73 protein-coding genes and 1 pseudogene (1 of these 74 running past the window's edge) are annotated in these 115343 nt (G+C 73.8%); 44 read left to right on the plus strand and 30 right to left on the minus strand.

Features of this window, described 5'->3' with window-relative positions; translation table 11 throughout:
* Nucleotides 1–165: 165 nt before the first annotated feature.
* Genes meaB through ACFYZY_RS19645 form a run of 3 tightly spaced genes read right to left on the minus strand, consistent with a single transcriptional unit; the run spans nucleotide 166 to nucleotide 5128 of the window.
* Entirely contained in the window at nucleotides 166–1149 is a 984-nt protein-coding gene (meaB, locus tag ACFYZY_RS19635) for a methylmalonyl Co-A mutase-associated GTPase MeaB (RefSeq protein WP_388695575.1), read from the minus strand.
* Nucleotides 1146–3317, minus strand: a complete 2172-nt coding sequence (gene scpA, locus ACFYZY_RS19640) for a methylmalonyl-CoA mutase (protein WP_388695578.1) — start codon at nucleotides 3315–3317, stop codon at nucleotides 1146–1148. Before scpA ends, meaB begins: the two co-directional genes overlap by 4 nt.
* On the minus strand, nucleotides 3314–5128 hold the full coding sequence (locus ACFYZY_RS19645; protein WP_388695580.1) for a methylmalonyl-CoA mutase family protein: 1815 nt from the start codon (nucleotides 5126–5128) through the stop codon (nucleotides 3314–3316). Before ACFYZY_RS19645 ends, scpA begins: the two co-directional genes overlap by 4 nt.
* Nucleotides 5129–5267: 139 nt before the next feature.
* On the opposite strand from ACFYZY_RS19645, the gene ACFYZY_RS19650 reads away from it, so the two are divergent.
* The 4 genes from ACFYZY_RS19650 (at nucleotide 5268) to ACFYZY_RS19665 (ending at nucleotide 8504) form a co-directional block, all read left to right on the plus strand.
* On the plus strand, nucleotides 5268–5972 hold the full coding sequence (locus ACFYZY_RS19650) for a DUF2470 domain-containing protein (RefSeq protein ID WP_388695582.1): 705 nt from the start codon (nucleotides 5268–5270) through the stop codon (nucleotides 5970–5972).
* Nucleotides 5973–6087: 115 nt separating this feature from the next.
* Entirely contained in the window at nucleotides 6088–6603 is a 516-nt protein-coding gene (locus ACFYZY_RS19655) for a putative immunity protein (RefSeq protein ID WP_388695585.1), read from the plus strand.
* Nucleotides 6604–6744: 141 nt separating this feature from the next.
* A complete protein-coding gene (locus tag ACFYZY_RS19660; protein ID WP_388695588.1) occupies nucleotides 6745–7407 on the plus strand; it encodes an RNA polymerase sigma factor in 663 nt (220 codons plus the stop codon).
* Complete coding sequence (locus tag ACFYZY_RS19665) at nucleotides 7404–8504, plus strand: CU044_5270 family protein (RefSeq protein ID WP_388695591.1); 1101 nt, start codon at nucleotides 7404–7406, stop codon at nucleotides 8502–8504. The genes ACFYZY_RS19660 and ACFYZY_RS19665 overlap by 4 nt, the downstream gene beginning before the upstream one ends.
* 258 nt (nucleotides 8505–8762) lie before the next feature.
* Here ACFYZY_RS19665 and ACFYZY_RS19670 read toward each other — a convergent pair whose 3' ends face one another.
* The gene (locus tag ACFYZY_RS19670) at nucleotides 8763–9689 is read right to left on the minus strand and encodes a glycerophosphodiester phosphodiesterase (protein WP_388695594.1); all 927 of its coding nucleotides are present in this window, start codon (nucleotides 9687–9689) and stop codon (nucleotides 8763–8765) included.
* A gap of 164 nt (nucleotides 9690–9853) precedes the next feature.
* On the opposite strand from ACFYZY_RS19670, the gene ACFYZY_RS19675 reads away from it, so the two are divergent.
* Both ACFYZY_RS19675 and ACFYZY_RS19680 read left to right on the plus strand, forming a co-directional pair.
* Nucleotides 9854–10606: a helix-turn-helix domain-containing protein gene (locus ACFYZY_RS19675; RefSeq protein ID WP_388695597.1), complete on the plus strand. Its 753-nt coding sequence runs from the start codon at nucleotides 9854–9856 to the stop codon at nucleotides 10604–10606.
* Between the two features lie 171 nt (nucleotides 10607–10777).
* Complete coding sequence (locus tag ACFYZY_RS19680; protein ID WP_388695598.1) at nucleotides 10778–11248, plus strand: hypothetical protein; 471 nt, start codon at nucleotides 10778–10780, stop codon at nucleotides 11246–11248.
* Nucleotides 11249–11313: 65 nt separating this feature from the next.
* On the opposite strand, the gene ACFYZY_RS19685 is transcribed toward ACFYZY_RS19680, so the two are convergent.
* The 4 genes from ACFYZY_RS19685 to ACFYZY_RS19700 form a co-directional block, all read right to left on the minus strand.
* Nucleotides 11314–12759 carry a GH1 family beta-glucosidase gene (locus ACFYZY_RS19685; RefSeq protein ID WP_388695601.1) on the minus strand — a complete coding sequence of 482 codons (1446 nt, stop codon included), beginning with the start codon at nucleotides 12757–12759 and terminating at the stop codon, nucleotides 11314–11316.
* 63 nt (nucleotides 12760–12822) lie between these two features.
* A complete protein-coding gene (locus tag ACFYZY_RS19690) occupies nucleotides 12823–13743 on the minus strand; it encodes a carbohydrate ABC transporter permease (RefSeq protein ID WP_388695604.1) in 921 nt (306 codons plus the stop codon).
* 4 nt (nucleotides 13744–13747) lie between these two features.
* Nucleotides 13748–14752 carry a carbohydrate ABC transporter permease gene (locus ACFYZY_RS19695; RefSeq protein WP_388695606.1) on the minus strand — a complete coding sequence of 335 codons (1005 nt, stop codon included), beginning with the start codon at nucleotides 14750–14752 and terminating at the stop codon, nucleotides 13748–13750.
* Nucleotides 14753–14843: 91 nt separating this feature from the next.
* Nucleotides 14844–16175 carry an ABC transporter substrate-binding protein gene (locus tag ACFYZY_RS19700; RefSeq protein ID WP_388695608.1) on the minus strand — a complete coding sequence of 444 codons (1332 nt, stop codon included), beginning with the start codon at nucleotides 16173–16175 and terminating at the stop codon, nucleotides 14844–14846.
* Nucleotides 16176–16545: 370 nt separating this feature from the next.
* Between ACFYZY_RS19700 and ACFYZY_RS19705 the strand changes: the two genes are divergently transcribed.
* The gene (locus tag ACFYZY_RS19705; protein ID WP_388695610.1) at nucleotides 16546–17577 is read left to right on the plus strand and encodes a LacI family DNA-binding transcriptional regulator; all 1032 of its coding nucleotides are present in this window, start codon (nucleotides 16546–16548) and stop codon (nucleotides 17575–17577) included.
* 164 nt (nucleotides 17578–17741) lie between these two features.
* Here ACFYZY_RS19705 and ACFYZY_RS19710 read toward each other — a convergent pair whose 3' ends face one another.
* Together ACFYZY_RS19710 and ACFYZY_RS19715 are read right to left on the minus strand one after the other, a co-directional pair.
* Nucleotides 17742–19499 (minus strand): glycoside hydrolase family 6 protein, encoded by a 1758-nt coding sequence (locus ACFYZY_RS19710; RefSeq protein ID WP_388695612.1) that lies wholly within the window; start codon nucleotides 19497–19499, stop codon nucleotides 17742–17744.
* Between the two features lie 31 nt (nucleotides 19500–19530).
* Nucleotides 19531–21045 carry a cellulase family glycosylhydrolase gene (locus ACFYZY_RS19715; RefSeq protein WP_388695615.1) on the minus strand — a complete coding sequence of 505 codons (1515 nt, stop codon included), beginning with the start codon at nucleotides 21043–21045 and terminating at the stop codon, nucleotides 19531–19533.
* Nucleotides 21046–21532: 487 nt separating this feature from the next.
* Between ACFYZY_RS19715 and ACFYZY_RS19720 the strand changes: the two genes are divergently transcribed.
* Nucleotides 21533–21955 (plus strand): secondary thiamine-phosphate synthase enzyme YjbQ, encoded by a 423-nt coding sequence (locus ACFYZY_RS19720; protein WP_388695618.1) that lies wholly within the window; start codon nucleotides 21533–21535, stop codon nucleotides 21953–21955.
* Nucleotides 21956–22147: 192 nt separating this feature from the next.
* On the opposite strand, the gene ACFYZY_RS19725 is transcribed toward ACFYZY_RS19720, so the two are convergent.
* Nucleotides 22148–22489, minus strand: a complete 342-nt coding sequence (locus ACFYZY_RS19725) for an SCO0607 family lipoprotein (RefSeq protein ID WP_388695620.1) — start codon at nucleotides 22487–22489, stop codon at nucleotides 22148–22150.
* 33 nt (nucleotides 22490–22522) lie between these two features.
* Nucleotides 22523–24775 (minus strand): MMPL family transporter, encoded by a 2253-nt coding sequence (locus tag ACFYZY_RS19730; RefSeq protein ID WP_388695622.1) that lies wholly within the window; start codon nucleotides 24773–24775, stop codon nucleotides 22523–22525.
* Nucleotides 24776–25102: 327 nt separating this feature from the next.
* Here ACFYZY_RS19730 and ACFYZY_RS19735 point away from each other — a divergent pair, with 327 nt between their 5' ends.
* The 3 genes from ACFYZY_RS19735 (at nucleotide 25103) to ACFYZY_RS19745 (ending at nucleotide 27668) form a co-directional block, all read left to right on the plus strand.
* Complete coding sequence (locus tag ACFYZY_RS19735) at nucleotides 25103–26344, plus strand: sensor histidine kinase (RefSeq protein WP_388695623.1); 1242 nt, start codon at nucleotides 25103–25105, stop codon at nucleotides 26342–26344.
* The gene (locus tag ACFYZY_RS19740) at nucleotides 26341–27018 is read left to right on the plus strand and encodes a response regulator (RefSeq protein ID WP_388695626.1); all 678 of its coding nucleotides are present in this window, start codon (nucleotides 26341–26343) and stop codon (nucleotides 27016–27018) included. Before ACFYZY_RS19735 ends, ACFYZY_RS19740 begins: the two co-directional genes overlap by 4 nt.
* Before the next feature lie 176 nt (nucleotides 27019–27194).
* Nucleotides 27195–27668, plus strand: coding sequence for an ATP-binding protein (locus tag ACFYZY_RS19745; RefSeq protein WP_388695629.1), 474 nt, complete (start codon nucleotides 27195–27197; stop codon nucleotides 27666–27668).
* Nucleotides 27669–27785: 117 nt separating this feature from the next.
* On the opposite strand, the gene ACFYZY_RS19750 is transcribed toward ACFYZY_RS19745, so the two are convergent.
* Entirely contained in the window at nucleotides 27786–28034 is a 249-nt protein-coding gene (locus ACFYZY_RS19750) for a hypothetical protein (RefSeq protein ID WP_388695631.1), read from the minus strand.
* A 455-nt stretch (nucleotides 28035–28489) separates the two neighbouring features.
* On the opposite strand from ACFYZY_RS19750, the gene ACFYZY_RS19755 reads away from it, so the two are divergent.
* From ACFYZY_RS19755 to ACFYZY_RS19775, 5 genes are all read left to right on the plus strand, one after another.
* Nucleotides 28490–30946: a penicillin acylase family protein gene (locus ACFYZY_RS19755; protein ID WP_388695634.1), complete on the plus strand. Its 2457-nt coding sequence runs from the start codon at nucleotides 28490–28492 to the stop codon at nucleotides 30944–30946.
* Nucleotides 30947–31108: 162 nt separating this feature from the next.
* Nucleotides 31109–32143 carry an alpha/beta hydrolase gene (locus tag ACFYZY_RS19760; RefSeq protein WP_388695873.1) on the plus strand — a complete coding sequence of 345 codons (1035 nt, stop codon included), beginning with the start codon at nucleotides 31109–31111 and terminating at the stop codon, nucleotides 32141–32143.
* Nucleotides 32144–32577: 434 nt separating this feature from the next.
* The gene (locus tag ACFYZY_RS19765; RefSeq protein ID WP_388695637.1) at nucleotides 32578–33387 is read left to right on the plus strand and encodes an NADPH-dependent F420 reductase; all 810 of its coding nucleotides are present in this window, start codon (nucleotides 32578–32580) and stop codon (nucleotides 33385–33387) included.
* 332 nt (nucleotides 33388–33719) lie between these two features.
* On the plus strand, nucleotides 33720–34352 hold the full coding sequence (locus ACFYZY_RS19770) for a YkgJ family cysteine cluster protein (RefSeq protein ID WP_388695639.1): 633 nt from the start codon (nucleotides 33720–33722) through the stop codon (nucleotides 34350–34352).
* Complete coding sequence (locus ACFYZY_RS19775; RefSeq protein ID WP_388695642.1) at nucleotides 34349–35047, plus strand: YkgJ family cysteine cluster protein; 699 nt, start codon at nucleotides 34349–34351, stop codon at nucleotides 35045–35047. The genes ACFYZY_RS19770 and ACFYZY_RS19775 overlap by 4 nt, the downstream gene beginning before the upstream one ends.
* Before the next feature lie 50 nt (nucleotides 35048–35097).
* On the opposite strand, the gene ACFYZY_RS19780 is transcribed toward ACFYZY_RS19775, so the two are convergent.
* Nucleotides 35098–38412: a right-handed parallel beta-helix repeat-containing protein gene (locus tag ACFYZY_RS19780; protein ID WP_388695644.1), complete on the minus strand. Its 3315-nt coding sequence runs from the start codon at nucleotides 38410–38412 to the stop codon at nucleotides 35098–35100.
* A gap of 298 nt (nucleotides 38413–38710) precedes the next feature.
* Between ACFYZY_RS19780 and ACFYZY_RS19785 the strand changes: the two genes are divergently transcribed.
* Nucleotides 38711–39925 carry a S8 family serine peptidase gene (locus tag ACFYZY_RS19785; protein ID WP_388695646.1) on the plus strand — a complete coding sequence of 405 codons (1215 nt, stop codon included), beginning with the start codon at nucleotides 38711–38713 and terminating at the stop codon, nucleotides 39923–39925.
* A 269-nt stretch (nucleotides 39926–40194) separates the two neighbouring features.
* Here ACFYZY_RS19785 and eccCa read toward each other — a convergent pair whose 3' ends face one another.
* Nucleotides 40195–44160: a type VII secretion protein EccCa gene (gene eccCa, locus ACFYZY_RS19790; RefSeq protein ID WP_388695875.1), complete on the minus strand. Its 3966-nt coding sequence runs from the start codon at nucleotides 44158–44160 to the stop codon at nucleotides 40195–40197.
* A gap of 290 nt (nucleotides 44161–44450) precedes the next feature.
* Here eccCa and eccD point away from each other — a divergent pair, with 290 nt between their 5' ends.
* The 16 genes from eccD to ACFYZY_RS19870 all read left to right on the plus strand — a co-directional run bounded on the left by eccD (nucleotide 44451) and on the right by ACFYZY_RS19870 (nucleotide 87589).
* Nucleotides 44451–45851 carry a type VII secretion integral membrane protein EccD gene (gene eccD / locus ACFYZY_RS19795; RefSeq protein ID WP_388695648.1) on the plus strand — a complete coding sequence of 467 codons (1401 nt, stop codon included), beginning with the start codon at nucleotides 44451–44453 and terminating at the stop codon, nucleotides 45849–45851.
* Nucleotides 45852–45875: 24 nt separating this feature from the next.
* Nucleotides 45876–47348, plus strand: a complete 1473-nt coding sequence (eccB, locus tag ACFYZY_RS19800) for a type VII secretion protein EccB (RefSeq protein WP_388695651.1) — start codon at nucleotides 45876–45878, stop codon at nucleotides 47346–47348.
* A gap of 273 nt (nucleotides 47349–47621) precedes the next feature.
* Nucleotides 47622–47972: a hypothetical protein gene (locus tag ACFYZY_RS19805; protein ID WP_388695876.1), complete on the plus strand. Its 351-nt coding sequence runs from the start codon at nucleotides 47622–47624 to the stop codon at nucleotides 47970–47972.
* Nucleotides 47973–48047: 75 nt separating this feature from the next.
* Nucleotides 48048–48368 (plus strand): WXG100 family type VII secretion target, encoded by a 321-nt coding sequence (locus ACFYZY_RS19810; protein ID WP_388695653.1) that lies wholly within the window; start codon nucleotides 48048–48050, stop codon nucleotides 48366–48368.
* Nucleotides 48369–48467: 99 nt separating this feature from the next.
* On the plus strand, nucleotides 48468–48962 hold the full coding sequence (locus tag ACFYZY_RS19815; protein ID WP_388695655.1) for a type VII secretion system-associated protein: 495 nt from the start codon (nucleotides 48468–48470) through the stop codon (nucleotides 48960–48962).
* 116 nt (nucleotides 48963–49078) lie between these two features.
* Nucleotides 49079–52513 carry an AAWKG family protein gene (locus tag ACFYZY_RS19820; RefSeq protein ID WP_388695658.1) on the plus strand — a complete coding sequence of 1145 codons (3435 nt, stop codon included), beginning with the start codon at nucleotides 49079–49081 and terminating at the stop codon, nucleotides 52511–52513.
* 81 nt (nucleotides 52514–52594) lie between these two features.
* Complete coding sequence (locus ACFYZY_RS19825) at nucleotides 52595–53041, plus strand: YbaB/EbfC family nucleoid-associated protein (RefSeq protein ID WP_388695661.1); 447 nt, start codon at nucleotides 52595–52597, stop codon at nucleotides 53039–53041.
* 19 nt (nucleotides 53042–53060) lie between these two features.
* Entirely contained in the window at nucleotides 53061–53429 is a 369-nt protein-coding gene (locus tag ACFYZY_RS19830; protein ID WP_388695664.1) for a hypothetical protein, read from the plus strand.
* The gene (locus ACFYZY_RS19835) at nucleotides 53430–75095 is read left to right on the plus strand and encodes a lonely Cys domain-containing protein (RefSeq protein ID WP_388695666.1); all 21666 of its coding nucleotides are present in this window, start codon (nucleotides 53430–53432) and stop codon (nucleotides 75093–75095) included.
* 272 nt (nucleotides 75096–75367) lie between these two features.
* Nucleotides 75368–76183 (plus strand): type VII secretion system-associated protein, encoded by an 816-nt coding sequence (locus ACFYZY_RS19840; RefSeq protein ID WP_388695668.1) that lies wholly within the window; start codon nucleotides 75368–75370, stop codon nucleotides 76181–76183.
* Between the two features lie 227 nt (nucleotides 76184–76410).
* The gene (locus ACFYZY_RS19845; RefSeq protein ID WP_388695671.1) at nucleotides 76411–79770 is read left to right on the plus strand and encodes a hypothetical protein; all 3360 of its coding nucleotides are present in this window, start codon (nucleotides 76411–76413) and stop codon (nucleotides 79768–79770) included.
* A gap of 57 nt (nucleotides 79771–79827) precedes the next feature.
* Nucleotides 79828–81189, plus strand: coding sequence for an RICIN domain-containing protein (locus ACFYZY_RS19850; protein ID WP_388695673.1), 1362 nt, complete (start codon nucleotides 79828–79830; stop codon nucleotides 81187–81189).
* 264 nt (nucleotides 81190–81453) lie between these two features.
* The gene (locus tag ACFYZY_RS19855) at nucleotides 81454–82980 is read left to right on the plus strand and encodes a Re/Si-specific NAD(P)(+) transhydrogenase subunit alpha (protein WP_388695676.1); all 1527 of its coding nucleotides are present in this window, start codon (nucleotides 81454–81456) and stop codon (nucleotides 82978–82980) included.
* Between the two features lies 1 nt (nucleotide 82981).
* Entirely contained in the window at nucleotides 82982–84400 is a 1419-nt protein-coding gene (pntB, locus tag ACFYZY_RS19860) for a Re/Si-specific NAD(P)(+) transhydrogenase subunit beta (protein WP_388695679.1), read from the plus strand.
* Nucleotides 84401–84817: 417 nt separating this feature from the next.
* On the plus strand, nucleotides 84818–85540 hold the full coding sequence (locus tag ACFYZY_RS19865; protein ID WP_388695682.1) for a dienelactone hydrolase family protein: 723 nt from the start codon (nucleotides 84818–84820) through the stop codon (nucleotides 85538–85540).
* Nucleotides 85541–85627: 87 nt separating this feature from the next.
* Nucleotides 85628–87589, plus strand: coding sequence for an acyl-CoA dehydrogenase (locus ACFYZY_RS19870; RefSeq protein ID WP_388695685.1), 1962 nt, complete (start codon nucleotides 85628–85630; stop codon nucleotides 87587–87589).
* Between the two features lie 114 nt (nucleotides 87590–87703).
* Here the strand turns inward: ACFYZY_RS19870 and ACFYZY_RS19875 are convergent, their stop codons facing one another.
* The 3 genes from ACFYZY_RS19875 to ACFYZY_RS19885 are packed head-to-tail and all read right to left on the minus strand — an operon-like array spanning nucleotide 87704 to nucleotide 90491.
* Nucleotides 87704–88339, minus strand: coding sequence for a lactate utilization protein C (locus ACFYZY_RS19875; RefSeq protein WP_388695688.1), 636 nt, complete (start codon nucleotides 88337–88339; stop codon nucleotides 87704–87706).
* Nucleotides 88336–89727, minus strand: a complete 1392-nt coding sequence (locus ACFYZY_RS19880; protein ID WP_388695878.1) for a lactate utilization protein B — start codon at nucleotides 89725–89727, stop codon at nucleotides 88336–88338. Before ACFYZY_RS19880 ends, ACFYZY_RS19875 begins: the two co-directional genes overlap by 4 nt.
* 47 nt (nucleotides 89728–89774) lie before the next feature.
* Entirely contained in the window at nucleotides 89775–90491 is a 717-nt protein-coding gene (locus tag ACFYZY_RS19885; RefSeq protein WP_388695691.1) for a (Fe-S)-binding protein, read from the minus strand.
* Between the two features lie 258 nt (nucleotides 90492–90749).
* Here ACFYZY_RS19885 and ACFYZY_RS19890 point away from each other — a divergent pair, with 258 nt between their 5' ends.
* Together ACFYZY_RS19890 and ACFYZY_RS19895 are read left to right on the plus strand one after the other, a co-directional pair.
* Nucleotides 90750–92183 carry a WGR domain-containing protein gene (locus tag ACFYZY_RS19890; protein ID WP_388695692.1) on the plus strand — a complete coding sequence of 478 codons (1434 nt, stop codon included), beginning with the start codon at nucleotides 90750–90752 and terminating at the stop codon, nucleotides 92181–92183.
* The gene (locus ACFYZY_RS19895; RefSeq protein WP_388695695.1) at nucleotides 92180–92647 is read left to right on the plus strand and encodes a hypothetical protein; all 468 of its coding nucleotides are present in this window, start codon (nucleotides 92180–92182) and stop codon (nucleotides 92645–92647) included. Before ACFYZY_RS19890 ends, ACFYZY_RS19895 begins: the two co-directional genes overlap by 4 nt.
* A 179-nt stretch (nucleotides 92648–92826) precedes the next feature.
* On the opposite strand, the gene ACFYZY_RS19900 is transcribed toward ACFYZY_RS19895, so the two are convergent.
* Nucleotides 92827–93249 carry a DUF350 domain-containing protein gene (locus tag ACFYZY_RS19900; RefSeq protein ID WP_388695697.1) on the minus strand — a complete coding sequence of 141 codons (423 nt, stop codon included), beginning with the start codon at nucleotides 93247–93249 and terminating at the stop codon, nucleotides 92827–92829.
* Nucleotides 93250–93430: 181 nt separating this feature from the next.
* Entirely contained in the window at nucleotides 93431–94045 is a 615-nt protein-coding gene (locus ACFYZY_RS19905) for an HdeD family acid-resistance protein (protein ID WP_388695699.1), read from the minus strand.
* A gap of 215 nt (nucleotides 94046–94260) precedes the next feature.
* Here ACFYZY_RS19905 and ACFYZY_RS19910 point away from each other — a divergent pair, with 215 nt between their 5' ends.
* Nucleotides 94261–94854, plus strand: a complete 594-nt coding sequence (locus ACFYZY_RS19910; RefSeq protein ID WP_388695879.1) for a DoxX family membrane protein — start codon at nucleotides 94261–94263, stop codon at nucleotides 94852–94854.
* An 80-nt stretch (nucleotides 94855–94934) separates the two neighbouring features.
* Nucleotides 94935–95846: a glucose-6-phosphate dehydrogenase assembly protein OpcA gene (opcA, locus tag ACFYZY_RS19915; RefSeq protein WP_388695701.1), complete on the plus strand. Its 912-nt coding sequence runs from the start codon at nucleotides 94935–94937 to the stop codon at nucleotides 95844–95846.
* A 123-nt stretch (nucleotides 95847–95969) separates the two neighbouring features.
* Here the strand turns inward: opcA and ACFYZY_RS19920 are convergent, their stop codons facing one another.
* Nucleotides 95970–96194, minus strand: a complete 225-nt coding sequence (locus tag ACFYZY_RS19920) for a ferredoxin (protein WP_388695704.1) — start codon at nucleotides 96192–96194, stop codon at nucleotides 95970–95972.
* Entirely contained in the window at nucleotides 96191–97384 is a 1194-nt protein-coding gene (locus tag ACFYZY_RS19925; RefSeq protein ID WP_388695706.1) for a cytochrome P450, read from the minus strand. The genes ACFYZY_RS19920 and ACFYZY_RS19925 overlap by 4 nt, the downstream gene beginning before the upstream one ends.
* Before the next feature lie 325 nt (nucleotides 97385–97709).
* On the opposite strand from ACFYZY_RS19925, the gene ACFYZY_RS19930 reads away from it, so the two are divergent.
* From ACFYZY_RS19930 to ACFYZY_RS19945, 4 genes are all read left to right on the plus strand, one after another.
* On the plus strand, nucleotides 97710–98015 hold the full coding sequence (locus tag ACFYZY_RS19930) for a hypothetical protein (RefSeq protein ID WP_388695708.1): 306 nt from the start codon (nucleotides 97710–97712) through the stop codon (nucleotides 98013–98015).
* Between the two features lie 496 nt (nucleotides 98016–98511).
* Nucleotides 98512–100260, plus strand: coding sequence for a DUF262 domain-containing protein (locus tag ACFYZY_RS19935; protein WP_388695710.1), 1749 nt, complete (start codon nucleotides 98512–98514; stop codon nucleotides 100258–100260).
* A gap of 28 nt (nucleotides 100261–100288) precedes the next feature.
* Nucleotides 100289–101575, plus strand: a complete 1287-nt coding sequence (locus tag ACFYZY_RS19940) for a type II toxin-antitoxin system HipA family toxin (RefSeq protein WP_388695713.1) — start codon at nucleotides 100289–100291, stop codon at nucleotides 101573–101575.
* Nucleotides 101576–101803: 228 nt separating this feature from the next.
* Nucleotides 101804–102046 carry a DUF5302 domain-containing protein gene (locus ACFYZY_RS19945; RefSeq protein WP_388695715.1) on the plus strand — a complete coding sequence of 81 codons (243 nt, stop codon included), beginning with the start codon at nucleotides 101804–101806 and terminating at the stop codon, nucleotides 102044–102046.
* 223 nt (nucleotides 102047–102269) lie between these two features.
* Here the strand turns inward: ACFYZY_RS19945 and ACFYZY_RS19950 are convergent, their stop codons facing one another.
* Nucleotides 102270–102566, minus strand: coding sequence for a hypothetical protein (locus ACFYZY_RS19950; RefSeq protein ID WP_388695718.1), 297 nt, complete (start codon nucleotides 102564–102566; stop codon nucleotides 102270–102272).
* A 467-nt stretch (nucleotides 102567–103033) separates the two neighbouring features.
* Nucleotides 103034–105715 (minus strand): class III lanthionine synthetase LanKC, encoded by a 2682-nt coding sequence (gene lanKC / locus ACFYZY_RS19955; protein WP_388695721.1) that lies wholly within the window; start codon nucleotides 105713–105715, stop codon nucleotides 103034–103036.
* A 329-nt stretch (nucleotides 105716–106044) separates the two neighbouring features.
* On the opposite strand from lanKC, the gene ACFYZY_RS19960 reads away from it, so the two are divergent.
* Nucleotides 106045–106449, plus strand: coding sequence for a hypothetical protein (locus ACFYZY_RS19960; protein ID WP_388695724.1), 405 nt, complete (start codon nucleotides 106045–106047; stop codon nucleotides 106447–106449).
* A pseudogene (locus ACFYZY_RS19965) lies at nucleotides 106449–106917 on the plus strand (SDR family oxidoreductase); the annotation flags it as partial. The gene ACFYZY_RS19960 and the pseudogene ACFYZY_RS19965, both read left to right, overlap by 1 nt.
* A 392-nt stretch (nucleotides 106918–107309) precedes the next feature.
* Here ACFYZY_RS19965 and iolE read toward each other — a convergent pair.
* The 6 genes from iolE to ACFYZY_RS19995 form a co-directional block, all read right to left on the minus strand.
* Nucleotides 107310–108230, minus strand: a complete 921-nt coding sequence (gene iolE / locus ACFYZY_RS19970) for a myo-inosose-2 dehydratase (RefSeq protein WP_388695726.1) — start codon at nucleotides 108228–108230, stop codon at nucleotides 107310–107312.
* Nucleotides 108227–108796, minus strand: coding sequence for a hypothetical protein (locus tag ACFYZY_RS19975; RefSeq protein WP_388695728.1), 570 nt, complete (start codon nucleotides 108794–108796; stop codon nucleotides 108227–108229). Before ACFYZY_RS19975 ends, iolE begins: the two co-directional genes overlap by 4 nt.
* A 27-nt stretch (nucleotides 108797–108823) precedes the next feature.
* Nucleotides 108824–109966 (minus strand): ferritin-like protein, encoded by a 1143-nt coding sequence (locus ACFYZY_RS19980; protein ID WP_388695730.1) that lies wholly within the window; start codon nucleotides 109964–109966, stop codon nucleotides 108824–108826.
* A 107-nt stretch (nucleotides 109967–110073) separates the two neighbouring features.
* Entirely contained in the window at nucleotides 110074–111987 is a 1914-nt protein-coding gene (locus ACFYZY_RS19985; protein ID WP_388695732.1) for a GMC family oxidoreductase, read from the minus strand.
* 1111 nt (nucleotides 111988–113098) lie between these two features.
* Entirely contained in the window at nucleotides 113099–113596 is a 498-nt protein-coding gene (locus ACFYZY_RS19990) for a hypothetical protein (RefSeq protein ID WP_388695735.1), read from the minus strand.
* A gap of 29 nt (nucleotides 113597–113625) precedes the next feature.
* Nucleotides 113626–114852, minus strand: coding sequence for a hypothetical protein (locus ACFYZY_RS19995; protein ID WP_388695736.1), 1227 nt, complete (start codon nucleotides 114850–114852; stop codon nucleotides 113626–113628).
* A gap of 233 nt (nucleotides 114853–115085) precedes the next feature.
* On the opposite strand from ACFYZY_RS19995, the gene ACFYZY_RS20000 reads away from it, so the two are divergent.
* On the plus strand, nucleotides 115086–115343 hold the 5' portion of the coding sequence (locus tag ACFYZY_RS20000) for a LysR substrate-binding domain-containing protein (RefSeq protein WP_388695739.1). It continues 177 nt past the right edge of the window; the window shows 258 of its 435 coding nt (coding positions 1–258); it begins with the start codon at nucleotides 115086–115088; its stop codon lies off the right edge, out of view.

Here is a 115343-nt window from a genome sequence, read left to right on the forward strand (position 1 = left end):
GCGGTGTCTTTCCTTTCGGTCTTTTTGGGGGCCGCGGGGGTGTGCCGGGGCCGGGCCTTCCCGGGCGTTTTGCCCCCCCCCGGGGGGGGGGGGCGGGGGGGGGGGGGGGGGCCCCCGCTCCCCGGGGCCCCGCCGCCCCCGGCGCCCGGCCGTGCGCGGCGGCCTTCAGCCGTCGCGCTCCCCGAACGCCCTCAGCACGCGCTCGGCGGCCAGCGTCGCCGTCAGCCCGCCGTCCCTGACCCGCCGTTCCAGGGCGGGCGCGAGCTCCTGGACCGCCGGGTTCGTGCGCAGCCGGTCGAGGAGTTCCTCGCGGACCATGGTCCAGACCCAGTCGACCTGCTGGTCCTGCCGCTTGGCCGCGAGGCGGCCGGTCGAGTCGAGCAGGGCGCGGTGCTGTTCCAGCCGCCTCCACACCTCGTCGAGACCCGACGACTCCCGGGCGCTGCAACTGAGCACCGGCGGCGTCCAGAACGCGTCGGCGCCGTGCATCAGCCGCAGCGCACCCGCCAGTTCGCGCGCGGCGGCCCGCGCGTCGCGCTCGTGCGGGCCGTCCGCCTTGTTGACGGCGACCACGTCGGCCAGCTCCAGGACGCCCTTCTTGATGCCCTGGAGCTGGTCGCCCGTGCGGGCCAGGGTGAGCAGCAGGAAGGAGTCGACCATGTGGGCGACGGCCGTCTCCGACTGCCCGACGCCCACCGTCTCCACCAGGACCACGTCGTACCCCGCCGCCTCCATGACGACGATCGACTCCCGGGTCGCCTTCGCGACCCCGCCGAGCGTGCCGGCGGTGGGGGAGGGGCGGACGAAGGCCGCCGGATCGACGGCGAGGCGTTCCATTCGCGTCTTGTCACCGAGGATCGAACCGCCCGTACGGCTCGACGACGGGTCCACGGCGAGGACCGCCACCCGGTGGCCGAGCCCGGTCAGCATCGTTCCGAACGCGTCGACGAAGGTCGACTTGCCGACCCCGGGCACCCCGCTGATCCCGATCCGCACCGACCGGCCGCTGTGCGGCAGCAGCTCGGTCAGCAACTCCTGGGCGAGGGCCCGGTGCTGGGGCCGGGTGGACTCGACGAGGGTGATCGCCCGGGCGATCAGCGCGCGCTTCCCGTCGAGCACCCCCTTCACGTACGTGTCGAGTCCGATCACAGGTCGTGCCCGAGGCCGGCGGCGAGGCGCGTCACCAGGTCGTGGGCCGCGTCCGGGACGACGGTGCCGGGCGGGAACACGGCCGCCGCGCCCATCTCCAGGAGCGTCGCCACGTCCTGCGGGGGAATCACCCCGCCGACCACGATCATGATGTCCTCGCGGCCCTCCGCCGCCAGCTCCTCCCGGAGCGCCGGCACGAGCGTGAGGTGACCGGCGGCGAGCGAGGAGACCCCGACGATGTGCACGTCCGCCTCGACGGCCTGGCGGGCCACCTCGGCCGGGGTCTGGAACAGCGGGCCGACGTCCACGTCGAAGCCCAGGTCGGCGAAGGCCGTGGCGATCACCTTCTGGCCGCGGTCGTGGCCGTCCTGGCCCATCTTGGCGACCAGGATGCGCGGACGGCGCCCCTCGGCCTCGCCGAAGGCGTCCACCAGGGCCCGGGTGCGCTCCACGGAGGGGGACCCGCCTGCTTCGTTGCGGTACACACCGGAGATGGTACGGATCTGGCCCGCGTGGCGCCCGTACACCTTCTCCAGGGCGTCCGAGATCTCGCCGACGGTGGCCTTCGCGCGGGCCGCGACCACGGCCAGTTCGAGGAGGTTGCCGTCGCCTCCCGCCGCGCGGGTGAGCGCGTCGAGCGCGTCCCGGCAGGCGGTCTCGTCCCGCTCCTCGCGCAGTTGCCGCAGCTTGGCGATCTGCTGGGCGCGCACCGAGGAGTTGTCGACCTTGAGCACGTCGATGTGCTCGTCGGTCTCCACCCGGTACTTGTTGACGCCGATCACCGGCTGCCGGCCGGAGTCGATCCGGGCCTGGGTGCGGGCCGCGGCCTCCTCCACGCGCAGCTTGGGGATGCCGGCGTCGATGGCCTTCGCCATGCCGCCGGCCGCCTCGACCTCCTGGATGTGCCGCCAGGCGCGGCGCGCGAGGTCGTAGGTCAGCCGCTCCACGTACGCGCTGCCGCCCCACGGGTCGATGGTCCGGCAGGTGCCCGACTCCTGCTGGAGGAGGAGCTGGGTGTTGCGGGCGATGCGCGCCGAGAAGTCGGTCGGCAGGGCGAGGGCCTCGTCGAGCGCGTTGGTGTGCAGCGACTGGGTGTGCCCCTGGGTCGCCGCCATCGCCTCCACACAGGTGCGGGTGACGTTGTTGAACACGTCCTGCGCGGTCAGCGACCAGCCCGAGGTCTGCGAATGGGTGCGCAGCGACAGCGACTTGGCGTTCGCCGGATCGAACTGCCTCACCAGTTTCGCCCAGAGCAGCCGGGCGGCGCGCAGTTTCGCGACCTCCATGAAGAAGTTCATGCCGATCGCCCAGAAGAACGACAGGCGCGGCGCGAACGCGTCCACGTCGAGCCCGGCCTCGCGGCCCGCGCGGATGTACTCGACGCCGTCCGCGAGCGTGTACGCCAGCTCCAGGTCGGCCGTCGCGCCCGCCTCCTGGATGTGGTAGCCCGAGATGGAGATCGAGTTGTAACGCGGCATCCGCCGGGAGGTGTAGGCGAAGATGTCGGAGATGATCCGCATCGAGGGGCCGGGCGGATAGATGTACGTGTTGCGGACCATGAACTCCTTGAGGATGTCGTTCTGGATGGTCCCGGCCAGCTTCTCGGGCGGTACGCCCTGCTCCTCGGCGGCCACGATGTAGAGCGCGAGGACCGGCAGGACGGCGCCGTTCATCGTCATCGACACCGTCATGCGGTCCAGCGGGATGCCGTCGAAGAGCTGCCGCATGTCGTAGATCGAGTCGATGGCGACGCCCGCCATGCCGACGTCGCCGGTGACGCGCGGGTGGTCGCTGTCGTAGCCGCGGTGGGTCGGCAGGTCGAAGGCGACCGACAGGCCCTTCTGCCCGGCCGCCAGGTTGCGCCGGTAGAAGGCGTTCGACTCCTCGGCGGTGGAGAAGCCCGCGTACTGGCGGATCGTCCAGGGCTGGTTGACGTACATCGTCGGGTACGGGCCGCGCAGGTACGGCGCCGTGCCCGGGTAGGTGTCCAGGAAGTCCAGGCCCTCCAGGTCCCGCCCGGTGTAGAGCGGCTTGACGCCGATGCCCTCCGGGGTCTCCCAGAGCGGGTCGTCGCCGGTCGCCTTCCTGACGGCCGCGTGCCACTCGTCGGGGCCGCCGGCGACGGTGGGCGCCCCGAGTTCGATCCCGGAGAAGTCGGGGACGGTCATCGGGACACTCCCATGCGGTCGAGGGCGGTGGAGAGGAGGGCGACGGCGTCGCAGCCCGCGAAGACGTACGAGTCGACACCGGGGTACCGGGCGGGGCGGCCGGCGAGGAGGACGTGCTCCGCCCCCGCCGCGCGCAGCTCGGCCGCGGTCTCCCCGGCCCGCTCCTCGTACAGGGCGTCGCTGGAGCAGAGGCACGCCTCGCGGGCACCGCTCTCCTCGAACGTGCCCTCGGTGACGGGCTCGATGCCGCCGGCCCGGAAGAGGTTGGCGGCGAACGCCAGCCGGGCCGAGTGCGCGGCGGCCGGGCCGAGCGCGGCCAGGTAGACCCGGGGCCGGGCGCCGGTCGCCGCGAGGTGGGCGTCGGAGCGGGCGCGCAGTTCCTCGTACGCCTCGTCGCGCCGGACGCGGGGCAGGCCGCCGGAGGGGGGTTCGGGCGCGGGGACGCGCTCGACCGGTTTCTCCGCGAGGTGCGGGAACTCGCTGACCCCGGTGATCGGTTCGCGGCGGGTGGCGAGCCCGGCGCTGCGGGCGGCCCAGGTCTCCGCGAGGCGCTCGCCGACGAAACCGGAGCGCAGCGCGGCCTCCTGGCCGCCCTCCCGCTCGATCGTCCGGAAGAACTCCCAGGCGGCGTGGGCCAGTTCGTCGGTGAGGCGTTCCACGTACCAGGAGCCGCCGGCCGGGTCGACGACCCGGGCGAGGTGGGACTCCTCGATGAGGACGGTGGAGGTGTTGCGGGCGATGCGGCGGGAGAACGCGTCCGGCAGGCCGAGCGCGTCGTCGAAGGGGAGCACGGTGACGCTGTCCGCGCCGCCGACCCCGGCGGCGAGCGTGGCGATCGTGGTGCGCAGCATGTTCACCCACGGGTCGCGGCGCGTCATCATCACCGGCGAGGTCACCACGTGCTGGCGCTGCGCGCCCGCCTCCGGGGCGCCGGACGCCTCGGCCACCCGGGCCCAGAGCCGGCGCGCCGCGCGGAGCTTGGCGATCGTCAGGAACTGGTCGGCGGTGGCCGCGTAGCGGAACTCGATCTGTCCGAGGGCCTCCGTGACGCTCAGGCCCGCTCCGGTGAGCCCGCGCAGGTAGGCCACGCCCGTCGCGAGCGAGCAGCCCAGCTCCTGCGCGGCCGAGCCACCGGCCCCGTGGTACGGCAGGGCGTCCGCGGTCAGGGCCCGCAGGCCCGGGTACCCGTCGGCGCAGCGGCGCGCGAGACCGGCGACGGACTCCGGGTCGTGGGCGGACCGGCCGGTACGGGCCTCGTGGCCCAGCGGGTCCGCGCCCAGGTTGCCCCGTGCCTCCCCGGGGGCGACGCCCCGCTCCTCGTACAGCCGGAAGAGGCGTTCGGCGGCGGCCGTCGTCTCCTCGCCCGCGTCGAGGACGACGGGCGCGAGGTCCAGGTAGACGCCTTCGAGGGTCTTGTCCAGGGAGTCGACCGGGATGCCGGTGCCGCCGACGCCCAGCCACAGGGAGGTGGCGCCGTTCTCCAGGTCGGCGAGGACGGCCTCGTTGTCGGCCGTGAGGTGGCGCTGGCGCACGTCCCAGCCGCCGACGGTGTTGCCCTCGGCCCGGCCGCCGCGCACGAAGGGCGCGAAGCCGGGGAGGCCGGGGTCGGGAGCGGTGTCGCGCGCGGTGTACAGCGGGCGGGTGGCGAGGCCGTCCTCCAGCAGGGTGGACAGGGAGTCCTCGGCGGCGGGGCCGGAGAGCTCCTTGCCCGATTTGCGCAGGACGCCCGCCACGAGGTTTTGCCACTGCTCGTGTGGCGCTTCTGGGAATTCGGACGCCAGGGGAAGCCCGTCGTCAGGCAGGACCGTCATGTTCGGATGCTAGGGGAGATCGCCGAGGGAGCAGGAGGGCGCGCGACTGTGACCTTCTTCTCTTCACCCGTGCCGACTTAGGTTAGGCTTGCCTAAGTTCCAGGTTCCGGCCTTCCGTCCCCCTTCCGGGAGAACCCGCATGCGTCCCTTCAGCACCCGCGCCACCCGTCCCGCCCCCGCCGAACGCGTGCTCTCGATCCTCGCCGCGGCCCACTCCATGACCGTCGTCACCGACGGCCGCGAGGAGGAGGTGCACCGCCTCGACGGCGCGGGCCCCACGGGCCACATCCATCTGCACGACCCGTCCGAGCGCTGCCCCGCCGGACCGACCGGACGCGTCCCCGTACGCCTCGAACTCACCGACATCGCCCCCACCCCCGTCCGCGAACGCCTCCGGGCCCGCGTCACCCTGACGGGCATCCTCGACGCCCCCTACGAGCCCGGGGCGACCCGGAGCGCCTGCATGGAGCTCGGCCAGGTCCTCCTGGAGGACGCCGACGGGCGCGCGTTCGTCCCGCTCGGCGAACTCCGGGCGGCCGAACCCGACCCGATGGCCGTCCGCGAGGCGGCCGTGCTCACCCACCTGGCCGACGACCACGCCGAACTCGTCCCCCTGCTCCTCCGCCTCGTCCGGCCGCGCCCCGACCGGGACATGGTCCGCGCCCTCCCCGTCGCCCTGGACCGCCACGGCATCACCCTGCGCCTCGAACACCCCGCCTCCCACCAGGACGTCCGGCTGTCCTTCCCCACCCCCGTCACCGACGCCGGCCAGTTCGGCTCCCGCGTCCACGCCCTCCTCTCCGCGGCCCGCCGCTCCTCCCACACCCACCACCTCCTGACCTGAACGGCCCGGCGGCGGACGGACTGCGTACCTTGTCCCCCGAGGCGCCGGTGTCCGCCCGGACGGCGGGGCGCACCGTGAGAACGCGCGCCGACGCGCGCGGGAAGGGGCGCGAGACATGGTCCTCCCCAAGATCCGGGACCCGCGCTTCGTGACGATCCGCCGCGGCGGGACCCTCACCGACGAGGACCACCGGCTCCTCGCCCTGTGGGCCGCCTCGTGCGCCGAGCACGTCCTCCCCCTCTTCGAGTCGGTCCGGCCCGAGGACCCCCGGCCGCGCCGGGCGATCGAGCACGCGCGGGCCTGGACGCGCGGCGAGGTCAGGATGATGGAGACCCGCGCGGCGGGTGGCCACGCGATGGGGGCGGCCAGGGACCTGCGCGGGGCGGCCCGGCACGCCGCGTACGCCGCCGGCCAGGCCGCGGTGGTCGCCCACGTCGCCGCGCACGAACTGGGCGCGGCCGCCTACGCGATCAAGGCGGCCCGCGCGGCGGCGCCGGAGGGCCAGGAGGAGGCCGCCGGGCGGTCCGAGTGCCGGTGGCAGCGCGACCGGCTCCCGGAGGCGATCCGCGCACTCGTGCTCGACGACCAGAGGGTGCGCAACGACATCTGCTGGTCGGTGTTCGACTGCTGAGACCGGCCCGCGCCGGGCGCGCGCACGCGGGGCGGCCGGACCGGACGGCCCGGCCGCCCGGCCCCGGAGACGGGCGGGACCTCCGAGGAGGTGTGACCCGGGTCACGGGAACCCGTCCCGGTGGCCGGACAGATCAGAGACGTGACCAACGACACGCGCGCACGCATCCGGGACGGAGACCCGCCGGCCTTCGCCGAACTCTTCGACGCCTACGCCCGGAGCGTCTACAACCACGCCTTCCGGCTGACCGGTGACTGGTCGGTCGCCGAGGACGTCATGGCGGCGACCTTCCTGGAGGCGTGGCGGCTCCGGCGGAAGGTGGACCCCGAGGGGGGACCGCTCCGGCCCTGGCTCCTCGGCGTCGCCACCAACGTGGCCCGCAACCACTGCCGGGGCAACCGCCGTTACCGGGCGGCCGCCGCCGCGTACGCCACGGCCGTTCCCGAGCCGTCCGTGCCCGACCACGCGCCCGAGGTCGCCGGCCGGCTCGACGACCGGCGCCGCATCGCCGCCACCCTGCGGGCGCTCGGCGCGCTCCGCAGGACCGAACGCGAAGTCCTCATCCTCTGCCTCTGGGAGGGCCTCGCCTACACCGAGGTGGCCCGGGCCCTGCGCGTCCCCGTCGGCACCGTCCGCTCCCGCCTCTCGCGCGCCCGCGCCAAACTCCGCGACGGGGCCGAGGAGGAACTCGCCCGGGAGGCGGAGGAATCCGGGCGCCGGAAACGGGAACCCGCCGCCCGCCCCCGACAGACATCAGGTGACCGCGTCAACGCGGTCCGGCCCGCACAGGAAGGAATCCGATGAACCCCGACGCGAACGCCCCCCGTACGGCGCACCGGAACGGGACCGGGGACCTCCCGGAACCCCTCCTCGCGATCGGGGATCGGGACCTTCCCCCGGGCCGTCACCGGTTCCACAAGGAGCGCCTGATGAACCAGATCCACGACGACCGCCGCGCCGCCGCCCCGCGCGCCCCCTTCCTGCGGAAGGTGATCCTCCTGCCGGCCGCCACCGTGCTCGCCGGAGCCCTCGCCGTCGGCGTCCTCGCCCTCACCCCGGACGACGCCCCGGCCGAGGACCGCGCCGTCGCCCCCGTCCTCACCACCGGTCCCGCCCTCACCACCACCATCGGCACCGTCGACGCCCACGGCGCCCCCCGCCTCCTCGACCGCATCTCGCTCGCCGCCGCCGGGGCGGACGTCCCGCGCGGACGCGCGGGCCAGTACCTCTACATCGAGTCGCGCGCCGCGAACACGCACGTGAAGACCGTCAACAACGTCAGCCGCCTCGTCAGCGTGCCCCTGCACACCCGGCAGTCCTGGCAGTCCCCCGACGGCCGCGAGGGATGGCTGATCGAGCCCGGCACCACGGGCCCCGAGGGCATCACCCTCGGCGGCACCGACGAGCGGGGGAAGGAGCCGACGCCGCACCTCGGCGCGCCCTCGTACGACTATCTGGCCGGCCTGCCCACCGACCCCGACGCGCTCCTGCGGAAGATCTACGAGGAGACCGAGGGCCAGGGCAACGGCAAGGACCAGCAGGCGTTCAGCACCATCGGCGACCTGCTCGGCGAGAGCTGGCCGTCCCCCGAACTCGCGGCGGCGCTCTACCGGGCCGCCGCGAAGATCCCCGGAGTGGTCACGGTCGACAGCGCCACCGACGCGGCCGGCCGCAAGGGCGTCGCCGTCGCACGGCTCGACGAGGTCAACGGGCAGCGCACCGAATGGATCTTCGACAGCAGGACGTTCACCTTCCTCGGGGAGCGCACGGTCCAGGTCGAGGACAGCGGGGACGAGAACGACCCGATCAAGCCCGGCACCGTCATCTACACCCACGCGATCATGGTCCGGGCCTTCGTGGACGGCATCAGGGTCACGCCCTCCGCCGGCGCCTCCTCCTAGGGCGTGTTTCGAAAGTCCCGTCTGCCCGGCGGCGCCCGGCACGCACTCCCCCGTAGCCCTTCGGGCACGGGGGTGCCCCCAGCGGCGTTGTCGGGCTCACCCCGATACATCCAGTATCGGGGCGACCCTCCGCCTTGCGATCGCACGCACCGGACACCGCCGGGCCCGCCCTCCGGGCGGACGACGCCACTTTCGACACACGCCCTAGGGTGGGTGCCGGGCGCCGCCGGGCGGGCGACGCCCCTTTCGACACACGTCCTAACCGGCGCTCCGGCCGCCGATCCAGCCGTTCAGCTCCGCCGGCCGGTTGGTGATGATCCCGTCCACGCCGAGGGAGTCCATCTCCTTCCAGCGGGCGGGAGCGTCGACCGTCCATACGTTCACGGCCACGTTCGCCGCGTGCAGCCGCCCGACCACCTCCGGCCGGGCGGCCAGCGCGACGTGCGAGACGTTGTACGCGGCGAGCCCCAGGTCCGCGGAGACCGCGACCGGATCGGGGTCCAGCGTGTCCCGCAGGAGCCCGAGCGGCAGTTCGGGCGCCAGCTCGCGCGTGTACCGCAGGGAGGGGACGTCGAAGCTCTGGACGAACACCCGGCCGGCCATGTTCTGGGCCCGGACCTCCTCGACGATCCGGGCCACCTCGGCGCGGCTGTGCCGGCCCTTGATCTCCAGGAGCAGGTTGCCGCCCCGCTGCCTGAGGTCCGCCAGCTGGGCCGCCAGGGTCGGCACGTGGACGCCCGTGTAGACGGGGGCGAACCAGGAGCCCGCGTCCAGGGCGTCCAGCTGGGCGGAGGTCAGGGAGCGGATCGCGCCCGTGCCGTCGGTCGTCCGGTCGACGGTCGTGTCGTGCAGGACGTACGGCACGCCGTCCTTGCTCGGCTGGACGTCGTTCTCGATCCACTGGGCCCTGCCCCGCCGGGCCACCTCGTCGGAGACCAGTGTGTTCTCCGGCGCGGCGGAGGAGGCTCCCCGGTGGGCGATCACGGTCGGCGGAGCCCCGGCGGAACGGAGCAGACGGCTCGCCGGAGCCTTGGCGTCCTGTTCCGCCGGGCGGGGCGCGGATCGTGAAGACGGCGCGGCCACGACGAACGCGGTGGCGAGCGCCGCCACGGTGACGGAGCCGGCGACGATGCCGACGGTCCGGCGCCGGCGCGACCGGGACGAGGGCGGGTGGGGGTCTCTCATGACCGACCACTTTAGGGGGAAGTTCCGGGAGGGCCGCGCGCGTGCGACACGACGCGCGGTCCGAGCCCCTTCGCCGGGAGGTCCGGTCTGCGGCATGGTGGGAGGTGTGCCCGGAGCCGTGCCGTCGGGGGACCGCGCCCGGGTGTGTGAAGTGAGGGGGACTCATGGACACGGGTACGGAACGGGGAACGGGCGGCGTCGGCGTGGCCGCGCCGCGGGACGCGGCGGAAGAGGCCCGGGAGCGGCGTGCCGAACGCGGGCGGGGGGTGCTCGAAGGGGCGTTCGCGCTGCTCGACGCGTTGCGGCGGAACGGCGACGAGGCCGGGGTGACCGAACTGGCGCTCGCCTGCGGAGTGCCCAAGGCCAGTGTCCACCGGCTGCTCGACCAACTGGTGTGCGTCGGCGCCGTCGAAAGGACGGGCAACCGTTACCGGGTCGGCCCGCAGCTCTACCGCCTCGGCCAGGCGTGGGAGCCGTACCCCGGCCTCCGCCCCGCCGCCCGGCTGCCCCTCCAGCGGCTCCGGGCCGCCACTGGAGCGAGCGTGGTCCTCGTGGTGCTGCGCGAGGAGATGGCGCTCACGATCGGCTCGGTACCGGGAGACCTGGAACCGCTCCTCCCCGTACGGAACGGCCTCGCGTTCCGTCTCGACACCGCCGCCGGCAAGGCGCTGCGGGGTTCCGGCGGAGGCGGTGCCGTCCTCGACCGGGAGGACGTGATGGAAGGGGTGTGCTGCGCCGCCCTGCCGGTCCGCGCCCCGGACGGACGTGCGGTCGCGGCCCTCGCCGCCCTGGCCCCGGTGGGGTGCCGGCTCGACGCCCTCGCCCACGCCGTCGCCGGGGCCGGGGCGGCCGTCACCCGGGCGCTCGCCGGCGGCGGGCGGCGGAGAACGGTGCCGCCGACCGTCCTCGTGCCCTGAGGAGCACTGCCCTCCCGGCCCCGTTCCGTCCAGCGGAACGCGCGTAGAGCGGGGCCGGGGGAGCAGGGCACAGTGAGTGTCGTGCCGGGGGGAAACGGCACACCGGATCCGCCCGGGAGGGCGGCCCGGACTCCATGTCACACGAGTGACCCGATGTGTGGGGGGAACCACATGCTCAAGAACCGAACCGCCCGACTGGCCGCCACCGCCCTGCTCGGACTCGGCAGCCTCGGCGCCTTCGCCGGCACCGCGCACGCCGAGCCGATCGACTACGTGAAGATCGAGCTCCTCGAACTGCACTGCCAGAAGAACAGCGAGGGCGACCACGACGAGGCGTACCTCAAGATCACCGACGCCAACGGCAACGCCGTCAAGGTCTGGCCGGGCGGCGGCCTCAAGTACCAGACGATGGGCACCGGTTACGTCCGCTCCATGACCGACGGCAACGGCAGCACGGCCCTCATCCTGGGCAAGGAGCAGGCCCGCACCCTGACCCTGTGGGACTACGACACCACCAGCAGCGACGACAAGCTCGGCGCCACCCTGGTCACCGGCTCCGAGGTCGGCGCCGAGACCCAGTGGCGCACCGTCGAGGGCTCCGGCGGCATCTACGTCATCGGCTACCGGGTGATCGACATCTGACCTGCCGTCAAGAAGGCCCGAGGGCCGTGCCGGTGACCCGGCACGGCCCTCCGCGCGTCTCCGCCTCAGCCCGCGTCCGGAGCCGTCAGCTCGCCCGACCGCGCCACCCGCGCGTACCAGCGGGCGCTCGACTTCGGGGTCCGCTCCAGGGTGTCGTAGTCCACCCGGACCGCGCCGAACCGCTTCGCGTAGCCGTACGCCCACTCGAAGTTGTCGAGCAGCGACCAGAGGAAGTAGCCGCGCACGTCCACCCCGTCCGTGAGCGCCCGGTGCACCGCCTCCAGGTGCGCGTGCACATAGGCGGCGCGCTCCGGGTCGTGCACCGAACCGTCCGGGCCGACCACGTCCTCGTACGCCGCGCCGTTCTCGCTGATCACCAGCGGAAGACCCGGGTACGCGGCCGACACCCGCCCCAGCAGGTCGTACAGGGCGCCCGCGTCGACCGGCCAGCCCATCGCCGTCCGCTCGCCCGGCGCCCGGTGGAAGGCGACCCGGTCCGCGCCCGGCCACGGCGAGTGCGCGCTGTCGCCGTGACCGTCGTCCTGCGGCTTCTCGGCCCCCTCCGCGACGTGCGACACCAGCGTCGGCGCGTAGTAGTTGATCGCCAGCAGGTCCAGCGGCTGCCTCGCCGTCACCGTGTCCCCCTCCCGTACGAAGGACCAGTCGGTGAGGCGCGCGGTGTCGGCGAGCAGGTCCTCCGGGTAGGCGCCCTCCAGCATCGGCCCCAGCCAGATCCGGTTGCCGACGGCGTCGATGCGGCGGACCGCGTCCCGGTCCTCGGGGGAGGGGGTCAGCGGCCGCACCTCGTGCAGGTTGAGGGAGACGGAGAGCTGCCGCCGGTCCGCCGGCAGGGCGGCCCGCAGCGCCTGGACCGCGAGCCCGTGCCCGAGGTTGAGGTGGTGGGCGGCGCGCAGGGCGTCCACCGGGTCGGTCCGGCCGGGGGCGTGCACCCCGGAGCCGTACCCCAGGAAGGCGCTGCACCACGGTTCGTTGAGCGTGGTCCACCGGGAGACCCGGTCGCCGACGGCGTCCGCGACGATCCCCGCGTACTCGGCGAACCGCTCCGCGGTCGCCCGCTCCGGCCAGCCGCCCGCGTCCTCCAGCTCCTGCGGCAGGTCCCAGTGGTACAGCGTCAGGGCCGGTTCGATCCCGGCGGCCAGCAGTTCGTCCACGAGCGCCCGGTAGAAGTCCAGGCCCTTCTGGACGGCGGGACCCCGCCCGGTGGGCTGCACCCGGGACCAGGAGACGGAGAACCGGTAGGCGTTCAGCCCGAGTTCGGCCATGAGACCGACGTCCTCGCGGAACCGGTGGTAGTGGTCCACGGCGACGTCGCCGGTGTGGCCCCCGAAGACCTTGCCGGGGGTGTGCGAGAAGGTGTCCCAGATGGACGGGGTGCGGCCGTCCTCCGCCGCCGCTCCCTCGATCTGGTACGCGGCGGTGGCCGCTCCCCAGAGGAAGCCGGGCGGGAACGAGCGGGTGGCGGCGAGCGGCCGGGTTTCGGACGCGGTCATAGGAGGGCGCTCCCAACGCGGTTGCGGGATCGGTACGTTGACTTGGGGAGGAGGGGGGGCCGGTCAGCTCTTGACGGCGCCGGCCGTGATGCCGCCCACGATGTGCTTGCCGAGGAAGGCGAAGACGAGCAGCAGCGGCACGGTGGAGATCAGGGCGCCGGTCAGCACGACGGCGTGGTCCACGCTGTGGTTGCCCGCGCCGAGCCCGGCGAGCGCCACCTGGAGGGTGGGGTTGCCGTCCGGGGTGAGCGCGATGAACGGCCAGAAGAAGTCGTTCCACGACTGGACGAAGACCAGCATGCCGAGCACCGCCATCGCGGGCCGGGCCACCGGGAAGACCACGTGCCAGATCACCCGGAGACTGTGCGCGCCGTCCATCCGGGCCGCCTCCACCAGCTCCACGGGCAGCGCCTCCACGAGGAACTGGCGCATGAAGAACACGCCGAAGGCGGCGACGAGCGAGGGCAGGACCACCGACTGGAGCTGGTCGACCCAGCCCAGGTCCGTGACGATCCGGTAGAGCGGGATGACGCTGAGCTGCGGTGGGATCGTCATGGTGGCGACCACCAGCGAGAGCAGCATCGTGCGGCCCCGGAAGGGCAGTTTGGCGAAGGCGAAGCCGGCGAGCGTGGAGAAGAGGACGGTGGACACGGCCACCAGACTCGCCACGATCGTCGTGTTGACCAGGGCCTCGCCCATGTCGACCTGGTTCCAGGCGAAGGTGAGGTTGTCGAACAGGCGGGGGCCGGGCAGCAGCGGCGCCGGGGCCTCCACGACCCGCTCGCCGGTGTGCGAGGCGGCGACCACGTTCCAGTACAGCGGGAAGAGGGAGACCGCCGCGGCCAGGGCGAGCAGGACGTACGTCAGCGGTCCGGCGTGGTGCTGCCGGCCGGCCGTCTGGCGGAAACGCCGGCCGGGTACGGACTTCCGGGCCTCCGGGGGCGCCGGACGCTTCGGACGGGGTGTGTCGGGTGTGCGGGTCATGAGGTCAGCCCCCCGGCTTCTCGCGGTGGTGGCGGGAGACGAGCGCCTGGACGCCGCCGACGATCAGCAGGAGCAGCAGCATCACCCAGGCGATGGCCGACGCCTGGCCCAGCGCGCCGGTGATCCAGCCCTTCTCGTACATCAGCAGGCTCAGCGTCTGGAACTGGTTGCCGCTGCCGCCGCTGATGCCGACGCTGCCGCCGTAGAGCATCGGCTCGCCGAAGAGCTGGGTGGCGCCGATGGTGGAGACCACGATGGTGAAGAGGATCGTGGGCCGGATGGAGGGGATCGTGACGCTGAGGAACTGGCGCCAGCGCGAGGCCCCGTCCAGGGAGGCCGCCTCGTACAGGTCCTGGGGCACCGCCTGCATGGCGGCCAGGTAGATCAGCGCGTTGTAGCCGGTCCAGCGCCAGGTCACGATCGTCGAGATCGCGATCTGGGCCGGCCACTTGGACGCCTCCCAGTCGACCGGGCCGATGCCGGTCCACTCCAGGACGCTGTTGATCATCCCGTAGTCGGTGTTGAACAGCTGGGCGAAGACCAGGGTCGCCGCCGCGATCGAGGTGGCGTACGGGGCGAGGATCGCGACCCGGAAGAAGCCGCGGCCGCGGAGCTTGTAGTTGAGCAGGTGCGCCAGGCCCAGGGCCATGAGCAGCTGCGGAACGGTCGAGACGACCCCGAGGGTGAAGGTGTTGAGGAGCGCGTTCCAGAAGAACTCGCTGGTCGCGAGGTCGGTGTAGTTCTCGAACCCCTTCCACTCCGCCTCGCCGCCGAGCTCCACCCGGTGCAGGGAGAGCCAGCCGGTGTAGATCAGCGGGAAGAGGCCGAAGGCGGCGAAGGTGAGGAAGAAGGGGGCGACGAAGACGTACGGGACCGCCTTGAGGTCCCAGCGGTAGAGGGTGCTGCGCCAGGTGCCCGGCGCGGGGCGGCGGCCGTGCGGGCCGGGGGAGACGGGCGGTGCGGCGGGCGGCGGGGAGCCGTCGGACCGCGTCCGGACGGAGGTGGCCACGGGGGCGTCCTTCCAGGTCGATGCGTGCGCTGGTGCGGACGGTGCCGGCCCGCCGCCCGGCGGGCGGCGACGGACCGGCGGGCGTCCCCCGTTACCGGGCGATCTTGTCGTCGATCAGCTTCTTGACGTTCTCCCACGCCTTGGCCGGGTCGGTGCCGCGCTGCTCGATGTCGAGGATGCCGTTGTCGGTGAGGAAGGTCTTCACCTGGCCGTCGTAGCGGCTGATCGTGGCGGGGGTGATCCTGGTCGCCGCGCTGGAGAAGATCTTGCCGACCGGGGTGTCGCCGAAGTAGGGCAGCTTCGCCTCCTGGACGGTGACCGAGGTGAGCGTGTCCTTGGAGGAGGGGATGTTGCCGTTGACCGCGAACACCTTGGCGTGCTGCTCCGGGGCGGTCAGCCAGGCGGCCAGCTCGGCCGCCTCCTTGACGTGCTTCCCGGACTTCGGCACCGCGAGGAAGGCGCCGCCCCAGTTGCCGGCCACCGGCGGCGCGGCGATGTCCCACTTGCCCTGGTTGGCGGGTCCGGCCTGGTCCTTGATGATGCCGGTCATCCAGCTCGGGCAGGCGACCGTGGCGAACTTCGAGTTCTTGAAGGCCGCGTTCCAGGTGCCCTTCTCGTCGAACTGGCGCAGCTTGGCGGTGAGACCGCCCCGCGCCGCCGCGACGGCGGTGTCCCACGCCTTCCTCACCCCGGGGCTCTTCTCCCAGTCGAGCTTGCCGTCCGCGTCGGCGTACTGCACCGGGTCGCTGGAGACGACCGCGTTGAAGAGGCCGCTCGCCGAGTCGTGGAAGGCGGTCCCGGCGGGCGCGTTCTTCTGGTAGGTCTTCCCGACCTCCAGGAACTTGGCCCAGTCGCCGGCCCACAGCCTGCCGACGGCCTCGCGGTCGGTGGGGAGTTCGGCCTTGGCGAAGAGGTCCTTGTTGTAACAGACGGCCATGGGGCCGATGTCGGTGCCGAGCCCGATCACCTTGCCGTCGGCGGTGGTCGCCTGCTTGACCTTCCAGTCGAGGAAGGCGCCGAGGTTCGCACCGCCCTCCTTGCCCAGGTCCACCCACTTGCCCGCCATGGTGGGGCCGGTCGCCTCGGCGATGAAGCCGACCTCGACCGCCTGGACGTCCGCGAGACCGCTGTTGCGGGAGAGGCGCAGCTTCAGCGTGTCCCAGTACTTCTGCCCGTCGGCGACGTTCGACTCCTCGATCCTGATGCCGGGGTGGGTCTTCTCGTACTCGGCGTAGAGCTTGGCGCCGGTCTTGTCGTCGTAACCGAACGAACCGAAGGTCCCGACCCGCAGCGTGATCGTGCCGTCGCCCTTGCCGTCGTCGTCGCCGCTGCCGCAACCGGTGAGCAGGGCCGCGCCGGTCGCGGCGGCGACGACCGCCGCGACCGCCGTACGCCGTCCGCGTCTGCTGCTGGAAGTGCCCATTCCACTCTCCTCGTCCAAGGTGGTGCTCGTTGTGCGCCAGGGGGTCCGGACGGCTGATCGCGGCTCGCCGGCGGCCTGTCGGGACCCGTCGCGGGGCTGTGCGACTCCTGAGTGGGAGCGCTCCCACTTCGTTGTCGGAAGGTTGCTGCTTGGCGGGTGCGAGTGTCAAGACGTGAACGCGGATTCGTTACCGGAAGGTTTTCGGGGGGTTTCGCGCCCGCCGGACCGGTCCGGTCGCGTCAACTCCTGAACGCGGACCCGGGTGCGGGCCGGGGTGGGACGGGGCCGGATGGTCTATTGTGGGAGCGCTCCCATCACGCTGGGGGCCGACCGAGCGGCACGTCGACCCACGAGGGGAGTCCCGGACGTCGTGAGCGGACGACAGAGCGGCCGGCCCACCCTGGAGCAGGTCGCGGTCAGGGCCGGGGTGGGCCGGGGCACGGTCTCCCGGGTCATCAACGGCTCCCCCCGGGTGAGCGAGCGGACCAGGACGGCCGTCGCCCGCGCCGTCGCCGAACTCGGCTACGTCCCCAATCAGGCCGCCCGCGCCCTCGCGGGCAGCCGCACCGACGCCGTGGCGCTCGTCATCCCCGAGGCCGAGGCGCGGATCTTCGCGGAGCCGTACTTCCTCGACCTCATTCGGGGCGTCAGCGCCGAACTGGCCGAGGCGGACAAACAGTTGCTGCTCACTCTGGTCCGCAGCGAGCGGGAGCGGCAGCGGTTCGCGCAGTACCTCGCCACCCAGCGCGTCGACGGGGTGCTGCTCGCCTCCGTCCACGGCGACGACCCGCTGCCCGACCGGATCGGGGAACTCGGCCTCCCGGTCGTCATGAACGGCCGCCGCGGGGAGGCCGAGCCCGTGCCGTACGTGGACTCCGACAACATCGGGGCGGGCCGGGCGGCCGTCGCCCACCTCGTGGGGCGGGGCCGGAACCGGATCGCGACCGTCACCGGGCCCCTCGACATGTACGTGGCGCGTGCCCGGCTCGGCGGCTACCGGGCCGGCCTCGCGGAGGCGGGCCTCGCGCCCGACGAGGAACTGGTCGCGCCGGCCGACTTCACCGAGGAGGGCGGCCGCCGGGCCGTGCGGCTGCTGCTCGACCGCCGACCGGACCTGGACGCGGTCTTCGCCGCGTCCGACGTGATGGCGGCCGGGGCGCGCGGGGCGCTGCGGGAGGCGGGCCGCCGCGTGCCCGGGGACGTCGCCCTCGTGGGGGTCGACGACTCACCGCTGGCACGGCTCATGGACCCGCCGCTGACCAGCGTGCGACAGCCGATCGAGGAGATGGGCCGGACGATGGCGCGGATGCTGCTCCGGGAGATCGCGGAAGGACCGGAGGAACCGGAACGGCCCCGCCGGCACGTGCTGCCGACGGAGCTGGTCGTGCGCGAGTCCGGTTGAGGGGGCCGTACGGGAGTCCGGTCGAGGGGCCGTACGGGAGTCCGGTCGAGAGGCCGTACGGGACCGGCGCCGCCGTCCCGTCTCCGTGCGGCCCCGTTCCCGGGAACGGCCGCGGTCGGCCGGGACTGCGGATCCCGGCCGACCGCGGGTTCATCCCCGGGGCGTCACAGCGCCGGGTGGGCGTTCTTCAGGAGCTCCTGGAACTGGGCCGAGAACCACTGGCCCGAGAGCGGGGCGCCCGGCAGCGCGCCCGACATGCTGTTCCCGTTGCGGGCGTTGCCCGTGTAGGCCGGGTCGCACATCCGGTCGAAGCCCTTGCCCTCGTTGTTCGGGATCTCCTTGCTGGCGCCGTCGGACTCACCCGGGGGCTTCATCCAGACGTACGCGTCGATGCCCGCGGCGGGCGCCGTCCGGGGCCGTTCGCCGAGTCCCGCGCCGGACTGGTTGCACCAGTTGCCGAGGTGGATGCGCCGGTCGTAACGGCCGCCGTTGACGTACGTGTCCACGTTCGTCGTCGCGCCCGGGGCGCCGGGCCGGGCGGCGCCGCCCCAGCCGTTGCGGGAGGTGTCGATCAGCATGCCGAGACCGGCGTCGAAGCCGAGCGACACCAGCTTGGCGCGCATGGCCTGGGCGTACGACAGCTCGTCGGTGTACCGGTTCCAGTCGACCCACTTCGACTGGCGCACGGAGACGCCGTTCACACTGTCGTCGATCCGGAAGTGGTCCTCCTTCAGGGCGCTGTAGTTGGCGGTGTTGACGATGAAGCCGTGGACGTTGGCGACCGTGGAGCCCTCGGCCGTGGCGGCCTGTTTGAAGAGTTCGGCGGAGGCGCCGAAGTTGTCGTCCCAGCCCAGCCAGCCGTGGTGGCCCGCGTCCACGTAGTTGTAGACGTTGCCGATCGCGCCGAGCTTCTTGAGCGCGTAGCCGACGCCGGTGACGTAGTTGCCGTTGGCCTTCATGACGTCGCAGCCGGGCGTGGCGGTCGGGCGCCCGGAGACGTTGGTGACCAGGTTGGGCAGCGAGTCGATCTCGACGGTGGTGACGATCCGCAGGCCCGCGTACTTCGGGTCGGCGAGGATCGCGGCGATCGGGTCGATGTACTCGGTCTTGTAGCGGCCGATCTCCGTCGGGCCCAGCTCGCCGTTGGAGGCGAGCGCCGCGCAGTCGCGGCCGGGCAGGTTGTAGATCACCAGCTGGACGACGAGCTCGCCCGGGCCCTTCTGCCGCAGGGCCTCGTCCAGGTGGGCGCGCAGGCCCATGGAGGTCGCGGAGCCGTTGACGGCGGCGATCCGGTCCAGCCAGACGCCGGTGGGCTGGTTCGCCACCTTGGCGCCCCCGGGTTCGGCCGCCGCCTTCGCGGACCACTCGGGGTTCACGTACACCTTGGCGCCCGCGTACGGGTTGTCGGCCTTCGAGCCGGCCGGCGGGGTGGTGGGCGGTGTCGTCGGGGGAGTGGTCGGCGGGTCCGTGGGCCCGGTGGTGCCGTCGCAGACGACTCCGTTGAGCCTGAAGACGGCGGGTACCGCGTTCGTGCCGCTGTACGAGCCGTTGAAGCCGAAGGAGGTGGAGCCCCCGGTGGCCAGGGTCCCGTTGTAGGAGAGGCTCCTGGCGGTGACGGCGGCGCCGGACTGGGAGATCGTGGCGTTCCAGCCCTGGGTGACCTGCTGGTTGCCGGCGTAGGTCCACTCGACGGTCCACGAGGTCACCGGAGCCCCGGTGTTGGTGACGGTCACGTCGGCGCCGAAGCCGGTGTTCCACTGGTTGGTGATCCGGTAGTCGACCGTGCAGCCGGCCGCGGCGGCGCCGGCGGTGGCGGTGCCGAGGACGGTGGCGGTGGCACCGGTGGCCGTCACGAGGCCGAGCGCCGCCAGGAAGGCGGTACGGCCGGTGCGGCGGGCGGGGTTGGTACGGGTGCGGCTCATGCGGGTGGGGGTTCCTTTCCGGGGGTGGGGATCAGGGGGTGAGGGCGCGCAGGTGGTCGCGCAGCCCGATGCCGAACGCGGTGGGGGTGCCGTCGTACGAACTGATCAGGGAGGGTCCGGAAGCGCAGTCCCAGGTGTTCCAGGTCCAGCCCAGGTACGAGAGGCCGCGGTCGTCGAACCACTTCATGACGCGGTCGACGAACGCGTGTCCGCAGGTGTTCTCACCGATCTCGCCCGCGAGCAGAGGTACCCGTGCGGCTGTCGGGGCGAGGGTGTCGTTCCAGCACGTCTCGGTGGAGCAGGCGTTGAAGTTGTAGACGTGCCAGGCGGCGGCGAGATTCGCCGCCGGGTCCGTGGGGCGGTGCGCGAGCCACTGGCTCAGGTCGTTGGCGTACGCGATGCCCGGGACGAGGACGAGGTTCTTCGCCCCCGTGGCGCGGACGGCGTCCACCAGGTCCTGCATGCCGGCGACCTCGTAGTCGATGCCCGGGCAGGTGCCGCCGTCGCGCCAGCAGGCCCACGCCTGTGCCGCGGTGGGGGTCGCCCGGTCCGGGTAGGGCTCGTTGAACAGGTCGAAGACGACCCGGCGGTCGTGCTTGAAGGTGTCCGCGACCGAGGTCCAGAACGCCGGGGAGTGGCGGGCGCCGGGCATCGGCTTCTGGCAGGAGGCGTGCACGTCGGAGCAGCCTGCCGAGTTGCCGGTGTACCGGCCGTGGGTCCAGTGCAGTTCGACCACGGGGGTCATGCCGTGGGCGAGGACCCTGGTCACCAGCTCCTTGACGGCGGTGACGTAGTTCGCGCCCCGGTACTCGGGTTTGACGTTGTCCAGGCCGAGCCAGCACTCCTCGTTGAGGGGGATGCGGACCGTGTTGGCCTTCCAGCCGGCGATGGCCCGGACGGAGGCGTCGTCGACGGGACCGTCGAAGAACCCGTGTCCCTGGACGCACATGAACTCGCCGCCGGAGCGGTTGACGCCGAGGAGGCGGCGGGTGGCGCCGTTCTGATCGGTGAACCGGTTCTCGTCGACGCTCAGTTCGGGCGCGCCGGAAGCCGGGGCCGGGGGTGTGGTGGGAGGCGTGGTCGGGTCGGTGGGAGTGGGAGTCGGGGTGGACGTGGGGGCCGGCCCGCCCGCGTCGCAGGACGTGCCGTTGAGGGTGAACGCGGTGGGGGCCGTGTTCGTCCCCGACCAGGAGGCGATGAATCCGGCCGTCACCTTCGCCCCCGTGGCGAGCGAGCCGTTCCAGCTCTCGTTCACCACGGTCACGTCGGCGGCGGACTGGGACCACGTGCCGCCCCAGCCCTGGCCGACGACCTGGCCGGCCGGGAAGGCGAAGCGGAGGCTCCACCCGTTCAGCGCGGTCCCGCCGTTGGTGACGGTGACGGCGCCCTGGTAACCGCCGGCCCACTGGCCGACGACCGAGTACTCCACTGTGCAGGCGGGTGCGGCCGCTGCTCCGGAGGCCGTACCCATGAGGGCGAGAGCGGTGCTCGCCGTCGTGAGCGCCGCTCCTGCGAGCGGCGCGGACAGACGCGGGGGATGACGCATGAGCGAGTCCTCGCAGTGAGGACGCACCGATGCCGGTGCGTCGACTGGACGGAACCGCTCCCACTGGGTCCGGCAGACCGTAGCGCCAACGGCCGCCAAGGAAAAGAGGGGTTGAGTAAATTCCCCGCCGATTGCCTTCGACTCTTCGTACGCCTTGACGCCACCGCGCCCCCCCCTGCACAGTGGGAGCGCTCCCACTGGTTCAAGGCTTGACCGACGCGCTTCAGCTCTTCGCCCCCACCCCCGAACCGCGAGGAGAACCACCCCGTGTCACGACCACGACCACGACCACGACGACGACGCCGGCCGGAGAAGCCCGCCGCTCCCGCTCCCGCCCTGTCCGCGCCCGGCCCGGCGGCACGGGCGGCCGGCACGACCGCCCTCCGGAGCGGCTTCCGCTGCAGCCCGGCGGCATGACGGGACGGCGGGGCCGGAGCCGTCCGCGTGGAGAGTTTGAGAGGACCGCCCGGTCGGCCACGATGGGGGGATGAGCCACGGATTCGAGACCCGCACCCTGGACATCACCACCGGCACGTCGGAGAGGGTCCACGACCTGACCCGCGAGTGCGCCTCCTTCCTGGCGGAGGTGGCGCAGGGCCGGGACGGACTCCTCAACGTCTTCGCCCCGCACGCGACCACGGGAGTGGCGCTGATCGAGACCGGCGCGGGGAGCGACGACGACCTGCTGGCGGTCCTCCACGGCCTCCTCCCCGCCGACGAACGCTGGCAGCACCGCCACGGAAGCCGGGGCCACGGCCGCGACCACGTCCTGCCGGCCCTCGTCCCCCCGCACGCCACGCTCCCCGTGATCGGCGGCGAACTGGCCCTCGGAACCTGGCAGTCGGTGTGCCTGGTGGACACGAACAAGGACAATCCGGAGCGGCAGGTGCGGCTGAGCTTCCTGGGGTGACCGGGGAGACGGCGCCCGCCCCTCTCGCCGGTCTCGCCCGAACCACTCACCGCCCCGCCCCACCACGAGCGGTGGGGCGGGGCGGTGCCGTACGCGGCGCCGGTCCACCGGCGCGGCCCGGCCCTTCGCCGGTGGACTCCGGACGGAGGCCCCGGCCCCGTCCGTCCGCCCGGGGAGCGCCGGTTCCCCGGGTCACTCCCCGGCGGGGGCCCCGAGGACCTTGCCGTCCTTGTCGAGCGTGGGGGTGTCCCCGTACGCGTCCCGCTCGTCGCCGACCTGCCGCGGCACCTTGCCCGCCGGGTACCGCGCGAACCCGGCGGGGGGCTCCTCCGCGTCCGGGACGCGGGCGGAGCCGGTACCGCCCACGGACAGGACGGGGTACTCCCCGCCGCCGCAGACGTCCTCCCGGCACTCGGTCCCCGCGCATCCGGCGAGCGGCACGACCGAGGCCGCGCCCGCGAGGGCGACGACGACGCGGCCCCTCACGGATCGGGGGACGGCGGCGGCGTGACGGGTCCTGCCGGGCACGCGCATGATCTCCTCCGGTCTTCGACCGCGCGCCCGCCCTCACCGCCCGGGGCCGTCCTGCCCTGAGTACGCGTACCCACCGGACGTGCCGGAAGGAGCCCCGGAGCCGTCACGGACGGGAGCGGAACAGGTCGTTTCCTTACGGCTCCGCGCTCCGCGCACCGGCCACCACATGCCCCGGCCCAGCAGCGCCGTGGCCGCCGGCACCAGCAGGAGCGACAGGACGAAGGCGGACAGGAGGATGCCCAGGGCCGTCGCGAAGCCCAGCTGGCGGGTGGAGGGGTCCGCGTTCACCATGAGGGTGCCGAAGGAGGCCGCGAGGACCACGCCCGCCGTGGCGACGGCCGGCGCCGTGTGCCGCACCGCGCGGGACACGGCGTCGCGGACCGGGCCCCCGTGGGCCATCTCCTCGCGCAGGCGGTCGCTGACGAGGATGTTGTAGTCGGTGCCCAGCGCCACCACGAACAGGAACAGCACCAGCGGCAGGACGAAGTTCACGCCCGGCTCGCCGCCGATGTGCTGGAAGACCAGCGCGGAGGCGCCGAACGTCGCCGCGAAGCACAGGCCGACCGCGAGCAGCAGCACCACCGGGGCCGCGAGGCTGCGCAGCAGCACCACCAGGATCAGCGCGATCAGCGCCGTGGCCACCGGGAACACCGTCCGCAGGTCCCGGTCGACCGCCGTCGCCACGTCGGCGAACACGGCCGCCGTGCCGCCCACGTGCGCGGTCGCCCCGGCCGGCGTCGCCTCCCGGACGGCCCGGCGCACCGGGCCCGCCACGAGGTCCCGGGCGCGCTGCGACTGCGAGTCCACCGTCAGATGGGCGTCCAGCCGGGCGGCGGTGCGGTCGGCGTCGAACACGGGGGCGGCCACCGTGCCCACCCCGGCCACCCCGGACAGCGCCCGGCGCAGAGCGGCCGGTACGGCGGGGTCCAGGGGCCGGCCGTCGTCGGCGGTGACGTACACCGTCGTCGGATCGGACACGCCCGGCGGCAGGACGCCGGCGATCTCCCGCGCCGTCGCGGCGGCCGCCGTGTCGGGCGGGGTGCCGCCGGTGCCGAAGTCCATGCGGACGCCCGCCGTGCCGGCCGCGAGCGCGCCGAGAAGGGCGACCGACGCCACGAGCACCAGCAGCGGCCGGCGTGCCACCAGCTCGCCGGCGCGGCCCGCGGAACCGGCCCGCCCGGCCTTCGCGAGGGTCCGCGACGGCCAGAACATCTTCCGCCCGGTCACCGCCAGCAGCGCCGGCATCAGGGTCAGGCTCGCCACCAGCATCACCAGCACCGACACCGCCACCGAGGGGCCGAGCACCCGGAACTGCCCGAACGTCGCCGTGCCGAGCGTCGCGAAGGCCGCCACGATCGTCAGCGCCGCCGAGGTCACCGCGGCGCCCACCCGGCCGGACACGTCCGCGGCCACCGCGCGGTGGTCCTCCTCCGGGCGTCGCCGCAGCTCCTCGCGGAAGCGGAACAGCAGGAAGAGGAAGTAGTCGACGCCGATGCCGATCAGCACGGTGCCGATCATGCTCGGGGTGCCCGGATCCAGTTCGAAACCGGTCAGGAGGGCCGCTCCCACGACCGTGCCGGCGGCGGCCCCGCCCACGACGGACACCGCGAACAGCGGCACGAACGCGGCCAGGACGCTGCGGAACACCAGGACGTTGATCAGGACGATCAGCCCGACCATCACCAGGCCGACCGCCTTCTGCGTGCCCTCCTCCGCGTCGGCGCGGTCCACCACGTCCGCCAGGCCCCCCGTGAACCCCGTGCGCAGCCCGGCCCCGCCGAACTCCTGCTGGGCCCGGTCGTGGAAGGCCCGGTACAGGGAGTGCATGCCGGGGTCGGTGGAGTTGCCCCGCAGCCGCGCGCCGAGCAGCGCGAACGACTTGTCGGGAGCGGTCATCGCCGGTGCCACGCGGGGGACCTGGGAGTAGTCCGTGGAGAGCCCCGGTATCTGCTCGTCCGTCCACGGCATCTCCAGGCGCGCGGCGCTCAGCTTCCGCGCCACGTCCCGTACGCGCTTCTCGTCCGCCTCCTCCAGCGGCTTCCCGTCGCGCCGCGCCACCAGCACCGTCACCGCGTCGGCGTCGGGCTCCGCGCCGAACTCCTCCCGCGCGACCCGCAGCGCGGCGGCCGCGTCGTACTCCGGGGGCAGGAAACCGGCGCTGTCGGTGTGCGTCACGCGGAAGACGAGCGCCTGGCCCATGATCGTCACGAAGACGCCGACCACCGCCCACACGGCGATGACCCGCCAGGGTCTGCGGGTCGAGAAACCGGTCAGGGCACGGATCACGGAAAGCCTCCGGGAGGGGTACGGATGAACGGGGCCGCGGGACCGCGGTCGTCCGGGGCGGCGCCCCGTGCCGGGCGGTCCCGGCACGTGTTCCAGCACATCAGCGGCGCGCGGCCCGCGCCTCGGAGCCGGGAACGAGAAACCCGCTGGGAGCACGGCCCCGGACCGCCCGGTCCCTGGGACCCTGCTCCCGGTCCCCGCTCCCTCCCGGTCCCGACGCCGGGGCCCCGGCCCCCCGGCACCATGGGAGACTCGACGGAAGGACCGCAGGTCATCGGGTTGCCGCGGCGGCCCCAGGGAGAGCGCGGACGCGCACGGAGGGCGGAGATGGGACGGCGCGCGGACGAAACGCCTCCCGGTGGGGCGCGGGACGGGGCGGGCGCGTACGGCGCCGGGCCCCCGGACCGCGTCACCGCGACGGGGGGCCGGCGCGGGGGGCCGGGGCCGTGGAGCCGGCACGACGGACTCGTCGCCGCCGGCGCGGCTGCCGTCGACCTCGTGGGCTTCACCGTCACCAGCCAGATGGACCGGGGCCACGTGCCGGTGGCCGGGTGCCTGATCGTGGCCGTCGCCCCGCTGTTCCTGCTGGCGCGCCGCCGCGCGCCCCTGGGCGTCCTCGCCTGCGTCCTCGCGGCGAACCTGTCGCTGGGCTGGGTCGGCTCCGTGGGCCCGCACTACGGGGCGGCCACCGTCGTCGCCCTCTACACCGCCGTGCGCCGCCACAGGCCCGCCGTCGGCGCGGCGGCCGTCGCCGGCTGCGTCGCGGTGCTCCAGTTCGTCCACCCGGGACGGCCCGCGCCGTCCCTGATGGAGTTCGTCCCCAACGCCGTGTCCGCGCTGTTCGTGGCCGGCGCCGCCTTCGTGGTCGGCCGGTGGCAGCGCAACGCCGAGACCCACCGGCGGATGCTCGCCGAGCGGGCGGTCTCCGACGAACGGCGCCGCATCGCCCGCGAGTTGCACGACATCGTCGCCCACCACCTGACCACGATGCAGCTGCTCGCCGGGGGAGCCCGGGCCAACCTCGACCGGTCCCCGGAGACGGCCCGCGAGGCGCTCGTCACCCTGGAGGGCTCCGGCCGCACCGCCCTGCGCGAGATGCGCCACCTGCTCGACGTGCTGCGGGCCGGTGACGAGGGCGACGAGGGCGAGACCACCGCTCCGCAGCCCGGCATCGGCGACCTCGACCGCATCGTCGGGGACAGCCGCCGCGCCGGCCTCCCCACCACCCTCACCACCGACGGCGACCCGCGGTCGCTCCCGCCCGGCGTCGCCCTCACCGTCTTCCGCGTCGTCCAGGAGGCCCTCACCAACGCCCGCAAGCACGCGGGCGACGGCGCGCACGTCGACGTGCGGCTCACCTTCGCCGCCCGCGAGGTGCGGGTCGCCGTCACCGACGACGGTCCGTGTCCCGGCCGTCCCGCCGCACGCGGATCGGGCTACGGGCTCATGGGGATGCGGGAACGCGTCGCCCTCCACGGCGGCACCCTGCGGGCCGGACCGGAGGGCGGGGGGTTCGCCGTCCGCGCCCGCCTGCCCCTGCCCGCCGACCGCCGGGAGGCGTACGCGTGAGCGCGATCGTGAAGGTCCTCATCGCCGACGACCAGCCCCTCGTCCGCCGCGGCCTCGCCCTGATGCTGGCCCCCGAACCGGGTTTCCGGGTCGTGGCCGAGGCGGCGGACGGCGCCGAGGCGGTCCGCCTCGCCCACGAACACCGGCCCGACGTGGTCGTCATGGACATCCGCATGCCGGTCCTGGACGGCATCGCCGCCACCGAACGGCTCACCGCCGAACTGCCCGGCTGCCGGGTCCTGGCCCTGAGCACCTTCGACATGGACGAGCACGTCGTGGACGCCCTGAGGGCCGGGGCGTGCGGCTTCCTGCCCAAGGACATCTCGCCCGAGGACCTCGTCGCCGCCCTGCGCGTGGTCCGCGACGGCGAGGCGATCCTCGCCCCGCGGCTCCTGACCCGGCTCATCTCCACGCACGTCACGGCCCCGGAGCGCCGGACGGCACATCCGGTGCCCTCCGGCGGCGAGGGGCTCACCCCGCGCGAGCGGGAGGTGTGGCGCCTGATCGCCGGCGGCCTGGACAACACGGAGATAGCCGAACGGCTCGGGGTCAGCGCCTCCACGGTGAAGAACCACATCACCGGCCTCTTCGCCAAACTGCGGGTCCGCGACCGTGCCCAGGCGGTCGTCGCCGCGTACGAGACGGGCCTGGTACGGGCGCGCCGGGAGGCGTGAGCCGGCCGGACCGGGACGAGGGCCGGTACGCGCCCCGACGGGCCGGCCGGCCGGGTACGGGCCTCCGCGCGTCGCCCGTCCCGGACGTCGCCTCGCGCCCGGACGGGGCGCCGATCCGTTTCCTCCGCGTCAGGACCGGCCGGGTGGGTAGCCGTGCCGTGGAGACGGGAGTGAGGATGAGTTCGGTGGAATCCCCTGACGAGGACGGCGGCGCCGTCCTGCCTGTGCCGGGTGGGTTGCTGATGTGCGTCGGCTACGCGCCCGACGGGGACGGCGGCTGCGTCGCGGACGCCCGTCGCCGTGCCGCCGCCTTCCTGGAGGAAGCGCGTACCGAGCATCTGGTGCCGGTGCCGGAGCACGCGAAGGATCTGACCGAACTGGTGGTCAGCGAGCTGCTCACCAATGCCTGCACGTACGCGCCCGGTCTGGTGCTGGTGGAGCTGTGCGTCACCGCCGACAGCGTGGACGTGGTCGTGTGGGACAGCGATCCGGCCATTCCCCTGATCTATTCGGCCGACCCGGACCGGGTCGGCCGGCACGGCCTGGAGATCGTCAAGGCCGTCACGGAGAACCTGTTCGTGGGACAGGACGAGGCCGGCAAGTGCGTCACGGCCCGCATCGCGCTGGGCGCCGCTCCCGGCCCGGCCTGACGGGGCCTCCCTCCCGTCTCCGGCCGGCCCGGCACCGCCTCACCGGACACCGCCCTCCCACCGGGCCGGTGGAGACGGCGCCCGAAGGGCGACGACGGCGCGGGCCGGCCCCGGCCGTCACCGCGAGGGGAGACGGCCGGACCCGCGTGCCGCGTCCTTCCTCCCGACCCGTCGCCGGGGGAGGGCCCGGACCCTTCCGTCCTTCCTGTCCGTCCGCGAGGACGGGCCCTGCGTCATCTCGGCGAACCACCAGGTGCCCGCCGCCACGCAGGCCCAGAGGAATCCGCTCGTCACCGCCGTGGACCAGGACGCCCGTTCCGCCCGCCACTCCACGGCGGTCAGCGCCGCCCAACCGATCAGCAGCACGCACGCGACTCGTACCCGTCGATGTCTGAACATGTTCACCCGCTACCCGGGACGAAGCCGATCACACAGCCGTCGCCCCCCGTCCGGAACGGACGTCTCCGCTTCGTGTATCGGTACGGGCGCGAACGCGCGTACCGGCACGCGTACGGACCCGAGGCGGCCCGGCGCCCCGGGCGCGGTGAGAACCGGGCCGGGGACGGGCCGTCCCCGAAGCCGTACCCCACCCGCCCCGGTCCGTCAGTCCGTAACCTTCCGGGGTCTTCCGGGTCCCGTCCCGCTGCTGCCTTCCAGACCGCCCGGCCGCCCGTCCCGTCCGGGGGGCCGGCCGGTACTGCCGAGGCGCCCCCGGCCCGCCGGACGCTGACGGCGCCCCGCGCATCACCGGGATTTCATCGCTCCTTCCTAGCGTGGCCGCGTCCGTACGGAAACCCCACCACCCCAGGGAAGGACGCCCGATGGCACGGAGGAGATCGAGAGCGAGGCTGCCGATCGCGGTCGTGGCCGCCGTGGCGGTGATGACCACCACGGCGGCCACCGGGGCGTTACCCGGGGGAGCGACCGCCGGAACGGGCCCGGACAGACCGACGATCCGTTACACCGAGTACGGCATCCCGCACATCATCGCCTCGGACTGGGAGGGCCTGGGGACGGGCTACGGATACGCGGCGGCCAAGGACAACATCTGCACCCTGGCCGACACCTATCTGATGGTCGACGCCCAGCGGTCCCGCCACCTGGGACCGGACGGCAGGACGAGCCCCGGCCAGAACCAGAACACCACCACCAATCTCAACAGCGACCTGTACTTCCAGCGGCTCAAGGACAACGCCGTGGTGGAACGGCTGCTGGACCGGCCCGCGCCCGACGGGCCGGAGCCGGAGGTCAGGGAGGCCGTCCGCGGCTACGTCCGGGGATACAACCGGTACCTGGCGGAGACGGGCGTGGACGGCATCACCGACCCCGCCTGCAAGGGCGCGCCCTGGGTCCGGCCGATCACGGAACTGGACGTCTACCGGCACGCCCACGCCGAGATCATCATGGGTTCCGCCGACGCCCTGCTCGACGGCCAGGTGAACGCCGCGCCCCCGGGGGCCCGCGCCGCCGCGCCGCCGGTGTCCTCGCCCGCGAAGACCGCGAAGGGGATCCGTGCCGCGATGGCGGCGAACCGCCGGGACAGCATGGGCAGCAACGCGCTGGCGGTCGGCTCGCAGGGCGTGTCCGGCGGCACCGGCATGCTGCTCGCCAATCCGCACTTCCCGTGGCAGGGCAAGAACCGGATGTGGCAGAGCCACCTGACGATCCCGGGCGAGGTCAACGTCTCGGGGGCCAGTCTGCTCGGGCTGCCCGCGGTGAACATCGGGCACAACGACGACGTCGCCTGGAGCCACACCGTCGCCACGGTGGCCCCGTTCGGCCTCTTCGACGTACAGGTCGATCCCCTGAACCCCACCACGTACCTGGTCGACGGCGCCTGGGAGAAGATGACCTCGCAGCGGGTCACCGTCGGGGTGCGCAGGCCGGACGGCTCGCTCGGCGAGGTCTCCCGGACGCTGTGGTCCACCCGCTACGGACCGGTCACCACCTCGATCGTGGGCTACCCGCTGCCCTGGGTGGTCAGCGCGCACGTGGTGCGCGACCCGAACATGGACAACCTGCGGGCGCTGAACACCTGGTTCGGCCTCGACCGGGCCAAGGACGTCCACGACGTGGTGGACGTCCTGGAGACCACCCAGGGCGTCCCCTTCTTCAACACGATCGCCTCCGACCGCAAGGGCAACGCGCTGTACGCGGACATCCAGGTCGTCCCGAACGTCACCGACGAGCACGCGCGGGCGTGCCTCACCGAGACCGGGAAGCTGCTGTTCGACCAGGCGCTCCCGCTGTCGAACGTCCCGCCGGTCTCCATCCTCGACGGCAAGCGCAGCGCCTGCGACTGGCCCGACGACCCGAACGCGGCCGCGCCGGGCCTCCTCGACCCGCACAAACAGCCGCGACTGATCCGGTCCGACTTCGTGGGCAACGCCAACGACAGCCCCTGGCTGGCCAATCCCGAGCAGCCGCTGTCCTTCCCCCGGATCATGGGCGACACGGCGGCGCCCCGGTCGCTGCGCACCCAGGAGCTGATCCTGACCGCGCGGAAGAGGATCGACGGCACCGACGGCCTGCCGGGCAGGGGCTTCACCCCGGAGACGATGGGGAAGCTGCTGTTCGCCGACAACAGCAGGGCGGCCGACCTCGCCCTCGACGCCACGGTGACGGCGTGCCGGAACACCGCCTTCGGGCTCGTCCTGGTGGACGGCAACCTCGTCAACATCAGCGAGGCGTGCCCCGTCCTGGCCGCCTGGAAGAGCCACGACTTCACGGCGGACAGCCGCGGCTCCTGGCTGTTCGCGAACCACTGGGCCTACCTGAGCGGGGGGAAGAAGCTCGGAGACCTGCCGTGGAGGGTCCCCTTCGACCCGAAGGACCCGGTGCACACGCCCAACTCGCTGGACGCCGGGAACTCCGCCGTCCGCGACGCCCTGGCCCGTGCCGTGTTCGCCCTGCGCAAGGCGGGCATTCCGCTGAACGCGCCGCTGTCGGACGTCCAGCGGGTCACCCGCGCCGGCGAACGGATACCGATCCACGGCTCGCTCGGCGAGCTGGGCGTCCTGAACGTCATCACCCCCGGCCAGGTCGACGGGAAACCCGACGTCACCTTCGGGTCCAGCTTCGTCCAGCAGGTGCGGTTCACCGCGGACGGCCCGCCCGAGGCGTACTCCGTCCTGGCCTACTCCCAGTCGGCCGACCCGACCTCGCCGCACCACGCCGACCAGACCAGGTTGTTCTCGGCGAGCGGGTGGGTGACCGAGCGTTTCACCGAGGAGCGGATCGCGGCCTCGCCGGACCTGCGGATCAAGGTCCTGGACTGAGGCGTCCCGCGACTTCCGCCTCCGCCTCCCCGGCGACACCCACGGGGAGCGCCCCCCATCGGGAGACGCCCCCCATCGGGAGACGACAACCCCGAAGACACCCCACGAAAGGGAAAAGCTGTGACAAGGACATCGCACTGGCGCAGAGCCGCGGTGGCGTGGATGCTCGCCGCCGTGGCCGTCGTCGCGCCGGCGGGCTCCGCGCGGGCCGCCGCCGACACCGTGCCGCCGAAGCTGGAGGACGGGTTCGGCCTCACCCAGGCCGCCGCGCCCGTGGGCACCGCCCACAACTTCTACCTCACGGTCACCACGCCCCAGGTCGCGGGCGAACAGCACATCAAGATCATCCTCCCGAGCGGGTACTACGACGACCCGGCCCGGCGCTACCCCGTGCTCTACTTCCTGCACGGCTCGCCCGACGACCCGATCGGACAGACCTATCCTGCGCTGTCCATGTCGGACCGGATGATCACCGTCATCCCGGACGGCGGGGCCCGGGGCTGGTACGCCAACTGGCTCAACCAGAAGACGGCGGCCGGCGCCCAGAACTGGGAGAACTTCCACCTCAACCAGGTGATCCCGTTCATCGACGCCAACCTGCGGACGGTCGCCACCAAGAAGGGCAGGGCCGTCGCCGGCATCTCCATGGGCGGGTTCGGCGCCTTTCACTACGCCCAGGCCCGGCCCGACCTGTTCAGCCAGACCGCGTCCCTGTCGGGAGACATCGACCTGTCGGCCAACTCCATGGACCTGCGGTTCGCGGTCGTCGCCTCCCTCATCGACGCCCAGGGCGCGGCCTGCGCCTCGGCGTCCGGGATCTGCGACCCGAACGACTCCCCCTACAAGCCCGGCGTGGACAGCGACGCCGCGTTCGGCTCGCCCTACCCGGTGTTCAACGCCGACTGGCGGTGGAACCAGGTGGACCCGCAGCAGCACATGGACAGGCTCGCCGGGATCGGGATCTCCATCTACACCGGTGACGGAGGCGGCTCGATCGGCAACCTCGAGTTCTGGGTCGCGGGCGCGGCCAAGAACGTCAAGGCCCGCCTGGACTCCCTGGGCATGCCGTACTACTACGTCAACTACGGCAACGGCGCCGGCTGGGGCACCCTGTGCGACGGTGGCCACAACGGCGGCTGCTGGGAGGAGGACCTCCGGGACCTGATCCCCCGGCTCGAAAGGGCCTTCGCCTCCTGACCCGGGGCCGTGCGCCGGTGCCCGCCCGCCCCGTTCCGGCGGCGGGCGGGCACCCGCGCCGCCACTCCACCGAGGGACCGGGGCCGTTCAGCCGGCCCCGCTCCGACCAGGTGGAGAAACCGGTCTGCCACCGGTGGTGGACCCCGGCGTGGCTGGTGCCGAAGACCTCGATGCGGCCGTCCGCGTTGCCCCCGCCGCCACCCGGTACCCTCCGGTGCCGAAGCTCTCCCAGCCGGACCGGTCCGCGCCGGGCGCGGTCTGCCCCATGTGGTCGAACGTGCCGTCCGACAGCGCGAACAGTTCGAGCCTGCCGTCCGTGGCGGCCCCACCCGGCCGACACGGGCGGCCGCGCGGCGCGACGTCCGGTGCCGGATGGCCCACCATGGTGACCGTACGGACGGCCGGCGGAGGGTTCCGGAGGTTCCGGGCGCTCCGTGGCCCGTGGACGGCCCGGTGACCGTTCGCCGGAGCCGCCCGCCCGCACCCTCGGCACCGCCCGTCGCCCACCGGCCGCACCGGTCCGGGCCGGGCCACGACAGGAGACGCGTATGAAGATCGGCATCATCGGCGCCGGGAACATCGGCGGCACGCTCACCCGCCGGCTCACCTCCCTCGGACACGAGGTCGCGGTGGCCAACTCGCGCGGCCCCCAGACCCTCACGGACCTCGCGTCCGAGACGGGCGCGCGGGCGGTGACCGTGGACGAGGCGCCGCGCGGGGCGGACCTCGTGATCGTCACGATCCCGGAGATCCGGGTTCCCGACCTGCCGTCGGACCTGTTCCAGGGGCTGCCGGAGAGCCTGGTCGTCGTGGACACCGGCAACTACTACCCGCGCCAGCGGGACGGCCGGATCGAGGAGATCGAGGCGGGCCTCCCGGAGAGCCGGTGGGTCGAGCGGCAGCTCGGCCGTCCGGTGATCAAGGCGTTCAACAACATCTATGCCCAGCACCTCGCCGAGAACGGCCGCCCGCCCGGCAGTCCCGGGCGCATCGCCCTGCCGGTGGCCGGTGACGACCCGGAGGCCAAGGCGGTCGTCATGGACCTCGTGGACGCCCTCGGCTTCGACCCCGTCGACAGCGGCGGCCTCGACGAGTCCTGGCGCCAGCAGCCCGGCTCCCCCGTCTACACCACCGACAAGGACGCCGAAGGCGTCAAGCGCGCGCTCGCCGACGCCGACCGGCGACGGGCCCCGGAGTGGCGGGCCACCGCCGAAAGCCCCGGCACCTTCGACGCCCCCGCCTGACCCGATCGGCCGTACGCCGCCCCCTCCCCGCGTCCGGCACGGCCGGGAGGGCGGCGGTCCCGTCCCGTACCACGGTGAGGCCGTTCCCACTGTCCGGTCCGGGGCGGGGCGGGGCCGCCCCGGGCGTCCGCGGGCCGTCGTGTCGGACACGGGCACGGCACCGGTGTCCGGCCGACCCGCTGTCCGCACACGCGATCGACTACGCTCGCTGACGACCGTCCGCGGTGTCCCGGGTCCGCGCCGTCGGCGGGACGACCGGTCGAACCGGCGCAGCCGGCCGGACCGGCCGATCCGGGGACACGGGAGTCGACAGGACCAAGGGGGAGCACGGTTTGACAGCGGACAGCGACAACGCACCCGGTACCGACGGCGCGTGGCAGTCCTCCCGCGCGAAGGGCCTCTGCTACCGGGGGCCGCGCCTGGTCACCGGCGCGGACATCGTACGCATCGCGAGGACGCTCGCCCTGGAGCCGGCACACTTCGTCCAGACCGCTCCGGCCGCCGCCGACGACCCGACCGGAGTCGTACTGGACAACGCGCGGCGCCGGGTGAACATCAGGATCGCCAACGCCGCGCACGGTTGCGTCTTCCACGTCCGCACCCTGGAGGGCAGCGGACGGTGCGGACTGGGCGAACAGGCCCCGCTCACCTGCCGGATGTACCCCGTCGTTCCCCGTACGGACGGCGGAGCGGGCCCGCCGGACGCGGAAACGGCACCGAGGGGGAACGCGGACGACGGCGGGCCCGGCCGGCCCGGACGCCCCCTCGACGCCGAGGGCCTCGCGTGGGCGGAACGGCGGTGGGCCGCCGACCGCGACCACTGGTTCGAGATCGTCGCGCACTGGAACGACCTGCCCAAGGACGTCGAGGACCCGCCCGGCGCCGAGGACTTCCAGCGCTACCTGCTGGAGGCGCACGCGGCCCGCGAGGCCGGGCTCCCCTGGCCCGGGGAGGTGGTCGCGTGAGCCGCGCGGGAGCCAGCCTGGGCGGCTGCGCGTCCTGCAAGGGCCGCTGCTGCCGGGAGTACACCGTCAACGTGACCCCCGCCGACCTGCGCAGGCTGTCCACCGGGATGTCCGTCCACCCGAGGGAGTTCGTCACGCTCAGGGAGAAGGACGACGGCGATTTCCGTTTCCGGCCCGGCGGCCCGGTGTACGACCTCAGGCTCCGTCACCGGCCGGACACCCAAGGATGCGTGTTCCTGATGGAGATCGCGCCCGGCCACGCGCGCTGCGGCGCGTACCTCCACCGTCCGGCGGTGTGCGCCACCTACCCCGCCGCCCTGAAGAGGAACACGGTGACGGTGCGCGACGACACCCTGTGCGGCGGTTCGGACTCCTGGAACCTCACGACGATGGACCTTCCCGGGCTGCGGGCGGGCATCCTGGCCAACCGGGCCGCCTGGGCCGAGCACCTGAGGCTGGCCGAGCGGTGGAACGCCCACGTCGACGCGGGGTACCGCACGCGGACGCACGACGAGCTGTACGACTTCCTCCTGGACCCCGAGCGGTCCGGCGCACCCGAACTCACGGGCCCGGACGCCCGGCCGGACGGGTCCGCGACGCCGGACGGGTCCGCGACGCCGGGCGAGGACGACGGCTCCCGTACCGGCGACGGCGCGGGCGGTGGCGCGGGCGCCGTGGAACCGGTCCGTGCCTGACGCCCCGTCACGGCGCGTTCCCGGACGCGCCGTGACGGGGCCCTCCCGGATCAGCCCGCGGGCTGCGCGGAGAACTCCGGCAGGTCCGCCGGGAGCAGCAGCCGCAGGTCCTCCAGGCCCGGCGCGGTCATCGTGCCGATGCGCCGGGCCTGTCGCGTCATCATCGACTCCAGGAGCCGGCGGGCGGTGCGGGCGTTGCCGAAGGACCGGTCCCGAGGGATGAGTTCCACGTAGTCGCGCAGCGCCTCCAGGGTCTCCTCAGCGCAGTCGTAGCCGGAGCCGGTGGCGTAGGTGTCCATGATGGTGACCAGCTCCTCCGAGGAGTAGTGCTCGAACTCCACGGTGCGGCTGAAGCGGGACGCGAGACCCGGGTTGGAGTCCAGGAAGCGCCGCATCTCGGCGGTGTAGCCCGCCGCGATGACCACGACCTCGTCGCGGTGGTCCTCCATCAGCTTCAGCAGGGTGTCCACCGCCTCCTGGCCGAAGTCGGAGCCCGACCCCTCCGGGGTGAGGGTGTACGCCTCGTCGATGAACAGCACGCCGCCGAGGGCCCGTTCGAAGACCTCCTTGGTGAGCTGCGCGGTGTGTCCCACGTACCGGCCCACCAGGTCCGCGCGGGCCACCTCCACGAGCCGCCCGGTCCGCAGGACCCCGAGGGAGTGCAGCAGGTCGGCGTAGAGGCGGGCGACGGTCGTCTTGCCGGTGCCGGGCGGGCCGGAGAAGATCAGGTGGTGGCTGATCTTCGGGGTGGGCAGGCCCGCGTCCCGCCGCCGCCGGGTGGCCTCCAGCAGGTTGGTGAGGTCCGTGACCTCGCGCTTGACGGCGGTCAGGCCCACCATGGCGTCGAGTTCGGAGAGCAGGTCCTGGGAGCTGCGGACCCCGTCCGCACCGTCGGCCGTCTCCGCGGCGGCGATGTCGGCGGGCAGCAGCAGGGACAGGTCCGCCTCCGCCGGGTCGGGCATCGAACCCAGCCGGAACGCCTGCCGGTCCACCATCTCCTCGAAGACGCGGCGGGCCGCGCGGCCGTTGCCGAACGTGGCGTCGCGCGGCATCCGCTCGTAGTGCCGGGCGAGGGCGTCCAGGGTGCTCGGGTCCAGCTCGTAGCGGTGGGCCTCGCACATGGACCGGGTGATGGTGACCAGTTCCTCCACCGAGTAGTTGGCGAACTCGATGGTGCGGGTGAAGCGGGAGGCCAGGCCCGGGTTGGAGCCGAGGAAGTCGTCCATCTGGTCGGTGTAGCCGGCGGCGATGACCACCACGTCGTCGCGGTGGTCCTCCATCAGCTTCAGCAGGGTGTCGATGGCCTCCCGGCCGAAGTCGGCCCCCGACCCCTTGCCGTCCGACAGCAGGGTGTACGCCTCGTCGATGAACAGCACGCCGCCGAGGGCCTCGTGGAACGCCTCCGTGGTCTTGATGGCCGTACCACCGATGATCTGGGCGACCAGCTCCGCGCGGGACACCTCGACCAGGTGGCCGGAGCGCAGGACCCCGAGGTCGGCGAGGATGCCGCCGTAGAGGCGGGCGACGGTGGTCTTGCCGGTGCCGGGCGGACCGGAGAACACCAGGTGGCGGCTCATCGGCGGGGCGGGCATGCCGAGGCTGACGCGCCGCTGCGCCAGTTGGTTGAGGTTGACCAGGGTACGGACCTGGTGCTTGACGTCGGCCAGCCCGACCAGCGACTCCAGCTCCTCCAGCGGGCCCTCGGGCTTCTTCGCCCCGCCGCCCGGGGCACCGGCCTCCGCGCCACCGGGGCCCGCCTCCTCGCCCCAGGCGTCGGGGGCCGCGTTGCCGTCGCTCTCCAGCGCCTCCACCGTGATGCGGTCGCTGCCCCGGGACTGCTTGAGGCCCGCCCCGCGGTTGTCGCGCACGGTGCACCGGACGAGGGAGACCTTCTCGGCGCTGTCCACCCGGATGCCGTCGCCGGTGCTGCCGGTGACGTGGCACTCCTCCAGGGCGGCCCGGCCGCCCTCGGAGACCAGGACGCCGTGGGCGCCCGCCCCGGCCACGTGGAGGCGGTGCCCGGTGACGTCCCCGCCGCTCTCCACGTGCAGGCCGGCGGTGCCGCCGGAAAGGATCTCGCAGTCGCGGAGGACGCCGCGGCCCCCGGCGCCGACGGACACCCCGGCCAGCGCCGTCCGGCGCACCGCGGTGTCGCGGACGTCCGGCGCGCCGCCGTCGGCGACGCGGATGCCCGCGCCCCCGGCGTCCTCGACGGCGGACGCCTCCAGCCGTCCGCGGCCGTCCTCGGTCACCTCCAGGCCGTGGCCCCGGGAACCGGTGATCCGCACCCGGCTCAACAGCGGGTTCGCCCGGGTGCGGACGGAGACGCCGACACCGGCGGCGTCGATCACCTCCAGTCCGTCGAACTCCGCGGAGGAGCCCTCCGTCAGCAGGACGGCGGCCGTCTTGTCGGCGCAGTCGCGCACGGTGGTGCCGGTCAGCAGCGGCGCGCTGTTGCCGAGCACCCGGACGGCGGGATCGGCGGCGGAGTCGAAGCCGCAGTCCCGGAAGGTGCCCCGGGAACGCTCGGTGACGGTGAGTCCGTTGCCCTTGGTCCGGGAGGTGACGCACCGCAGCACCTCCGGGTCGGCCCCGGCGGAGAGGACGATGCCGGGGCCCGAGGTGTCGGTGACGGTGACCTCTTCGAGGGTGGGGCGCGAACCGCTGGTCACGTACACGCCGACCGCGGTGTCGTGCACCCGGGCGCGCAGCACGTGGGTCGAGCAGGTGCCCTCCAGCGCGATGGCGGGCTTGCCCGTGGCGCTGATGTCGCAGTCCTCCACCCGGCCCTGCGCCTCGCCGTTGGCGAGGATGCCGTTGCCCTCGGCGTCACGCACCCGGCAGCCGCGCACGACGGTGCGGGCCCGCTCCCCGAGGACGACGGCGGAGGTCCCCAGGTGTTCGAACACGGAGTCGGCGATGACGCTGCCGGTGGGCGCGGTGTCCACCACGCCGGCGCCCGCGGGGTTGGAGACGCGGCAGTCGCGGATGGCCAGCGAGCCGTTCTCCCGCGCGAGCACGGCCGTCCAGCCCGAGCCCACGACCGTACAGCCGTCCATGGCCACCTGGCCCCGGGGCGCGTCCACCACCGGGAGGTCCTCGCTGCCGCCGCGCAGCGTCAGGTCGGTGAGCATCACGGCGTCCGCGACGAGTACCACGGCGGTCCCGCGCGGCGGACAGATCTCGACGTCGCCGCGTTCGCCCTCCCCGGCGATGGTGATGCGCGTGCGCACGGTCAGGTTCTCGCGGTAACGGCCGGGCCGGACGCGTATCACCGCTCCCGCGCGCGCCTTCTCCAGGGCCTCGCCGATCGTCCGGAAGCCCTCCGGCTGGTCCGGACCGACCGTGAGCAACTGCCGTGACACGCTGGAACCTCCTGGTTGTGACGCCGCTGCTGCCGGAGCCTCCGGCGGCCCCGGGCCCTGGGCCACCGGGGAAGGAACAGACACGCCGAGAAGGCTACGTGAAGCGCGGCACCGGCAGCCAGGTTCCCCGGACACCGGTACGGCGGGGGGCGGATGGGCGGACGGCCCGTTCCGGAGGGCGGTCCGCATCCGGGGAACGGTACGGTGCGCCGCCCCCCTCGCACGCGGGCGCGCGGCAACGGGCGGGTCGGCCGGGCGGGTTACCGGGCGGTCTCGCCCTGAGCGTATCGTGCGCGCCATGCGACGCGTTCGTTCCTCCTCCCGTCCGGTACGGCACGCGGTGGCCGCGACCCTGCTGGCGGTGGTGCCGCTGGCCGCCCCCGTGCCGGCCGTCGCGGCGGACTCCGTCGAACTGCCCGTCGTCCCGGCCGTGCTCGCCCCGGGCGAACCGTGCACGGGCGCCTCGGAGGAGACCGCGCGCGAGGCGCCCTGGACCCGGCAGGCCCTCGGGCTCAAGCGGGCCTGGTCGCTCGCGGACGGCGGCGGGGTGACGGTCGGCGTGGTGGACACCGGGGTCGGGACCGCCGTCCCCGCCCTCGCCGGCCGGGTCACGGCCGTCGGCGACGCGGGCAAGGACTGTGTGGGGCACGGCAGTTTCGCCGCCGGTCTCATCGCCGCCGCCCCCGGGGACGGGGTGGGGGTGGCCGGGATCGCGCCCGCCGCACGCGTCCTGGCGGTGCGCGGCACCGACGAACGGGGCGCGGTCACGCCGGACCTGCTCGCGCGCGGCATCCGGGCGGCGGTCGACGGCGGCGCGAAGGTGGTCTACGTGGGGCGCGTGGTGCCCGACGGCAAGGAGGTGCTGACGGCGGCGGTGACGTACGCGCGGCAGCACGACGTCCTGGTCGTCGCGCCGTTCGCGCCGGACGCGCTGCCGCGCGACCGCGCCACGGGCGGAACGGTCCCGCCGGCGCCCTGGTACTGGCCGGCGGCCGCGCCCGGAGTGCTGACGGTCATGGACTACGGCCCCGACGGCACGCGCCCGAAGAACGCCCCCCGGACGGCGGGCGCGGACCTGGCGGCGCCGGGGGACGCGGTGGTCAGCGTCGGCCCCGGCGGCGCGGGGCACTTCATCGGCTCCGGCTCGTCCTTCGCGGCGGCGCACGTGGCCGGGGCGGCGGCGCTGGTCCGCTCGCGCCACCCGGACATGACCGCCGCCCAGGTGTCCCGCCAGCTCGTCACGGCGGCGTACCCGGCGCTGCCGCCGCGCCTGGACACGTACGCCGCGCTGACCGCGGTCCTCACCGACGGGCGGGGCGCCCTGCCCGGGGCGCCGCCCGTGAGGATTCCGCCGCGGGCGCCGTCGCAACCGCGCGAACGCGCCCTGCTGGTCGCGGGAGCGGGCGGAGCGCTGGTGCTGCTGGTGGCGGGGGCCGCGGTGGTGATCCCGCGCGGCCGGGCCCGGGGCTGGCGTCCGGCGGGCCGGGAGGACGAACCCGGCCCCACCGCGTGACGATCCGGGCATCGCCGTGCGACGAACCGGGCATCGCGGTGCGACGGCCGGGGCACCACCGTGTGACGACCTGGGCATCGCCGTGCGACGGTCGGGATGCCACCGTGTGACGACCTGGGCATCGCGGTGCGACGGTCGTGGCACCACCGCGTGACGACCGGGGCGCCCTCCCCGGTACGGTCCGCGGAGATCCGCGGAGAACGGAGCCGCCCCCGGCACGCGTGCGCCGGGGGCGGCTCCGTTCGCGGGACGCGTCCGCCCCGCCCGTCTCACTCCTCCGGCTCGTCCACCATCGCCGTCTGCATCGTCGTCGTCTTGCGGCGCGCGATCCGGACGGCCCGTCCCGGATTCATCACCCGGCCCTTGACGTTGCCCAGCAGGTAGCCCTCCGAGGGCGGGCAGGACAGCAGCAGGGCGGGGGTGTTGACCTCCAGCATCCGGCGCAGGAGCATCTCGTTGAGGCCGCGCCCGGCGCCCGAGGCGCCGCGCGTGACGACGATGTGCAGACCCACCTCCCAGCCCAGGGCCAGGTGGTTCAGCAGGGGTTCGAAGGGCGCGTTGCCGATGCCGGCGCCCAGCATGTCGTAGTCGTCGACCAGGATGAACAGCCGGGGCCCCGACCACCAGTCGGCCCGCTTCATCCGGCCCGGCGCGATGTCCGGGCCCGGCACGCGGGTCCGCACCGCGCGGGCGACGCCGTCGACCAGGTCCTTCAGGGCGTCCGCCGACACCGCGTGGCCCAGCCGGTACTCCTCCGGCACCGCCTCGACCAGGTCGCGGCGGTAGTCCACGAGCATGATGCGCGCCTCGGCGGGGGTGTACCGGTCCGTGATGGACTTGGCCACCAGCCGCAGCAGGTTGGTCTTGCCGCTCTCCGTGTCGCCCACGACCACCATGTGCGGGCTCTCGCTGAAGTCGTGCCAGACGACCGAGAGACGCTCCTGCTCCAGGCCGAGTGGCACCCTGAAGTCGCCCCCTGCGGGCGGCAGTTCCCGCACGGGGAGCTTCGCCGGCAGCATCCGCACCTTCGGCGCGGGCGGGCCGGGCCAGCTCTCGCCGACGGAGGCCACCAGGCCGGCGATCCCCTCGGAGAGGTCGTCGGCGGACTCCGTGCCGTCGATGCGGGGGAGCGCGGTGAGGTAGTGCAGCTTGCCCTCGCGGGTGAGGCCCCGGCCGGGGACGCGGGGCACGGTGGCGGAGCGGCGGGTGTCGATCTCGGAGTCCATCGGATCGCCCATCCGCAGCTCCACGTGGGTGCCCGCCTGGTCGCGGATGGCCGCGGTGAGCTCCACCCAGCGGGCGGTGGTCACGATGAGGTGGATGCCGTAGTTCAGACCGCGGGCGGCGATGGCGGAGAACGTCTGGATGTTGCGGTCGAAGTCCTGGCGGACCGTGGACCAGCCGTCGATGACGAGGAACACGTCGCCGTGCGGCTGGTCCGCGAACTCGCCCGCGGCCCGGCGGCGCCGGTAGGTCGCCATGGAGTCGATGCCGTGGTCGAGGAAGAACCGTTCCCGGTCCGCCAGCAACGTGGTGACCTCGGAGATCACCCGGCTCACCCGCTCGGTGTCCAGCCGCGCCGCGACCCCCGCCACGTGCGGCAGGCCGGCCAGCGACGCCAGGGTGCCGCCGCCGAAGTCCAGGCAGTAGAACTGCACCTCGCGCGGGGTGTGGGTGAGGGCGAGGGCGGCGATGATCGTCCGCACCATGGTGCTCTTGCCGCTCTGCGGGCCGCCCGCGACGGCCACGTGGCCGCCGACGCCCGACAGGTCGACGGTCAGCAGGTCGCGCAACTGCTCGAAGGGCTTGTCCACGATCCCGATCGGCACCGTCAGCCGGCCGCGCAGCGGCCAGCCGACCGTGGTGAGCCCCAGCTCCGGGTCGGGCGTCAGCGGCGGCAGCACCTGGTCGAGCGTGACCGGCAGGTCCAGCGGCGGCAGCCACACCTGGTGGGCGGGCGGACCGGCGCCGACCATCCGCCGCACGGCGACGGACAGCAGGGTGTCGGTCGTCTCCTCCTCCGGCTCCGGATCGGGTTCGGGCAGGTCGGGGAGGTTCCGGGGCACCACGTACCCCGCCGTCCACGGCACCGTCTGGTTCGCCACCCGGGCCTGGTTCGCCCGGCTGCGCCGTTGCCGGTACGGCCCGGAGACGTACGCGGCGCGGAACCGGGTCAGCGCCTCCACGCCGGACTTCAGGAAGCCGCTGCCGGGCTGCGGCGGCAGCTGGTAGGCGTCCGGCACTCCCAGTACGCCCCGGCTCTCCATGGCGGAGAAGGTGCGCAGGCCGATGCGGTACGACAGATGGCTCTCCAGCTGGTGCATCCGCCCTTCGTCGAGCCGCTGCGAAGCCAGGAGCAGGTGGACGCCGAGGCTGCGCCCGAGGCGCCCGATCATCACGAAGAGCTCCATGAACTCCCGGTGCGAGGAGAGCAGTTCGCTGAACTCGTCGACGACCACGAACAGGCTGGGCAGCGGCTCCAGCGGCGTGCCCGCGGCCCGCGCCTTCTCGTAGTCCAGCGCCGAGGTGTAGTTGCCCGCCGCGCGCAGCAGCTCCTGGCGCCGGATCAGCTCGCCGTGCAGGGCGTCCTGCATGCGGCCCACCAGCGCGGCCTCCCCGGCGAGGTTGGTGATCACCGCGGAGACGTGGGGGAGTTCGTCCAGTCCCAGGAAGGTGGCGCCGCCCTTGAAGTCCACCAGGACGAAGTTGAGCGTCTCCGAGGAGTTCGACAGCGCCAGCGACAGCACCAGGGTGCGCAGCAGTTCGCTCTTGCCGGAGCCGGTGGCGCCGATGAGCATGCCGTGCGGACCGGTGCCGCCCTGCGCCGACTCCTTGATGTCCAGCTCCACCGCCGCGCCGTCGGGGCCGACCGCGATCGGCACCTTGAGCCGGTTGGACCCGGTGCCCCGCTTCCACAGGGACTGCGGATCGTGCTGGTACAGGTCGGTGATCCCCAGCAGCTTGGTCAGCTCCACGTCGGAGGAGAGCGGCTCGGCGGAGTCGCCGCCGCCCCTGCCCATCCGGTACGGGGCCAGCTCCTTGGCCAGGGTCGTGGCGCCGACCGGTCCCAGACCGTCCGGGCGGCCCAGCCGCGTGGTCTGCTCCTTGCGCTCGCGGTCGGTGCGCACCAGCCCGAAGGAGTCCCGGTTCACGTCGAACCGGAGCGTGACCCGTCCCGGCCGCCAGTTCAGCGCGCCGGTGAGGTCCAGGACGACGGCGTTGCGGAAGCCCGACCCGTCCACCCGGTGGTGCGCGGGCACGGAGCCGCCGTCGAGGACGATGACGGTGAACGGCTCGTCACGGCTGGGCGGCGCCTCGGGGTCGAACGGGGGCCGTTCGAGGAATTCGGCGCCGAGCAGGTCCTCCAGCTCGTTGAGGTTGGAGACGAGCATCCGGGCCGGACCGGCGCCGTCGCTCTCCTGCGGGTGGAGGTTGTGGGGAAGCCACTTCACCCACTCCCAGTCCGCCCGCCGCTCGTCGGACACGCACAGCGCCACCCACACGTCGTCCGGCGCGTGGAACGTGGTCAGTTGCGCGACGATCGCGCGGGCCAGGGACCGTATCCGTTCCTCGTCCCCCCGGAACAGCACCCGCGCCCAGGCCCGCAGATAGATGGCGATGGGCTGCTCGGGCACGGTGGAGTACGCCCGGATGAAGCTGCGCAGGGCGTGGGCCGACAGCGGCTCCAGGTCCTCGACCGGGGTGGTGGACGTCGGCGTGAGCCGCAACCCCAGCTTCTGCTCCCCGACGGCGACCCGGACCTCGCCGAAGTCCTCGTCCTGCGGCCGGCGCTCCCACAGCCGGGTGGTGCCCGCCAGCTGCCACAGGGACGAGGGCGGGGGATGCCGCCACGCCAGCGCCTTCTGCTGGTCGGCCACGGCGGTGCGGACCTTGCGCCGGATCTGGGACAGATAGCGCAGGTAGTCGCGGCGCTCCCCCTTCAGGCGCTGTTTGCGCTCGCTCGCCCTGCGCACCATCTGCCCCAGCATCATGGCCGCCGAGGACAGCACCATCAACCCCATGGCCAGATACATGAAGTGGCCGCCGCCACCACCCATGCCCGGTCTCATGAACATGAGCATCATGGACACCGACATCAGCGCCATGGGCAGATAGGTCCACACCGCGGAACTGTCCGGCACCACTTCGGGCAATGTCGGCGGCTCCTGCAACTTCATTTCGCCGTCCGGCATTTCGGGACCGCGTCGGCGCGCCGGACGGCGGAACAGGACCACACTCAACGAAAGGTCTCCTCAGGGGCGTGACGGTGTCGGCGGGCGGAACACTCCCGGTCGGGGAGGAAACGGAGGATTCGGCACGACCGCACCGCCGCCCGAGTGGCGAACTCCGCCCACCCGGTATACCAGTTGTCGATTGCGGCCAGTAATGTGCACCCGCCCGGTGACGCATTCGCCACACCCATACGATGGTGTCCCGCCCGTGCCGTCCGTCCCCGCACCGCCGTGCCCCACGGAAATCCGGGACTCCCACTCGCAGACCCGCGGAAGAAGCGTGAGCCAGCCCGATGACCGACAACCAGGTGGCAGGTCTGTGCCGTCTGACCGTACGCGCGCCGACCAGGTCCATCGACCTCGCGGTGCCCTCCGACGTCCCGGTGGCCGACCTCCTGCCCGCCGTCCTCCGCTACGGCGGTGACGACCTCGCGGAGGCCGGCGTCGACCACGGCGGCTGGGTGCTGCAACGCCTCGGCGGCGAACCGATGGACGAGGAGCGCGCCCTCGACTCCTACGACGTGCGCGACGGCGAGACCCTCTACCTCCGGCCGCGCGTCGACGCCCTGCCCGAGGTCCACCTCGACGACCTGGTGGACGGCATATCCACCACCATGCGGGGCCGTCCGTACGGCTGGACCCCTTCGGCCAGCGCCCAGTTGCTGCGCGGCTTCGCCGTCACCACCCTGCTGGCCGGGGCGGTCGTCCTCGCGCTTCCCGGCGGCTCTCCGATGCCGCGCGCCCTGGCCGCCGCCGCGGCCGGGCTGCTGCTGATCGCCGGTGCCGGTTCGGCCGGCCGCGCGGTCGGCGACGCCGCCACCGGCGCGGCCCTCGGCTTCATGGCGGGCCCCTACCTCGCCCTCGCGGGCTGGCTCCTGCCCGGCGGCGACCTGGGCGGCCCGCACGGCCACGAGGTGCTGGGCGCCCGGCTGCTGGCCGCCTGCGCCGCGGGCGCGGGCGGCGCCGTCGTGGCCCTGGCCGCCGTCGCCTCCTTCGCGGCGCTCTTCCTCGGCCTCGCCGTCGTCATGGCCTTCGGCAGCCTCGTCGGCGCCCTGATGCTCGTCACCGACCTCGGGCCGTCCGAGGTCGCCGGCGTCGTCGCCCTGGCGGCCGTCCTCCTCGGCGCGTTCGTCCCCACGCTCGCCTTCTGGATGTCCGGACTGCGGATGCCCCCGCTGCCGACCAACGCCGAACAGCTCCAGGAGGGCATCGAGCCCCACCAGAACTCGGTGGTCGCCGCCCGCGCGGTGCTCGCCGACAACTGGATGAGCTCCCTGTACGGGGCCGTGGGCACGGTGTGCGCCGTGTGCCTGGCCGCCCTCGCCCACGACGGCGGCCTCGCCGAGGTCGTCATGTCGGTCGTGCTCTCGCTGCTGCTGCTGTTGCACGGGCGGGGACTGGGGAACGTCTGGCAGCGGCTGTCCCTCCTCCTCCCCGGGGCCGGAGGACTGCTGCTGCTCGTGCTGTTCGGCGCGGTGTCCCGCACCCCGGACGGCCGGCTGCTGCTCGCCGCGGGCCTCCTGGCCGGTACGGCCGGTCTCGCCATCGCCTCGTGGACGGTGCCCGGCCGGCGCCTCGTCCCGTACTGGGGCCGGGCGGCGGAGATCCTGCACACCACGGCCGCGATCGCCCTGCTGCCGCTGGCCCTGTGGGTGCTCGGCGTGTACGGCGCCCTGCACGGCCTGAACGGCTGACGGCCCGAACCGGAGGAACGCACAGTGCAGTCCAAGCGCGACCAGGTCCAGGCGCACATGTTCGTCATGGGACGCCTCACCTCGGGCATGCTGCGGGCCGATCCCGACGCCCCCGAGAGCCCCCAGGGAAGGACCAACCGCGGCATCGCCGTCAGCGTCGTCATCACCGTCCTGATCTGCGCCGGCGCCTTCGTCCTCGGGCTGCTCAAACCGGGCACGAAGGACTCGTGGCGGGCGGAGGGCACCCTGGTGGTCAACAAGGACACCGGAGGCCGCTACCTCTACCTCGACGGACTGCTGAGGCCGGTGCGCAACCACACCTCGGCCAGGCTGCTCCTCGGACCGGAGATGAAGACCGTCGCGGTCGGGAGCGGTTCGCTCGCCGGCACCGCCCACGGCGCGCCCGTGGGCATCGCCGGAGCCCCCGACGACCTGCCGCCGGGCGGCTCCCTCACCACCGGCCCGTGGCAGGTGTGCTCGACCGGCGCCGGCGACGGGACGACGGCCACCGCGCTGGCCGTCGGCAAGGACCTGGGGGGCACGGGCCTCGGCGGCTCCGAGGGGCTGCTGGTCACCGGGCCGGACCGGGGCCAGTACCTGGTGTGGCAGGGCGGCAAGCTCCGCCTGGACGTCGCGGGCGGCGCCCGCGAGGCCCTCGGCTACGGCTCCCGGCCGTCCCTGCCGGTCTCCGCGGCGTTCCTCAACTCGACCCCCTCGGGACCCGACCTGACCGCCCCGGACGTGCCGGGCCGTGGCGCCCCGGGCCCGTCCCTGGGCAGTCGGGCCACCCGGATCGGCCAGGTCTTCCAGGTGTCCGCGCCGGGCGGCGACCCCCGCTACTACGTCCTGCGCGAGGAGGGGCTGACCCCCGTCAACGCCACCGTCGCCGCGCTGCTCCTCGGCGCCCCGCCGACCCGGCAGAAGGCGTACGCGGGCGGTGCGGTGAGCGCCGTCACGCTCGCCGCCGCCGAGGTGATCGGCCACCTGGCGCCCGGTGCCGAGGGGAGCGACACGCGCGAGGACCTGCCGGCGAGCCCGCCGAAGGCGGTCGAGCCGGGCGCGGGCCGGATCCCGTGCGTGGGCATACGGTCCGGCGCGGACGGCACCCGGGTGAGCGTGTCCCTGGTGGACGCGGACGGCATCGGCCGGGCCGCCCAGGCGACGACGGAGGGGCTCACCGCGGCCTGTGTGACCGTCAACCGGATCGTGGTGCCGCCGGGCGGCGGCGCCCTGGTGCACGCGCTCGGGGCGGACGGCAGGGACCTCGGCAGCACGGTGTACCTGGTGACGGACAACGGGGTGAAGTACCGGGTGCCGTCGGCCGACGCGCTGCGGGCGCTCGGCTACACCGCCGGACAGGCGCAGCGGCTGCCGTCCTCGCTGCTGTCGATGGTGCCCACCGGACCCGACCTGACCCCCTCGGCCGCCCTGTCCGGCCGCGCGGCGTCGACGGCCCCGCCGTGCGACGCGGACGGCGGGAAGACGTCCGGACGGTGAGGCCCGCAACGCGCCCCCGACATCGGGGAATCGACATTTGAGGAACATCTGAGGAAGGGTTGCCGCACGTCAAGTGCCCTTGTGGAAAAGGCGTTCCGGAGAGCGGCTGTATAACCGGACTTCTTCCTGGTAAGCGTTGCCCGTACCGCGACGACCCTCCTACGATCCTTGTCTGCACCACCCAACTGGATGGCGGGCTTCAGCATCCGGTTGCGCAAGCCGCGCCAGAGCCTCGGGCCTGGCGGCGAGAAACCACCGGAAAGGGGCAGCCCCATGGCGGGCATGCAGAGGGCAGAAGAACAGGCCACACGCAACGGCATCCAGGCGCTGGAAATGGCCTTCTCGGGTGTCCAGAGCCGTCGTCAGGACGTCGAGAACACCAAGCACGGCATGATGTCGGCGCTCCAGGGCAGCGACGGTGGTGCCTTCCAGAAGCTGCTGGATTCCTGGGACGAGCACGCCGAGATCATCTCCAAGAACCTCCAGGACATGATCAACACGCTCAACGAGACGCTCAGCGCGCAGGGCATGACCCAGGGCTCGTCGAACGAGGCCATCAACCAGGCGTACTCCCAGTCGCAGACCGTCTTCGACAACCTCATGGGCAGCACCGGCGGCAAGTGACCGTCCGGGCCGGCCCGCGCCGGCCCCCGTACCGGAACGAACCGCTTCCACAGCCACAGCGAGACGAGGTCACCGATGCCCGACAACCTCACCGACGGTTACATCTACGTCAGTTACGCCCACGTGGACAACGCTGTCGACGACATGCGCCTGCAGACGCGCGAGATCGAGAAGATCATCACCAGTCTGAACGACGAGCTCCAGGCCCTGAAGAACTCCTGGGAGGGCGACGACCGCCAGGTCTACGACGAGAAGCAGGCGGCGTGGAACCAGGCGGTCGCCAACATGGGCAAGTGGCTCAACGACAACGCGTCCACGCTGAACCACGTGCGCGAGCTCTACACGCACAACGAGCGCCAGCAGACGCAGAGCTGGCAGGACGTCCGGATCGGCTGATCCGCGGCACCGTACGGGCGGCCGTTCCACGGAGAGGGACGCGTGGGGCGGCCGCCCGTCGTGCCGATCCGCGCCAGGACGGAGAGAGGGACGAGGAGCATGGCCGAGAACAAGCCCCCCACTCAGCTCAACAAGGAGTGGATCAAGAAGTTCAAGGACGAGCAGATCGGGGGGTTCCGGAAGGCGCTCAAGGCGATCGCCGAGGACGGGGGGGACCCCGTCGTCCCCGCGATGAAGACCTTGATGGGCAAGGACAAGAACGTCCCCGGCCTTCCGCCCGGCACACCGCTGCCGCTCGCCATCGGCAATCTGGCGGAAGACGACCGGTACACCCACGGGAAGACGGTGAACGCCGAGGTGGTGAAGATGGTGAGCACGCTGGAGGCTATCCTCACCAGCCACGCGGAGCTCTTCAAGGACATCGACGCGGCCCTCGAGGAGACCATCGACTCCCTGTTCACGACCCAGGGCGTGAGCCTGGACGCCATCGACGGCCAGAAGCTCTACGACATCTTCGAGGACGAGGACGTGGAGGACGACCTGACCGACCCGCCGGGCGAGGGCGACGACGGGGGCGGGGACGACAAGGACTGACGCCCGTCCGGTTCCGTTCCGCCGGACGGACCCCGGGCCCGTCCCGTCAGCCGTACCGCTCCACCCGCCCGACTCCGCCCCGCCCGCCGACCCACCCCCTGTGATGGAGCCTCGTCATGGCTGAAGACAAGAACGACTACGGCGACTACTGGCACGAGGCCGTGAGGCTCTTCACGGGGTACGACGCGCCCATCAGGAGCACCCTCTTCGACGAGATCGTCGGCAACCACGGCATCAAGCAGATGAAGGTGGAGATCTCCAAGCAGGACAGCGTCGAATCCGTCACGGGCGAGGAGTACGACTGGATGGCCGAGAACGCCGGCTGGGACATCCAGAACACCGACTTCGTCATCCCCTTCTACACCCGGGGAGGCACCGAGGGGGTCACCTACTACAAGGCCCGTTTCACGCTGCTCGGCGCCAAGGTGGCGGACGGCAAGCCGGTGGGCGGCGAAGTCGTGGGCGCGGAGGGGAAGAGCAAGTACGGCAAGGAGCTGGAGGACGGCCACTTCAAGCCGAGCGACAACGGAACGGTCTGGAACACCTTCAAGCTCACCCAGTACTCCTACGGCACGGGGCACGCGCTGCGCGACCTGCTGGAGAAGGAGAACGGGACCCTCGGTTACAGCTGGGGCGGTTCGGACCCCCTCGACCTGGGCAAGGGCGTCCGTCTGAAGTCCTTCGACATGGTCGCGGACTCCTTCGACCGGGTGGCGAAGTTCTTCTGGGACGGCAAGAACACCATGGACGAGTGGCAGAACAGCGTGGGCAGTTCGCCCAACGACGCCTGGCTGGGGCAGTCCGCCGGCGTCTTCTGGGACCTCGTCCACGAACTCGGGCGACGGTACGACAACTACGCCGAGGACATGGAGTCCGTGGGCGGCGGCGTGTCCAAGCAGGGCCGGGAGATGAGGGAGGCCGGCCAGGCCCTCAGGACGCAGGCGCAGAACCTCTACAACAAGTGGGAGTACTGGAACGTCTACGAGGGCAACCCGCTGCGGTGGCTCGTCGACCTGTTGTCGGAGATCGCCAACAAGTCCTGGTACAACAACCTGACCCAGGTCGACGCCGAGTACGAGTACTACGGCGAGGCGGGCGGGATGTGGGACTACACGCCCCGGTCCGATTTCACCTCGCAGGCCACGGACGCGCACGGCAAGACGTACGGCGAGATGTCCGAGCTGGACACCTGGAAGAAGGTCGGTGACGAGGCGGTCCGCCGCTGGGAGCAGTCCGTCAAGGACAAGCTGGTCGCTCCCGCGAAGGAAGCGCTCAACAACATGGCCACCGCGTGGGGTTCGTCCACCTTCAACCTCGGAAAGGTCAGCACCAAGCACGACAACAAGGGCCTCGCGGAGTCCCTCAAGGACGACCAGACCAAGAAGGCGAAGAAGGACGCCGACGACAAGGCCGCGAAGGACAAGGCGGACGCGGACGCGAAGTACGCGAAGGACAAGGCGGACGCCGAGGCCAAGGCGGCCAAGGACAAGGCGGACGCGGACGCGAAGTACGCGAAGGACAAGGCCGACGCGGAGGCCAAGGCCGACAAGGCGAAGGCGGACGCGGACGCGAAGTACGCGAAGGACAAGGCCGACGCGGAGGCCAAGGCCGACAAGGCGAAGGCCGAAGCCGACGCCAAGGAGAAGGAGATCGAGCGGAAGCAGGAGGAGAAGGAGAGGGTCCAGGAGCAGAAACAGGCCGAAATGGAGCGGAAGCAGGCCGAGAAGGAGAAGGCGCAGGAACAGAAGCAAGCGGAGATGGAGCGGAAGCAGGAGGAGAAGGAGAAGGAACAGGAGCGGAAGCAGGCCGAGCGCGAGGCCGAGCAGGACCGGATGCGTAAAGAGCAGGAAGCCAAGCAGGACCGGATCCGCGCCGAGCAGGAGAAGAAGCAGGAGGACGCCCAGCGCAGGGCCGAGGAGAAGCAGGCCGAGGCGCAGGCCATCCAGATCCGGCAGGTCAACCAGCAGAAGGCGGAGCAGGACAAGCGGGAGCGGGAGCGGGAGGCCAAGCAGGAGGAGCAGGAGGCGAAGCAGGACCAGATCCGCAAGGAGCAGGAGGCCAAGCAGGACCAGGTCCGTGCCGAACAGGAGCGGAAGCAGGAGGAACGGGAGGCGAAGCAGGACCAGCTCCGCAAGGAGCAGGAGGCGAAGCAGGACCAGCTCCGCAAGGAGCAGGAGGCGAAGCAGGAGGAGGCGCAGAAGAAGCAGGAGGAGATCCGCGCCGAGCAGGAACGGAAGCAGGAGGAGAAGGAGGAGGAGCAGGAGGCCAAGCAGGAGAAGGCCGAGGCCAGGCAGGACCAGATCCGCAGGGAACAGGAGGCGAAGCAGGACCAGATCCGCAAGGAGCAGGAGGCCAAGCAGGAGGAGGCGCAGAAGAAGCAGGATCAGGTCCGTGCCGAACAGGAGCGGAAGCAGGAACAGGCGCAGGACAAGCAGGACCAGATCCGCAGGGAACAGGAGGCCAGGCAGGACCAGGTCCGCGCCGAGCAGGAGCGTAAGCAGGAGGAGTACCGGCACAAGCAGGAGCAGCTCGGCCGTTCGCTGAACGGCGGCGACCCGGACCGGCCCGGCCACGACCTCGGCGGCCCGGGGGACCGGCTCGGCCACCACGGCATCACCGGACCGGTCAACGGCGACGACTCGCTGACCAACCCCGGCGGCAGCACGTCCCGCCTGGACACCCACGGCCGGGTGGTGACGGACTTCCCCGACGGCACCAAGACCATCGTCGACCCGCACACGCAGACGTCCACCGTCATCAGGCCGGACGGCACCTCGTACTCCGGTCCGCTCAACGCGGGCGACGTCCTGCCCAACCCCGACGGCAGCACCACGCACCTCGACCCGCAGGGCCAGGTCGTCACCGACTACCCCGACGGCAGCTCCTCGCGGGTGGACCCCGACACCGGCGCCACCTCCCTCACCGGCCCGGACGGCACGACGACCACGGGGTATCTGAACGACCCCGGTACCACGCTTCCGGACTACGGCCCCGGCGGCCACCGGACGAACGACGGCGGGTTCCCCGGCTCCCCGCACGTCCCCAGCTACGACTTCGGCGGCTCCTCCTACGAGGAGGAGCTGTACGACGACGCGCCCTACCGCGAACCGTCCCTGGCCGGCGTCTCCTCCGGGGGAGCCGACGCCGAGGCGAGCCAGAACCGGGGGACCCCGCTCAACAGCGGTCCGATGCCCGGCATGGGCGGAGCCACCGGCGCGGGCGGGATGCCCATGGGGGGAATGCCGATGGGCGGCATGGGCGGGGGCGGCAAGGGCGGTGACGGTCCGTCCGAACGCGTCCGCAACGTCGTCGAGGGCGACGTGGTGAGCAACCGCCGTCCCGGCGCCGCCGCGCAGGGCAGGAGCGCGTTCGGGGAGCGGCGGACCGCCACCAGCGGCGGCAGTCCCTTCCTGCCGCCGGCGGGCGGCTCCGGCGGGCCCGGACGGACGGAGACCGAGAGCGGCGACCGCGACCGCGAGGTCTGGGAGCCGGAGGACGACGACGTCTGGGGCACCGACGAGGGCGGTTCACCGGCGGTGATCGGCCGTTAGGCCCCGCTCGTGGAACGACGGCCCACCGTCCTCCCCCCCGTGTACTACATAATGATCATCCACCGCTGACAGGAGTGCCCGGTGTCCGAGCCGTTGCAGGAGCGCATCGCCCAGGCCAGGGCCGAACTGGAAGCCACCCGGGCCGCCGTCGCCCGCGTGCGGGCGGATCTCGGTCACGCCTCCACGACGGTCCGGTCGTCGGACCGCGTGGTGGAGGTCACCGTCGGCGCCCAGGGCGAGTTGACGGCCCTGAAGTTCCCCGACAACCGGCACCAGGCCATGACGGGGCCGCAGCTGGCCTCCTCGATCATGGAGGCGTTCCAGCAGGGGCGGGCCCGCATGGCACGTCAGGTGATGGACACCTTCGCGCCCTTCATGCAGCCCGGTCCCGAGGGGTCGGTCCGCCGCGGTCTCGACCTCGACTGGGAGCATGTGTTCGGATCGGCGCTGAACGACGGCGGCCGGAACACTCCGGGCCGGCCGGGCCGCGACCGGTTGCGCGACGAGATCGACGAGGACACCGACTGAGCGTGGAGGGGGACGGGCGATGAGTGGTTTCTCCAACAACTACGAGGCGGACACCGACGGGCTGCGCGAGACGACCCGGCGCATCGGCGGCCTGGCGGGCAGGCCCGGGAAGCTGCGCGCGCAGTTCGACCGCACGGTGCAGGGCACCGCCCTGTGGAAGGGCTGGGACGACGACTTCCACGACCGGATGAAGGACCAGGAGACCCAGCAGAACGAGAGCTGCACCGGCCTGCTCGACGCCCTCGAAGGCTTCTTCACCGGCCTGCAGTCGGCCGTCCTGGAGAGCCTCGGCAGCATCGAGGGCGTCCAGCAGGAGGCCAAGGACGCGTTCCACGGGGGCCGGCAGGACGCCGGCAACCAGGACGACGGCGGTCACGGGAAGCGCTGAATGTTCGACATCGAGTATCCCGACGACGTCAGCAAGATGCTCTTCGTCCTGCTCGGCGCGAAGCCGCTGCAGGCGAAGGCGGGTCTGGCGTGGGAGAGCCGTGACTCCTACACGGACCTCGCGTCCGGCCTCAGGGAGCTGCGTCAGGAGATCCTCGATTCGATCCAGACGGGCAAGCGGTACCTCCCGCCCAACGTGGCCGACGCCTACGAGCAGTCGTTGTCCTCGTTGGTGAACACCAGCGGCAGCGACATCCTCCAGCGGTTCATCGTGCAGCTCGACCGGTTCACCGACGACCGGGGCAGGGCGGCCGTCCAGATCCAGCAGGCCCACTTCGAGATCATCATGGAGGTCTTCTGGCTCATCCTGGAGCTGGCGCTCCTGGAGGCGCTCGCCGTGTTCACCGGCGGTGCCTCGGTCTCGGAGATGATCCTGGCCCGGATGCGGGCCCGACTGGCGATCCTGATGGCGATCGACCGCCTCCTGCGGTACGTCCAGGCGTTCCCCTCCCTGTCCGAGGCGTTCGAGGAGGCCATCCAGAACCTGGCGGCCCAGCTCCTGTCGATGGCCGTCAACCCGGCCGGGGTGGGGCCCGACGGCATCAACTGGAAGGACGTCGGGATCTCGGCGGCGGTCGGCGGTCTCGCCGGCTTCTTCATCGGCCACTTCGGCACCTGGGCGTACTCGCTCAAGAACGCCCTCTCGAACACCTTCAAGAACAACTTCGGCAAGGACGTGTTCGGCAAGTTCGAGATCCGCTTCAACAACCCGTTCACCCGGAACAACGCGAACAACGCCGCGTACGACCTGCCCACCACCTTCCTGACCGAGGGGTTCGGCGAGACCATCGCCGTGGCGATCGTGCTCGGCAAGTGGGACTGGACCGACCTCGCGGGCGCGGGCCTCAGCGGGATCTCCCAGATCTTCATGGGCAAACCGCTGGAGCAGACGTACCACGGCCTGCACTCCAAGCTGTTTCCCGACGGCAACCTCTTCACCCGCTACCAGCAGAACTCCGCCGACATCCTGCGCGAGCGACTCGACGGGGCGTCCGGCGGCCCCTCCGGGAGCACGACGGGCCACGGGGCCACGGGCGCCGTACCGCCCCCGGCATCCGTCCGGCCGGTCCCCACGGCGGGCCACACCCCGGTGACACCACCGCCCGTACCGGTCCCGCCGCCGCCCGTCCCCCACGGCGGCACCGGTCCGGCGAACGAACACGACCCGGGCCGGTACGGCGTGCCGGACGCGTCGCGCGGGCCGTCGGGCCTCTTCGACCCGGACGGCGGTTCGGACGCGTCGAGCAGGCCGCCGAGCGCCTTCGACGGCCCGGACGCCGGGTCGATCGCGGACACCGACTCCCTCTCCCCTTCTTCCGACACTCCCCGGGGCTCTCCGTCGGCACTGCCGCACACCGCGCCCCTGAACGGCGCCGGGGGGAGCCACCTCAAGCCGCCGGACCACCTCAAGGCCCCGGACCGGCTCGACGGGACGGCCCCCGGCGTCCGCGACCTCACGCTCCCCGCCGCTCCGGACACCGCCACCAACGGCCTCCCGGCAGCGCCGAAGACGGGGAACTCCGTGTTCCCGGACACCCGGGCGGACCAAGCGAAGGCATCGGAGCCCCTGTTCACGCCCGACGGCGTCAACACGCCCGGCGATCTCCACGTGCCCGGCGGCCTCCACGCGCCCGGTGGCCTCCACGCGCCCGGTGGTGTCGACGCATCCGGCGGTACGCACACGTCCGGCGGTCGCGTCGGCGGACCGGCCGGTTCCCCGCAGGGCCCGCCCCCCGCCGGAGCCGACCAGCCGAGCACCGCGCACCGGGACGACAACGGCCGGCAGAACGGCCCCCAGCAGAACTCCGACCGTCAGAACTCCGACCAGCGGAACTCCGACCGTCAGAACGGCGTTCCGTCCGAGTCTCCGGGGGCCCGGACCGCCCCCGCTCCCTTCCCGGGCGCCCCCGGCCAGACCGCGCCGCAGGTCCACCGCGACGGCCTCCAGCGCGAGTGGATCGCCCGGCAGCTCGCCCCCGAGGACCTGCCGGACACCCTGGTGGAGGAACTGGCCGGATCGCACGGACCGGACGCCGTCGCCACCCGGGCCGAGTTGCGCGACGCGGGCGTCTCGCCGGACCTGGGGCGGCACCCGGCGGCGGCCGGCGATCCCGTACCCCTCTCCGCGCTGGACCCGCTCGACCGGGCGCGCCTGCTGATGGTGCGGCAGCCGACGCCGTGGCCCGCCGTGCTCGACGCCGTGGCGGCCAACGCCTCGCTGCGGATGTGGGACACGGCGTACGGGGAGTTCATGGACGCCGCGCTGCGGGGCGGCGAGCGGCCCGCGACGGCGTCGCCGCAGCCCCCGGCGGACGGTGCCGCGCCCCGGGGCGCGGCGGTCCCGCCCGTCGTGGCGCGGCCCGCCCCGGCCGAGGTGGACCGGGCCTGGGAGAAGGCCGTCGCCCTGGTCGTACCGCCGTCCCCCGGCCCCGTCCTGGCGGACTCCCGGCACGCCGACGCCACGCACCGGGACGTCGTACGGCAGGTCGCCGACCATCTGCTGGCCCACGGCCCGGACGCGCCTTCGGGCATCGCGCTCGCCGCCGCGCTCCGCGCCTCCCTCGGCCCCGCCGCCATCCCCGCCGCCCCGCTCCGGGCCGTGACGGTCACCGAGTCGTCGTCCCCCGTCCTCCCGCCGACGCCGCTCCCGCCGGTGGCCACCGCCGCTACTACCGCCACCACCTCCAGCGCCCTCCCGGCCGAACCCCCGCCCGCTCCGGCGAGGCCGGCCACCGCCACCCCGGCCCCGGCCCCGCTCCCGGACGGTCCGTCGTCCGTCCCGGCCGGGCCCGTCGCCACCACCCCGGCCCCCGGGCCCGCTCCCTCGGCCTCCCCGGAGGTCCCGCGCACCGGCGAGACCGCGACCGCCGCCACGCCCTCGCCGGTCGCCGACCTGGCGTCGCGACTGCCGGGCCTGACCCCCGGCGAGCGTTCCCGGGAACTCTCGCTCCTGTCGCCCGCGGACCGGGAGGCGCTGGCGTCGGACTCCGTCCTCGTGGACACGCTGCGCCGGGAGCTGACCGACGAGGAGTTCGCCGACACCGCGGCCCGGCTGATGGTGGAGATCGGGGCCGGGGTGGACCGGCCGGTGTCGGCGCGGGGCCAGGTGGTGCCCCTGGTCGCGCGCATGCTGCGCGACCCCGACGTGACGGCGAGGCTGCTGGGGAGCCGCGCCCGCGTGGTGGTGGTGGCGAAGGACGAGGCGATCACCGAGCTGGACGCCTTCCGGCACCTGAGGGGCGGGAGGACGGCCGACGGGCGCGGGTGGGAGGAGGTGCGCGGTGTCAGCGCCGGGCGCGTCACGGGAGTCACCGAGGAGAACCTGCTCGGGGAGGTGACCCCGCTGGGGAAGAACCACGCGCAGGGGTACTCCACGACGACCCACGAGTTCGCCCACACCGTGCACCGGTACGGGCTGACCCCCGACGAGAGGGAACTCGTCCGCGACGCCTACCTGGCCAGGCTGGCCCGGGGCCAGGCCGCGGCCTGGCCGGACGGCCCGCTGCGCGACCCTTCGGGCAGGCGCACCCGGCCCAACTACTCCTCCCTGGACGAGTACGAGTACTTCGCCCAGCTCACCAACGCCTACCTGGGCACCAACGCGGGCCGGGACGACTACACAGGACAGCGCAGGAACAACGGCGCCGCCTGGGTGGAACAGCACGAGAAGACGCTGCTGCCCCTCCTGCGGAAGCTGTACGGGGCCGGTTCCGAAGCCGGGGAGGCGCGGGTCAACCAGCTCGCGGGACCGCGCAAGGAGAACTGGGTCCACGAGGCGTACCGGGCCTTCTGGGACCGGGCCGAAGACGTCCACCGGCCGCACCCCCACGACCTCGCCCCGGTGCCCCCGGCCGATCCGGAACCGGCACCCGCGCCCACCCTGACGGCGGGCACGGCGGGCACGGCGGTCCCGGGGGACACGGCGGGCCCGGCGGAGACCTCCCCGCTCCCCCCGCCGCCGGCGGGCCGGCAGAACTACCAGGAGTACCTGGCCCACGTGCTCCACGGCGTCTTCGGACCGGACGCGGCCTCGGACCAGAACTTCGCGCAGATGGTCAACTCGCTGGCTCTGGTGGACGCGGCGCGCTCCACCGACCGGCGGTTCGGGACCGGCGGGCTCGACCTGGAGGGGATCACGCGCCGGGTGCTGCACATGCCGGCGGGGACCCCCTTCGACGCCCGTGCGGCGTTCCAGTTCCTGTCGCTCGCGTCCGGCGCGGGACGGCGCGGCCGGGCCGGAAGCCCGGCCGCGATCGCGGCCCACGGCCTGGAGAGGCGGGGCGCCCTGGAGGGCGCGACGGCGGTGACCGGCCCCGGCGGCACGGTCACCGGGCGGAACTGGCTGGGGCGGCCCGTCCGGGAACTGCGCCTGGACAGCGTGGCCCGCCGGACGGCGGACGGCGGGTGGGACGTCTCCGCCGCGCCGTGGAGCGGAACTCCGGGGGCCCACGCCGTCTTCGCGGAGCAGACCTCCGACGGCTCGCTGGTGGTGCGCGACGGCCGGGGGGACACCGTCGAGGTGGACGTCGAGGAGTTCGTGGAGCTCCTCCGCCACGACCCTGCCCGGCCGGCGGGCGCCCCGGTGGTCCTCGTCGTGGGCGGCGCCACCGGACGGGGGACGATGCCGTTCGAGCGGTGGGTGGCGGACCGGCTGGGGGTACGGGTCTGGTCCACCGGCGGCGAGGTCCGGCTGCAGCCGCTCGGCGACGGTGGCGGGCAGCAGGTGCTCGTCCTGGCCAACAGTGCCCCGGGAAGGACACCGGTCGGCAGCTGGCTCCCCAGCGATCCGGGCCGCGCCGACCGGGGGCCCGCGGCGCGGGTGAGGGCGGCGGGCGGCCAGGAGTACGCGGACGACGAGATCCTGTCGTACATGCTGCCCCGGTCGGACGGGCAGCAGCTCACCGTCCGGGCCTTCCTGAACGAGACGGACATGGCGCTCCTGGAGGACGGCCTCCGCACCGTGTCGGACGTGGCGCACTACACGGACTACGACGAGGCGTTCCCCTCCGTCACCGTTCCCAAGGAGAGCGAACTGCGTCCGCTGGGGCGGTCCCTGGCCGGGGCCTACGTCGTGGTCGGGCACGGGGACAGGAGCCGTGCGGTGCTGCCCGTACGGGGTCTGGACCGGTACAAGGTCGTGTCCCCCGACGAGATCGGGAGGCTGCTCGTCCGGGACCCGGTCCTGCGGGACATGCCGCCGGAAGCACCGGTGTGGCTGGTGTGGTGCGAGATGGCGGAGCCCGCCCCGAACAAGGACCGGCTGGCGGCGGCCCTCGCGGCGCAGACGCTCGCGAACCGCACCGGCAGGACCGTGTTCGCCTTCGACGGGCAGGTCACGGTGCACCCGGCGGAGGGCGGCATGCCGCCCCGGATCGTCAAGACCGACCATCCCGACGCGCCCCGGCACCGGGTCGTGGAGTTCCGGCCCGACCCGCAGTGGGCGCGCCTGAACGCCTGGGCCGGTGTGGCGGGCCTGCCGTCGGACTGGCAGGACAGGGCCGACCGGACGCTGCGGTGGGTCCGGCTGCTGAGGGAGACGCACGGCGCGGACATCGACACCGCCCCGCACCGGACGGTCGAGTTCCGGGAACTCCTGGAGGGGTTCGGGGCGTGGGAACGGGCCCGCGGCACGGCCCTGACCTACGCGGAACTCGGCCGGACGATCGCGGAGTACGCCGCGCCCCGGGGCATCGCCCCGACCGTGGTGGACACCACGCTGACCCGGATGCTCCGCTCGTGGCGGGGGGCCCCGGCCCGTACGGCCGGCGGGGCGGCACACGCGGCGCCGCCCGGGGGCAGGGGCGCGGCGACCGGTCCCACCGGCCTCGGCTTCGCACCGGGGTCCCGCGCGCTGACCGACGCCGCGCGGGCGGAGCTCGACGGCCTCGCGCACCGGGTGGCGCTGGCCGCCCTGGACGCCCGGCACGCGGGCCGGCCGCTGCCGGAGGGAAGGTTCACCGGGTACGGCGAGGGCCCGGCGGCACGGGCCCGGAGGACCGGCCGCGCGCGTGCCGAAGCGGCGCGCGCCTGGTTCCTGGCGCGCCTGGACGAGGAACTGGACTCCTACCAGCGGGACGTGGCGCCGGGGGACCGGCTCACCTCCGGCGACTTCGTCCTGGCCGTCCACGGCCGGGCCGGGAACGACCGGGCGGCCACCGCGCCGGGGGTGACGGTCGGGTTCGACGCGTCCCGCCCGCCGGAGGGGACGCCGACCCCCCGCACCGAGGCCCCGGAGGCCGGGACCCCGGCCCTCCGTCCCGCCACCGCCACCCCGGAGGCCGGGACCCCGGCTCCCCGTCCCGCCACCGCCACCCTGGAGATCGAGACCCCGGCCCCCGGCCGCGGCACCCGTCCGTCCTTCCTCGACCCCCCGCCGCCCGGCCCGGAGCGCGCGCTCGTCGTCGCCGAGGTCCCGCCGCCCTCGCCCCCGCCGCCGTCCGAGCCGCCCTCGACGCCCGGCCCCACCCCGCCCCCCGGCCAGAATCCCCGGCCGAGACCCGCCGGGGTGCGGATCGACGAGGAACTGGACGAACGGCGCCCGGCACGCGTGGACACCGGGATGCTCCCCCCGCCGCGGGTGCACCGGCCCAGCGCGTTCACCGACGAGAGCCGACTGCCCGGCTACGTCGACGGCTTCCTCGGCTTCACCGACGGCGGGACGGGCGACCCCATGCCGATCGCCTTCGGCCAGAGCGAGGTGCACATCCGGGGCATCGAGCGGATCACGGAACGCATCGGCACCGAGCTGGCGGCCCGCGGCCCGGGAACCGCCCCCGCCGGGGCACCGGCCAAGCGCCGCCGGGTGCGCGGCGGCGGCATCGACGAGCCCGTCCTCGACCGGGTCCGGCGGGCCGTGCGGGAACGCCCCCAGACCTTCGCCGGCGACGGCCGGGAGTTCGTCTACCGCACCACGTCGGGGCGGCTGCGCACCCTGCGCGTCACGATCCGCAACTACGGCGAGTGGACCAAGTTCACCGACGGCGCCTCACCGACCAAGGTCGACAACGCCTACCGCGCCCAGGCCACCGTCGGCGGGTCCAAGACGATCGGCCAGACCCGCCAGTTCGCGCCGACCGTCCCCCTGGGACCGCAGCCGGGCCCCATCTCGCTCTGGGGACGGTTCGGCGTACGCCTCGGCCGCGTCCGCGAAGTCACGTACGGCACGCAGGACAAGGTCCTCAACGTGGGCGAGTCCCGGGGGCTCGACACCTCGCACCCGCACCTGGACGACGCGTACGTCGAGGTCCGCGTCACCGACGCGGAACCGCCGCGCCCGGCGCGGAAGGGCGCGCTCGGCACCGGCTGGCGGGCCAGGCCCGCCCGGGAGGCCGCGCCGGACGCGGAGTTCGCCTTCGGCGTGCGGCACGGGCTGCTGGCCCGTCTGACGGAGGCCGCGACCCGCCGAGCCGCGCCCCGCCGCACCCCGAGGACGCTCGCCCTCGGTCCCGAGTCCGACTACCGGCTCGTCATCACCGAGGACTTCGGCCCCGCCGCCGCCATCCGCGACTGGGCGGTGGCCCGGATCGGCGCCGCGCCCGGCTCCTCGGCCTACCGCGAGCTGGACCGCTTCCTGTCCTCCCAGAACCTCCACCAGCTCTCCGGACGGCTGGCCAAGTCCGCCGTACCCGGCAGGCCGCTGTTCGCCGACGACAAGAAGAACACCCCGCTGGGCGCCTTCGTCATCGAACGGGTCGTCCCGGGCCGTGCCGTCCTGGCCACGGAGACCGACAAGACGGAGATGCGGGAATCCGCCTTCCTCACGCTCCAGAACACCCGCAAGCAGACCAGGGCGCGCTCCAAGGACTTCACCCTCTTCGTCGGCCCGACGTTCACCCTGCCCACCTTCGGCTTCGTCTCCGGCTGGATGGACAAGGTCAAACCCCGCCTCCAGTTCGGCGTCAGCGCGCGCGTCGGACACGTCCGGGGACGCTCGGCGACGACCGGCGGCTCGGGCGCGGTCCGCTCCGTCGGCCGGGCCAAGAACGTCACCACCGACCTGTACCGCGTCGAGAAGACCGTCTGGATCCGCAAGACCGGCGACGCGAGCCCGACCCCGTTCACCACCTGGAGCCTGGACCGGATGACGCGCACCGAGGCGCGCCGCCTGGCCGGCATGGAGGACGAGAACGTCTTCGGGAGCACCGAGCCGTACGCCCCCGCCTACCTCACCGCCGACCGCCCGCCGACCCTCGGCATGTCCCGGCCCGTGCAGTTCACCTACGCCGACGGCCGCTACAGCAGACGGTTCCCGCAGGGCACCGACCACGACCACGTGCCGCTGGAGGACGGGGACGGCGCTCCGGCCGGTGACGGCCCGTCCGCCGCCTTCGCCGAGCACAACCGGCTCGACTCCTTCACCCGGCAGGTGCTGACCGCCGTCGCCGCCCGGTACCCCACGATGGTCGCCGGCCTGGAGGACCTCGGCGACCCCGGCGACAAGCGGTGGCGCAACCGGAACCACTACCAGATGGTCCTGCACAACACCCTGACCGTCATCAACGCGCTCTCGCACCACAGCATGGCCGGGAACCTGGAGGCGATGACCCGGACCGGCCTGCGCATCGGCCTGGTCGACCCCGGCCGGTTCACCCGCGGCCACTACTACATCTGGATCGACGCCGAACTGACCGGCCGCGCCTACGTGTCGCCCACGGACACCCTCCTGCGGCACAGCGCCCCCGGCGCCACCGCCCTCGACGAGACCCGGCAGGCGGTCCACGGCGCCGAGGTCGGCCTCGTGGGCGTCCTGGCCCTGCGGGACGCCGCCACCGACCACATCGGCTTCGCCGCGCACGCCCTCACCGGCCAGGGCGGCTACCAGGCCGGATGGCAGACGCGGGACGAGTCGGGATACGGCTCGACCGCCACGTTCGACCCCATGGCGATCACCACCAGGCCGGGCAACCTCTACTCCTACGACCTGGCCCTCACGGTCAGCACCGGCGGCTACTGGCGGCCCCGCAGCCTCCTGCGCGGCCTGGTCAGCTTCGGCGTCCTCGGCACCCAGTGGTTCGTCCGGGGACCCAAGGGCCGGGGCGACATCATCGGCGGCGGCGCCGGGACCCCCGCCGTCCTGGGCAAGGTCCTGCTCAGCGTCCCCGCCGACCACTCCCCGGCCACCGACCCGCACGCCCCCGGCGCCGCCAACCCGTACCTGGACCCGGAGCCGGTCGTCCGCACCCCGATGAGCCGGCGCGACGCCAGGAAGCTCCTCGACGCGTCCACCGAGGGCGGCCACGGGCCGGGCGAACTCGACGGACTGCCCCACCAGACCCTGTCGGTGGTGGCCCCGAAGCAGGTACGGGACGAGCGCGGCATCGTGGACCGGGCCCTGGACAAGGCGTCCCACGGCAGGTGGCAGCTGACCCGCGAGGGCGCCCCCGCCCACGACGCCGCCGTCCGTCCGGAACAACCGCAGTTCCTCACCGCCAACGCCGACCAGAACGCCTCCGCCACCGGCTCGCGCACCACCGGACTGTTCGGCAAGGGCCCGTACCTCGACTGGCTGGCCACGGTCGTCCACCGCATGCGGATCACCAACGTGCGGGCGCTGACCCGCCCGCAGCCGATGGAGACCGAGCTGACGCTCGGCGGCTCCACCAAGGCGTCGGGGGGCCAGAGCAGGACCTTCACCCAGCACGCGGGCATCACGGCCGTCTACGGCCACTCCCACCCGAACGGCCCCGGCGTGACCGGCGGTTACGGGGCGTCCTGGCAGCCGTGGTGGCGCAGCCGGGGGACCAGCGGCACCGTGGTGCGCACCGTCACCTCGGACATCAACCGCGTCGACCAGGGACACCAGGTGCTGGCCGTCGGCGACGCCGAGCACGAGGTGGCCGTCGAGACCCGCTCCTCGGGCCTGCTCTCCCCGCTGGGCAAGGTGGTGCGCAGACTGCACGACTGGGCCGGCGAACGCCAGGTCGTCAAGGGCGGCTGGCTGGGCCACCTGCCCGAGCGGGTCGCCCACCAGCTCGGCCTGATCGACGGCGACGCCCTCGGCGGCGGCCCTCGCTACACCCGCCGCCGGTGGCTCCGGCCCGGCTGGTTCCACCGGGCCCCCTTCGCCGTCTACCCGGTCAACGCCCTGGACACCAGTCAGGTGGTGGAGCGGTTCGCGAACCGCCTGGACGGGCTGGGCCTCGACGAGGACAGCCGGGAGGCGATCCACCGGCTGACCTCGGCCCGCGTCACCCGGGCGCTGCGCCGCGAGATGCAGGGCACCGGTTCCTCGGTGACGGCCCGCATCAGCTCCTTCGCCTGGAAGCGCGTGCGGATCGGCGGACGCGACGTCCGCGTACGGGTGCGGCTCGAACCCGTGGGCGAGGCCGAGTTCGTACGGCTCTGGCCGCGCACCGAGCTGGAGGACCACCGGTGGGCGACCGAGACCTTCGACGAAGCCTTCCTCGCCGGGCGGGGCAGCGACGCCGGAACGGCGGTCACCGAGGGCGTCCACACCGGTGACGCGGGCGCGCCCATGGCGGGCCCCTCCCTCACCGAGACCGGCTCCAACCGGCAGACGATCGCGGCGAGCGGGTCCCGCTCCCGGGGCCGCCTGTGGACCTCGTACACCAGCGAACCGCACGCCGAGTACGCCACCCGCTACCGGCTGCGCATCACCATGGAACTGGGCCGCGAACGGGGCGACGAGAGCTGGGGACGCGGTGCCCGCCGGATCGAGGAGAACGGCGAGGTCGGCAGCCAGCGGGAGATCGTCCCGCTCAGCCTGATGCGCCCGGCCGCCCCCGGCGCCCCGGCGGACCCCGCCGACCGGCTCGCCCCCGCCGAGATCGACGACCCGCCCGCCGAGGTGACCGTGCTCACCGGGGACGACAACCCGCTGAAACGGCCCCCCGGAACCACCGGCGACCTCGACTCCTGGCGCTCCGTCGACCTGCCGGACGGGACGCGGAAGCCGTTCGCCCCGCCGGAGAACGGCTTCCACGTCCGCAACATCGTCGGCGCGGAGAACGTCCTGGCCGCGAGTACCCTCGCCCTGGGCAGGGCGTACGACAACCGGCTGGCCCGGGTCTCGGGCCGGCTGGGCGGCGAGGAGCTGGAACGGGCGCTGCGCACCGCGCGGATCACCCCCCTGACCGCCGAGGGCACCGGCTCCGCGCAGGTCCTGGAGGACTCCCACGGCCCCGGGGCGCTCTCCGCGTTCTTCGAGCACGCCTCGGCCGACACGGGGTACGAGACCAGCGGCCTGGTCGAGAACGCCCTCTCGGACCACTCGGAGGGCACCCTCCGGCTGTTCTCCCGGCCGGACTTCTCCGGCGCGGTGCTCCTGGCGGTCGCCGACGGCGCCCGGATGGAGTCCTCGACCCGGATCACCGAGAGCGACAACGAGACCGCCGTCTACGGCGGCGACCACAACACCGCCATCGGCGCCGCCCCCGCCCTGAAGTCGGACAACGTCGGCGCGGCCAACCCGGGGGCCTCCGGCACCGGCGCCGACACCTCCGACAGCGACGGACGGGTGATCGCCAACGACATGGCCCGCCAGGTCAACGTCAAGCCCAGCACGGGCCGGGTCTTCGCCTTCGCCATCCCCACGGCCTGGCTGAGCGTCGCCGAGGTCCACCGGCAGTTCAAGGACCTCTCGGGCGTCAAGTGGCTCCGCGAGCACCTCCTCGGCTCCCTCGGCGGCGTCGCCCCCGGCCCGCAGGCCGTCGAGACGCGCACCCAGGTGCTCGCCTGGGTGCGGGAGGACGTCGCCCGGCACCTCGGCCTCATCACCGACGACACCTTCCCCGAGACCGTCGCGGGGGCCTGGGACAAGGTCAAGGAGGCCGCCAAGGCGTGGGCCGACGAGGACGAGGCGTACTGGGAACTGCGCCGCGGCCTGCCCGATCTGCACGAGGAGGCCGAGGCCGCCCGGACGGTGCGCGCGGCGGCCCGGTGGGACCTGCGGACCGCCAGGAGGGAGGCCCTGGCCGAACGGGCCGCCGCGCGCCGGGAGTTCGACGCCGCGACGGCCGAGGCCCGCGCGGTGCTCCGGCAGGACCCGGCCGGCCTCCCCGAACCGGCGGGCGGCGCGGTACGGGCCGCCGCCGAAGCGGCCGCGCGGGCGCGACGCGCTTACCAGGACGTCCTGCTGGAGACCCTGACGGAGGACGCCCCTGCCGCGCGGCACGAAGCCCTCGCCGCGCGGACCGCCTCCGCCCACCGGGCCCTGGCCGAGGCCGACGCCCACGTCGAGGCCGTCCGGCGCCGTGAGCGGGACCGGATGACGGCCGGGGCGCGCCTCGCCTTCGAGCGGCGGCGCGCCGCGGCCGACGAACGCGTGGCGAGCGCGCGCGACGCGGCGCACGCCGCCGCCCGGGTGTACCGCGCGGCCCGGCTCTCCCTGGACACCCGCCTCGACGAGATCCGCGCCCAGGAACAGAAGGCCGAGGCGGCGGCGGAAACCCTCCACGGACTGCGGGCCGGGGCCGACCGGCTGACCCGGTGGTACCGGCTGCCCGAGGACCCGCCGGGCGCGCCCGGCGCCCGGACGACCCGCGGCGGGGTGCCCGAACCCGCGATGCCGGAACCGGGGCCGGAGACCACGGCGAAGACGACGCCGGGCGGCCTCGAAACGATCACCGAGGAGCCCGAGACCGAGGAGCCCGAGAGCGGGGAGCCGCCGCGCTACGCCCCCGTCACCGTCCTCGGCGACGGCGCTCCCGCGCTCAGGTCCCCGCTGGGGACCACCCACCGGCTGCACGACGTCCCGGCGGACGACTCCTTCTACCGCGCGCTCCAGCGGGCGCTGCCCGCCGCCCGCGCCGACGCCGACGGCAACCCCCTGGAACCCGCCGGGCTGCGGGCCGTGTTCGCCGACACGGTCGGCCGGCTGCCCCTGGACTCGCCGCTCCTCGCCCACCTGGCCCCGGACGAGACGGACACCTTCACCGCCGCCGAACTGGACGCCGCCGCCCTCGACCTGGGCGCCGACACCCCGCAGCGCCGGGAGTTCGACGCCCTCGGCGTGGTCCCGCACTCGGCGGGCGACCGGCCGACGCCCGACCGGCGTTACCTGCCGCTGAGCCCCGCCCAGCGGCGCGGGCTCGCCGCCGCCCAGTTGCGGCGCGCCGCCGACGCCGCGGACGACACCGGCTGGAACCACGCCGCCGCCGACGTCCTGCCCGCGCTCGCCGCCCTGCGGTACGGGGTGGGCGTACGGGTCGTCCGGGAGGACGGCACGTACCAGGACTTCCCGCCCGACCCGGACGTCCCGCTGTCCGACGACGCCGAGCGCGTCGTGCTCCACCTGGCCGACCGCCGCTTCCGGGCCGTCGACGCGGACGCCGTGGCCGAGGGGCCACCGCCCCCGCCGAAGCCCGAAACCCCGGTGGACGACTCCCTGCTGACCGCCCACGCCACCCGCCCCTGGACCTGGGAGGGCCTGGACGACGCGACGTACACGGACCTGCCCAGGTTCGACGCCGCCTCCGACCCCCGGACGCTGACCGACCCCGACGGCTACGTCCACGACCTGGTGGAGCCCCCCGCCGGGAGCGGCAACGGGTTCCACTCCGCCCTCGCGATCGCCCGGGGCGCGAACCCCGGGAACGCGCCCGGCACCGGCGACCCGGCGGGCGTGCTGGCCTCGGCACCCCTGCCGGCGGGCGCCCGGCTCGACCCCCGGGCGACCTTCACGGAGGAGGAGCTGTACGGGGCCGGGATCGAGCGGCCCCTGGCGGACGGGCTCCTCCGGGACTTCCGGCGCGGCGGCGGCCGGCTCCCCGCGGCCCTCCCGCCGCTGTCCGACCGGGTGCGCGAGGGGCTGATCAGGGCGCACCTGCTGGCCGCCCGCCGCTGGAACCGGGAGACGGCGCTGCTCGCCGCCGCGACGGTGGCGGACGGTCTGGGCCTGCACGTGACGCTCGTGCACGAGAACGGCACCTTCGACACCTTCGGGACCGCGTCCGGCGACGCGGGCAACGCCGTCGTCCTCTACGAACGCGGCGGCGACTTCCTCGCGGCGGTGCCCCGCCGGCCGGTCAACCCGCGCGGCCCCCGGGACTTCCGCACCACCCGCCCGGCCACGCCGCCGGCCCCCCTCCCGCCCCTCCCGCTCCCTCCGGCGACCGTGGTGGACCCGGCCGGCCCGCCCGGCGGCAAGGGCACGCCCAAGCACGGGGACCTGCTGCGCGGAAAGGGCCTCACCCCACTGGTCAACCGGCCGCTGCCGACGGGACCGGACACGCCCCCGTCCCGTGCGCGCGTCCTCCCGCCCTCCCGGCGGATCGGCCTGGGCGACGCCGTGGAACGACTGGAGGAGCTGCGACGGAACGTCCCCGAACTCGCGGACGGCCCCCCGGACTTCGCCGTGCTCACCCGCCACGTCCTGATGCTCCCGCCCGACAGCGTCGTGACCATGGAGCAGATGCGGGAGGTACTGGCCGCCGCCCGGGACCCGGAGATGGCCGCCGTGCCCAGCCTGGCGGTGCTGGCCGGATTCGTCCTGGAGCGGCGCGGGGTGACGGCCCTGCGGGACGTGGGCCGGGACGTGGACGCCTTCGCCGCGCGCGTCCTGCACCTCGCCGCCCCCGACCCGGCCCGGCGCCCGGAGCTGCTGCGCCTGGTGGAACGGGCCGGGAACGTCGGGACGGACCTGGGCAGCAGCATGCGGCTCGGCACGTTCCGCCTGGCCACCCAGGGCTCGTTCGCCCCGGAACGCGTCGTCCGGCGCCCCGACGGCTCGCCGGCGGGCCGGGACCTGGACGGGCCCCCCGGCACCCTGGACGTCGACACGAGCCGGGTCACCCTGGTCGGGACCGGAGCGGACGGGACGTCCCCCGACGGCGTCGCCGGCAGGGCGCCGTGGCACCGCGAGGACGGCCGCCGGCCCTGGCTGGTCGGGCTCGCCGGCCCCCTGGGCGAGGGGGCGCTGTCCGGGCGGATCCCGCCGGAGGACCTCGCCCATCTGCTGTACATCGATCCGGAGCGCCCCGAGGGGAGCGACATCGTCCTGCTGCTCCCGGCCGCCGACCCCGCCACGGCGGCACCGGCCGCCGAAGCGCTCCTGGACGCCGTCGTCCGCGCCACCGGGGTCACGGCGCACACGGCGTACGGCGGGGCGGACCTCCTCACCGGTCCGGACGGGCGCACCACCGTGGCCCTGGCCCCGGACCGGGACGGGCGCCGCCGCACCGTCGCCGACTTCGTGACCGTACGGCCGGGCGCCGTCCGGCCCTTCCGCCCGCCCACCGACGGCCCGCTTCCCCGCGTCCGCGCGGGAGCCAAGCGTCCGGCCCGGACGTCCCGCACCGCACGGTCCGCCAAACGTCCGCGCCGCGTACCGCCGCGCACGATGCCCGCGGCGCCCGTGATCCCCGGGGCGCGCCCGGAGTCCACGGCCCCGGAGACACGGCCGGTCCCCGCTCCCACGCCCCCCGTGTCCCCGGCCCTCACGCCTCCGGCCCCCGTGTCCCCGGCTCCCACGGCGTCGGCCACGAGCGGCGAACCGGGTACGAGCGGTGCGCCCCGGACCGGGAAGCCGCCGGAGCGACCGTCCGGGCGTCCGCCGGAGCCCGCCTCCGGGACCCCGGTCATGACGACCCCGGCGGACACCGCTCAGGGCTGGGCCCGGGGGCGGGCGCTGCCGGTCGCCCCGGACGGCGGCTGCCTGCTGCACGCGTTCGTGGCGAGCGACCCGCGGCTCGTCCGGGACCGGCTGTTCGGGCCTCCGGAGGCTTCCGGCCCGGCCCGGTCCGCCGCCGACCTGTCCGCGTACGCCTGGCTCTCCGACGTCGGCCGGGTCCGCGACGACCTGGCCGCCACGGGCGCGCCCCGCCCCGACGACCGGCACGTCCTGGCCGCCCTGCGGCGTTTCGTGGCGGACTACCTGACGGCGAGCGGGGGAAGGCTGCCCGCCGAGATCGTCGTCCAACTCCGCTCCTCCGCCCCCGGCGGGCTCGCCGCCGAACTGCACGCGCTGGACGAGGGGGACCTCGTGGTCCGGCTGACCGGCCTCGGCGTGCCCGTGCCCGACCGGAGGGAGTTCCCGGGCCGGGCCGCGCTCCTGGGCGAGCTGCGCCACCTGGTCCTCCGGCACACCCCGCTGAACCGGTCGGAGCTGGCCGCCCTGAGGTCCGCGGTCCTGGACTGGAACAACCACTGGAACTCCGACGTCGGCGACGTCTTCCCGCACCTGCTGGCCCACGCCTTCGACGTACGGATGGACATCGCCTGGTACCGCTACCGGGCCGACGGGCGCACGGCGCAGCGCGGACTGACGCGGGGGATCGGTCCCGAGAGCGCCACGTGGGAGATCGAACTGTTCCGCAGCGCCCGGATGCCGTCGGCCGGACACCCGGGGACCGGGACCGAGCACTACGAGGGCAGCGACGCCCGCCCCCGTTTCGTCCCCGCCCCGCCCCCCGGCGTTCCGGCCGAGACGCCCGCGGGCTCCTCCACGGCCCCGGCCCCGACCCCGGACGCCGCCTCCTCCGGCGCCCCCGCCGATCCCGCCGGCATCCCCCGCGCCGCGCCCGGCACCCGCACCCGCGACCGGTCCGGCGACGAGCGGCCGGGGGGACGGCGCCGGCGCCACGACCGGGCCGGGGGGCTCGGTCCCTCCCCGGCCCCGGCGGCGCCCTCGCCCGAGGAGCAGCTCGCCCGGACCCGGCTCGGCCGACTGCGCGCGGCCGACCCCGAACTGCGCGACGGGCCGTTCGACATGGACCGGCTGGCCCGCCGCGTCCTGCTGCTCGACCCCGGAGAGCCGGTGACCGGTGACCCGCGTGCCGAGCTGGTCCGGCTCGCGGCGTCGCCCGGGGCACGGAACCCGGCGAGCCTCGCGGCCCTGAGCGCGCTGCACCTGGTGGACCGGGGCGTGTTCGACGACCGCTTCCGGGTCACCGACGCCCACGGCCGCCCGCACGGCGTCAACTGGACCGGCGTCCCGCTCCCGGCCGACCTCGACCTCACCACCACCGCCGTACGGTCCCGAGGGCCGCGGGGCGACACCGTCGGCGGAGCGGCCCCGGCGCCCTGGGCCGCCGCGCCCGACGTCTACCTGCTGGTGGCCTCCGGCGGGGACCGGCACCCGGTGCGGGGCCGTGCCGGGTTCGCGCGCGACGTGCCGTCCGAGGTACTGGCCGAACTGCTGGCTCTCGACCCGGTTCTCACCGGGATGCCGGCGGGCGCCCCGGTGGCGGCGATGATCCCGGGCCTCGCCCGCGAGGACCGCACGGGGCCCGCGACGCTCGCCACCCGGCTGCGCCGCACCGTGGTGGCCACCGGCGGCGTCCCGGAAGTGATCGAGCTTCAGGAACACGCCGTGCGGCCGGTGTTCGGCCTGGCGGGCGCCGAGGGTGAGCCCCGCCGCACCTTCGTCACGATCCCGCCCGCGCCCGTGGAGCCGGTCACCACGCCGGGGGACTGGGAGCGGGACGCGTACGTCCTTCCCGTCACCGCGCCGGACGGCCGGACGGCCGGCACCGTCTCGGTCGATCCCGGCTCCGGACCCGGCGAGGACGGCGGCCCGCGAAGGGCGGCGGACTCCGGGCGGCGCGCGGGGACGATCTCGTACGTCTCCCCCGACGCGCGGCTCGGCACGTTCGGCGAGCGGCGGAACCGGCCCTGGACATCCGGCAAGGCCGCCTTCGGCACCCAGTACGGCGCCCCGGGCACCCTCTCCGTCCCGCCGGACCAGCCGGGGCGCCCGCCGTTCGCACCCCGGCGGGGCACCGCCGTACGGCCCTTCCTCGCACCCGTCGGAACACCCGCAGGAACACCCGCCGGGGTTCCGGCCGCAGGAACACCCGCCGGGGTTCCGGCCGCGGGAACGACCGCCGGAATCCCGGCCGTACCGGGCCGGGACGAGACCCCGGCCGCACCGGGCCCGGACGACACCCCGGACTCCCCGCCCGCCCCGAAGGTGTTCGCCGTCCCCGTGGAGGACGGGACGCCGCCCGCGTTCACCGCGGTCCACGCCGAGGCGTCCTTCACCGGAGCCGGAGCCGGAGCCGGCACCGGGACCGGCACCGCCACGGCCGCCCCGTACGACCCCGAGGCCCACTACGACTCGATCATGAACACCCTGTTCGGGCAGCGGCCGGTCCCGGGCGCACGGGAGGCGCTGCGGCGCCTGAACGCGCTGCGCGCCGGCGTCCCGGCCCTGCGCGGCGGCCCCCTGGACCTGGACGCGCTCGCCCGCCACGTGCTCAGCCTGGACGCGCGGGCGCCCGTCACGCGCGGCGACCACTCCGAGCTGTTCCGGGTGGCGATGGACCCGGCGATGACGGGCGCCACCCGGCTCGCCCGGCTCGCCGCGTTCCACCTCTACCTGAAGGGCGCGCTGAGCGACGAGGTCCGTTTCACCGCCCTCGGCGGGCTGAGCGGCATCGACTGGACCGGCCGGCCGCCGGCCCTGCCCGTCGACCTGGACACCGTCCACGACGCCGTACGCCGGCCGGACGGCACGTTCGCCCTCGACGCCCCCGTGCCCGCCGGATGGCACGGCGGGCCGACCCCGTACGCGCTGGTGGCCGACGGGGACCCCGCCACGGTCGTGGTCCGGGGCCGGGGCGGGTTCGAGCGCCGGGCGGCGAAGGAGGTCGTGGCCGAACTGCTCGCGCACGACGCGGTTCTGAAGGGGCTGCCCGGTGACGTGCCCCTGCTCATGCTCGTCCCGTACGCGGCGGCCGGGAGCGCCACGCTGCCGCGCGACAGCGCCGTCGGCCTCGGCCGGCCCGTCTGGTCCTCCAGCGGCGGCGTGGCCCTCGGACCGTTCCCCGGCCGGCCCGGCCGGACGGGGATCGGGCGCGATACGACGCCGGGCCTCGGCATCGTCGGCGACTGGCTGCTCAGCGACCCCACCCTGTCCGCCGCGCCCGCGCCGGGCGGCGAGGAGTGGGAGCACCAGGTGGTCTCCCTGCCCGTCATCGGCCGCGACCGGCGTCCGACCGGGCGCATGTCCGTCCCGCTCACCGAACACCCCCAGGCCCTGCGCCGCAGGGCCCTGATGGCGACGAAGGTGGCGCGGGCGACGCACTTCGTCCACTACGACCCCGTGACCCGGACCTTCGGCGCACCGGTCGAACTGCCCTGGTGGACGGACGATCCCGCCGACGACCCGTACTTCGACGCCAGGCACGGCATGCCCGACCGCAGCGCGTGGTCGGTGGAGGGCGGCGGGACCGTCGTCACGAGCGGCCCGCAGACCTCGGGGGTGCTGCGACGGCGTCCGAGCATGAGCGGCAAGAAGCGCGTCGTGAAGATCGTCTGCTTCGGCGGCCAGGCCGGGGCGGCGGGCGCGTTCACCGGCCCGTACGGCCCGCCGCCGTTCGTCCCCGACCCGCTGGCCGCGTCCAGCGAGGCCCAGCGGCTCGCCGACGACGAGAACGTGGTGGTGTACGCGTCCCGGCGCCAGGTCCTCGCCGCCGTCTCCACCCCCCAGGGGGAGTACATCGGCGTGGACATCGACGTCCGGGGCACCGAGTACGGCTTCGACCGCGTCCTGCCCGAGCCGAAGGGCGCCGACCTGGACGAGCGCGCCCGCGCGGCGGGGCTGCACGGCGACCCCGGACCGGCCCCGGACGACGTCCGCGAGCGCACGCTGAGACTGGTCCGTCTGCTCCGCCTGGAGTTCGGCGCCGGGATCGAGTGGCGGGCCGACGCCTACCCGGCCCTGCTGCGCGGCGCGGGCGCCCTGGACCTGATGGCGCGCAACGACCCCGCGCTGGCGCGGCTGCCGCTGTTCACCGTGGAGCTGTTCGACCGCGTCGCGGCGGCCGACCACCAGCGGCACGCGCCGGGCGCGCCCCTCGACCGCGAGGCCAGGGCACAGGTGTTGCGGCGGGCCGCGGAACGGCTGGACCGGGACCCGGCGGCCCGGCTCTCCGACCACGTCCGGATTCCGGCCGTCGTCGAGGCCGTGGGCAGGCTCACGGACGATCCCGCCGTCGACGCCCTCGTCGCCCAGGTCCTGCGCCTGCCGGGAACCGCGCGAGTGGGCCCCGCGGAACGGTCGCGGCTGCTGTGGGCCGACCTCAGGACCAGGGAGACGCTGCGCGCCCTCCAGACCCGGGGCGGGAACGACGAGGTGGACCGGATCGCCGCCGCCGTCCTGCACCTGGACGCGCCCGACCCGAAGTACCGCAACGCCTTCCTCCAGCTCACGCGCCTCGCCGTCGCCGCCGGGCGCGACCCCCGCCGGCCCCGGGAGGTCGCCGTCGCCTTCCTGGAGGCGAGCGGCGCGTACGCGGACACCACGCGCATCCGGGGCAAGGACGGTTCGGTGATCGGCCGGGACCACACCGGCAGCCCGGCCGGCACCGTCGACTTCGACCCGTCGCGCCTGACCCTGCTGCGCCGCGCGCCCGACGGCACGCTCGTGGCCGACTCGACGGTCCCGGCGCCCTGGTACACGGGGAGCCCCGGGGCGCCCGGTTCCGGACGGCCCTGGCTGTACCGGGCGGACCGCCGTGACGGCGGCCGGATCGACGTGCGCGGGGTCGCCGCGCCGCACGAGGAGGTCGCCGAACTGATGTACCGCGACGCGGGGACGGGCCACCTCCCCCTGGGCCACCCCGGCGTCCTCCTGGTCCCCGGCTCCCGGCCCCGCCCCGGCGAACCGGTCGTGGACAGCCTGCCGGGCCAGGGCGCCCTGCTGACGGGCCGCCCCCTGTGGGCGGCGTACGGCACGCCGACGCTCCACACCGATCCGGCGACGGGCAGGACCACCGTCGCCCTGGAACCGGACTCCGCGGGCAACCCGCTGACCGCGGCCGACTTCGCGCTCGTCCGGCCGCAGGACGTCCGGCCCGCGCCCCCCGGCTACCGGCCCGTGACCGACGTCGTCGTCACCGGCGGCACCACCGTCCCGGTCGCACCGGTGACGTCCGCCGCCGGCCCGGCCGCCCCGCGGACGGAGGCGTTCGGCGGGCACGACGGGACGCGAGCCCCCGCCGGCCGGCCGGACCGCCCCTACGAGCGCACCGGCCCGGCCACCGCCCGGCTGCGGGACACCGTCTTCGACCTGCGCGCCGTCGAGGCGCCCGGGGACGGCCTCGGCGAGGCGCTGGCACACGCCCTGCGCGCGTCCGGCCTCGAACCGCCGGTGACCGGGGGAGCGTTGCTCGGCCGGATGATCGAGCGGGTGACCGGAACGGACCTGCCGGACGCCTCCGGACCGGGCCTGAACGGCGATCTCGACGTCGGCACCGACGTGTTGAAGGGCATCGGCGTCGAACTCCCTCCCGGCCAGGCGGCGGAGGCGGTCATGCGCGGCGACACCCTGCCGCTCCGCGACGTGCCGCTCACCCCGCTCCAGCGGTTCGCCCTGCTGGCCGCGTTCCCCGAGTACTCCCTCGACCCGGCCGCCGCCGTCCGCACGGTCCACGCGGCCGTCCTGTCCGCCGCCGCGCGCGAGACGGGCGCCGCCGTCGTCCTCGCCGGACCGGACGGGACGGTGACCGAGTACGGCGCCGGAACAGGCCCGTCCGTCCTCCTGGTGCGCGACGACGACCGGTACCTGACCGGGACGGCCCGCCCGGCCGACCCGCGGCGGGCGCACCCCGCGCCGCCGGACCGGCCGCCGGGGCCGGGTTCCGAGGAGTACGCCGGGGACCGGCCCGGGGACGGCGGGAACGGCGTCCGGGGGGAGGGGGCGTGACGCCGGCCCGGCGGACGCGCGTGCGGAGGGAGGCGTACGCGAGGAGGGTTCCCGCCGGGGACGGGCCGGAAGTCCGGTATCTCAAGAACAGCTCAGGCGGCGGACCACGATCCGCCCCCTCATGTGATGATGCGTGGGACGAAGGGCGTGGCCGGGGTGTTCGCGGCTCCGGCCGGGCGGGCGCGCGGAAGGCCCGCCGGGGGAGCGTCCGTTCGTCGGTTCCACCGGACCTTCCCCACGGCGAACCAGTCGGCCCAGTGAGCGAGGACAGCATGAGCGACGACGGAGGTTCCGCCGCGGTCGTCCCCACCGGTACGGACGAGCCCCCGACCGGTGGGGAGGAGGCCGCGCCGGACGCGGCGGCACCCGGGGACGACGGGGTGCCGCAGGCGCCGGAGGAGTTCGTCGAGGCGGCCAGGCTCGCCCCGAACCACTGGCTCCACCTCACCGACCCCGCGTGGCGGGGCGAGGGCGCCCCGCCGGACTGGGCCGTGGTGGGCCGGTGGCGCTCCGACGACGCCGGCGAGATCGTCGAGTGGCGGGACAACGAGGACTACCGCCCCTCCCCGGAGGCGCTCGGCTGGCCCGAGCCCGAGGACGACGTGGACGCCGCCATCCAGCTCGCCACCACCGGCTACGGCCCGGTGGAGGACGTCGCCCTCGCCCTGGCCCGCGCGGAGGTCGCGGTGCTGGTCACGGCGGACGGCCGACCGGTCAGCGCGTCGGCGCCCGACGGCACGCCGGTGGTCCCGGTCTACACCTCGCCCCCGTACCTGCACGCGGCCGGGCGCCTCGGGTTCGAGCGGGTGCGGGTGCCCGTGCTCCTGGAGCGGCTGCCGGAGGGGCACAGCCTGTCCGTCAACAGCTCCGCCCCGGTCAGCATGGTGATGACCGCGGACGGCCTGGCGGACGTCATGGCGGCCGCCGCCCGGGAAGCGGACGACGGGACCGGGCACGCGGGGACCGGAGCCGGGCACGGGGAGACCGGGACCGGGCACGCGGAGGCCGGAACCGTCCGGTCACCGTCCGCGTCCCCCGGGGACGCGACCGCGCCGGAGAGCGCTCTCGACGGGGTCGCCCGTGCCTGACCGAAGGGGATGACGCCGAACCGGAGGGGGCGGGACGGCGGCGCTTCCCGGTCCTGCCGCCGCCGACGGGACCCCGTGAGCCGCCCGCGCACTCCGCTCCGTACGATCCGGTTCCTCCGGTACGACACGCCACCCCTCACGCGAGGGCGGACCGGACGACCACGTGACGCAAGAGATCCCGAGCGGGTGCGCCGCACCGGCCGGGCCGGGTACGAAGGAGAGACGACGTGAGCCGTTCCGGTGGTGACCGGTCGAAGTGGTTCGGCGGCCGGGCCAGGGCGGGGCGGGGAACCGGTCGGGCCCCCGCGTCCGTTCCCCCGCCCGAGCGGAACGGCACGGCCGAACAGCGCCCCGATCAGACCCTGTTCACCGAGGAGTACGGCACGCTGGTACTGCTCCGCGCCGCGCACGACACCACGATCGGCCAGACCGCCGTGCACGAACTCGCCGACCTGCTGGGAGCGGAGGAGGGGGTCACCACCGTCGTCACCGGCGTGGTGGGCCCGGACGGTGCCCCGGCCGGGGAGTTCTGGCGGCGGCTGAGCGAGTTGTTCGACGCCCTGCGCGCGGCGGGCACGCACACCGTCCGGCTCGTGATGTCCGGAGCCGGGGAGGAACACCCCGACCGGCCCTCGGTGGCCCGACGGGTCGCCGAGGCGTGGGAGTGGGAGGTGATCGCCCCGGACGGCGAGGTCCAACTCGTCCCCGGCGGCTCCCTCTTCGTCCGCCCCGACCCGCCCCGCGTCCGGGGCTGGTGGAGCTTCACCCCCGGGGTCCGGCCGGTGGCCCTGGGCACGCGCCAGCCGTCGCCCGCCTGGCAGCCCGGGGTCGAGCGGGTCCCGGAGCGCACCGACAGCGGCTGTGTGATCCACCAGATCCCCGCCGGGCTGCTGGCGCGTTCGCCGTACGCGACCGGGCCCGCGCGCGGGGACCTGTGCTACTCGGTGCCGGTGGACCCCCGGGGACCGACCGTCCTGGTCGGCGTCCCCGAGGGCGGAGACGTCTCGGCGGCCGACGTCGGAGAGGTGCTCGGCGCGCTGCCCGCCGCTCTGCGGGCCCGGGTGCGGCTCGCCCCCGGGAGCCCCCGGGACATCCTGCGCACCGGTCGGCAGGCGGCCGAACGGTTCGGCACGGAGGTCGTGGTGTACACCGGCATGCCGCTGCTCGCCCCGGCCACCCCCACGGAACGCGCCGCCGTCCGGTCCGTGGTCGTCGGCCCCGACGGAGCCCCGCGCTGGCGGCCGTTCGTGGACGCGGTGGTGTGCGCCCCCGCCACCGGGGACGAACCCGCGCCCGCCCCCCGGCTCCTCCGGTGGAGAGCGCCGGTCCCGGGCCCCGGCAACGCCGAGCGGGGGACGGTCCGCCTCTCCGACCGGTGGTGCGCCACGGTGACCCGCGCCGGACTCTGGATCACCGGGGACGGGGAACCGGACACCGACGAGGACCCCGCCCCGGCCCCGCTCGACCGCGAGGTGGACGCCGAGGGGCCCGCCATCGAGGTCGGCCGCCCCGGCGAGCCGCTCGACGCCTCGCTCTGGCCCGAACTCGCCCGGCTGCTGTCCGGCCTCGACGCCGACGCGGCGGGGAGGGCGCGCCTGTACGTCCACGGCACGGCCGTGGACGGCGGACAGGCGCTGCGGGCCCTCGCGGCCCGGCACGGCGCCCGCGCCCTGCGCTTCGCGCCCCGCCCGGCACGCGCCGGGCGCAACACCGCCGGTCCCGCGCCGGCCTCCCGTCCGTCCGCCGGTCCCGCGCCGGCCCCCCACCCGTCCGCCGGCGCGCTGCCGACGACGGGCGCGCCGCTGCCGGTGCCGGACGGCCCGGCGGCTCCCCGTGGCCGGGAGCCCGGTCGTACGGCGGCGCGGAGCGGGTCCGCCGCGACGGCTCCGGCCGGTGCCGCGGCCGTCCGGCCCCCCGCGCCCGGGGCCGCCGGGCACGGCGGGGCGGGGCAGGACGGACGGGCCCCCGGCCCCGTGGTACGACCGGACCGGGCGGCCACCGCGTCCGGCCCGGCCGCACCCGGCGGCGGCCGTGCCGGGAGCCCGCCGGAGTCCGCGCCGCGGTCGGACGGCGCCGTCCCGGGCGAGGCGCGGACCCGCGTACCCGCGCAGGAGGGGCGGACACCGGACGCGCCCCGGGCCCCCGGGGCGCCGCGGCCCCCCGGGGTCACGGCCCGGGAGCCCCGTACACCGGCCGGACGCCCGGCACGGAGGACACGGTTCGCGGCGCTGCTCGGCCTCCGGGAGGACGAGGAGACGCCCGTGAGGACCCCCGTGGAGACGGAGCCGACGCGGGAGGCACCCGCCGGAGCCGAGTCCGAGTCCGGGGCCGGATCCGACGCCGGGGCCGGGGTGCCGCGTATCCCCGCCGTGCGGCGGCGTCCGGCGGCCGAGGCCGTCCCGGACGGCCGTTCCGGAGACGCGGCCGACGGGAGCGGCACGGCCGACGAGGAGGCCACCGCCGAGGGGGAGGGCACGGCCGAGGAGGAGGCCACGGGCACCAGGGAAGGGACGGTGAACACGGAGGACCCGGCTGGTGGGAGTGACGCGGCCGACCCGGTGGGCCCGCCGCGCGCCGTACCCGTGGCCTCCGCCATCCCCACCGCTTCCACCGTTCCCCCTGCGGCGGCCGTCGCGACGGAGCCGCCCGCCCCGTCCGCTCCGGTCACCCCGTCCGCTCCGGTCACTCCGCCCGTCCCCTCCGCCCCGACGGTCCCGGCGAACCCCGCCTCCCCAGCGCCTCCCGCCTCCCGAACGGCCCCCGCCGCCCCGGCGACCCCGTTCGGACCGTTGCCGCCCGTGCCGTTCCGGCCCGACCACGTCAGCACCCCGGCCGAGCGCGCGGCCTTCCGGGCGCTCGCGGACGCTGCCTGGGACCGCCACGGCCTCGCCGTGAGCCGCACGCTGACCCGGCTGCCCGCCCTGCGCGGCCAGGAGCAGGAGGCGGCCCGCACCGACCTGATCGCCCTCCACCTCTACCTGCACACCCCTGAGGGCCCGTTGAGCCCCGAAGCGCTGGTGCGGGGCTTGTACGACGGGGAGGATCGGCTGCTGCCGTACGTCGCCTGCGTGACCTCCGGGCTGCGCCGGATGCCCTCGTACCGCGGCCTCTCGTTCCGCGGCGCGGGCGACGGCGGGCCGGACGGCGGCGCCCTGGAGCCCGGCACGCTGCTGCGCGGCCCCGCCCCCGTGTGCGCCCTGCCCGCCGGCACCGGCGTACCGAGGCCGGGCGGTGCGCAGTACGCCGTGTGGTCGGTGACGGGGCGCCGCGTGCGCCAGCTCACCGACCGCCCCGGGCGCGAAAGGGCCCGGAACGAGGTGGTGTTCCCGCCGGGCACCCTCCTGAAGGTGCTCGACGTGCGCGAGGAGGGCGGTGCGCCGCTCACCCTGCTGCGCGAGGTGCCCCTCGCCGGGCCGGACGTCCCGGCCCGCCACGGCGGCGCGGAACTCGACACCGACGACCGCGCGGCACTCGCCCGTCTGGACGAGGCGCTGCGCGGCCATCCCGTGACACCGGGCCGCCACGACTGGCCGTGGCCGTGCGCGGGTTCTCTGGAACGGACCGTATGCCGTCCGCCGTCCGACTGACCGAAGAGAAGCGGAGACTTGATGTCACCACAGGAGAGAGAAGGGCTGACGGGGCCCGTGGTACGCCGTGCCGTCACCATGCGCGGCACGGCCGAGGAGCCCGGCTCCGAGGCGCTGCGCCCCCGGACGGCCGAGGCCGGGGCCGCGGCCCCCGGGGAGGAGACGGGCTCCTCCGGGGGCGCGGGCACGCACGGTGAGGAGACCCCGACCGTGGTGGTGCCCGTGTCCCCGTCCGTGCCGGAACCGGCCTCCTCCGGGGCCGCGTCCACCACCTCCGGGGCCACGTCCGCCACCGCCGGGGCCGCCACCGCCGGCGCCGAAGCCGTCACCGCCTCTTCCGAAGCGCGGACCACCCCCTCCGGGGAGCCGGCCGCCGCCGCGAAGAGGGACGACGACGCCGGTGAGGGGGAGGCCGGATCGCTCACCGCGACCGGGAGCGGGAGCCCGCCCGGCGTGTCGGCGGGGGACACCGGCGGCGGTGGCGACGAACCTCCCCCGGGCCGTCCCGCCAAGGCCCTGCTGGCCGCGGCGGGCATCGGGGGAGCACTGCTGATAGCGGTGCCGTTCCTCGTCATGGGCACCGGCCGCGACGACAGGACCGAGCCCGCGGGGATGGCTCAGCAGGCATCGGCCCGGACCCTGCAGAAGGACGAGGAACCGGTGCGGCCGGGGAACTACGCCCCCAAGGCGCCGGAGACCACCGTCCCGTCCACGAGGACCGGGGCGCCCGCGCAGAAGAAGGACGCGCCGAGTCCGACCGCCTCCGCACCGGCTCCGGAGCCGGTGCGGCCGGCCGGCGGAACGCCCGGGAAGGGGGCGGAAGCCGCGCAGAAGCGGGGGGACGGGCGGAAGGAAGAGCCCGAGCGGAAGGAGGAGCCCAAGAAGGAGGCCCCCGCGAAACAGGAGGACGCGGCGAAGAAGACCCCTCCTCCGGCCCCGCCGAACTACTCCGACATGAAGCGCGTCCTGCTCAGGAACATGTCGACGAAGATGTGCGCGGACGTGCCGGACTTCGGCAAGGGCAGGATCAACGGCCCGGTCAACCAGTTCTACTGCAACGGCACGGACAGGGACAACCAGCTCTGGGACTTCGAGGTGAGGTACAAGGGCAAGGGCCCCAAGTCCAGCGATCTCTTCCAGATCGTGAACCGCAAGGACGGACTCTGCATGGACCTGGGGGAGTTCGGCGCCCGGCCCCGGGGCACCAGGATCTCGCAGTTCTACTGCAACGGCACCACGGACGACAACCAGTTGTGGTGGCTGGAGCCGCGCGGCGGCAAGTCCTTCTGGATCCGCAACTACGCCAGCAACCACCAGTGCCTCGAAGTGGTGAGCGGGGCGGGGCTCAAGACCGTCGACGCCCGGCTGGACATCCAGCCGTGCCACGGCGGTGACGATTTCGAGTGGACGCTCTGGTAGGACCGGACCCCACCTGATCGGCGCCGGGCCCCGCGGTCTCCTCCCGGAGACCGCGGGGCCCGTTCGCGTCACGCCGGGGTCCGTCCCCCGCGTGACGCAGGGGACCCGGCTCGTCAAGTGTTGCGTGTGCCTCACCGCCGGGTGCTGTTCAAGGAGAGCTTCCGGCGGCCAAGCTGAGCGGCGTGCTCCGGACCAACGCGGGCGCACTTCTGATCGAGTCGGGAACACGCCGTTGACGGCCAGAGCAGGGAACGGAGAACACTCGTGATCGTCGGAGTCCTCAAGGAAGCACGGGCAGGTGAGAGTCGCGTTTCGGCCACGCCGGCCACAGTCGAGAAGATCCGCACACTGGGGTACGGCGTGGTCGTCGACCCGGGCGCGGGCGTCGCGGCCGGCTTCACCGACCATGCCTACGAGGCCGCCGGAGCGACCGTCGGCGACGCGGTGGCGGCGGACGTGGTGCTGGGGGTCAACGCTCCGGCCCCGTCCCAGCTGGACCGGGTCCGGCCGGGGGCGACGGTGATCGCCCTGTTCTCCCCGGCCTTCGACCCGGCGATGGTCGAGGACCTGGGCCGAAGGCCCTTCACCGCCCTCTCGATGGACGCCGTGCCGCGCATCAGCCGGGCGCAGTCGATGGACGTGCTGTCCTCGATGGCGAACATCGCCGGCTACCGGGCCGTCATCGAGGCGGCGCACGAGTTCGGCCGGTTCTTCACCGGCCAGGTGACGGCGGCGGGCAAGGTGCCGCCGGCGAAGGTGCTGGTCGCGGGCGCCGGCGTCGCCGGTCTGGCCGCGATCGGCGCCTCGGGCTCGCTCGGCGCGATCGTGCGCGCCACCGACCCCCGCCCGGAGGTGGCCGACCAGGTCCGCTCCCTCGGCGGCGAGTACCTGTCGATCGAGTCCCCCGAGGCCGAGGTCTCCAAGACCGGCTACGCCAAGGAGATGGGCGACGACTACAAGGCGCGCGAGGCCGAGCTGTACGCCGCCCAGTGCCGCGAGGTGGACATCGTCATCACCACCGCGCTGATCCCCGGCCGCCCCGCGCCGACGCTGATCACCGCGGAGATGGTGGCGGGCATGAAGCCGGGCTCGGTGATCGTCGACATGGCGGCCGCCAACGGCGGCAACGTCGAGGGCACGGTGAAGGGGGAGCGGACCGTCACGGACAACGGCGTGACGATCCTCGGCTACACCGACCTCGCGGGCCGGCTGCCCGCGCAGGCGTCGCAGTTGTACGGCACCAACCTGGTGAACCTGCTGAAGCTGATGACGCCCGGCAAGGACGCCCGCCTCGTCCTCGACTGGGACGACCCGGTGCAGCGCTCGATCACCGTCGTGCGCGAGGGCGAGACGGCCTGGCCGCCCCCGCCGGTCCAGGTCTCGGCGGCCCCCGCACCCGCCCCCGCGCCGGTCGCGGCGGAACCCGCTCCGAAGAAGGCGCCCATGACGCCGGGGCGGACGTTCGGCGGCGTCGCCCTCGGTGCCCTGGCGCTCTTCCTCGCCGCCGCGTTCGCGCCGGCGGCGCTGCTGCCCCACGTGACGGTCTTCGTGCTCGCGATCGTGATCGGCTACTACGTGATCGGTCACGTCCACCACGCGCTGCACACACCGCTCATGTCGGTGACGAACGCGATCTCCGGGATCATCGTCGTCGGCGCGCTCCTGCAGATCGGCCATACCAGTACGGCGGTCACGGTGCTGTCCTCCGTGGCGATCCTCCTGGCCAGTATCAACGTCTTCGGCGGCTTCGCGGTGACGCGTCGGATGCTCGCCATGTTCAACCGGAGCTGACATGTCTGCGACCATTGCCGCACAGGCGGCCTACCTTGTTGCCGCGCTGCTCTTCATCCTCGCGCTGGCAGGACTCTCCAAGCACGAGACGGCCCGGCTCGGCAACGCCTTCGGCATGCTCGGCATGGGCGTCGCGCTCGTCGCGACGGTCGTGCTCGCGGTGGACGGCGACGTCAGCACCGCCGGCCTCGGCCTGATGGGCGTCGCCATGCTGGTCGGCGCGCTGATCGGCCTGCAGCGGGCCCGCGGCGTCGAGATGACCGGCATGCCCGAACTGATCGCGCTGCTGCACTCCTTCGTCGGACTGGCCGCCGTACTGGTCAGCTGGAACGGCTTCCTGAACGTGGAGCACGAGCCGGACGGCCACGAGGCGAAGGCCCTGGACGCCCTCGGCACGCTCGGCATCCACCACGCGGAGGTGTTCATCGGCCTGTTCATCGGCGCGGTGACCTTCACCGGTTCCGTCGTGGCGTACCTGAAGCTCGCCGCGAAGATCGACTCCAAGCCGCTCGTGCTGCCGGGCAAGAACGCCCTCAACCTCGGCGCGCTGGGCCTGTTCACCGCCCTGACGGTGTGGTTCGTGATCACGCCGGAGCTGTGGCTCCTCGTCACCGTGACGGTCCTGGCCCTCGCCCTCGGCTGGCACCTGGTGGCCTCGATCGGCGGCGGTGACATGCCGGTCGTGGTCTCGATGCTCAACAGCTACTCCGGCTGGGCCGCGGCGGCCTCGGGCTTCCTCCTCGGCAACGACCTGCTGATCGTCACCGGCGCCCTCGTCGGCTCGTCCGGCGCCTACCTGAGCTACATCATGTGCAAGGCGATGAACCGCTCCTTCCTCGCGGTCATCGCCGGCGGCTTCGGCATCGAGGCCGCGCCGGGCTCGGACGTCGACTACGGCGAGCACACCGAGACCACCGCCGAGAACGTCGCCGAACTGCTGGGCTCGGCCCGGTCCGTGGTCATCACCCCCGGGTACGGCATGGCCGTTGCGCAGGCCCAGTACCCGGTCGCGGAGCTCACCTCGAAGCTGCGCGCCCGGGGCGTCGACGTGCGGTTCGGCATCCACCCGGTCGCCGGCCGCCTGCCCGGCCACATGAACGTGCTCCTCGCCGAGGCCAAGGTGCCGTACGACATCGTCCTCGAAATGGACGAGATCAACGACGACTTCGCCAAGACCGACGTCGTCCTCGTGATCGGCGCCAACGACACGGTCAACCCGGCCGGGGCCGAGGACCCCGGCAGCCCGATCGCGGGCATGCCGGTCCTGACCGTCTGGGAGGCCGGCAAGGTCATCGTGTTCAAGCGCTCGATGGCCTCCGGATACGCGGGCGTGCAGAACCCCCTCTTCTTCAAGGAGAACACCGCGATGCTCTTCGGCGACGCGAAGGCCCGGGTCGAGGACATCGTCGGCGCCCTCTGAGGCACGGCGACGAGAGCGGGCCTCCCGGCCCGGCGCGGAGGGGACGTCCGTGCCGCCGCCGGGAGGTCCCCGCGCCCCGCCCGCCCGGATTCCGGGGGGGCGGGGCGCTTCCCGTGGGGCCACCGGCCGCGCGTCCCACGGGACCGGCCGATCCCGTCCACGGCCGGACGCGGGTTCCGCGCCCCCCACCCGCTCGGAGCGGGCCTCCGGCGCGTCGTGGCCCGCCGTCGCGGGGCCGGCGCGGGAAACCGCCTGGCGCGCCGCGGCGGCCCCTGCTACGTTTCCGGAGGCCGTGAGAGGAACGAGGAGGTGGTACCCGTGAACGCAGGATCGACATGGGTGCTCCCCTCCGGGGTCACGGTCGGGCGGTAGGCCGCCCGGGAGCGCCGTTCACGAGCACTCCCGAAAGGCACGACCGTGCGATTCACCTCCGAACAGCTCCTCGACAGCGGCGTCCTCGAACGCGAATTCACCCTCGGCGAGATCCCCGGCACCCTCTGGACGCCCGGGTCCGCCGCACCGGCCCCGCTGATCCTGATGGCCCACAACAACGGCCTGCCCAAGGGGCAGCCCCGGCTGGTGGCCCGCGCCCGGCACACCGCGTCGTACGGCTACGCGGTGGCCACCATCGACGCCGCCGGGTGCGGCGACCGGCCCCGTTCCGCCGCGGACGAGCGGACCCGCGCCGAGCTGCGCCGGGCGACGCGGGCCGGCGAACCGGTCGACGGGATCCTCGAGTCCCTCGTCGGCCCGTTGGTCGAGAGGGCGGCCCCGGAATGGCGGACCGCCCTGGACGCCCTCCTCTCCCTGCCCGGGATCGACGGCCCGGTCGGGTACTCGGGGTGGACCGCCCTCGGCATCCGCCTCGCGGTGACCGAGCCGCGTATCGCGGCCGCCTGTCTCTTCGCCGGGGGACACGTGCCCAGCGCCCAGCGCGAGGAGGCCCGGCGGGTCACCGTTCCGCTGCTGTTCCTGCTCCAGTGGGACGACGAGGGCAACCCCCGGCAGCGGGCCCTGGACCTGTTCGACGCCTTCGGCAGCGAGGAGAGGACGCTGCACGCCAACCCGGGCGGCCACATTGGCACCCCGTGGTTCGAGGTGGAGGACGGGGCGCGGTTCTACGACCGGCACCTGGGGTGAGACCGGGCCGGCGCGGACGGCGAGCGGGAGCGGCCGTCCGCCCGGCCGCTCCCGCTTGATCGTCCCGGGGCGGGGTAGCGAAGGGGCATGGCCACCGACAACGCATCCCCCGCCACGAGCGACCGCGCACGGCCCGAGATCGACGTCCGGGCGCTCGCCGAGGTGCTCGACGGCGAGTACGCCGAGATCCGCGACCTCGTCCGGACCAACCTGGTGACGCACTCCTCCGTCCTGGAGGAGGCCGAGGAGCTCGGCCTCGACGCGTTCCGCGAGCGGGTCCGCGAGATCGTGGTCGAGATGGCCGCGACGGGCCAGACCGGCATGGGCTTCCCGCGCGAGTACGGCGGGGGCGGCGACGTCGGGGCCTCGATCGCCGCCTTCGAGACGCTGGCCTTCGGCGACCTGTCGGTGCTGGTGAAGGTCGGCGTGCAGTTCGGCCTCTTCGGCGGCGCGATCCTGCACCTGGGAACCCGGCGCCACCACGAGGCCCATCTGCCGGACCTGATCGCCGGACGGCTGATGGGGTGCTTCGCGATGACCGAGACCGGTCACGGCTCCCACGTACAGGCGATCGGCACCGTCGCGCGCTACGACGCCGCGAGCCGGGAGTTCGTCATCACCACCCACGGCGACCAGGCGTGCAAGGACTACATCGGCAACGCGGCCCGGCACGCCGAACTGGCCGTCGTCTTCGCCCGGTTGGAGGTGGGGGGAAAGTCCGAGGGCGTGCACGCGTTCGTCGTGCCCGTCCGGACCGGCGGCGAGGTGGCACCCGGCGTCCGGATCGAGGACGACGGGCTCAAGATGGGCCTCAACGGCGTCGACAACGGCCGCATCCGCTTCGACGGCGTACGGGTCCCGCGCGAGGCGCTGCTCAACCGGTTCGCCGACGTCACCCCCGAAGGCGTCTACACGAGCCCGATCGAGAACCCGAACCGGCGCTTCTTCACCATGCTCGGCACCCTGGTGCAGGGCCGGGTCAGCGTCTCCGGCGCCGGGATCGGCGTCGCCAAGGTCGCCCTGACGATCGCCACCAAGTACGCCGTGCGGCGCCGGCAGTTCGAGGCGGAACCGGGCGCGGGGGAGCAGCTCCTCCTCGACTACGGGCTGCACCGGCGCCGGCTGCTGCCGCTCGTCGCGCGCACGTACGCGCTGCACTTCGCCCAGGACGCCGTACGCGCGCAGCTGCACGACGTCTTCTCCGGCACCGGGGACGACGCGCGGGCACGGCGCCGGCTCGAGTCGCGGGCCGCCGGCATGAAGGCGCTCAGCACCTGGCACGCGACCCGGACCGTCCAGGAGTGCCGCGAGGCGTGCGGGGGCGCCGGGTACCTCGCCGTCAACCGGTTCGCCGCCCTCCGGAGCGACAGCGACATCTTCACCACCTTCGAGGGCGACAACCACGTCCTGCTGCAGCTCGTCGCCAAGGGCCTCCTCACCGACCACGCCGGCGAGTTCGAGGACCTGGACCAGCTCGGCGTGGTCCGCCACGTCGCCGGTCTGGCCGTCGGGACGGTCCTGGAGCGGACCTCGGCCCACAAACTGCTCGAACGGGTGCGCGATCTGCTGCCGGGTGGCGACGCGTGGGACCAGGAGGCGGGACTGCTCGACCCGGAGTACCAGCTCGCCATGGTCCGTTACCGCGAGGAGCACATGCTCGCCGGCGTGGCCCGGCGGCTCAAGCGCGGGATCGACCGCGAGGGCACCCCCGGCGCCGTCTTCTCACAGGTCCAGGACCACGTCATCGCGCTCGCCCGCGCCCACGTCGAACGCCTGCTCCTGGAGGCGTTCACCGACAAGGTGCGCGCCCTGCCCGAGGGCGGTGCCAAGGCCGCCCTCACCCTGCTGCGCGACCTGTTCGCCCTGTCGACGATCGAGGCCGACCGGGCCTGGTTCATGGAGCACGGACGGCTGACCGTCCAGCGCTCCAAGGCGATCAGCCGCGAGGTGAACGACCTCTGCCGCGAGGTCCGCCCCCTCGCGGTCGACCTCGTCGACGCCTGGGGCGTCCCGCCCGAGATGCTGCGCGCCCCGGGCCTGGTGGGCTGACCAGCGGCGGACCCTCCTCCGGGCGCGGCCCCCCCCCCGCCCGGCACACCGCCCCGGACGCGGGACCGGCGCGGCCGGGCGCGCTCCCCGCCCGGCGCCGGGCCCGCCCCGGCGTCAGCCGTCCGTCACCAGGACCACTTCCAGCGTCCGGGGCCCGTGGACGCCCTCGACCCGGTCGAGTTCGATGTCGCTCGTCGCGGACGGGCCCGAGATCCAGGTCAGGGGGCGGGCCGGGTCGAGCCGGGGGAGCGCCAGGGGGACCGAGGCGACCACCTGTTCCGGGGCCCGCACCACACAGAGGTGCAGGTCGGGCACGAGGGTGAGGGCGCGGCGGCCCTGCCCCGGGCCCCCGTCGAGGACGATCGTGCCGGTCTCGGCGATCGCCACCGCGCACCCCGTCACCACCGCGTCGACCGCGTCGAGCGCGTACGGGGTCAGCCGGGGCTCGTCCGTCCGCCGCAGGACGTCGGCGCGGGCGAGCCAGCCGGTGGGCAGGCCGGGCGGGACGACGACCTCGCGGACGCCGCGTTCCGCGAGGATTCCGGCGATCAGCTCCGCCAGGCCGCCGGGCGCGGCGCGGTGGACGTGGGCCCGGTAGTCGGCGAGGTTCTCGTGGAGCAGGTCGAGGACGCCCGCCGGGTCCTCGGCGGTGTGGCGGGTCCGGTAGTCGCGGAGCACGTCGGGGGCCGCGGGCGCGTCCGCGACGGCGGCACGGACACGGGCGAGTACGCGCGCGCGTGAGTCGGTCATGTGCGGTTCTTCCTCCACCAGTCGCGGAACGGCTCGGCGGGCATGTCCGGCAGGTCGCGGCTCTCCGTCCACCGGCCGGTTCCCGGAGCCCGCCGGGGGTGCAGCGCGCGGGTGCGGGAGGCCAGGCGCTCCCCGGCCGCGAGCACGCCCGGGTGGTCCAGTACCCAGGTGGCCGCTCTGACCGCCGCCCTCTCCAGCCGGTGGCCGCCCTCCTCCGCCACCTTCCCCCGCAGGTGGACCAGGACCTCGGGGATGTCGATGGCGACCGGACACACCTCGTAGCAGGCGCCGCAGAGCGAGGAGGCGTACGGCAGGGAGGCGTCGATCCCGCTCGTCGTGCCCCGGAGCTGCGGGGTGAGGATCGCGCCGATCGGACCCGGGTAGACCGAGCCGTACGCGTGGCCGCCGGCCCGCTCGTACACCGGGCAGACGTTGAGACAGGCCGAGCAGCGGATGCAGCGCAGCGCCTGGCGCCCCACCTCGTCCGCGAGGGCGGCGGTGCGCCCGTTGTCGAGGAGGACGAGGTGGAAGGCGGAGGGCCCGTCGCCGTCCGTGGTGCCGGTCCACGTGCTGGTGTACGGGTTCATGCGCTCGGCCGTCGAGGAGCGGGGGAGCGTCTGGAGGAAGACCTCCAGGTCCCGCCAGGTGGGCACCACCTTCTCGATGCCGACGACCGAGATCAGGGTTTCGGGCAGGGTCAGGCACATGCGGCCGTTGCCCTCGGACTCCACGACGACCAGGGTGCCGGTCTCGGCGACCATGAAGTTCGCCCCCGAGACGCCGACCCCGGCCCGCAGGAACTTCTCCCGCAGGTGCAGCCGGGCCGCCTCCGCCAGGTCGGCGGGGGCGTCGCTCAGCCCCTCCGGTGCGGGCTGCCCCCAATTCCCCATCCGTTCGCGGAAGATGTCCCGGATCTCGCCCCGGTTGCGGTGGATGGCCGGGACCAGGATGTGCGAGGGGCGGTCCTCGCCGAGCTGCACGATCAGCTCCGCGAGATCCGTCTCGTACGCGGCGATGCCCTCGGCCTCCAGGTGCTCGTTGAGCCCGATCTCCTGTGTGGCCATCGACTTGACCTTGACCACCTCGGTCTCACCGGTGGCGCGGATCAGCGCGGTGACGATCCGGTTGGCCTCGGCCGCGTCCTCCGCCCAGTGCACGGTGCCGCCCGCCGCCGTCACCGTCTCCTCCAGGCGCAGCAGGTGGGAGTCCAGGTTCCGGAGCGTCTCGTCCTTGATCCGCTTGCCGGCCTCCCGCAGCGCCGCCCAGTCGTCCAGCTCGGCCACCGCCCGCGCCCGCTTGTCCCGGATCGTGTGGGTCGCGTGCCTGAGGTTGGCGCGCAGGGTCGTGTCGCCGATCGCCTCCCGCGCCGCCTCCGGGAAGGCCGGCATGCCGACGAAGGCCGGGCCTGACGCCGACGCGCGCGTCTTCTCGTCGCTCACTGCCAGGGCTCCTCTTCCGTGCTCGCCAGGATCTCCGCCAGGTGCAGCGCGCGCAGCGGCGCCCTCCGCCTGCTCAGCATGCCGCCCAGGTGCAGCAGACAGGAGTTGTCCGCGCCGCACAAGACGTCCGCGCCGGTGGACAGGGCGTTCGCGATCTTGTCGGTGCCCATCGCCGCCGAGACGTCGGGGTTCTTCACCGCGAAGGTGCCGCCGAAGCCGCAGCACTCCTCCGCGCCCGGCAGCTCCACGAGGTCCAGGCCCTTCACCGCCTCCAGGAGCCGCCGGGGCCGCTCCCCGAGGCCGAGCAGGCGCAGACCGTGACAGGACGGGTGGTACGTCACCCGGTGCGGGAAGTACGCGCCCACGTCCGTCACGCCGAGCACGTCCACCAGGAACTCCGTCAGTTCGCTCACGCGGGGCGCCAGTTCCGCCGCCTCCGCGCCGAACGACGGGTAGTGGTGCCGCACCATCGCCGCGCACGACCCGGACGGGGTGACGACGTGGTCGTACCCCTCGAAGGCCCGCACCGTGCGCCGTACGAGCGGCGCGGTCTCCTCGCGGTAGCCGGTGTTGAACTGCGGCTGTCCGCAGCAGGACTGCGCGGGCGGGAAGTCCACCTCCACGCCCAGCCGTTCGAGCAGCCGGACCGTGGCCACCCCCGTCGCGGGGAAGACGGCGTCGTTGACGCAGGTGACGAAGAGGGCGACGCGCATCATGGGTTCCTCGGGGACGGTTCGGTCCGGACGGCGCGTTCCCGGTGCGGTTCCGGCCCGGCCGGCGGGTGGCCGGTGACGGCCGGATCCGCCGGCGCCCGGTCGGTGGCGGTTCCGGTCGGTGATTCCATGATCCCGACGCTACATTTCCCCGGCGCGCCGCAACAGACGGCGTGCGGCGTTCGCGGCGACCCGCCCCGGGCGGGGATCGCGGGGGGCGCGGGGGCACTGTCAGTGGTCACCTCTACCGTTCTCTCCATGACGACGACCTATCTGGAGCTGTCGCAGGACGGCGGCGGTGCCCACAAGTTCTACGAAGTGACCGTCGAGGACCTCGCGGTCTCGGTCCGCTACGGCCGGATCGGCACGAGCGGACAGACCCAGCGCTCCACGTTCCCGACCGCGCAGAAGGCGCAGGCCGCGGCGGCGAAGAAGATCGGGGAGAAGGTCCGCAAGGGGTACGCGCCCGCCGTGCCGGGTGTCCGCGCCGCCCGCCCGGTGACGCGCCGCCAGGTGACCTCGGCGCCCTCCACCGCGCGCGCCGTCGCCCCGGTGCTCTGGCGCTTCCGGACCGGCTCGGCCGCCTTCGGCATCCACGTCGACGAGGAGCGCTGCTGGGTCGGCAACCAGGCGGGGGACGTCTTCACGCTCGACCGCACCGGCGAGGTGCAGGCCCGGTTCAGCCTGCCGGACGGCGTCAAGTGCCTGGTCGCCGACGACTTCTGGATCTACGCGGGCTGCGACGACGGCAAGGTGTACGACCTGTCCTCCAAGCTCCCCTTCGCCGCGTACGACATCGCCACCGACGTCGACATCTTCTGGCTCGACATCCACGAGGGCGTCCTGCACGTCGCCGACCGGTCGGGCCGGCTCACCGTCATCGACCACGAGGACGAGCACCAGTGGGCGCGCGGCGGGCAGGGCGAGCACGCCTGGATGGTCCGCGCGGACGGCGACGCCGTCTACTACGGGGACACGCGCGGCGTCGCCGCCCACGCGCCGGACGGCGGCGGCGAGTTGTGGCACACGGCCACCGAGGGCGGGGTCCTCTTCGGCTGGCAGGAGGACACCGCGGTCTACGCGGGCACGGCCCGCAGGAAGGTGCAGCGGCTCGCGAAGAAGGACGGCCGGGTGGAGGCGGTGTACTCCTGCGACAGCCCGGTGTACTCCTGTGCCACCTCGCCCGGCGGCCGGTTCGTCTTCGCGGCCGACTCGTCCTCCTCCGTCTACTGCTTCGCGGAGGACGGCACCCGGCTGTGGAAGCTGGGCACGGGGGGCGGTTCGGCGCTCTCCATGCAGTACCGGGACGAGCGGCTCTACCTGGTGACCACGGACGGTTCGCTGGTCTGCGTGGACGCGAGCGAGACGGCGATCGAAGCCGCCCAGCAGGGCACGGTCCCGGTCGTCCGGGACGTCAAGCTGGCCGCCGCCCTCCCGGTGTACGAGCCGGCCACGACCGTCACGGCCGTGACCGCCGTCAGCGACGCCCCGGCCGGCGCGGTGGTCGTGGAGTGCGTGAACGAATCGGGCCGGACCCGGGTGCGGGTCGTCTCGCAGGGCTACGAGACCTCGTGGAACGTCCAGTTCCCGAGGGCGATCCGCGAACCCGGGGCGCGGTACGTGGTCGACGCCCTGCACCCCGCCGCGGGCGGCTTCTACCGGGTCCGCGGTGACATCCGGCGGCTGCTGTGACGGACGCGGCCGGGGGCGTCTTCGAGGCGGCCGCGGGCGACGGGCCGCCGCCGTCCGACCCCGAGCAGCGGTCCCGGGAGGTCCGGGCGGCCCTCGACGGGCTGCTCCGGATCAGACGGCTGACCCGGAGCCGGGACGGGGACCCGGCCTCCGTGCCCGCCGACTGGGAACTCCGGCGGCCGGTACGGGCGGTGGCCCTGGTCCTGGAGGCCGGGGGGATCGCCCCCTCGTCCGTGGACGCCGCCGGGAAGCGGAGCGCCACCGGTTACCGCGTACGGGAGGGGGAGCGGCCGGGCACGGCCGTGGTGGAGTGGCTGGGCCCGCCGGGCGCGGGCGCCGCCCGGGAGGAGGCGGCGGCGCTCGGCGCGTGCGTTCCGGTCCTGGCCCGGTTCGGCTGGGAGGCCCTGCTCTACCGGGGCCCGCGCGGGCGCCGCTTCCTGGAGGTGGAGCCGGCGGAACCGTAGGCGGCGGAGGGGACGGGGGCGAAGCCGGGCCCCTGCCGGGAGCCGGGTGGGCGCCGGGGCGGGGCTTTCCGGCAGGGCCGGGCGGCCGGGTCCCGGGTCTTCGGGGCGGACCCCGGTCGTCCGGGGCGGAGGGGACTCCGGACGGCCGGGGCGGGGTCGCGCGCGGGCGGAGCGGAGCCTCAGGCGATCGAGGCGGAGACGACCGCCGCGACCGCGATGTTGCAGGAGGCCGTCACCCAGACCGCCGGGTGGGGCTCGGGGTCGACGAGGGTGGTGCCCAGCTTCCCCGGCGTGACCAGGTCGACCACGAAGAAGGCCACCGCCATCAGCACCAGGCCGAGGAGGCCGAACGCGGCGGTCGAGACGAGCCCCTTGCCGAAGTCGTCGTACGTCGTCCAGATCGAGGTGAAGACGATGCCCCCGATGCCCAGGAGCGCGGAGCTGAGCAGGACCGCGGCGTTGCGGTTGCGGTCCTCCCAGATCTGCCGCCCGAGCTTCCCGGGAGTCAGCAGGTCCACGAGCACGATGCCGAGGATCAGCAGGACCACACCGAGGGCGCCGTAGGCGCTGGTCCGGCCGAGGCCGTTGACGATGTCGCTCATGGGGTGCCGGCTCCGGAAGTTCGCGACCGCGGCGGGTCGTTGGTCGGGGACCGGCAAAATGTAGCGCACGCGTCGACGCCGTCCGCCGTCCGCCCGGACTCCGGGCGGACGGCGGGCGGGACCGGCGTGGTCGGCCGTACGGCGGGACGAAGGGGGACCCGGCCGGGACGGCGGCCCGGCGTCAGGCGCCCGGCGGCAGGTTCTTGGCGCGCGAGCGCACCTGGACGGCCGTGACGATCTCGACCGCGCCGACCGCGACGAGCCAGATGCCGCCGAGGAGCGTGAGCACCGCGGCCGACTCCAGCGGGGACACGATCAGCACCACTCCGGCGAGCGCGCTGATGATGCCGAGGAAGACCTGCCAGCCACGGGCCGGCACGGCCGGATCGGAGGCCGCGGCCACGGTCTGGGTGATGCCCCGGAAGAGCCAGCCGATGCCGATCCAGAGCGCGAGCAGCAGGATCGACTGCATCGCGCCCCGGAAGCAGAGCAGACCGAGCAGGATCGAGAGCGCGCCGCTGATGAAGGCCATGACCCGCAGCGAGGTGCTCGCGTGCGTGCCGAAGGCGGCGACCAGTTGCATCACCCCGCTGAACAGCAGGTACAGGCCGAAGAGCACACCGGCGACCAGCAGCGACGCGCCCGGCCAGACCAGTACGAGGACGCCGAGCACCAGCGCCACGAAGCCCGCGAGGAGCAGGGCCTGCCAGGCGGCGCCCGCCAGCGCGCCGAGGGGCCCGGCCGGAACGGCCCGGTCCTGGAGCTGTTCGTGGGAGCGGTCATGAGTCTGTGCCATGGGCGGAGCCCGTCCTTTCGTGGGGAGGGGAAGGCGGTGCGGGGCGGAACGGGACGGCTTGTGGCCCTCTCACTAAAGCAAAAGCGGACAAATGCCGCAAAATGTGGCTCGTGCGGAGCAACGGGATCCGTCCCGGGCGGCGCGCGCCCCGGAAGGCGGTGACAGTGGGGGACGTACGTGTCCGTCTTCCCGGCCCGGAGAACCTGGAGAACCCCATGGCCCCCTTCAACCGACGCGACCTGGGACTCCTCGTGCTGAGGGGCGGCACCGGAGCCGTGCTCGCCGCGCACGGCGCGCAGAAGCTCTTCGGCTGGTTCGGGGGCGGAGGCATCGAGGGCACCGGCAAGGCGATGGAGGCGATGGGCTTCTCGCCGGGCCGGCGGAGCGCGGTCGCCGCCGGTCTCGGCGAGGCCGGCGGCGGCCTCCTCCTCGCCCTCGGCCTCGCCACCCCGGCCGCCGGCGCCGCCGCGGCCGGCGCCATGGCCGGAGCGGTCTCGGTGCACGCCCCGGCAGGTTTCTTCGCCCAGGGCGGCGGCTACGAGTACCCGGCCTTCCTCGGCTTCACCGCCGCCGCGATCGGCGTCGCGGGCGCCGGACGGTACTCCCTCGACCACGCCACCGGCCACGTCCTCGACCGGCCCTGGGTGGTGGCCGCGGCCTTCCTCGGCGCCGCGGCCGCCGCCGCGGCCGTCGTGGGCCGCCGCGCCCAGGGGCGGGCGGCCTCCGCGCGGGAGTCCTCCGCGCGGGAGTCCTCCGCGCGGGAGTCCTCCGAGCCGGACGCCTCCGAGCCGGGCGCCGGCCCTTCCTGACGGAGGCCGCCCGGCGACCCGCACGCGTCCGCCGCGCGGGCGGGTTAGGCTCGCCGCAGAGGAAGGGACGGGCGCCGCGCATGAAGATCGACCTGACGGACACCAATTCCAGCAAGATCAACAAAGCGATCCTGGAGGGCCGCAGGGACACCGGCACCCCCGCCGTCGGCGCCGTGCTCACCCTCGTCGTCGTCACCGACGAGGAGAACGCCTACGACGCGGTCAAGGCCGCCAACGACGCTTCCCGGGAGCATCCCTCCCGCATCCTCGTGGTCATCAAGCGCCACGCCCGCACGCTCCGCGAGCGGCACGAGACCCGGCTCGACGCCGAGGTCCGGCTCGGCAGCGACGCCGGATCGGGCGAAACGGTTCTGCTCCGGCTCCACGGCGAACTCGGCGCCCGCGCCGACTCCGTGGTCCTCCCCCTGCTCCTGCCGGACGCGCCCGTCGTCGTCTGGTGGCCCGTCGACGCCCCCGAGGTCCCGTCCAGGGACCCGCTGGGCTCGCTCGCGCAGCGCCGCATCACCGACGCGTACGCGGTCGAGGACCCCCTGGCCGCCCTGGAGACCCGCGCCGCCTCGTACGCGCCCGGCGACACGGACCTCGCCTGGACGCGGCTCACCCCCTGGCGTTCGATGCTGGCCGCCGCGCTGGACCAGGCGCCGCTCACCGTGACCTCCGCCGCGGTCGAGAGCGAGGCGGAGAACCCCAGCGCCGAACTCCTCGCCCGCTGGCTCGGAGTCCGGCTCGGAGTCCCCGTCGACCGGGTCGTCACCGACGGCCCGGTCGTCACCGCCGTCCGCATGGGCACTCCGGGGGGCGAGATCCGCATCGACCGGCCCGAGGGCCCGGTGGCCCGGCTCGCCATCCCCGGCCAGCCCCACCGGGTCCTCGCGCTCAAGGTCCGTCCCACCGCCGAGCTGATCGCCGAGGAACTGCGCCGGCTCGACCCGGACGAGGCGTACGAGGCCGCCCTGCGCCACCGCCCCTGACCCCGCCACCGTCCCTGACCCCGCCACCGCCACCGCCCCTGACCCCGCCTCCGCCGCGCACCGCGGTCCGGAACCGGCGCCGTTCGCGGGCGCACCCTACCGGCGCGCCCGCGAACGGCCCCGTCAGGAGCGGGGACCCACCGTGCGCCCGCCCGCCCGGACGGTGATGGCGAGCGCCGGGCAGGAGTCGGCGGCGTCCAGGGCGCGTTCGTCCTCGGGGATCTCCCGGCGCACCGGCTCCGCGGCGGCGCCCTCCAGCCGGTACAGGTCCGGGGCGAGCCCGGCGCACATGCCCGAACCCATGCACGCCTCCCGGTCGACCTCGGTGGTCCAGCCCACCGCGCTCACCAGCCCACCGGCATCTCGCGCGGCCCGCGCACCAGCATCCGGTCCTTCCAGCGCACGTCCCCGGCCAGATGCAGGTCGGGGAAGCGGGTGAGGAGCGCCATGACCGCCTCCTGGAGCTCCAGACGGGCGAGCGGCGCGCCCAGGCAGTGGTGGACGCCGTGCCCGAAGCCGAGGTGCTGGACGCCGGTGCGGGTGACGTCGAGCCGTCCGGGGCCGGTGAACTTCAGCGCGTCGCGGTTGGCGGCGCCGATCGCGACGAGCACCGGTTCCCCCGCCCGGACCAGGGTGCCGCCCACCTCGACGTCCTCGGTGGCGTACCGGGGGAAGGCGGCGGCGCTGCCCAGCGGGACGAACCGCAGCAGCTCCTCGACGGCTCCCTTGATCAGGTCGGGTCGCTCGCGCAGCAGCGCCAGCTGGTCGGGGTGGTCGAGCAGGGCGTGGACGAAGTTCGGGATCTGGCTGGCCGTCGTCTCGTGGCCGGCGACGAGGATGCCCACGCACAGGTCGACCAGTTCCGCCTCGGTGAGCCGGTCACCTGTGTCGCGGGCCTCGATCAGGCCGGTCATCAGGTCGGGCCGGGGGCGGACGCGGTGGTCCTCGATGAGCGCCGCCATGTAGGCGCGCAGCTCCTCGCGGCTGCGCCAGAACTCCTCGGCGGTCAGCGAACTGGTGGACAGCGCCGCGTCGCTCCACACCCGGAACTTCGGGCGGTCCTCCTCCGGCACCCCGAGCATGCGGCAGATGACCGCGACCGGGATGGGCAGCGCGTACGACTCCACGAGGTCGGCCGGCGGCCCGGCGGACTCCATCTCGTCGAGGAAGCCGTGGGCCAGCTCGCGCACCTGGGGCCGCAGCTTCTCGACCTGATGGACCGTGAACGCCTTGGCGACCAGGGTGCGCAGCCGGGTGTGGCCGGGCGGGTCCATGCCGAGGATGCCGGAGTCCTGCTGCGCCTCGGACTGGCGGGGCTCGTCGTGCTTGACGGCCTCGGCGCGGCTGAAACGCCGGTCGCCGAGGACCAGGCGGGCGTCGGCGTAGCGGGTGGCGAGCCAGGCGGGCTCGCCGTACGCCATCCGGACGCGTAACAGCCCCGGACGCTCCAGCGCCTCGACGTACGCCTCGGCGAGGCCGAGCCCCTCGGGCTCGTTGAAGGGATAGACGAGGGGGGTGGGGTCCGCCGTCGCGGTCATGGGGCGCCTCCGGTGGGTGATCGGGTGGTTACAGAACCTAAGGGGGGCGTCCGGGGCGGTCAATGGGGCCGCCCCTCCGGGGAGGGGCACCGGCGGGCGGTCCGCCGCTCCGGCCCCGGCCCGTATGCGGGTGACGTGACGCCCCCTCCGGGCATGGCGCGCGCCGGGGACACGGGTCCGGGCGTACAGGGGGAGTCGCCGGAGGACGGACGGCCCGCCGCCGGGCGGGATCGCGGCTTCCGGCCCCGGCGCGCGGGCCCCGGCGGGCCGGCCCGAAGCCCCCGCGACGGCGCATGGCGACCGGGGGCCCGGGTAGGGGTCCGGCATGGCCGGCAGGAAGCGGTACGCGGTCGCCGCCTCGGGCAGCTGGACCGACGACGAGGACAACCGGCGCCTGCCCGCCGGCGAGGTGCACGCCTGGGAGCCGGGAACGAACCAGACCGTGTGCGGGCTCTCCCTGCACCGCTCCCGGCTCACGCGGCTGTCGCACATCGCGTGGGCCGACACCTTCCCCGAGTCCGGCGGCGCCGCCGACCGGGTACAGCGGGTGTGCCCGCGCTGCGCGTCCGTCGCCGGACGCAGGGGCCCGGACGCCCGCCCCCGGTGGCACCGCGTGAACCCGCGCCCCTGAGCGGGGATCCTCTTCCGGAGGTCTCCACGGGTGAGGACTCGGCCGGTCCTTGCTCCGTTCGGGTTTGGCGGCCCCGTATCCGGACGGGGGTGCGATCAATGGTATGCCGGAAGGAAGAGTCCCCTGCCGGGCAAACGCTTGGGGGAGGTGGCGTCCCACGGGCCGGAGCCCCGTCGGGCGGGGGTGTCTGTGCCGCTTGCCGGTCCGAACGGCCTCACGGACGCGGTTCGGCAGGACCGGGAGGGCCGCGATGCGCCACCGGCGGGACCAGTGACAGCCGGGCCGTCCCTCCGTGCCGCCGGATATGTCGGAGCCGATCGCGACGCGGACGAAGACGACGTGGTGGCGCGGACGTGTGTGCGAGATGCAGGTCGGGAAAGGGCAGGTCGTCGATTTCGGCGGTGGGACGTTCTTCCGCCCGGAAAGCACTATGTTCTGACTGGGTCTGTCGTACGACCCCCAGCATCACCCGACCAGGACCCGACAGGAGCAGGAAATGTCCGAGACCGCACCGGGCCTCACGACACAGCCCACCGCCACCACCTACGAGCTCGGTCAGCTCGTGCCCTGGGCCCAGGAGGGCCGGGTCAGGGTGCCGCACTTCCAGCGCGGCTTCCGCTGGCAGGCCAAGGACGTGCTGCGGCTCTTCGACAGCATCGTGCGCGGCTACCCGGTGGGCAACCTGTTGCTGTGGGTGCGGAAGTCTCCTGCGGAGAAGATCAAGCTGGGACAGCTGGTCATCGAGGCGCCGGCGCACGACGAGGTGTTGTGGGTGGTCGACGGCCAGCAGCGTCTGACCAGCCTCGCCAACGCACTGCACCCCGAGGGCAACAAGCACGAGCCGTTCAACGTGGTCTACGACCTGGCGGAGGACGAGTTCATCGAGGCGCCCCGGTACGGCCTGGAGCCGCACCACATCGATGTTCCCACGCTCTTCGACGGCAGGCGCCTGCTGAGCTGGTTCCGCACTCAGGGGCCGGAGGTGGAGGACTACTACGACAAGGCGGAGGAGGTTTCCACCAAGCTCCGTCAGTACAAGGTCCCCGCCTATCTGGTGCGTCAGGACGACCTGCGTGTTCTGACCGACATCTTCGACCGGATGAACAACTACGGTCGGCGGCTGAACCGAGCGGAGATCTTCACGGCCTTGAACTCCGGAACCGAGGAGGGCTTCGAAGGCCGGCTGAACTTCTCCCGTATCGCGGACAACGTGGCCGCCCGCACCCTGTTCGGGACCATTGATGTCAACACCATCCTCGCGGCGTTCCTGGCGCGGCGGGGTCCGGATCCCATGCGGGACATCCGGACCGAGTTCAGTACCGGGCCCCGCCGCTCGCAACTCGAGTTCGTGGAGGACGAACAGACGGCCTACCGGGAGGCGGAGGAGGCGCTGGTGCGCGCCGTCATGTTCCTGATCGAGACCGCGGGGGTGCCGCACATCGCCCTCCTGCCCTACCGAGCTCAGCTTGTCGTCCTCACGCGGTTCTTCGCACACTTCCCGGAGCCGACGCCCAACAGTCTGCGGTTGTTGAGGCGTCTCTTCTGGCGTCTGTCGATCGCGGGTCCTTCGGTCTTCCGGGGGAGCTTCACCCAGTTCAGCCGCATCCTGAGTAACAAGATCAAGCCCGGGGACGAAGAGGGTTCCCTGCGAGCGCTTCTGGAAACGATGAAGGGCGCTGTATACGCCCGCCCCAACCCGGACCGCTTCCGTACGAACGAGGCCACCACGAAGATCGTGCTCAGTGCGTGGTGGTCCTTGCGTCCCCGTTCCCTCGCCACGGGGACCCCTGCGGACGTCCAGAGCCTGTCCAGCGTCCTCGGTGACGAACAGACACCGGTCGGAGCCACCCCGTATGTCTTCCCCCGCCTCAATGAGCCGGAGGAGAAGGGCAAGCGCCTGTGGGCGGCGAACCGAATTTTCCTTCCGTTCGGTGAGGACCTGCCCTCCGAGGTTTCCCGCATGCTCGTCGAGCCCCGCATCGACCTGGACGAAAACGCCTGGCGGGAGGTTATCGGCTCGCATCTCATCGACGACGCCGCCCTGGACGCGTTGGCGCACGGGAACCGGATCGGGTTCCTCGAAGCGCGCCAGATGCGCATTCATGCTCACCTCGACGACTTCCTCGCCCGTATGACTCAGTGGAACTACGAGGACACGCCGTCCCTCGACGGACTGGACTTCGACGACGAGGACGAAGAGGAGAACGAATCGGAGATCGACTTCTCCGACGACCAGCTTCGTTAGCCGTACAGCGTTCACGTCATCTGAAGGGATGGCCATGGCCGGTCGTCTACCGGAAGTCTTTCACGCCGTGCTCCTCCACGGCGCGCGTGTGGGCACGCTTTGCCAGCGGGGCGACCACACGCGTTTCGTTCTCAATCAGTCCTATATGGAGAACCCCTCCAGGCCAGTGCTCGGCCTGCGTTTCGAAGAGGACCTGACCGGGCCGTACGCCGCCGCCCTGCGGTTGCCCCGCTGGTTCTCCAACCTCCTGCCGGAGGGCCCTCTGCGGGACTGGATCGCCCAGGACCGGGGAGTCTCCCTGGACCGGGAAATGGAACTGCTTGCCCAGGTCGGGCACGATCTGCCGGGCGCGGTACAGGTACTTCCCGCGGAGGGTCCCGACGACGGTTGGGAGTGGAACGAAGCGGGCATCGCGCGAAAGGTCGACGGGGCGGCACGTGCCGCCCGGGGCGAGTCCCCCTGGAGATTCTCCCTGGCGGGTGTCGCGCTGAAGTTCTCCCTGCTGGCCCGGGGCGATCGCCTGACGGTGCCGGTGGGCGGAGAATTGGGGGACTGGCTCGTCAAGTTCCCCGATTACCGCCATCCACGTGTGCCGTGCAACGAGTTCGCGATGATGTCGCTCGCCAAGCAGGTGGGCCTGGACGTGCCCGACGTCAGGTTGGTGCACCGGGACGAGCTGGACGGCATTCCCGACCGCATGTGGCCCAACAAGGAGGAGTGGGCCTACGCGGTGCGCCGGTTCGACCGCTCTCCGCAACCGGGCCGTGCACGCATCCACATCGAAGACTTCGCCCAGGTGAAGGACGTCTACCCGATCGACAAGTACAACTCGTCCTTCGAGACGGTCGCCTCCTTCGCCTACCGCGGCCATGACATGGAAGCGTTGCGGGAGGCGGTGCGACGGATCGCCTTCTCGGTCGTCGTCGGCAATGGAGACGCCCATCTGAAGAACTGGTCGCTGATCTACCGCGACCAGATCACCCCGAGCCTGTCGCCCGTCTACGACCTGGTGTCCACCATTCCCTACACCCCCTCCGACGAGGTCGAGGACCTCGGCCTCAAGCTGGGCGGCAGCAAGCGGTTCGAAGCGGTGAGCGCCACTTCCTTCGCTCGCCTTGAACGCCGCCTCGACCACCGTTTCGGCACCACGGGCGCCGAGCTCGGAGAGATCGCCGTACGAACGGCGGAGCACGTACTGGAGAAATGGCCGGCGCATGAGCACCTGCTGAACGAAGTACCGGACATCCGGCGATCGGTCACCGCCTGGATCCAGGAGTCCGCCGCCCGGATTCAGAAGGGCTCGTCCACGTCCTGAGAGGCCCGCGCCCTCTGAGCGCCTCCCTCCCGGACGGCCATCACCTCGTCCGGAAGGCCGGCGCGGTACACGAACGCACCGAGGCCCCTTCCGTGGGCCCCGAGGAGCGAACGTCCCCGGCCGCGAAGGCGGACGCCCGCCGCAACGGAGCGGGACGTCGTCGGTGCCTCGCACCGTGGCCCGGCATGACAAGCTGTGCCTGCCCATCCCCGAACCCAGGAGGTCACCATGACCGAAGAGCCCGCAGCCACGGAAGGTTCGGAGCCGACCGCCCCCGAGACGTCCCCTCTGGCGCCGGACGACGACGGCAACTACGACCTCAAGCGCAAGTTCCGCGAAGCCCTGGCCCGCAAGCGCGGTGCGCAGGCGGACGCGGCCGACGTCGCCGCCAACCCGGACGCGTCGAAGGTGCGCGCGGCGCACGGTCCGGCCGCGAGCCAGCGGTCGTTCCGGCGCAAGAGCGGCGGCTGAGCCGAACGGACCCGCGCTCCGACCGCGCCACCGGGACGCGGCGCGCCGTCCGGCCGCCCGGTGCCGTGACCCGCGGCGTGCGCGTGTCCGCGTGCGCGCCACGGGCGGGGCACGGCCGGCGGCGCCGACCGGGCCGTTCACGACGCCGGTCCGGCGGCTCCCGCGCGCCCGTCCCGGCCCCGTGGCCCTCGGAGAGTCCCGTCCGCTCGGCTGACGGGACTCGTCAGTGATCGTCCCAGTGCCCGTCGTGGGCGGCGTGCCGGTGGCCGTCGTGCGCGTAGTCGATGTGGTCGTCGTGGGGGACGGCCGCGTGCCCGCAGCCCGTGCCGTGCTCGTGGGGGTGGGAAGCGTGCGAGGTGTGCTCCCGGGGTTCGCATTCGTCCGCGTGGCCGTCGTGCATCCGGTGCAGGTGGCCGTCGTGCGCGTAGTCGACGTGATCGTCATGGGGCAGCGCCACATGCCCGCAGCCTTCGCCGTGGAGGTGGGGGTGGCCGGGGTGCTCGACGTGCGTGGCAGTCATCGTTCTCTCCGTTGACGCATCGGGTGTGCCCCCTTCCGCAGTCTCCTCCGCCGCGACCGTCCGCGCACGTCCTCCGCCCCGCCGGGGCGGCACCCCGGAGGCGTCACGGCCTGCCGCCGGCCGCTCGCCCACGCCGACGAAGGCCCACGCCGGCCCCCGAGGGGCTCGCGCGGGACCGCGGACCGGGCGGGCGAACGCAGAGGGCCGGGGCCGGTGGCCCCGCCACCGGCCCCGGCCCTCACGGGCGTCAGCGCGTCACATCGGCCCGTCGGACCGGCTCGTCACGTCAACCCGTCACATCGGCTCGGGGAAGATGTCGCTGATGCTCCAGGCGACGCTGAAGCAGGGGAAGAGGGCGTCGGCCTCCTGCTCGGTGTCGAGGGACTGGAGCGCGAGGATCTGGCTCATGGATGATCTCCTCTTTCCTGTAGGGGTCGTACGGTTTTCTGTACGGGCCGTACGGTCGGTCACTGCGACCCCGGCGCGGAGGCGTCCGCCACCGTGCCGAGGGGTTCATGGGGGCCGTCCGATGCCGTCGGGCGGCCGCCGGGAGCCGGGTGGGCGCACGTACGGGGGCCCGTCAGGAGCGGGCCGGCCAGCAAGCGGCGCAGGACCAGCAGGACACCGGCCCCGCCGCTGGACAGGTCGGCGGTGAACCGCTGCGACCCCGCTCCGAGGAAGCGGACGCCGCGCCGGTACGGGACGGCGTACTTCAGCAGGCCGGTCGCGGCGCGCACCGCGTCCTCGCGGGCGGCGTCCGTGCCGGTGAGTTCGGCGTGCCCGGTCAGGAACCAGGCCAGCCCGGCAAGGCCCCGGTACAGGCCGACTTCCTTCGTGGCGCGGGAGACCCGGATGCCGGTGACCAGCCGGGGCAGCGCCGCGGCGCAGCGCTCGTCCGGCGCGGTGGCCACGTAGCGGGTGAGCACCGTCGCGAGACCGGCCGCGCCCGTGGCCAGGTACGGCATGGCACGGGTGAACCGCGCGTCGTCGGAGAGGGACAGGGCGCCGTCGTCCAGCGGGAAGGTCCGGTCCAGCTCCTGGTGGAGCAGCAGGCGGCCCGCCTCCAGGAAGCGGGCCTCACCCGTCTCGCGGGCCAGACGGTGGAGGAAGAGGGCGACCCCCGAACGGCCGTGCAGCAGGCCGCGGGCGTCGTGCTCGCCGAGGGTGGCCGGCAGGTCGGGGGCGCGCAGCAGGTGTTCCCCCGCCGCGGCGGCCCGCTCCAGGTGACCGCTCTCGCCGGTCAGCCGGTGCAGGGCGAGCCAGCCCAGACCGACCCCGGCCCGTCCGCCCGCCAGCGTGCCGCAGGAGGCGGTGAGCGGATGGCCGTCGGCGTCCCGGAGCAGGTCGACGGCCTCGTCCGGCAGGCCGAGGCCGGCCAGCACCCGGGCGATGCCGGCCGAGCCGACGAGCAGTCCGGGCGGCAGCGCGCCGCGCAGCGCCAGCGTGTCGCGCCGCAGCCGTTCGCGGATCTCCTCCGGCACCGCGACCCCGGCACGGTGCAGGGAGTGCACCACCCCGGCCGTGCCGTAGGCCAGGCACACGTTGTTGGTCCGGAACGCCTCCGGCGAGGGCGGGAAGGCCCATTCCGGCCGGTCGGCGTCGGCCGTCCCGAGGAGGCCCTCGGCCACCTCCCCGGCGAACCGGGCGAGACAGCCGCGCGGATCGGCGTCCAGCTCGGCGGGGGAGGGCGGTCGACCGGGACCGTTCCCGTCCCGTGCCCGGCCCTCCGCCGGGTGTTCCGCCGCGTGGAAGGCGGTCGCCCGCCGCCACAGGTCCTGCGGCGGAGCCACGTCCGCCAGGTCGCGGCGCAGCAGCGCGAGGTTGGCGGGCGCGTGCTCGGCGATCTCGTGGAACGGGGCCAGGAAGGCGAGCGCGACCGCCGCCGCGCCGTACCGGTCCCGCAGCAGCGGGTCGGTGTGGGTCCGGCGCAGGCCGGGCGGCGGTGTGAACCCCGGGGTGCCCATCCCGGACGGGGCCTCGGACAGTGCCGAGGCCGCCTCGAAGTCCACCAGCCGGATCCCGCCCGACGGCGTGACCAGGACGTTGCCCAGGCTGAGGTCGCCGAACCGGTGACCGGCGGCGTGCAGCCGCCCGAGCGAGGCGTCCAGCCCGGCGAGGAGGTGCCGGCACGCCCCGTAGTACGCGGCGACGGACGCGGCGGTGCGGTCGGCGCGGGCCAGCGGGGAGGACCGGCTCAGCCAGCCCACCAGCGGTTCCCCCGCGACGTACTCGGTGACGAGGAAGTCGTGCTCCCACTCCGTGAAGTGGTCCAGCGGTTCCGGGCCGACCCCCGGGGCGGTCGCGTGCAGCTCGCGCAGCACGTCGTACTCGTGCCGCAGCCGTTGCCGCGCGTCGGTCCCGTCGAAGACCAGGCCGTTGTGGGCGCGGGCCTCCTTGAGGAAGACGGTGCGGCCGGTCCGCCGGTCGCGGGCCAGGTAGGCGCCGCCGGCGTTGCTCAGGCGTACCGCGCGGGTCACCTCGTAGTCGCGGATCAGGATCGGGCCCTCGTGCGGCCGCTCCTCCTGCTCGACGAAGGGGTCCGTGATCCCCGCGGGCAGGTGGAAGACGGGCAGCCGCGCGTCCACGACCTCGCGGCCGGACCCGTCGCGGACCACCCCTTCCCGGGTGCCGTCGGCCCGCAGCCGGCTGCGGGCGCCGTCGAAGGAGCCGTAGCGGTAGTGGACCGTCCGCGAGTCGCGGAAGCGCCGGTCGGTGAGGACGTACGGCCCCTCCTCCCCGTCGAGCGCGTCACGCAGGCGTTCGAGGAGCCGGCGGGCGGTCGCCGTGTCCGGCGGGTAGACGGCGCAGAACTTGCCCGCCTGGGCCCGCGCGGCGTGCTTGTGGTGGAGGAACAGGAAGAAGAGCCGGGCGCTGAGGTGCTTGAACGGCACGCCTTCGGAGAAGCAGATCCCGGCGACCGCGTCGAGCACGTGCTGCGCCCGGTCGAGCCGCGCCGACACGTGGATCTTCCAGCCCTGCCCGGCGAGCCCGGCGCGCGGACCGGGCCAGAACGTCCAGATGCCCCGGTCGGCGCCGCGCAGGCCCGGCGGCACCTCACCGGGAGCGAAACGCGGCCCGGGGTCGGCCACGCTGGGCAGCGGCAGGTAGTACTCCCGGTCCGCGAGCGCCTCGCCGAAGCCTTCGAGCACGGGATCTCCTCCCCGAGTGGTGGTGGGCCGCCCCCACGGTCCCGCGCGCCGGACGCCGGGACCGGCAGGTACGGGGGCGGTTGGGGCGGCGGCATGCGACCGGTGGCAAGTGAGAGCATCTCCGGGACGGCCTGCGGATCCCTCGCGCGCCCGTCGCGCGCCCCACGAGGCGGTCGGCGTCCTCGCCGCATTCGCCGATGGGGGAAGAGGGGCCTCGGCAGACGTGCTCCTCGTGTGCGGTTCCGGCCGTAATCGGCTGAGAACTCCTGACGGAACGACGCTTCGGGGTCGGCTCCTCGTCGTGGGGCACCGTCCGGCAGCATGGGGCGATGGACTTCGAGCAGCCGTTGCCCCGTGAGCTGAAAGCCGTCGACTCGGCCTCGTTGATCGGGCTGGAGGAGCGGGCGTGCGACCTCGGCCTGAACCAGCGGCTGGATCCGGCCTGGGTGCGAGCGAACGCGGCGCCCGACGGCACCCACTACCTGTGGCCGGTCCTGTGGCACAGCCTGTCCCACCGCCCGGACGTTCCACGACACGTGCGGTGGGAGCTGCTGATTACCCTGCGTACGGGCGACCGCGTGCTGAGCCTGCTGGATGCGATCCCCGACGACTTCACCCCGTTGCCGAAGGTGACCTCACGCGAAGAGGGGATGCGGGTCAGGCGGCTCCTTGACCAAGCTCCTTCGGTCCGGGAATGGCTCCTGCGGAAGGGCGGGGGCCCGGATCGGCGGTGACGGGCGTCGCCGACGAGACGGCCGATTCCTTCGACCGGGTGAACGCCGTCGACCTGCGCGGCGTCCTGGCGGCGATGAAGCACGAGCCGCGGCAGGTGCGGGAGCAGGACAGCGGCGCCCTCGTCAACTGTCCGTCCCCGGGCGGACTCGTCGGACTGCCCGAGCGCGCGGCCTGCCACGCCTCCGAGCACGGCGTCATCGGTCTGACCCGCAGCGCCGCGGTCGAGTACGCGCCCCGGGGCATCCGCGTCAACGCCGTATGCCCCGGTGTCATCGACACGCCGATGGTCGCCGACATGGTCGTGAACCAGGCCGAGGCCATGGCCGGGATCATCGAGGAACAGTCCATCGGGCGACGGGGGCGGGCGGAGGAGGTCGTGGCAGCCGCCCTGTGGCTTGTGCAGCTCCGGCGCCGGATTCGTCGTCGGAACGGCACTCCCCGTCGACGGCGGCTTCACCGTCCACTGATCACGGCGCCGGACAGGCACTCCCCGTCGGCGGCAGCGGGCCCACCGCGAAGCGACCTCCTGGGCCGCGATCGCCTTCCCGGGCCTCCCGGGCCCTCCTGCGGGACCGGGAGGCCCGGACAAGGCCCGGTGAAGGACTCCGTCGCCCCCCGGTTCGCCCGCCGGTTCGCCCCTGAGAGGCCGGCTCTCCTCCGGAGACGGATTCCTTGGACGGAACCCGTCCCCCAGGTGCTTCACCTGCCTGCCGGCCCGACCGGCTCGCCCGGCCGCCGGGGTGGAACAGGCTTCGTTACCCGCACGCGGCGATCGAAGAACTGCGGCGAAGGAACGGCCCCGGGCTTTGGCCGACGGCGGACATGAGGGAGCCGGGGCGGATGCCGCGTACCCCCGTCGTCACCAGCCCAGGACCCCGGTGAGGTAATCGTGGGCCATCCTGGCGTACTTCAGCGGGCATGCCGTCGCCGGGTCCTGTTCGGCCTCGACGACCAGCCATCCCTCGTAGCCGGCTCTCCCCAGTACCGAGAGGACGGGCTCGAATTCGATCGAACCTTCCGGGTCTCCGGGCACGGTGAAGACGCCCTGCAGGATCCCCTCCTGGAAGGACAGGCGGTCGCTCTTCACCTTTTCGGCCACGGGTTGGCGGACGTTCTTGAGGTGAACGTGCTTGATCCGCCGCTGGTGTTTCTCCACGGTCTTGAGCGGGTCGCCGCCCGCGAACTGGAGATGCCCGGTGTCGAACAGCAGATGCACGTGCTCGGGGTCGGTGCCCGCCATCAGCCTGTCGATGTCCTCGGCCGTCTGCACACCGGTACCCATGTGATGGTGGTAACAGAGCCGCATCCCCTTGGCCGCGGCCAGCTCGCCGATCTCGTTGAGCCCGCCGGTGAGCAGTTCCCATTCGTGGTGGGTGAACTCGGGGCGGTGCTTGAAGACCGGGACGGGCTGCAGGTGAGACGACCGCCCGAATTCGGCGACCACGATGTCCTGGCCGCCCACTTTCTCCAGGAAATCCAGCTGCCTCTTGAAATTCTCGACGGTCCGCTCTTTCTCTCCGACCGTGAAGTAGGTGCTCACCCAGGGCTCGGACACCTTCAGGCCGCGCAGGTCGAGCGCCTTCTTGAGCACGGCGGGATCGGTCGGGTACTTGTGACCGATGCTGCAGCCCTGGAATCCCGCGAGCGCCATCTCGCTCACGCACTGCTCGAACGGGATCCCGATGTCGATCAGCGGAAAGTCGTCGTTCCACCACAGTGTCGGCGTGACGCCGAGGGACACCTTGTCGCGGCCCAGGTTCGGAACGGTGCCGGTCGTCACGCTTTCTCCTCTTGCTCGTGGGAGTCCTCGAACACGGGCGGCTGGGCCCACGACCCGTAGCCCGGCGCCTTCGCGCCGGACGGGTGCGCGCCGATCGCCCGCCACAGCAGCCCCTCGGTGTAGGCGTCGGGGGAGACGACGAACGGGGGTTCGCTTCCGTCTCCGCCGTGCGCGCGGTCCTCCCCGGCCCGCTGTTGTCCGGGCACGGTCGGCCAGGACCGGCTTCCCTCGGGCATGCTGTCGTCCGGGACGGCGGGCTTCGCTCCGCTCCGCCCGGGCGCCGTCCAGGCCGCCACGTCCATGCGTCCCGTCAGTTCCGGGCCGTACCAGACGCCGACGTACCAGAGTTTGATGACGCTCTTCACGACCGGATCGGCGGGAAGGGCGCAGGGATCGGAAGTCATCGCCTTCTGGAGCGCATCCGCCCCTTCTTGACTCACGACCGTCTCGTAGTACACCTCTGCCTGACCGGTTCCCCACAGGTCGAATTCGCTGAACCCGGTCACGGTGGCAGAGAACTTCACGAATTCGCGCAGCTTCTCTTCCGCGGTTGTTCCTTGCGTCACGATGCCTCCTCCTTCGACGGTGACGGTCTAGATCTCGAATGTCGGTCCGGCGTTCTTCCCCGGATGCCCTGTGAGCGGGTTGCGGATGAGCCGGTTCATGCCGTCGCGCATGCGGAACATCTCCCAAACCGCCTTCAGCAGAAGGTCGGGCCGGCCGTTGTAGGCCAGATTGATGGTGGCCAGGAAGGAGGCGTAGAACTGGTTGAATTCCTCGGCCGCCGCCAGGACCTGCGGGTCTCCCGCGAGGTCCGCCAGCTTGATGTCCGGCTTCACCGGATAGACGGCATCCCAGTCGACGTTCAGATCCGGGCCGGAGGGCTCGCCCGGGCTGTCGCCCTTCTGGTAGTACCTTCCCTTGTTCAGTTGCTGGAACCTGTAGTAGTGGGCGATTTCGTCCTGGCTGTCGAAGATGCCGCCGTACAGCCCTTCTCCCTGCTCCGCGACGAGGGTGAGCGCCGCGACCGCGGTGTCGCGGCCGGTCACCTCGATCACGTCGCCGCCACCGGAGTAGAAGTACTCGGGAGACACCTGGCGAGCGGGATCGCCGGTGAAGATCGTCTTCCCCGCCGTACGGGCCTGGTCCTCCAGGTGGTTGATGCCCCGGACGATCTCCTCGTAGAACTCGCCGATGCTCGAGAAACGCTGGGAGGGGTCTCCGGGGACGAGGCCGAGGATCGTCCCGGACTCCTCGAGTTCCGCCAGTTCCTCCGGAGGCGGTGCCGCGCCGTGGGGCGCCAGCCCGAGGGCCGCCCAGTCCATCGGTACGAACCTGTCTTCCTCGGTGTCCGCCTGTGCGGGCTTCTCGATCTTCAGGAACGTGTCGAGAGCCTCGCGCGAGAACGGCCGGAGGTGCACCTCGAAGTAGTCGGGACCGCACGGCAGGCGCGTCGGATAGTTCGGCACGAAGTTCGGCTTGGTGAGGTCCGGCGTCCCGCCCACGGCGTTCATGACGTTCGCGACCAGGGTGAGGTGCAGCATCTCCTCGACGGCCACGACCCTGATGACGTGCCAGGCATCCGAGTTCTTCCCCGGATGCAGCGAGTAGAGCGCGGTCAGGTAGGGCGGGAGCGTCGCATGCTCCAACTGGAGCCCCTTGTACAGGTACTCGTGCAGCTCCTCGATGGTCTGGATCCGGGAGCCCCGGGGCGGCGCTGATTCTGAAACGGACATGTTCCCCCAATCGTGGGCGGTGGCGGTGGCGGTGGCGGTGGCGGTGGCGGTGGCGGTGGCGGTGACTGTGGACGGTGTCGCGTCCGGCCCGCCGATCCGCAAGCCGTTCAGCCGCGGACGACGGCCGGCGCCTTCGCGGCACGCAGCTGCTTGACGATGTGGGCCGAACTGCGGAAGGCGAGCGCCGCCATGGTCAGGCTGATGTTGGAAGTCCCGATCGAGGGCAGGCTGCCGGGCCCGACCAGGTAGAGGTTGTCGTGGTCCCACGACTGCTGGGTGTGGTCGACCACCGAGTTCGCCGGGTCGGTTCCCATGATGTGGGTGCCCGCGAGGTGGTTGCCGCCCACGATGTTGTACCACTGGCCCTCGTGCTCGACGGCGCTGTGGCGGTCCTTGTCGTACGTGGTCCAGTCCTCGGCGCCGAGCTTCTCGAAGATGTCCTTCGCGAGCTTGCGGGCGAACGCGGCGCCCCGCATGGTGTAGGGCGGGATCGTGAGCGACACGACCGGTTTCACGTTGCCGAGGGCGTCCTTGTACCGGTCGTCCACGGTGACCGCGTTGTTCCTGTCGGGCAGCAGGTCGATCATGAAGGCCAGCAGGAGCTGCCGGGAGATCCGGTTCCCGAGCGTCCTGCGCAACTCCGGCCCGCGCAGACCCTGCTTGTCGACGAGTTCGACCAGGTCCGTGTAGGGCGAGCCGGTCGCCCACCCCCAGCCGTCGTTGTGGATGTCCACGCCGAATCCGGCCTGGGTCCTGCGGAACCGCCCGCCGCGCAGGTCGGTGATCCCGCTCGTGCAGGACGTGCCCCGCATGGTGCCGGCCGGCTCGGGCAGCAGACCCCAGGACAGCAGGTACGCGTGGTCCATCAGGTTGCGGCCGATCAGTTTGCTGCGGCTCATGCGCTGCATGTCGGAGGCCAGCATGAGCCGGGCGTTCTCGATGGCGTGCGCGCAGAGGACGTAGACGGTGCCCTTCACCGTGTACGTGTCGTAGCTGTCGGAGTCGAGCGACCGGTAGTTCTTGACGGTGATCCCGGTCACCCGTCGGTTCTGCTCGTCGATCTCGACCTTGGACGCGACGGCCTGCGTCACGATCTTGACGTTCCCCTTGCGGAGCGCCTTGGCCAGCGTCTTTCCCGCGTGGTACTTGGCCTGCACGGGGCAGATCGGGACGCAGTTGGTGTTGCCCTGGCAGCGCTCGCCCTCCTCCACCTGGCTCGTGCTCACCGCGCCGACCGGGACGAAGCCCTTGCCGCCGTCGTAAGCGGCGTTCGGCACGCCGTTACGGGCCTGCGGAAAGCTCCGTACCCGGAGGGTGTAATCGTTGTCCGCCAGGTTGACCCGCATGCCGTCCACGCCCCGGGCGACCACCTGGTCGAGATAGGACGGCGGCATGCGGTGCATCGGGAACACGTATCCCTCGGGGAAGCGCATTCCCAGGTACGCCTGGTCCTCGACTTCGGCGGCCACGCCCAGTTCGGCCTCGGCCTGCCGGTAGTAGGGCTCCAGGTCGTCGTAGCCGAGCGGCCAGTTCAGGCCCTGGCCGTACCTGGTCCGCAGGTCGAAGTCCTCGGGAAGCATGCGCAGCGCCTTCCCCTCCCAGTGCATGGAGGTGCCGCCGAGGACCCGGGTGAAGGTGGTGTCCGTGCAGTACTTGTCCTCCTGCACGAGGTAGAAGGCGTCCGGGGGCGTCTCCGGACCCACCGGCATGGTGTCGGTGCTCCTGGGCATCCGGGCGTTCGGGTTGAACGGGTACGGAGACTGGTTGTCCTTGACGATCGCGCCGTAGAACCGCGACAGGTACGACTCGTACTCGGCGAGGTCCAGGTCCTTGCCGGGGCCGGCTTCGAGGATCAGCACCTTGTAGCCCGCCTGGCTCAGCTGCTCGGCGACGATGGAACCCGCCATGCCGCCACCGACGACAACGGCGTCCCACTCCTCTCCCGCGGCCTCCGCGGCGCTGGTCCGCGTCGCGGCCCCGGCCGGGAAGATCACCGCTTCCGTATCGTCGTAAGACGTCATTGATGCCCCTTGTCGCGTCTGGGGGTGGCCTCACCCCGATGACGGGCAGAACAGCCCGGTGACGGATCCCACCAGCCGTCAGGACGGATGGTGAGCGCATGACTGTCGGAGGTCGGCCGCTGCCGCCGGCGAGAGAGAACCGGCTCGGAACCCGATGTCGAGCCGGAGAACCGAGGCGAGCGAGCATCGCGGCGCCCACCGATGAACCGCTGAGGCTTCCCGTCGTCCCCGGCGGGTCCCGGCGCCGACCGCGGCCGCTCGCCGCGCTGTCGGATCGTTCGCGTACGTCGTGTACGAGGACCACCCTCGGCTGTGGGATGGGCCGCGTCCGACGCCGCTCGCCGGTCCACCGGGGATCATGGGAAGGGCCTCGGCACGAGGCTTGCATATGTCGCTGTCGTTCCGTGCCGTCGCGCCGGGGATCTTGTCGGCAAACCCATCGTTCGGGCGTAATCAGCGAGCCGTTCTCCACCCCGTGCTGACGCGTGGGGTGGAGAACGGCTCGCCGATGGGGCAACGCTCCGGTCGCGGATCGTGATCTCCAGGCCCGATCGTCGGCTCGCCGGTGCCGGCGGGTCCGGTGTTACTGGAGCGTGCGGGCCGCCCGCACCTGGCGAAGGTGGAACGGGACGTCGTGCGAGTCCGAGAGGCCCACCTGCGGGGCCGACGCGACTCCCGTCGCGGGCACGGGTGCCGCCGGGAGCCCGCTCCTCGATCGGCCGACCGGCGGGCGGTGCCGGGCCGACGTGAAGCCGGCAGAGCGGCGCCGAGCGCTGCGTGTGCTTGCCGGTTCTTCATGCTGCCCGTAGAGGTCGAGACCGTCCGCGTGCCGTCCGCTCTTCAGGTTTTCAGGTCTTCGGTTCCGCGACGCCTGCGATCACGAGTGCCGGACGATGCTCGGCCCCGGGTCGCGTGGGCCCGGCAGCGCTGGACGCGTGCGGGACGCGGTCCCCACTCCCTTCCGTTCGAACTCCTTCACGCACGCCGTGTGCGCGCCGGAGCCGGACCGCCCCGGGTGGTCGCGCAGGCTGCCCGGTGGCCGGGGCCGCCGAAGGCGACCACGGCCACCGGGCGGAGCACCCGGTTCCCGAACGGTGTCGACGCGCGCCGCTCAGCAGTTCCGGATGGACCACACGGGCGTCCAGTCGTACGTGAACGGCGTGGGCTCCGGCAGGACGACGTCCAGCACCTGGCCGTTCTGGCCGTAGAAGAACGCGGCGGCGCCGACCTGGTTGTTCACCACCTGGCCCACGCCGTTCCAGTGGGACAGGGAGTACTGCTGGCACCGGTAGAGGAAGAAGACCTTGTACTTGCCCACCACCGGGTCCCAGACCCCGGTGCAGAGATTCCCCGGCGCGCACGTGACGGGGCTGCCCGACGTCGTGTGCGCGTAGTTCGCCCAGGGCGAGATCGTCGGTGACACGGCCGCCACGGCACGCGAGGACGGTCCCTCGCCCCGGGGCGCCGGTGGCATGACCACGGTGTGGCCGCCGCTCTCGCGAGGCCCGTCCGAGGCCGCCGCCCGGGCCGGGCCCGCCGCGAAGGCGGACACCAGCGCCCACAGGAGGGCACCGGCCACACCGAGGGCGGAACGCCAGGTACGCGACATCGTCACTCCTTCTCCGGGGATGCCCGGGTTCACTTCTGACCCGTGCACAGCGGTACGTCCGGCAACTGGTCGTCCGGATGGCTGATGTAGATGTTGGTGACGTAGCCCCCGTACTGCGGCAGATACGCCCACCAGTCGTTGGTGTACGGCGGGACGGAGACGAGCTGTCCCTTCTTCTGGCAGCCCACCAGCACCTCCACGCCGGCCGGGAGCCGGGTCAGCAGGTTGTCCCCGACGGCCGGTTCCCTCCGGACGGCGACGTCCTGCCCCCACGTCCCGTACCACTTCCCCTTCGGCGCCGTTCCGCCGGGAACGTTCAGGGAACGGGTCAGCCGGCCGAGGTCGGTGTACGCCTTCCCGTACGACGTGCCGTCCGGGTGCAGGGTGAGGACGGCCACGATCGAACGGTCACCCGCCCCGACGGTGCCGGTCGTGTGCAGCGCCGGCCGGTCCAGGTCGACGCTCACCCCACCCGCGCCGGCGGGCGCGGGACCCGAGGCGTCGGTGCCACGAGCCGCAGGGGCGCTCACGGAGCCGCAGCTCCCGTTCGCGTACCTCCCCGACCAGCCCTGCTTCACGGCCCACGGGCGGTCGAACGCGGCGGCGATGCCGAAATGCTGGTCGAAGGAGTCCGACGCGCACCGGGTCGACCGGCGCAGACGCTCCATGACGAAGTCCCGGACCGGCGCGGGAGCGGACTCCAGGATGTGCCGGTAGGTCTTCACGATGTCGCGGGCCGACATGGCCGTGTAGCCCCAGTACCCCTCGTGGGTCGCCGGTGGGGGAGCGGTGTCGGTGAGTCCGAGCCGCGTGACCATGCGCTCGACGATCGCCGGCCCGCCGTAGGCCGACCAGTAGTGGTTGGCGGCGGCGTCCTGACTGCTGCGGAGCATGGCGTCCAGCCGCGTACGGTCGGCGACCGGGATGGTGTCGGGGCTGCGGTTCCACAGGAAGTCGAGGGCGATCAGGAGTTTGACGACCGACGCGGAGCGGAACGTGGCGGCCGGGGCGAGCTGTTCGGTGAACGTTCCGGTCTGCCGGTCGAACACGGCCACGCCCGCCGTGACCCCCGCGGGCACCTGGGGGCCCGCGGGCGTGACCGACACGGGGGCGCCCGCCGGTTCCGTCGCGGCCGCGACGGAGTGCGGGAGCGCCGCGCCGGTGAAGGAGAGGGAGAGGAGGGCCGCGGTCGCGGCGAGCAGGCGCCGAGGCGTACGGCGAGCGGTGGTGCGGGAGTTCCTGGCGGTGCGGAACATGGCGTGAGAAGTCCTCGCTTGGTGGGGGAGCGGGCTGCCCGGGTCTCGGAAGAGGTGGGCGGACGAGGGCGACGGGACGGCGGCGCGGAGTCCCCGGCGGGACGCGAGGGACTCCACCGGAGCGGGCCGGGCGGACGGCTTCCGGCGGCCTACGGGATGTTGCACTCCGTCATGCCGGGCCAGGGATCGGCCGACGTCCACACGTCGACGGCGGGGATGAAGCCCCACCCGTGATGGCCGTCGCGACCGGGAGCGACCCGCTCGTGGACCGCGACCGGATCACCCTCGCCGAGCTGGCCCGCCACCCGGTGATCGACGTCCCGCCGCAGGTGCCACGGCTCTGGTGGGACTTCTGGGCCGCCGACCCGCGACCCGACGGCACCCCGGTCCGCTACGGACCCGTCGCCTCGGACCTGGAGGGCCTTCTGCACCTCGTGGCCCAGGACAGGGGCATGTGCTTCCTGCCGGCCGCCGCGCGCGACTTCTTCCCG

The organism is Streptomyces sp. NPDC001744, assembly GCF_042892575.1.
Classification (GTDB): Bacteria; Actinomycetota; Actinomycetes; order Streptomycetales; family Streptomycetaceae; genus Streptomyces.

Excerpts from the sequence above, each read along its gene's own strand:
- scpA (WP_388695578.1), bottom strand. The coding sequence starts at position 3,317 with ATGACCGTCCCCGACTTCTCCGGGATCGAACTCGGGGCGCCCACCGTC.
- ACFYZY_RS19645 (WP_388695580.1), bottom strand. The coding sequence starts at position 5,128 with ATGACGGTCCTGCCTGACGACGGGCTTCCCCTGGCGTCCGAATTCCCA.
- ACFYZY_RS19650 (WP_388695582.1), top strand. The coding sequence starts at position 5,268 with ATGCGTCCCTTCAGCACCCGCGCCACCCGTCCCGCCCCCGCCGAACGC.
- ACFYZY_RS19655 (WP_388695585.1), top strand. The coding sequence starts at position 6,088 with ATGGTCCTCCCCAAGATCCGGGACCCGCGCTTCGTGACGATCCGCCGC.
- ACFYZY_RS19665 (WP_388695591.1), top strand. The coding sequence starts at position 7,404 with ATGAACCCCGACGCGAACGCCCCCCGTACGGCGCACCGGAACGGGACC.
- ACFYZY_RS19670 (WP_388695594.1), bottom strand. The coding sequence starts at position 9,689 with ATGAGAGACCCCCACCCGCCCTCGTCCCGGTCGCGCCGGCGCCGGACC.
- ACFYZY_RS19675 (WP_388695597.1), top strand. The coding sequence starts at position 9,854 with ATGGACACGGGTACGGAACGGGGAACGGGCGGCGTCGGCGTGGCCGCG.
- ACFYZY_RS19680 (WP_388695598.1), top strand. The coding sequence starts at position 10,778 with ATGCTCAAGAACCGAACCGCCCGACTGGCCGCCACCGCCCTGCTCGGA.
- ACFYZY_RS19685 (WP_388695601.1), bottom strand. The coding sequence starts at position 12,759 with ATGACCGCGTCCGAAACCCGGCCGCTCGCCGCCACCCGCTCGTTCCCG.
- ACFYZY_RS19690 (WP_388695604.1), bottom strand. The coding sequence starts at position 13,743 with ATGACCCGCACACCCGACACACCCCGTCCGAAGCGTCCGGCGCCCCCG.
- ACFYZY_RS19700 (WP_388695608.1), bottom strand. The coding sequence starts at position 16,175 with ATGGGCACTTCCAGCAGCAGACGCGGACGGCGTACGGCGGTCGCGGCG.
- ACFYZY_RS19710 (WP_388695612.1), bottom strand. The coding sequence starts at position 19,499 with ATGAGCCGCACCCGTACCAACCCCGCCCGCCGCACCGGCCGTACCGCC.
- ACFYZY_RS19715 (WP_388695615.1), bottom strand. The coding sequence starts at position 21,045 with ATGCGTCATCCCCCGCGTCTGTCCGCGCCGCTCGCAGGAGCGGCGCTC.
- ACFYZY_RS19720 (WP_388695618.1), top strand. The coding sequence starts at position 21,533 with ATGAGCCACGGATTCGAGACCCGCACCCTGGACATCACCACCGGCACG.
- ACFYZY_RS19725 (WP_388695620.1), bottom strand. The coding sequence starts at position 22,489 with ATGCGCGTGCCCGGCAGGACCCGTCACGCCGCCGCCGTCCCCCGATCC.
- ACFYZY_RS19735 (WP_388695623.1), top strand. The coding sequence starts at position 25,103 with ATGGGACGGCGCGCGGACGAAACGCCTCCCGGTGGGGCGCGGGACGGG.
- ACFYZY_RS19745 (WP_388695629.1), top strand. The coding sequence starts at position 27,195 with ATGAGTTCGGTGGAATCCCCTGACGAGGACGGCGGCGCCGTCCTGCCT.
- ACFYZY_RS19755 (WP_388695634.1), top strand. The coding sequence starts at position 28,490 with ATGGCACGGAGGAGATCGAGAGCGAGGCTGCCGATCGCGGTCGTGGCC.
- ACFYZY_RS19760 (WP_388695873.1), top strand. The coding sequence starts at position 31,109 with ATGCTCGCCGCCGTGGCCGTCGTCGCGCCGGCGGGCTCCGCGCGGGCC.
- ACFYZY_RS19785 (WP_388695646.1), top strand. The coding sequence starts at position 38,711 with ATGCGACGCGTTCGTTCCTCCTCCCGTCCGGTACGGCACGCGGTGGCC.
- eccD (WP_388695648.1), top strand. The coding sequence starts at position 44,451 with ATGACCGACAACCAGGTGGCAGGTCTGTGCCGTCTGACCGTACGCGCG.
- ACFYZY_RS19805 (WP_388695876.1), top strand. The coding sequence starts at position 47,622 with ATGGCGGGCATGCAGAGGGCAGAAGAACAGGCCACACGCAACGGCATC.
- ACFYZY_RS19810 (WP_388695653.1), top strand. The coding sequence starts at position 48,048 with ATGCCCGACAACCTCACCGACGGTTACATCTACGTCAGTTACGCCCAC.
- ACFYZY_RS19815 (WP_388695655.1), top strand. The coding sequence starts at position 48,468 with ATGGCCGAGAACAAGCCCCCCACTCAGCTCAACAAGGAGTGGATCAAG.
- ACFYZY_RS19820 (WP_388695658.1), top strand. The coding sequence starts at position 49,079 with ATGGCTGAAGACAAGAACGACTACGGCGACTACTGGCACGAGGCCGTG.
- ACFYZY_RS19830 (WP_388695664.1), top strand. The coding sequence starts at position 53,061 with ATGAGTGGTTTCTCCAACAACTACGAGGCGGACACCGACGGGCTGCGC.
- ACFYZY_RS19835 (WP_388695666.1), top strand. The coding sequence starts at position 53,430 with ATGTTCGACATCGAGTATCCCGACGACGTCAGCAAGATGCTCTTCGTC.
- ACFYZY_RS19840 (WP_388695668.1), top strand. The coding sequence starts at position 75,368 with ATGAGCGACGACGGAGGTTCCGCCGCGGTCGTCCCCACCGGTACGGAC.
- pntB (WP_388695679.1), top strand. The coding sequence starts at position 82,982 with ATGTCTGCGACCATTGCCGCACAGGCGGCCTACCTTGTTGCCGCGCTG.
- ACFYZY_RS19870 (WP_388695685.1), top strand. The coding sequence starts at position 85,628 with ATGGCCACCGACAACGCATCCCCCGCCACGAGCGACCGCGCACGGCCC.
- ACFYZY_RS19875 (WP_388695688.1), bottom strand. The coding sequence starts at position 88,339 with ATGACCGACTCACGCGCGCGCGTACTCGCCCGTGTCCGTGCCGCCGTC.
- ACFYZY_RS19880 (WP_388695878.1), bottom strand. The coding sequence starts at position 89,727 with ATGCCGGCCTTCCCGGAGGCGGCGCGGGAGGCGATCGGCGACACGACC.
- ACFYZY_RS19885 (WP_388695691.1), bottom strand. The coding sequence starts at position 90,491 with ATGCGCGTCGCCCTCTTCGTCACCTGCGTCAACGACGCCGTCTTCCCC.
- ACFYZY_RS19890 (WP_388695692.1), top strand. The coding sequence starts at position 90,750 with ATGACGACGACCTATCTGGAGCTGTCGCAGGACGGCGGCGGTGCCCAC.
- ACFYZY_RS19900 (WP_388695697.1), bottom strand. The coding sequence starts at position 93,249 with ATGAGCGACATCGTCAACGGCCTCGGCCGGACCAGCGCCTACGGCGCC.
- ACFYZY_RS19905 (WP_388695699.1), bottom strand. The coding sequence starts at position 94,045 with ATGGCACAGACTCATGACCGCTCCCACGAACAGCTCCAGGACCGGGCC.
- ACFYZY_RS19910 (WP_388695879.1), top strand. The coding sequence starts at position 94,261 with ATGGCCCCCTTCAACCGACGCGACCTGGGACTCCTCGTGCTGAGGGGC.
- opcA (WP_388695701.1), top strand. The coding sequence starts at position 94,935 with ATGAAGATCGACCTGACGGACACCAATTCCAGCAAGATCAACAAAGCG.
- ACFYZY_RS19925 (WP_388695706.1), bottom strand. The coding sequence starts at position 97,384 with ATGACCGCGACGGCGGACCCCACCCCCCTCGTCTATCCCTTCAACGAG.
- ACFYZY_RS19930 (WP_388695708.1), top strand. The coding sequence starts at position 97,710 with ATGGCCGGCAGGAAGCGGTACGCGGTCGCCGCCTCGGGCAGCTGGACC.
- ACFYZY_RS19935 (WP_388695710.1), top strand. The coding sequence starts at position 98,512 with ATGTCCGAGACCGCACCGGGCCTCACGACACAGCCCACCGCCACCACC.
- ACFYZY_RS19940 (WP_388695713.1), top strand. The coding sequence starts at position 100,289 with ATGGCCATGGCCGGTCGTCTACCGGAAGTCTTTCACGCCGTGCTCCTC.
- ACFYZY_RS19945 (WP_388695715.1), top strand. The coding sequence starts at position 101,804 with ATGACCGAAGAGCCCGCAGCCACGGAAGGTTCGGAGCCGACCGCCCCC.
- ACFYZY_RS19950 (WP_388695718.1), bottom strand. The coding sequence starts at position 102,566 with ATGACTGCCACGCACGTCGAGCACCCCGGCCACCCCCACCTCCACGGC.
- ACFYZY_RS19960 (WP_388695724.1), top strand. The coding sequence starts at position 106,045 with ATGGACTTCGAGCAGCCGTTGCCCCGTGAGCTGAAAGCCGTCGACTCG.
- ACFYZY_RS19980 (WP_388695730.1), bottom strand. The coding sequence starts at position 109,966 with ATGTCCGTTTCAGAATCAGCGCCGCCCCGGGGCTCCCGGATCCAGACC.
- ACFYZY_RS19985 (WP_388695732.1), bottom strand. The coding sequence starts at position 111,987 with ATGACGTCTTACGACGATACGGAAGCGGTGATCTTCCCGGCCGGGGCC.
- ACFYZY_RS19990 (WP_388695735.1), bottom strand. The coding sequence starts at position 113,596 with ATGTCGCGTACCTGGCGTTCCGCCCTCGGTGTGGCCGGTGCCCTCCTG.
- ACFYZY_RS19995 (WP_388695736.1), bottom strand. The coding sequence starts at position 114,852 with ATGTTCCGCACCGCCAGGAACTCCCGCACCACCGCTCGCCGTACGCCT.